This is a genomic window from Pantoea sp. Ap-967 (assembly GCF_011752565.1).
Classification (GTDB): domain Bacteria; phylum Pseudomonadota; class Gammaproteobacteria; order Pseudomonadales; family Pseudomonadaceae; genus Aquipseudomonas.
This window is the reverse complement of the sequence record NZ_VWXK01000006.1, coordinates 167,558-257,315: the sequence shown is the minus strand read 5'-3', so window position 1 is coordinate 257,315 and position 89,758 is coordinate 167,558. Positions and strand designations below refer to the sequence as shown.

General features: G+C 63.8%; 79 protein-coding genes and 1 tRNA gene (1 of these 80 only partly in view). 50 read left to right on the top strand and 30 right to left on the bottom strand.

Annotation, left to right across the window (positions count from 1 at the left end):
- Positions 1-122 precede the first annotated feature (122 nt).
- The 3 genes from F3J45_RS09410 to F3J45_RS09395 form a co-directional block, all read right to left on the bottom strand.
- Positions 123-995 (bottom strand): integrase domain-containing protein, encoded by an 873-nt coding sequence (locus F3J45_RS09410; RefSeq protein ID WP_167060733.1) that lies wholly within the window; start codon positions 993-995, stop codon positions 123-125.
- 896 nt (positions 996-1,891) lie between these two features.
- Positions 1,892-3,211, bottom strand: a complete 1,320-nt coding sequence (locus tag F3J45_RS09400; protein ID WP_167060730.1) for an integrase arm-type DNA-binding domain-containing protein — start codon at positions 3,209-3,211, stop codon at positions 1,892-1,894.
- A 163-nt stretch (positions 3,212-3,374) separates the two neighbouring features.
- Positions 3,375-3,459: transfer RNA gene (locus tag F3J45_RS09395), tRNA-Leu, on the bottom strand.
- A 108-nt stretch (positions 3,460-3,567) separates the two neighbouring features.
- Between F3J45_RS09395 and queA the strand changes: the two genes are divergently transcribed.
- From queA to F3J45_RS09365, 6 genes are all read left to right on the top strand, one after another.
- Positions 3,568-4,617, top strand: a complete 1,050-nt coding sequence (gene queA, locus F3J45_RS09390; protein ID WP_167060728.1) for a tRNA preQ1(34) S-adenosylmethionine ribosyltransferase-isomerase QueA — start codon at positions 3,568-3,570, stop codon at positions 4,615-4,617.
- Between the two features lie 14 nt (positions 4,618-4,631).
- On the top strand, positions 4,632-5,747 hold the full coding sequence (tgt, locus tag F3J45_RS09385) for a tRNA guanosine(34) transglycosylase Tgt (RefSeq protein ID WP_205300457.1): 1,116 nt from the start codon (positions 4,632-4,634) through the stop codon (positions 5,745-5,747).
- Positions 5,748-5,789: 42 nt separating this feature from the next.
- Complete coding sequence (gene yajC / locus F3J45_RS09380) at positions 5,790-6,125, top strand: preprotein translocase subunit YajC (RefSeq protein WP_056795769.1); 336 nt, start codon at positions 5,790-5,792, stop codon at positions 6,123-6,125.
- A gap of 64 nt (positions 6,126-6,189) precedes the next feature.
- A complete protein-coding gene (gene secD / locus F3J45_RS09375) occupies positions 6,190-8,052 on the top strand; it encodes a protein translocase subunit SecD (RefSeq protein ID WP_167060723.1) in 1,863 nt (620 codons plus the stop codon).
- Positions 8,053-8,062: 10 nt separating this feature from the next.
- Positions 8,063-8,971, top strand: coding sequence for a protein translocase subunit SecF (gene secF, locus F3J45_RS09370; protein ID WP_167060720.1), 909 nt, complete (start codon positions 8,063-8,065; stop codon positions 8,969-8,971).
- 119 nt (positions 8,972-9,090) lie between these two features.
- Entirely contained in the window at positions 9,091-9,633 is a 543-nt protein-coding gene (locus F3J45_RS09365) for a glycine zipper 2TM domain-containing protein (RefSeq protein ID WP_167060717.1), read from the top strand.
- Positions 9,634-9,802: 169 nt separating this feature from the next.
- On the opposite strand, the gene suhB is transcribed toward F3J45_RS09365, so the two are convergent.
- Positions 9,803-10,621 (bottom strand): inositol-phosphate phosphatase, encoded by an 819-nt coding sequence (gene suhB, locus F3J45_RS09360; RefSeq protein ID WP_152956689.1) that lies wholly within the window; start codon positions 10,619-10,621, stop codon positions 9,803-9,805.
- 151 nt (positions 10,622-10,772) lie between these two features.
- On the opposite strand from suhB, the gene trmJ reads away from it, so the two are divergent.
- The 21 genes from trmJ to F3J45_RS09255 all read left to right on the top strand — a co-directional run bounded on the left by trmJ (position 10,773) and on the right by F3J45_RS09255 (position 29,576).
- Positions 10,773-11,543, top strand: a complete 771-nt coding sequence (trmJ, locus tag F3J45_RS09355; RefSeq protein ID WP_167060714.1) for a tRNA (cytosine(32)/uridine(32)-2'-O)-methyltransferase TrmJ — start codon at positions 10,773-10,775, stop codon at positions 11,541-11,543.
- A gap of 3 nt (positions 11,544-11,546) precedes the next feature.
- Positions 11,547-12,335 carry a serine O-acetyltransferase gene (gene cysE, locus F3J45_RS09350; protein WP_167060711.1) on the top strand — a complete coding sequence of 263 codons (789 nt, stop codon included), beginning with the start codon at positions 11,547-11,549 and terminating at the stop codon, positions 12,333-12,335.
- A 179-nt stretch (positions 12,336-12,514) separates the two neighbouring features.
- Complete coding sequence (iscR, locus tag F3J45_RS09345; RefSeq protein WP_008092572.1) at positions 12,515-13,006, top strand: Fe-S cluster assembly transcriptional regulator IscR; 492 nt, start codon at positions 12,515-12,517, stop codon at positions 13,004-13,006.
- A gap of 46 nt (positions 13,007-13,052) precedes the next feature.
- A complete protein-coding gene (locus tag F3J45_RS09340) occupies positions 13,053-14,267 on the top strand; it encodes an IscS subfamily cysteine desulfurase (protein WP_167060708.1) in 1,215 nt (404 codons plus the stop codon).
- Between the two features lie 46 nt (positions 14,268-14,313).
- The gene (iscU, locus tag F3J45_RS09335) at positions 14,314-14,700 is read left to right on the top strand and encodes a Fe-S cluster assembly scaffold IscU (RefSeq protein WP_007929523.1); all 387 of its coding nucleotides are present in this window, start codon (positions 14,314-14,316) and stop codon (positions 14,698-14,700) included.
- Between the two features lie 35 nt (positions 14,701-14,735).
- Positions 14,736-15,059: an iron-sulfur cluster assembly protein IscA gene (gene iscA, locus F3J45_RS09330; RefSeq protein WP_003248536.1), complete on the top strand. Its 324-nt coding sequence runs from the start codon at positions 14,736-14,738 to the stop codon at positions 15,057-15,059.
- An 8-nt stretch (positions 15,060-15,067) separates the two neighbouring features.
- Positions 15,068-15,589 carry a co-chaperone HscB gene (gene hscB / locus F3J45_RS09325; protein ID WP_167060705.1) on the top strand — a complete coding sequence of 174 codons (522 nt, stop codon included), beginning with the start codon at positions 15,068-15,070 and terminating at the stop codon, positions 15,587-15,589.
- A 42-nt stretch (positions 15,590-15,631) separates the two neighbouring features.
- Positions 15,632-17,494 carry a Fe-S protein assembly chaperone HscA gene (hscA, locus tag F3J45_RS09320; protein WP_167060702.1) on the top strand — a complete coding sequence of 621 codons (1,863 nt, stop codon included), beginning with the start codon at positions 15,632-15,634 and terminating at the stop codon, positions 17,492-17,494.
- A 3-nt stretch (positions 17,495-17,497) separates the two neighbouring features.
- A complete protein-coding gene (gene fdx / locus F3J45_RS09315) occupies positions 17,498-17,839 on the top strand; it encodes an ISC system 2Fe-2S type ferredoxin (RefSeq protein ID WP_027913689.1) in 342 nt (113 codons plus the stop codon).
- Between the two features lie 10 nt (positions 17,840-17,849).
- Positions 17,850-18,050, top strand: a complete 201-nt coding sequence (gene iscX / locus F3J45_RS09310) for a Fe-S cluster assembly protein IscX (protein ID WP_167060699.1) — start codon at positions 17,850-17,852, stop codon at positions 18,048-18,050.
- An 89-nt stretch (positions 18,051-18,139) separates the two neighbouring features.
- A complete protein-coding gene (gene ndk, locus F3J45_RS09305) occupies positions 18,140-18,565 on the top strand; it encodes a nucleoside-diphosphate kinase (RefSeq protein WP_023533373.1) in 426 nt (141 codons plus the stop codon).
- Between the two features lie 28 nt (positions 18,566-18,593).
- Positions 18,594-19,739, top strand: a complete 1,146-nt coding sequence (gene rlmN / locus F3J45_RS09300) for a 23S rRNA (adenine(2503)-C(2))-methyltransferase RlmN (protein WP_167060696.1) — start codon at positions 18,594-18,596, stop codon at positions 19,737-19,739.
- Positions 19,740-19,750: 11 nt separating this feature from the next.
- Positions 19,751-20,512, top strand: coding sequence for a type IV pilus biogenesis/stability protein PilW (gene pilW, locus F3J45_RS09295; RefSeq protein ID WP_167060692.1), 762 nt, complete (start codon positions 19,751-19,753; stop codon positions 20,510-20,512).
- Positions 20,509-21,534: a RodZ domain-containing protein gene (locus tag F3J45_RS09290; RefSeq protein ID WP_167060689.1), complete on the top strand. Its 1,026-nt coding sequence runs from the start codon at positions 20,509-20,511 to the stop codon at positions 21,532-21,534. The genes pilW and F3J45_RS09290 overlap by 4 nt, the downstream gene beginning before the upstream one ends.
- Positions 21,535-21,537: 3 nt before the next feature.
- Positions 21,538-22,647, top strand: a complete 1,110-nt coding sequence (ispG, locus tag F3J45_RS09285) for a flavodoxin-dependent (E)-4-hydroxy-3-methylbut-2-enyl-diphosphate synthase (protein ID WP_167060686.1) — start codon at positions 21,538-21,540, stop codon at positions 22,645-22,647.
- Between the two features lie 24 nt (positions 22,648-22,671).
- On the top strand, positions 22,672-23,961 hold the full coding sequence (gene hisS, locus F3J45_RS09280; RefSeq protein WP_167060683.1) for a histidine--tRNA ligase: 1,290 nt from the start codon (positions 22,672-22,674) through the stop codon (positions 23,959-23,961).
- Positions 23,962-23,999: 38 nt separating this feature from the next.
- Complete coding sequence (locus F3J45_RS09275) at positions 24,000-24,641, top strand: tetratricopeptide repeat protein (protein ID WP_167060680.1); 642 nt, start codon at positions 24,000-24,002, stop codon at positions 24,639-24,641.
- Positions 24,642-25,784 (top strand): outer membrane protein assembly factor BamB, encoded by a 1,143-nt coding sequence (gene bamB / locus F3J45_RS09270; protein ID WP_167060677.1) that lies wholly within the window; start codon positions 24,642-24,644, stop codon positions 25,782-25,784.
- A gap of 117 nt (positions 25,785-25,901) precedes the next feature.
- Positions 25,902-27,365, top strand: a complete 1,464-nt coding sequence (der, locus tag F3J45_RS09265; protein WP_167060674.1) for a ribosome biogenesis GTPase Der — start codon at positions 25,902-25,904, stop codon at positions 27,363-27,365.
- A 283-nt stretch (positions 27,366-27,648) separates the two neighbouring features.
- Positions 27,649-28,797, top strand: a complete 1,149-nt coding sequence (locus F3J45_RS09260; RefSeq protein WP_167060671.1) for a pyridoxal phosphate-dependent aminotransferase — start codon at positions 27,649-27,651, stop codon at positions 28,795-28,797.
- Between the two features lie 5 nt (positions 28,798-28,802).
- A complete protein-coding gene (locus tag F3J45_RS09255; protein ID WP_205300455.1) occupies positions 28,803-29,576 on the top strand; it encodes an amidohydrolase in 774 nt (257 codons plus the stop codon).
- Between the two features lie 78 nt (positions 29,577-29,654).
- Here F3J45_RS09255 and F3J45_RS09250 read toward each other — a convergent pair whose 3' ends face one another.
- Together F3J45_RS09250 and F3J45_RS09245 are read right to left on the bottom strand one after the other, a co-directional pair.
- Positions 29,655-32,207 (bottom strand): sulfite reductase flavoprotein subunit alpha, encoded by a 2,553-nt coding sequence (locus F3J45_RS09250; RefSeq protein ID WP_205300452.1) that lies wholly within the window; start codon positions 32,205-32,207, stop codon positions 29,655-29,657.
- Between the two features lie 222 nt (positions 32,208-32,429).
- A complete protein-coding gene (locus F3J45_RS09245) occupies positions 32,430-34,727 on the bottom strand; it encodes a TonB-dependent siderophore receptor (protein ID WP_167060662.1) in 2,298 nt (765 codons plus the stop codon).
- Between the two features lie 220 nt (positions 34,728-34,947).
- Between F3J45_RS09245 and F3J45_RS09240 the strand changes: the two genes are divergently transcribed.
- The 3 genes from F3J45_RS09240 to F3J45_RS09230 all read left to right on the top strand — a co-directional run bounded on the left by F3J45_RS09240 (position 34,948) and on the right by F3J45_RS09230 (position 37,045).
- Positions 34,948-35,628 carry a Fe2+-dependent dioxygenase gene (locus F3J45_RS09240; RefSeq protein WP_167060659.1) on the top strand — a complete coding sequence of 227 codons (681 nt, stop codon included), beginning with the start codon at positions 34,948-34,950 and terminating at the stop codon, positions 35,626-35,628.
- 3 nt (positions 35,629-35,631) lie between these two features.
- Complete coding sequence (locus tag F3J45_RS09235) at positions 35,632-36,381, top strand: tetratricopeptide repeat protein (protein ID WP_167060656.1); 750 nt, start codon at positions 35,632-35,634, stop codon at positions 36,379-36,381.
- A 151-nt stretch (positions 36,382-36,532) separates the two neighbouring features.
- Positions 36,533-37,045, top strand: coding sequence for a hypothetical protein (locus F3J45_RS09230; RefSeq protein WP_167060653.1), 513 nt, complete (start codon positions 36,533-36,535; stop codon positions 37,043-37,045).
- Between the two features lie 45 nt (positions 37,046-37,090).
- Here the strand turns inward: F3J45_RS09230 and F3J45_RS09225 are convergent, their stop codons facing one another.
- On the bottom strand, positions 37,091-38,254 hold the full coding sequence (locus F3J45_RS09225) for a type III PLP-dependent enzyme (RefSeq protein WP_167060650.1): 1,164 nt from the start codon (positions 38,252-38,254) through the stop codon (positions 37,091-37,093).
- 506 nt (positions 38,255-38,760) lie between these two features.
- Here F3J45_RS09225 and F3J45_RS09220 point away from each other — a divergent pair.
- The 3 genes from F3J45_RS09220 to F3J45_RS09210 all read left to right on the top strand — a co-directional run bounded on the left by F3J45_RS09220 (position 38,761) and on the right by F3J45_RS09210 (position 42,763).
- Positions 38,761-39,249 (top strand): sigma-70 family RNA polymerase sigma factor, encoded by a 489-nt coding sequence (locus tag F3J45_RS09220; RefSeq protein WP_167060647.1) that lies wholly within the window; start codon positions 38,761-38,763, stop codon positions 39,247-39,249.
- 17 nt (positions 39,250-39,266) lie between these two features.
- Entirely contained in the window at positions 39,267-40,229 is a 963-nt protein-coding gene (locus tag F3J45_RS09215) for a FecR family protein (RefSeq protein WP_167060644.1), read from the top strand.
- A 107-nt stretch (positions 40,230-40,336) separates the two neighbouring features.
- Positions 40,337-42,763, top strand: coding sequence for a TonB-dependent siderophore receptor (locus F3J45_RS09210; RefSeq protein ID WP_167060641.1), 2,427 nt, complete (start codon positions 40,337-40,339; stop codon positions 42,761-42,763).
- 108 nt (positions 42,764-42,871) lie between these two features.
- Here the strand turns inward: F3J45_RS09210 and F3J45_RS09205 are convergent, their stop codons facing one another.
- The 4 genes from F3J45_RS09205 to F3J45_RS09190 are packed head-to-tail and all read right to left on the bottom strand — an operon-like array spanning position 42,872 to position 46,317.
- Complete coding sequence (locus F3J45_RS09205; protein WP_167060638.1) at positions 42,872-44,029, bottom strand: betaine/proline/choline family ABC transporter ATP-binding protein; 1,158 nt, start codon at positions 44,027-44,029, stop codon at positions 42,872-42,874.
- A complete protein-coding gene (locus tag F3J45_RS09200) occupies positions 44,026-44,679 on the bottom strand; it encodes an ABC transporter permease (protein WP_167060635.1) in 654 nt (217 codons plus the stop codon). Before F3J45_RS09200 ends, F3J45_RS09205 begins: the two co-directional genes overlap by 4 nt.
- Positions 44,676-45,590 carry a glycine betaine ABC transporter substrate-binding protein gene (locus F3J45_RS09195; protein WP_167060632.1) on the bottom strand — a complete coding sequence of 305 codons (915 nt, stop codon included), beginning with the start codon at positions 45,588-45,590 and terminating at the stop codon, positions 44,676-44,678. The genes F3J45_RS09200 and F3J45_RS09195 overlap by 4 nt, the downstream gene beginning before the upstream one ends.
- A gap of 13 nt (positions 45,591-45,603) precedes the next feature.
- Positions 45,604-46,317, bottom strand: a complete 714-nt coding sequence (locus F3J45_RS09190; protein ID WP_167060629.1) for an ABC transporter permease — start codon at positions 46,315-46,317, stop codon at positions 45,604-45,606.
- 537 nt (positions 46,318-46,854) lie between these two features.
- Here F3J45_RS09190 and F3J45_RS09185 point away from each other — a divergent pair.
- A complete protein-coding gene (locus F3J45_RS09185) occupies positions 46,855-48,438 on the top strand; it encodes a peptide chain release factor 3 (RefSeq protein WP_167060626.1) in 1,584 nt (527 codons plus the stop codon).
- Positions 48,439-48,471: 33 nt separating this feature from the next.
- On the opposite strand, the gene F3J45_RS09180 is transcribed toward F3J45_RS09185, so the two are convergent.
- From F3J45_RS09180 to F3J45_RS09165, 4 genes are all read right to left on the bottom strand, one after another.
- Positions 48,472-49,551 carry a polyamine ABC transporter substrate-binding protein gene (locus F3J45_RS09180; protein WP_167060623.1) on the bottom strand — a complete coding sequence of 360 codons (1,080 nt, stop codon included), beginning with the start codon at positions 49,549-49,551 and terminating at the stop codon, positions 48,472-48,474.
- A gap of 52 nt (positions 49,552-49,603) precedes the next feature.
- On the bottom strand, positions 49,604-49,945 hold the full coding sequence (locus tag F3J45_RS09175) for a cupin domain-containing protein (RefSeq protein ID WP_167060620.1): 342 nt from the start codon (positions 49,943-49,945) through the stop codon (positions 49,604-49,606).
- A 32-nt stretch (positions 49,946-49,977) separates the two neighbouring features.
- Positions 49,978-51,384 carry an FAD-binding oxidoreductase gene (locus F3J45_RS09170; RefSeq protein WP_167060616.1) on the bottom strand — a complete coding sequence of 469 codons (1,407 nt, stop codon included), beginning with the start codon at positions 51,382-51,384 and terminating at the stop codon, positions 49,978-49,980.
- Between the two features lie 64 nt (positions 51,385-51,448).
- Complete coding sequence (locus F3J45_RS09165; protein WP_167060612.1) at positions 51,449-52,249, bottom strand: nuclear transport factor 2 family protein; 801 nt, start codon at positions 52,247-52,249, stop codon at positions 51,449-51,451.
- A 27-nt stretch (positions 52,250-52,276) separates the two neighbouring features.
- Here F3J45_RS09165 and F3J45_RS09160 point away from each other — a divergent pair, with 27 nt between their 5' ends.
- On the top strand, positions 52,277-53,365 hold the full coding sequence (locus F3J45_RS09160) for a hypothetical protein (RefSeq protein ID WP_370526363.1): 1,089 nt from the start codon (positions 52,277-52,279) through the stop codon (positions 53,363-53,365).
- Between the two features lie 221 nt (positions 53,366-53,586).
- Here the strand turns inward: F3J45_RS09160 and F3J45_RS09155 are convergent, their stop codons facing one another.
- From F3J45_RS09155 to F3J45_RS09115, 9 genes are all read right to left on the bottom strand, one after another.
- Positions 53,587-54,555, bottom strand: coding sequence for a peptide ABC transporter ATP-binding protein (locus tag F3J45_RS09155; RefSeq protein WP_167060609.1), 969 nt, complete (start codon positions 54,553-54,555; stop codon positions 53,587-53,589).
- Complete coding sequence (locus F3J45_RS09150) at positions 54,555-55,523, bottom strand: ABC transporter ATP-binding protein (protein WP_167060606.1); 969 nt, start codon at positions 55,521-55,523, stop codon at positions 54,555-54,557. The genes F3J45_RS09155 and F3J45_RS09150 overlap by 1 nt, the downstream gene beginning before the upstream one ends.
- Before the next feature lie 10 nt (positions 55,524-55,533).
- Positions 55,534-56,460, bottom strand: a complete 927-nt coding sequence (locus tag F3J45_RS09145; protein ID WP_167060603.1) for an ABC transporter permease subunit — start codon at positions 56,458-56,460, stop codon at positions 55,534-55,536.
- Between the two features lie 10 nt (positions 56,461-56,470).
- Entirely contained in the window at positions 56,471-57,481 is a 1,011-nt protein-coding gene (locus F3J45_RS09140) for an ABC transporter permease subunit (protein ID WP_167060600.1), read from the bottom strand.
- Positions 57,482-57,572: 91 nt separating this feature from the next.
- The gene (locus F3J45_RS09135; RefSeq protein ID WP_167060597.1) at positions 57,573-59,168 is read right to left on the bottom strand and encodes an ABC transporter substrate-binding protein; all 1,596 of its coding nucleotides are present in this window, start codon (positions 59,166-59,168) and stop codon (positions 57,573-57,575) included.
- A gap of 74 nt (positions 59,169-59,242) precedes the next feature.
- Complete coding sequence (locus tag F3J45_RS09130; protein ID WP_167060594.1) at positions 59,243-60,616, bottom strand: OprD family porin; 1,374 nt, start codon at positions 60,614-60,616, stop codon at positions 59,243-59,245.
- Between the two features lie 207 nt (positions 60,617-60,823).
- Positions 60,824-62,416 carry an ABC transporter substrate-binding protein gene (locus tag F3J45_RS09125; protein WP_167060591.1) on the bottom strand — a complete coding sequence of 531 codons (1,593 nt, stop codon included), beginning with the start codon at positions 62,414-62,416 and terminating at the stop codon, positions 60,824-60,826.
- Positions 62,417-62,569: 153 nt separating this feature from the next.
- Positions 62,570-64,195 carry an ABC transporter substrate-binding protein gene (locus F3J45_RS09120; RefSeq protein WP_167060588.1) on the bottom strand — a complete coding sequence of 542 codons (1,626 nt, stop codon included), beginning with the start codon at positions 64,193-64,195 and terminating at the stop codon, positions 62,570-62,572.
- Positions 64,196-64,575: 380 nt separating this feature from the next.
- Positions 64,576-65,292 (bottom strand): SIMPL domain-containing protein, encoded by a 717-nt coding sequence (locus F3J45_RS09115; protein ID WP_167060585.1) that lies wholly within the window; start codon positions 65,290-65,292, stop codon positions 64,576-64,578.
- Between the two features lie 203 nt (positions 65,293-65,495).
- Here F3J45_RS09115 and F3J45_RS09110 point away from each other — a divergent pair, with 203 nt between their 5' ends.
- The 4 genes from F3J45_RS09110 to F3J45_RS09095 all read left to right on the top strand — a co-directional run bounded on the left by F3J45_RS09110 (position 65,496) and on the right by F3J45_RS09095 (position 69,852).
- On the top strand, positions 65,496-66,752 hold the full coding sequence (locus F3J45_RS09110) for an ATP-binding protein (RefSeq protein WP_167060582.1): 1,257 nt from the start codon (positions 65,496-65,498) through the stop codon (positions 66,750-66,752).
- On the top strand, positions 66,752-67,312 hold the full coding sequence (locus F3J45_RS09105; protein WP_167060579.1) for a response regulator transcription factor: 561 nt from the start codon (positions 66,752-66,754) through the stop codon (positions 67,310-67,312). The genes F3J45_RS09110 and F3J45_RS09105 overlap by 1 nt, the downstream gene beginning before the upstream one ends.
- Before the next feature lie 186 nt (positions 67,313-67,498).
- Positions 67,499-68,440 (top strand): AEC family transporter, encoded by a 942-nt coding sequence (locus F3J45_RS09100; RefSeq protein ID WP_167060576.1) that lies wholly within the window; start codon positions 67,499-67,501, stop codon positions 68,438-68,440.
- 56 nt (positions 68,441-68,496) lie between these two features.
- Positions 68,497-69,852 carry an amino acid permease gene (locus F3J45_RS09095; RefSeq protein WP_167060573.1) on the top strand — a complete coding sequence of 452 codons (1,356 nt, stop codon included), beginning with the start codon at positions 68,497-68,499 and terminating at the stop codon, positions 69,850-69,852.
- Positions 69,853-70,039: 187 nt separating this feature from the next.
- Here the strand turns inward: F3J45_RS09095 and F3J45_RS09090 are convergent, their stop codons facing one another.
- The 5 genes from F3J45_RS09090 to gatC all read right to left on the bottom strand — a co-directional run bounded on the left by F3J45_RS09090 (position 70,040) and on the right by gatC (position 74,858).
- Positions 70,040-71,083: a calcium/sodium antiporter gene (locus F3J45_RS09090; RefSeq protein ID WP_167060760.1), complete on the bottom strand. Its 1,044-nt coding sequence runs from the start codon at positions 71,081-71,083 to the stop codon at positions 70,040-70,042.
- Positions 71,084-71,144: 61 nt separating this feature from the next.
- Positions 71,145-71,519, bottom strand: a complete 375-nt coding sequence (locus F3J45_RS09085; protein WP_167060570.1) for a septal ring lytic transglycosylase RlpA family protein — start codon at positions 71,517-71,519, stop codon at positions 71,145-71,147.
- 127 nt (positions 71,520-71,646) lie between these two features.
- On the bottom strand, positions 71,647-73,092 hold the full coding sequence (gene gatB / locus F3J45_RS09080) for an Asp-tRNA(Asn)/Glu-tRNA(Gln) amidotransferase subunit GatB (RefSeq protein ID WP_167060568.1): 1,446 nt from the start codon (positions 73,090-73,092) through the stop codon (positions 71,647-71,649).
- Positions 73,093-73,103: 11 nt separating this feature from the next.
- Positions 73,104-74,555, bottom strand: coding sequence for an Asp-tRNA(Asn)/Glu-tRNA(Gln) amidotransferase subunit GatA (gene gatA, locus F3J45_RS09075; protein ID WP_167060565.1), 1,452 nt, complete (start codon positions 74,553-74,555; stop codon positions 73,104-73,106).
- A gap of 15 nt (positions 74,556-74,570) precedes the next feature.
- Complete coding sequence (gene gatC, locus F3J45_RS09070) at positions 74,571-74,858, bottom strand: Asp-tRNA(Asn)/Glu-tRNA(Gln) amidotransferase subunit GatC (protein ID WP_110637484.1); 288 nt, start codon at positions 74,856-74,858, stop codon at positions 74,571-74,573.
- Between the two features lie 201 nt (positions 74,859-75,059).
- Between gatC and mreB the strand changes: the two genes are divergently transcribed.
- The 8 genes from mreB (at position 75,060) to tldD (ending at position 86,152) form a co-directional block, all read left to right on the top strand.
- Positions 75,060-76,097: a rod shape-determining protein MreB gene (mreB, locus tag F3J45_RS09065; protein ID WP_003255163.1), complete on the top strand. Its 1,038-nt coding sequence runs from the start codon at positions 75,060-75,062 to the stop codon at positions 76,095-76,097.
- Positions 76,098-76,259: 162 nt separating this feature from the next.
- Complete coding sequence (gene mreC / locus F3J45_RS09060; RefSeq protein WP_167060757.1) at positions 76,260-77,300, top strand: rod shape-determining protein MreC; 1,041 nt, start codon at positions 76,260-76,262, stop codon at positions 77,298-77,300.
- Positions 77,300-77,788 (top strand): rod shape-determining protein MreD, encoded by a 489-nt coding sequence (gene mreD / locus F3J45_RS09055; RefSeq protein WP_167060563.1) that lies wholly within the window; start codon positions 77,300-77,302, stop codon positions 77,786-77,788. Before mreC ends, mreD begins: the two co-directional genes overlap by 1 nt.
- A gap of 33 nt (positions 77,789-77,821) precedes the next feature.
- On the top strand, positions 77,822-78,436 hold the full coding sequence (locus F3J45_RS09050; RefSeq protein WP_167060561.1) for a nucleoside triphosphate pyrophosphatase: 615 nt from the start codon (positions 77,822-77,824) through the stop codon (positions 78,434-78,436).
- A gap of 54 nt (positions 78,437-78,490) precedes the next feature.
- Positions 78,491-79,948, top strand: a complete 1,458-nt coding sequence (gene rng, locus F3J45_RS09045; RefSeq protein WP_167060558.1) for a ribonuclease G — start codon at positions 78,491-78,493, stop codon at positions 79,946-79,948.
- 88 nt (positions 79,949-80,036) lie between these two features.
- The gene (locus F3J45_RS09040; RefSeq protein ID WP_205300450.1) at positions 80,037-83,846 is read left to right on the top strand and encodes a YhdP family protein; all 3,810 of its coding nucleotides are present in this window, start codon (positions 80,037-80,039) and stop codon (positions 83,844-83,846) included.
- A gap of 12 nt (positions 83,847-83,858) precedes the next feature.
- Positions 83,859-84,710, top strand: coding sequence for a carbon-nitrogen hydrolase family protein (locus F3J45_RS09035; RefSeq protein ID WP_167060552.1), 852 nt, complete (start codon positions 83,859-83,861; stop codon positions 84,708-84,710).
- A gap of 2 nt (positions 84,711-84,712) precedes the next feature.
- Positions 84,713-86,152, top strand: coding sequence for a metalloprotease TldD (gene tldD, locus F3J45_RS09030; RefSeq protein WP_167060549.1), 1,440 nt, complete (start codon positions 84,713-84,715; stop codon positions 86,150-86,152).
- A 116-nt stretch (positions 86,153-86,268) separates the two neighbouring features.
- Here tldD and yjgA read toward each other — a convergent pair whose 3' ends face one another.
- Positions 86,269-86,787: a ribosome biogenesis factor YjgA gene (gene yjgA / locus F3J45_RS09025; protein ID WP_167060546.1), complete on the bottom strand. Its 519-nt coding sequence runs from the start codon at positions 86,785-86,787 to the stop codon at positions 86,269-86,271.
- Positions 86,788-86,896: 109 nt separating this feature from the next.
- Here yjgA and pmbA point away from each other — a divergent pair, with 109 nt between their 5' ends.
- The 3 genes from pmbA to F3J45_RS09010 form a co-directional block, all read left to right on the top strand.
- Positions 86,897-88,243 carry a metalloprotease PmbA gene (gene pmbA, locus F3J45_RS09020; protein WP_167060543.1) on the top strand — a complete coding sequence of 449 codons (1,347 nt, stop codon included), beginning with the start codon at positions 86,897-86,899 and terminating at the stop codon, positions 88,241-88,243.
- 202 nt (positions 88,244-88,445) lie between these two features.
- Positions 88,446-88,838 carry a hypothetical protein gene (locus tag F3J45_RS09015; protein ID WP_205300017.1) on the top strand — a complete coding sequence of 131 codons (393 nt, stop codon included), beginning with the start codon at positions 88,446-88,448 and terminating at the stop codon, positions 88,836-88,838.
- Positions 88,831-89,758 carry the 5' portion of a lyase family protein gene (locus F3J45_RS09010; RefSeq protein ID WP_167060537.1) on the top strand. 449 nt of this gene lie beyond the right edge of the window, so the window shows 928 of its 1,377 coding nt (coding positions 1-928); the start codon lies at positions 88,831-88,833; its stop codon lies off the right edge, out of view. The genes F3J45_RS09015 and F3J45_RS09010 overlap by 8 nt, the downstream gene beginning before the upstream one ends.

Sequence of the window (89,758 nt, the reverse complement as noted above, 5' to 3'; positions counted from 1 at the left end):
TTGGGATAAGAGCTACGTTGGCGCATGGAAATCCTGGCGATAAGGGTGATCGCGTCCGCTTGAAAATACGCGGACACCATCGCCCTTAAAACTGGAGTTCGGAAGGTGAGTTTGCCGGACGCTTACGACCCACCGTTGACGGGCGCAGAATGTCCTGTAATTTTTACGTAGCGCTCGCAAGCATAAGCAGCTCTTAATTCGTGAAAACCTTTTAGGTCGTGCGCCTGGAGGATACAGCGGGCAGGGCGGACGGTTTTCTGCAATACATCCAGGTAGCTTTCGTTTGGCGCAATCAGGTTGCGGCTACCCGCAGGCGAAATCTGGCGTGCAAACTCAAGTGCATCTCGAACATGACCGTCTACCGGAATCCAACGCGGCGCCGAGGCACCGGCGCGTCCGCCTTTGGTGCCGTCTTGGATGTTGATCCTGCCTAGGTCGTTAGCCTCGCGGCTCAGCCGTGGCAGGTCAGCCAAGATGGCCTCACGCAAGCGCATGCCGGTGGCTCGCGCCAATAGAACGATCGCGGCAACGCGTGGATGATGATGACGGCAAAGCGCATCGACGATCTGCTTAACCTGATCGCGGTCTTGGCCTTGCGGAGCCGATTGGCGAACTCCGGTGCGCTGCATTCCCAACGCCTTGCTCGGGCTGGACAACTTCACATGGTGATCACCGCGAAGCGCTGCCATGGCCCTGTTAACGCTGGAAAGCCGATTTTGTGCGGTGCTGATGGCGAGGTCACCGCGCCTAACCACGTCGCGCAGATACGCCGCATAGTCCGCCAATACCTTCCGATCAATCTGCCGCGCATCATTCATACCCGGCCCCTGTTCTGAGCGGCACCATTTCACGAATGCCTGCCACCGATCACAGTGCGCCTTGACCGTGCCGTAATGGCCGCCGCCGAACATGTCTTTCAACGCCTGCGGCCCTGCATAGCTCAGTTGCCTGCCGTAGCCGAAATTGCGGCCATCGCGCCTACCCACCAATGCCATATCGGTCACCTCATCGTCCGATCTCCGATCCGCGCCCCACGTCATCCCGCCAAGAATGTTGAGTGTTATCAGGGATCAAGGCCCCTGCGACCTGTGGGGAATGTCCTCTTCGCGGGACTGGCGGCTCCTTACGTCCGGGAGCAAGGGCATCTCATGATCTGGCCTCCTGTACACCGTTGCCGGTGGGCGGGTGGAGGCAGCACTGGTTGACGAGATCAGCGCCTGAAGATCCTGAGCCATGTGCAAGCAGCAATGCGATGACCGGGGCATACCTGACTGTCAGTCAGGTGCAGTCCATTCCTTGGTCTGCGGCACCATCATCTACAGCGCTGATGCTGGTGACATCGGCGTTTGTCACGCCGATTGTCACGAGGGGGAATGCCGCAAAGCCTTGTGCGATCAGGGCTGCAGCAGTGGTAGAAGTGCCCGTCTCTTTCCAGAAGAAAGAGACGGGCACAGGTTGGCGCAGTATTCGGCCAAGCGGATAGGTTGCTGCAGGGCAGCGAGGTACGGTGTATCTGGCGCACGAGCGCTATATGTGTAAGAGCATCCATCACATGGGTAGTGACTGGGCGAGCTGCCGGATGCGAATCGCCCTTAGGGAGAACCACCGCGGGAGCGGCGTGACCTTCAAGGCTCAGGTCACCTGGGGTGCTGTCAACGACAGCCTTTGCACCGTCTTTTCTACGCTCGCAATCCGAGCGGGTCAAGTGATGTGTCCCGCATGACTTCGTGTTTGAAATGATAATGGGCGGGTACGGAATACCGTGGCTTCCAGTGCCTGATGTGGTGCCGTTGATCTTTTTAGGTAAGGTCCATCCAAACAGGGCGGCTTCGCAGCCCTGTTTGGATGGACCCGCGAACAAAGCAAAATCGTTGCAAATCTTGCGACAGAACTATCGCTGAAGCGAGCCGCGTTGTCTTTCCATTCCATTGGGACCAAAACTGATGGCGTGAATCTCCAATAGTGCTGCCGCTTTGTGCGATAGGAATTGGTTTACCCTCGCGTCAAGCTGGTCTCGCAGATCCGGGGTCATTCCTTCACGGAGTGCATCAAGGTAATCAGCGTACCACTGCATCATGATGCGCCTCTGTGTCATGTAAAGGGCTTGGTTGTACTCGCCAGCTATACCGCCCTCGACATGGGCAAGCTGGCTCTCAACGTGATCCTTCAACCAGCCATGCTCCCGGAGGAGCGTGCTCGCTGTGTGACGAACTCCGTGGCTGACTAGCCGTCCCTGATAGCCAATTTTCACGAAGACTAGATTTATAGTGTTTTCACACAGCACAGCATGTTTGTTGCCATTGCCCGGAAACAGATAGCGACTGCGCCCAGTTAGTCGGTGAAGCTCAACCAGCTTCGCAACGAGCTGATGGGGTAGGGGAGTGACGTAATCTCGGCGCATCTTCATACGCTCTGCGGGAACGGTCCACGTTCCCTCCTCAAAATCGATGTCTTCCCAAGTCGCGTAGCGAACCATACCGGGGCGAGCAGCAGTCAGTATTGCCATCCAAGCAGCTACCCGCGCGGGTAAGCGGCTAGTGGTTCTACTTAGTGCTTGGAGAAATTCTGGGAGCTCGTTTTCGTGCAGGTGGGGATAGTGCAGAGTCGGAGGAGGAGCGAGGGCGATCGTGTGGAGCTCTGACGCTGGATTGTGCTCGCACAATCCGCGAGCAATTGCCTGACTGAAAATCTGCTTGAGCCAAGTCCGTGCTTTGTCGGCGACATTGAACGCGCCACGCTTTTCGATGCTTGCCTGTAATCGTGCGCAGTCAGCCCGCGTGATCTCTTCCAACTGCTTCGAACCCAATGCTGGAATGAGGTCCTTGTCTAGGTAGTCACGAATCTTCTTCAGCGTCGCCCGGGCGCGGCCCGAATCGGCTTTGAACTGATACCAGTATTCGGCTGCACGCTTGAAGGTGTTTAGTCCGGTTTCTCGTTTCTCACGTTTATCTTCCCGAGCCTTAGCGCCTGGGTTGATGTCGCTTTTCACGAGTCGGCGGCACTCTGCGGCCTTGTCACGAGCTTCCTGCAGCGACACTACCGGCCAGACACCAAGTGACATTTTCATCGCTCGACCACGGTAAGTGTACCGAAAATGCCAATACTTGCTTCCGTTTGGGTGAACCAATAGGCCAAGACCCGAACTATCACCAAGCATGTATTGCTTGTCTGTCGGTTTGGAAGCTTTGATCTGCAAGGCTGTGAGCGGCATATCTGTACACCTCCAATTCTCGAACTGGAATCTGTACAGGAAATGTACCAAAAAGAGAGTGGCTGACAAGAGATGGGGGTGGAATCCCAGAGACCAAAAAGCCCGCAGTTAGCGGGCTTCTTGGGTATTGCGTAGCCGTCATTGGACGTCTATGTACATGTATTGGTGCCCCGAGGGAGACTCGAACTCCCACTCCTTTCGAAAACGGATTTTGAATCCGCCGCGTCTACCAATTCCGCCATCAGGGCTTGTGGCGCGCAGTATAGAGAGGTCGCCCAAGCCGGTCAATCGGCTTTCATGGTCAATTTTCACACATTGGGCTAAACTTCCCGGCCCTGTCGAACCCGAACATCATCATGCGCGTCGCCGATTTTTCCTTCGAACTCCCCGATTCCCTGATCGCCCGCCACCCACTGGCCGAGCGCCATGGCAGCCGTCTGCTGGTCCTCGATGGGCCGAGCGGGGCGCTGGCGCACAAGCAATTCCCGGATCTGCTCGACTACCTGCGCCCCGGTGACCTGATGGTGTTCAACAACACCCGGGTGATTCCGGCGCGCCTGTTCGGCCAGAAAGCCTCCGGCGGCAAGCTGGAAGTGTTGGTCGAGCGCGTGCTCGACAGCCACCGCGTGCTGGCCCATGTGCGTGCCAGCAAAGCGCCGAAAGTCGGCGCAGTGATCCTTGTCGACGGCGGTGGCGAGGCCGAGATGGTCGCCCGCCACGATACGCTGTTCGAACTGCGCTTCAGCGAAGAGGTGCTGCCGCTGCTCGACCGCGTCGGCCACATGCCGCTGCCGCCGTATATCGACCGCCCGGACGAAGGCGCCGACCGCGAGCGCTATCAGACCGTTTACGCCGAGCGCGCCGGCGCCGTGGCCGCGCCCACCGCTGGCCTGCACTTCGACGAGGCGCTGCTGGAAAAAATCGCCGCCAAGGGCGTCGAGCGCGCCTTCGTTACCCTGCACGTGGGTGCTGGCACCTTCCAGCCGGTGCGGGTCGACAAGATCGAAGACCACCACATGCACAAGGAATGGCTCGAAGTGAGCCAGGAGGTGGTCGACGCCATCGAGGCCTGCCGCGCCCGTGGCGGCCGGGTGATCGCGGTGGGCACCACCAGCGTGCGCTCGCTGGAAAGCGCGGCGCGCGACGGTGTGCTCAAGGCCTTCAGCGGCGATACCGACATCTTCATCTACCCAGGCCGGCCGTTCCATGTGGTCGATTGCCTGGTCACCAACTTCCACCTGCCGGAGTCCACGCTGCTGATGCTGGTTTCGGCCTTCGCCGGTTACCCCGAGACCATGGCTGCCTACGCGGCGGCGGTCGACAACGGTTACCGCTTCTTCAGTTACGGTGATGCCATGTTCATCACCCGCAATCCGGCGCCACGCGGCCCAGAGGATCAAGCATGAGTCGCACCTGTCGAATGTCGTTCGAACTGCTGGCCACCGACGGCAAGGCCCGTCGCGGCCGCATCACCTTCCCGCGTGGCACCGTGGAAACCCCGGCCTTCATGCCGGTGGGCACCTATGGCACGGTCAAGGGCATGCTGCCGCGCGACATCGAGGCCATCGGCGCCGAGATGATCCTGGGCAACACCTTCCACCTGTGGCTGCGCCCAGGCACCGAAGTCATCAAGAAACACAACGGCCTGCACGACTTCATGCAATGGAAAGGCCCTATCCTCACCGATTCCGGTGGTTTCCAGGTGTTCAGCCTGGGCGCCATGCGCAAGATCAAGGAGGAAGGGGTGACCTTCGCATCGCCAGTCGACGGCTCCAAGGTGTTCATGGGCCCTGAGGAGTCCATGCAGGTTCAGCGTGACCTGGGCTCGGACGTGGTCATGATTTTCGACGAGTGCACCCCGTACCCGGCCGAGCACGACGTGGCGCGCGCCTCCATGGAGCTGTCGCTGCGCTGGGCCCAGCGCTCGAAGAACGCCCACGCCGACAACACCGCGGCGCTGTTCGGCATCGTTCAGGGTGGCATGTACCAGGACCTGCGCATGCGTTCGCTGGAAGGCCTGGAAAACATCGGCTTCGATGGCCTGGCCATCGGCGGCCTGTCGGTGGGCGAGCCCAAGCACGAGATGATCAAGGTGCTCGACTACCTGCCTGACCAGATGCCGGCTGACAAACCTCGTTACCTTATGGGGGTAGGCAAACCGGAAGATCTGGTTGAGGGTGTGCGCCGCGGCGTCGACATGTTCGACTGCGTGATGCCCACGCGCAACGCGCGCAACGGCCACCTGTTCGTCGATACAGGGGTGATCAAGATCCGCAACGCGTTCCATCGTCACGATGATTCGCCGCTGGATCCGACCTGTGATTGCTACACCTGCACCAACTTCTCCCGCGCTTACCTGCACCACCTGGACAAGTGCGGCGAAATGCTGAGCAGCATGCTGAATACCATCCACAACTTGCGCCATTACCAGCGCTTGATGGCCGGTTTACGCGAGGCTATTCAACAGGGTAAATTGGCCGCCTTTGTCGACGCCTTCTATGCCAAACGCGGGCTTCCTGTGCCGCCGTTGGCCTGACTGTTCGCATCCATTATTAGAAAATTACATTAGGAGTGCCCAATGAGCTTCTTGATCCCCGCCGCATACGCGGACGCAGCTGCACCCGCCGCCGGCCCAGCCGGTACCGGCTTCGAGTGGATTTTCCTGGTCGGTTTTCTGGTCATCTTCTACCTGATGATCTGGCGCCCACAGGCCAAGCGCGCCAAAGAGCAGAAGAACCTGCTGGGCAACTTGCAAAAAGGTGACGAAGTTGTCACCAACGGCGGCATCGCCGGCAAGATCGTCAAGGTTTCCGATGACTTCGTGGTTCTGGAAGTGTCCGACACCGTCGAACTGAAGTTCCAGAAGGGCGCCATCGCGGCGACCCTGCCAAAAGGTACGCTCAAGGCTATCTGAGTTACCGGTTTCATTTTTCCAGTCGGGGCGCGCAAAGCGCCCCGCGTCTTGAACGGGCGGCGTGATGCTGAACAAATACCCTCTGTGGAAATACGCACTGATCCTGGTGGTACTGGCGATCGGTTTCATTTATTCCGCTCCCAACCTCTACCCGGATGATCCGGCGGTGCAGATCAGCGGTGCCAGCTCGGCGCTGCAGGTCAAGCAGGCCGACCTCGATCGCGTCAGCAAGGCGCTGGTCGATGCCGGTATCACCGTCAAGGGCGCGAGCCTGGGTGAGAAGGGCAGTGGCCTGATCCGCCTGACCAACCAGGAAGATCAACTGCCAGCCAAGGATGTCGTGCGCAAGGCACTGGGCGATGATTACGTCGTGGCCCTGAACCTGGCCCAGACGACCCCGCAATGGCTGCGGAACCTGGGTGCAAGCCCGATGAAGCTGGGCCTGGACCTGTCCGGTGGTGTGCACTTCCTGCTGGAAGTGGACATGGACAAGGCCATGAGCGCCCGCATGAAAGTCTACGAAGGCGAGGTCAAGACCTTGCTGCGCAAAGAGCGCATCCGCTACCGCAGCCTGCCGCAGCAGGATGGCGGGGTAATGCTGGGCTTCGCTGACGATGCCACCCGCGAACAGGCACGTGCCCTGATCCGCAAGAATTTCAATGACTTCGACCTGACCACCACCGAGCGCAACGAGCTTGCCGTGCTGCGCCTGGCGCTGACCCAGGCGAAAGTCGCCGAGATCCGCGAATACTCGATCAAGCAGAACCTCACCACCGTTCGCAACCGTGTGAACGAGCTGGGCGTGGCTGAGCCGCTGGTGCAGCGCCAGGGCGCCAACCGCATCGTGGTCGAGCTGCCAGGCGTGCAAGACACCGCCGAGGCCAAGCGTATTCTCGGCAAGACCGCCAACCTGGAGTTCCGCTTCGGCGCCGAGCCGGGTGCGTCCAAGGCCACCACTGAAACCTTCGAGTTCCGTGAGGGCAACCGTTCCGCCCAGGTCGAGCGCGGCTTGATCATCACCGGTGACCAGGTAACCGACGCCCAGGCCAGCTTCGACGAGCACGGCCGCCCGCAGGTGAACATCCGCCTGGATGGCCACGGCGGCGAGCTGATGAGCCGCGCCACGCGCAGCAACGTCGGCCGCAGCATGGCGGTGATCTTCATCGAGCAGAAGCCGGTCACCCGCTACGTCAAGCAGACTGTCGACGGCGTCGAGAAAGACGTGGCCGTGCAGAGCTTCCAGGAAGAGAAGAAGATCATCAGCCTGGCGACCATCCAGTCGCCGCTGGGCAGCCAGTTCCGCATCACCGGCCTCAATGGCCAGGGTGAGTCGTCGGAGCTTGCGCTGCTGCTGCGTGCCGGTGGTCTGGCCGCGCCAATGTACTTCGCCGAAGAACGTACCATTGGCCCAAGCCTGGGTGCCGACAACATCACCAAGGGTATCGATGCGTCGCTGTGGGGCATGCTGTTCGTCTCGCTGTTCATCATCGCCATCTACCGTGGCTTCGGCGTGATCGCCACCATCGCCCTGGCGGGCAACATGGTGCTGCTGCTGGCGCTGATGTCGCTGCTGGGCGCTACCCTGACCCTGCCGGGTATTGCCGGTATCGTGCTGACCATGGGTATGGCGGTGGACGCCAACGTGCTGATCTTCTCGCGTATTCGTGAGGAACTGGCGGCTGGCATGTCGGTGCAGCGCGCGATCCACGAAGGCTTCAACCGCGCCTACACCGCGATCATCGACGCCAACCTGACCAGCCTGCTGGTCGGCGGCATCCTGTTCGCCATGGGTACCGGCCCGGTCAAGGGCTTTGCGGTCACCATGTCCCTCGGGATTTTCACCTCGATGTTCACCGCCGTCATGGTGACCCGCGCAATGGTCAACCTGACCTGCGGCGGGCGTGACATCAAGAAGCTGTGGGTTTGAGGGAGCTGCGATGAAAACCATCAACTTCATGGGCGTGCGCAATGTCGCGTTCGCCATTACCGTGCTCCTCACCGTGCTGGCGTTGTTCAGCTGGTGGCACAAGGGCCTGAACTTCGGCCTGGACTTCACCGGCGGTACGCTGATCGAGCTGACCTACGAACGCCCGGCCGACCTCAAGGCGGTGCGTGCCGAGCTGGTCGACTCCGGCTTCCACGAAGCCGTGGTGCAGAGCTTTGGCGCCACCACCGACCTGCTGGTGCGCATGCCCGGCGATGACCCGCAACTGGGCGCCAAGGTAGGCGCGGCCTTGCAGAAGGCCGGCGGCGACAACCCGGCCACCCTCAAGCGCGTCGAGTTCGTTGGCCCGCAGGTGGGTGAAGAGCTGCGCGACCAGGGCGGCCTCGGCATGCTCCTGGCCCTGGGCGGCATCCTCATCTACCTGGCCTTCCGCTTCCAGTGGAAGTTCGCCGTGGGTGCGATCGTTTCGCTGATCCACGACGTGGTGGTGACCCTGGGTATCCTGTCGTTCTTCCAGATCACCTTCGACCTGACGGTGCTGGCGGCGGTGCTAGCGATCATCGGCTACTCGCTGAACGACACCATCGTCGTGTTCGACCGGGTGCGTGAGAACTTCCGGGTGATGCGCAAGGCCTCGCTGATCGAGAACATCAACGTCTCGACCACCCAGACCCTGCTGCGCACCATTGCCACGTCGGTGTCGACCTTGCTGGCGATTGCCGCGCTGCTGATTTTCGGTGGCGACAACCTGTTCGGCTTCTCCCTGGCGCTGTTCATCGGTGTAATGGCGGGTACCTACTCGTCGATCTACATCGCCAACGTGGTGCTGATCTGGCTGAACCTGAGCAGTGAAGACCTGATTCCGCCGGCGAAAGCCGAGGGTGTGGACGACCGTCCATAAGGGTTTTTCCTACGCCGTTCGGCGACCCGAAAGGCGCGAGTGTTGAACTCGCGCCTTTTTTTTTGCTCCAAGGCTGGGAGAAAGCAGGGTAACCCCTGCGGGTACAACAGGAGGTTCATGTGAACAAATCAATGCTCGTAGGCGCTGTGCTGGGTGCTGTCGGTGTCACTGCCGGAGGTGCTGTTGCCACCTACAGCTTGGTGAACAAGGGGCCTGAATACGCCCAGGTCACCGACGTGCAACCGATCAAGCAACAGGTCAAGACCCCGCGTGAGGTCTGCAAGGATGTCACGGTCACCCGTCAGGCGCCGGTCAAGGACCAGCACCAGATCGCCGGGACCGTGGTCGGTGCCCTGGCCGGTGGCCTGCTGGGCAACCAGATCGGCGGCGGTACTGGCAAGAAGATCGCCACCGTGGCCGGTGCGGTCGGTGGCGGTTATGCGGGTAACAAGGTGCAGGAAGGCATGCAGCAGCGTGACACCTACACCACCACGCAAACCCGCTGCAACACGGTCAACGACATCAGCGAGAAGGTGGTGGGCTATAACGTCAAGTACACCATCGGTGACCAGGTGGGGCAGGTGAAGATGGACCGTGAGCCGGGGTCGACCATTCCGCTGGATAAGAACGGCAAGCTGATGCTTAGCGAAGCGGGCCAGTGAGGTTTCCGGCGCCGCGGGGCGTCGCATCGCGAGCTGTGCTCGCTCCTACCAGTCGTTCGCGCATCCCGTAGGAGCGAGCATAGCTCGCGATGCGCCGCCCAGCGGCGCCAAACCCCAGGCACAAAAAAAGCACCCCGAGGGGTGCTTTTTTCATGCCTGCAATCTGCGCTTAGCGCTTCATGTGCTCTGGCAGGTGCGGCTGGATGGCGGTCAGCACGGCCTTGAAGCACTTGATGTTGCCTGCAACGATGTGGCCCTTGTCGAGGAAGTCGTGGCCACCGTTGAAGTCGCTCACCAGGCCACCGGCTTCCTGGATCAGCAGCACGCCGGCTGCCATGTCCCACTCGGACAGGCCCGACTCCCAGAAGGCGTCGAAGCGGCCAGCGGCCACGTAGGCCAGGTCGAGGCTGGCGGAGCCGGCGCGGCGGATGCCGGCGGTCTGGCCAGTCAGGGCGCGGAACATGCCCAGGTAGTTGTCCATGTCAGCCATCTGGTTGTCACGGAACGGGAAGCCGGTGCCCAGCAGGGCGCCGTCCAGGCTGGTGCGCGAGCTGACGCGCAGGCGACGGCCATTGAGCTGGGCGCCACGGCCACGGCTGGCGGTGAATTCTTCCTGGCGAACCGGGTCGACGATCACGGCGTGCTCAAGGCGGCCACGGTATTTGCAGGCGATGCTGACGGCGAAGTGGGGGATGCCGCGCAGGAAGTTGGTGGTGCCGTCCAGTGGGTCGATGATCCACAGGTAGTCCTTGCCTTCCTCGCCGGTGCCCGCGTGCAGGCCGGTTTCCTCGCCCTGGATGGAGTGGTTCGGGTAGGCCTTGCGCAGGGCGTTGACGATGCTTTGTTCGGCAGCGCGATCTACTTCGGAGACGTAGTCCTTGGCCTCTTTCTCGTCGACCTTGATGGTATCCAGGCGTTCGATGGAGCGGAAAATCAGTTCACTGGCGCTGCGAGCGGCGCGCAGGGCGATATTCAGCATAGGCTGCATGGGCGGGTCACCTGGAGATGTTAAAGAAGAAAGCCGAACATTCTAGCAGAAAAGTTTGGCGGCAGAAGTGTCACATTTGCTTTCATGGCGTTACGCTGGTCGGTTCTGTAAGATCGATAGCCCCCAAACCTGCATCTGAGAGCACAACACCTTGCTGCAAAATATTCGTGTTGTTCTGGTCAATACCAGCCACCCCGGCAACATCGGCGGCGCTGCGCGTGCCATGAAAAACATGGGCTTGTCGCGTCTGGTGCTGGTGCAGCCGAAAGAGTTCCCATGCGCCGAGGCCAGTGCTCGCGCCTCGGGTGCCGACGATATCCTGGCCAGTGCCCAGGTGGTCGGCAGCCTTGAAGAGGCGCTGGTTGGCTGCAACCTGGTCATGGGCACCAGTGCCCGTGAGCGGAGCATCCCCTGGCCGCTGATCGGCCCGCGCGAATGCGGGGCCAAGGCCGTGGAGCACGCCGCTGGTGGTGAAGAAATCGCCCTGGTGTTCGGGCGCGAGCACGCCGGCCTGACCAACGAAGAACTGCAGCGATGTCACTTCCACGTGCACATTCCCTCGAACCCCGGCTTCAGCTCGCTGAACCTTGCCGCCGCTGTCCAGGTGCTCACCTACGAGGTGCGCATGGCGTGGCTGGCGAGCGAAGGCGAAGCCTCGGGGGGCGAAGCGCCCGATGCCAACGCCCAGCGTGGCAGCGAGCTGGCGACCATGGACGAAATGGAGCTGTTCTATGACCACCTGGAGAAAACCCTGGTGGACATCGGCTTCCTCGACCCCGAGAAGCCCCGGCACCTGATGCCGCGCCTGCGCAGGCTGTATGGGCGCAGCTCGGTCGATCGTTCGGAAATGAGCATTTTGCGCGGCATCCTCACCGAGACCCAGAAAGTGGTCCGGGGCGAGCCGCATAAACGGAAGGACTGACAGATGTTCGAGCGTTTGCGTGAAGATATTCAAAGCGTGTTCCACCGTGACCCGGCGGCGCGCAATGCCTTCGAGGTGCTGACCTGCTACCCCGGCATGCACGCCATCTGGCTGCACCGCCTGGGCAATGCCCTGTGGAAGCGCGAGTTCAAGTGGCTGGCGCGGCTGGTGTCGAACTTTGGCCGCTGGATGACCGGTATCGAGATCCACCCAGGTGCCACCATTGGCCGGCGCTTCTTCATCGACCATGGCATGGGCATCGTCATTGGCGAAACCGCCGAGATCGGCGACGACGTCACCTTGTACCAGGGCGTGACCTTGGGTGGCACCAGCTGGAACAAAGGCAAGCGTCACCCAACCCTGGAAAATGGCGTGGTGGTCGGGGCAGGGGCCAAGGTGCTCGGCCCGTTTACCGTCGGCGCCGGCGCCAAGATCGGCTCCAATGCGGTGGTGACCAAGGCGGTGCCGGCCGGCGCCACTGCGGTCGGCATCCCTGGGCGGATCATCGTCAAGAGCAGTGAGGACGATGGCGTCGAGGCCAAGCGCAAGGCCATGGCCGAGAAGATCGGTTTCGATGCCTATGGCGTCAGTGGCGACATGCCAGACCCCGTGGCCCGCGCCATCGGCCAGATGCTCGACCACCTGCAGGCCGTTGACGAGCGCCTGGAGGGCATGTGTGGCGCGCTGACCCGGATGGGCAGCGACTACTGCGCCAAGGAGTTGCCGAAGCTGCCTGAAGACGACTTTGCCGTCGAAACCCAGGCGGCGCAGCGCGACACTCAGTCGCATTGATTGCGCCGCGCTGATGGCGTGCTGACATATGGGGCGTGTGCTCACGCCCCATTGCTGCTACACTCGCGGCCGCTTTCCCACTGCAAACCCGACTAAAGCAGTAGGTCTTATAGTTGACTTAAATGCTCGGGAATCGCATACTCGCACACATCCCGTAACTCCCGTGGTACCCATTAGCCATGCGACTGACTACCAAAGGCCGATACGCCGTCACTGCCATGCTCGACCTGGCATTGCACGCGCAGCATGGGCCGGTGTCTTTGGCCGACATTTCCGAGCGCCAGGGCATTTCCCTCTCTTATCTGGAGCAGCTGTTCGCCAAGCTGCGCCGCAGCAGCCTGGTATCCAGCGTGCGCGGCCCAGGCGGTGGCTACCAGCTGTCGCGGGGTATGGAAACCATCCAGGTGGCCCAGGTCATCGATGCGGTCAACGAATCGGTCGATGCCACCCGTTGCCAGGGCCTCGGGGATTGCCATGCCGGTGACACCTGCCTGACCCACCACCTGTGGTGCGACCTCAGCCAGCAGATTCACGAATTCCTCAGCGGCATCAGCCTGGCCGACCTCGTCATGCGCCGTGAGGTGCAGGAAGTCGCCCAGCGCCAGGACCTGCGGCGTGTCGCAGGCCGTACCGCCCAGCTGGACAAGATTGAGACGTCCGCCGTCGACTGACCGATTAATAGTGACGAGCGACGCCACCGCCTGATAGGAGATACCCATGAAGTTGCCGATCTACCTCGATTACTCCGCTACCACGCCGGTCGACCCACGTGTCGCCCAGAAGATGGCCGACTGCCTGCTGGTCGACGGCAACTTCGGTAACCCGGCCTCGCGCTCCCACGTGTTCGGCTGGAAGGCCGAGGAAGCGGTAGAGAATGGCCGTCGCCAGGTTGCCGAGCTGATCAACGCCGACCCGCGCGAAATCGTCTGGACCAGCGGTGCCACCGAGTCCGACAACCTCGCCCTGAAAGGCGTGGCGCACTTCTATCAGACCAAAGGCAAGCACATCATCACCTCCAAGATCGAGCACAAGGCGGTCCTGGACACCGCTCGCCAGCTGGAGCGTGAAGGTTTCGAAGTCACCTACCTGGAACCGGGCGAAGACGGCATCGTCACCCCGGCTATGGTCGAGGCCGTGCTGCGCGACGACACCATCCTGGTGTCGCTGATGCACGTGAACAACGAAGTAGGCTCGATCAACGACATCGCTGCCATCGGTGAACTGACCCGTTCGCGCGGCGTGCTGTTCCATGTCGACGCTGCCCAGTCGGCCGGCAAGGTGGAAATCGACCTGCAGAAGCTGAAAGTCGACCTGATGTCGTTCTCCGCGCACAAGGTCTACGGCCCTAAAGGCATCGGCGCGCTGTACGTCAGCCGCAAGCCGCGTGTGCGCCTGGAAGCCATCATTCACGGCGGTGGCCATGAGCGCGGCATGCGTTCGGGCACCCTGCCGACCCACCAGATCGTCGGCATGGGCGAAGCCTTCGCCATCGCCAAGCAGGAAATGGCCGCCGAGAACGTGCGCATCAAGGCCCTGAGCGACCGCTTCTTCAAGCAGGTCTCGGACCTTGAAGAGCTGTACGTCAACGGCAGCCAGACTGCCCGCGTGCCGCACAACCTGAACCTGAGCTTCAACTACGTCGAAGGCGAGTCGCTGCTGATGTCCCTGAAGGACATCGCCGTATCGTCCGGTTCGGCCTGCACCTCCGCCTCGCTCGAACCGTCCTACGTGCTGCGTGCACTGGGCCGCAACGACGAGCTGGCGCACAGCTCGATCCGCTTCTCCTTCGGCCGCTTCACCACTGAAGAAGAAGTCGACTACGCCGCGCAGCAAGTCTGCATGGCCGTCAACAAACTGCGTGAGCTGTCGCCGCTGTGGGACATGTACAAAGACGGCGTTGACATCTCCAAGATCGAGTGGGCCGCCCACTAAGCAGTCGCCGGCAAGAGCGGCTCCCTGATGAGGAAGGAATTGCACCATGGCATACAGTGAAAAGGTCATCGACCACTACGAAAACCCACGCAACGTCGGCAAGATGAACGCCGAGGACCCGGACGTCGGGACCGGCATGGTCGGCGCTCCGGCGTGCGGCGACGTGATGCGTCTGCAGATCAAGGTCAACGAGCAAGGCATCATCGAAGACGCCAAGTTCAAGACCTACGGCTGCGGTTCGGCCATCGCTTCCAGCTCCCTGGCCACCGAGTGGATGAAGGGCAAGACCCTGGACGAAGCCGAAACCATCAAGAACACCCAGCTGGCGGAAGAACTGGCCCTACCGCCAGTGAAGATCCACTGCTCGGTACTCGCCGAAGATGCCATCAAGGCAGCCGTTCGCGACTACAAGCAGAAGAAAGGCTTGATCTAAGCCGCCCGTTGCAAGGTAAGAGTCAAGGAGTTCCGATGGCTATCAGCATGACAGAAGCCGCCGCCAACCACATTCGCCGCTCCCTCGACGGGCGCGGCAAGGGTGAGGGCATTCGCCTGGGCGTGCGCACCACCGGCTGCTCGGGCCTGGCCTACGTGCTGGAGTTCGTCGACGAGCTGGCCGATGAGGACCAGGTGTTCGAGAACCACGGCGTGAAGGTGATCATCGATCCCAAGAGCCTGGTGTACCTCGATGGCACCGAGCTGGACTTCGTCAAGGAAGGGTTGAACGAAGGCTTCAAGTTCAACAACCCCAACGTGCGCGGTGAGTGTGGCTGCGGCGAAAGCTTCAACGTTTGAGGCTGGCTGTGGGTACTCCTTGTCATTTCGCCCTGTTTGACCTCCAGCCGAGCTTCCGCCTGGACCTCGACAAGCTGGCCGCTCGCTACCGCGAGCTGGCCCGCGAGGTTCACCCGGACCGCTTCGCCGACGCTTCCGAGCGCGAGCAGCGCGTTGCGCTGGAGAAGTCCGCATCCCTCAACGATGCCTACCAGACCCTGCGCAGCGCACCGCGCCGTGCCCGCTACCTGCTGGCCATCGGTGGCCACGAAGTGCCTCAGGAAGTCACGGTTCACGACCCCGACTTCCTGCTGCAGCAAATGCAGTGGCGCGAAGAGCTCGAAGAGCTGCAGGACGAAGCCGACCTCGATGGCGTGGCCGTGTTCAAGAAGCGCCTGAAGGTTGCCCAGGACCGCCTCAACGAGGACTTCGCTGCCTGCTGGGATGTGCCTGCCGAGCGTGAACAGGCCGAGCGCCTGATGCGCCGCATGCAGTTCCTCGACAAGCTCGCCCAAGAAGTGCGCCAACTCGAAGAGCGCCTCGACGATTAACCCGGTGTCGCCCGTGATGACGCCTAAGGTATTCAGATAAGCATGGCCCTACTGCAGATCGCCGAACCCGGTCAAAGCCCTCAGCCGCACCAGCGCCGCCTGGCGGTGGGGATCGACCTGGGTACCACCAATTCTCTGGTCGCTGCCGTGCGCAGCGGTCGTAGCGAGCCCCTGCCCGATGCGCAGGGTAACGTCATTCTGCCCTCCGCAGTGCGTTACCTGGCGGACCACAACGAGGTCGGCCTGGCGGCGCGCGAAGCCGCGCCACGCGACCCGCTGAACACCGTGCTGTCGGTCAAGCGCCTGATGGGCCGTGGCCTGGCAGACGTCAAGCAGCTCGGCGAGCAGATGCCGTACCGCTTCGTTGGCGGTGAATCGCACATGCCGTTCATCGACACCGTGCAGGGCCCGAAAAGCCCGGTGCAAGTGTCCGCCGACATCCTCAAGGTGCTGCGCGAGCGCGCCGAAGCCACCCTGGGTGGCGAGCTGGTGGGGGCGGTGATCACCGTGCCGGCCTATTTCGACGACGCCCAGCGCCAGGCCACCAAGGACGCTGCGCGCCTGGCCGGCCTGAACGTGCTGCGCCTGCTGAACGAGCCGACTGCCGCTGCCGTGGCCTACGGCCTGGACCAGAATGCCGAAGGCCTGGTGGCCATCTATGACCTGGGTGGCGGCACCTTCGATATTTCCATCCTGCGCCTGACGGCGGGCGTGTTCGAAGTGCTGGCCACCGGTGGCGACACCGCCCTGGGCGGCGATGACTTCGACCACGCGATTGCCGGCTGGATCATCGAGCAGGCCGGTTTGTCCGCCGACCTCGACCCAGCCACCCAGCGCCAGTTGCTGCAGGCCGCCTGCGCAGCCAAGGAAGCCCTCACCGACGCCGACACCGTCAGCGTCAGCCACGGTGCCTGGCAGGGCGAGCTGAGCCGCGCCGCGTTCGAGGCGATGATCGAGCCGCTGATCGCTCGCAGCCTGAAAAGCTGCCGCCGCGCCGTGCGTGACAGCGGCGTGGAGCTTGAAGAAGTCGCTGCCGTGGTGATGGTCGGTGGTTCGACCCGCGTGCCACGTGTGCGTGAAGCCGTGGGCGCGCTGTTTGGCCGCACCCCGCTGACCTCCATCGACCCGGACCAGGTGGTGGCCATCGGCGCCGCCATCCAGGCCGACACCCTGGCCGGCAACCGCCGCGAAGGTGGCGAACTGCTGCTGCTCGATGTCATCCCGCTGTCCCTGGGCCTTGAGACCATGGGCGGGCTGATGGAGAAGGTGATTCCGCGCAACACCACCATTCCGGTGGCCCGCGCCCAGGAGTTCACCACCTACAAGGATGGCCAGTCGGCCATGATGATCCACGTGCTGCAAGGCGAGCGCGAGCTGATCAGCGACTGCCGTTCCCTGGCGCGCTTCGAGCTGCGCGGCATTCCGGCCATGGTGGCGGGCGCTGCGAAAATCCGCGTCACCTTCCAGGTGGATGCCGACGGCCTGCTCAGCGTGGCCGCCCGCGAACTCGGTTCAGGCGTGGAAGCCAGCATTCAGGTCAAGCCGTCCTACGGCCTGACCGATGGCGAGATCGCCCGCATGCTCAAGGACTCCTTCGAGCACGCAGGCTCCGACAAGCAGGCCCGCCAGCTGCGTGAGCACCAGGTGGACGGCGAGCGCCTGCTCGAAGCAGTACAGGGCGCTCTGGACGCCGACGGCGAGCGCCTGCTCAGCAGCGACGAGCGCGACGCCATCGAATTCCAGATGCAAGAACTACGTGATTTGCTGGCCGGCACCGATGGCGCCGCCATCGAGCAACAGACCAAGCGTCTGTCGCAGGTGACCGATGCATTTGCCGCCCGTCGCCTTGATTCGACGGTCAAAGCCGCACTGGCCGGGCGCAACCTGAATGAGATCGAGGAGTAACCGATGCCGCTGGTGACATTCCTGCCGCACGAGAAGTTCTGCCCCGAAGGGCTGACCGTGGAGGTGCCTGCCGGGACCAACATCCTGGAGCTGGCCCACGACCATCACATCGAGATGGAAAGCGCCTGCGGTGGCGTCAAGGCCTGCACCACTTGCCACTGCATCGTGCGCAAGGGCTTCGACTCGCTCGAAGAGGCCGATGAGCTGGAAGAAGACATGCTGGACAAGGCCTGGGGCCTGGAGGCCCAATCGCGCCTCGGTTGCCAGGTGGTGGTGGCGGACCAAGACCTGACCATCGAGATTCCGAAGTATTCGCTCAACCACGCTGCCGAAGCGCCGCACTGAGGTTTGCCTGATGAGCCTGAAATGGATTGATGTACTTGAGATCGCCATCCAGCTTGCAGATAGCAAGCCGGAAGTCGATCCTAGATATGTGAATTTCGTCGATCTGCACCGTTGGGTGCTGGCCTTGCCAGAATTCAGCGACGATCCGTCACGTGGCGGTGAGAAAGTGCTGGAGGCCATCCAGGCGGCCTGGATCGAAGAAGCCGACTAAGCGTGACGCTGCAGGTTAGGCAATCCCCTGGAACCCGCGTATAATTCGCGGGTTTAATTTTTCGTAACACTCATATTCTGGAGTTTTCCATGGCTGTTCAACGTACTTTCTCGATCATCAAGCCTGACGCCGTTGCCAAGAACGTAATCGGCAAGATCACCACCCGCTTCGAAGAAGCTGGCCTGAAAATCGTTGCCTCGAAAATCAAGCAACTGTCCAAAGCCGAAGCCGAAGGCTTCTACGCCGAGCACAGCGAGCGCGGCTTCTTCGGTGACCTGGTTGCCTTCATGACTTCCGGTCCAGTCGTTGTTCAGGTTCTGGAAGGCGAGAACGCCATCGCCAAGAACCGTGAGCTGATGGGCGCTACCAACCCTAAAGAAGCTGCTGCCGGCACCATCCGTGCTGACTTCGCCGAGTCGATCGACGCCAACGCCGTTCACGGTTCGGACTCCGAAGCTGCCGCTGCTCGCGAAATCGCTTACTTCTTCGCTGCTACCGAGGTAACCACTCGCTAAGCGAAAGCTTACGGGTGAGGGTGAATCCATGACGACATCTACTGGCAAAATCAACCTGTTGGGGCTGACCCAGCCGGAAATGGAAAAATTCTTCGACTCGATAGGGGAGAAGCGCTTCCGTGCCGGGCAGGTGATGAAATGGATTCACCATTTTGGCGTGTCCGACTTTGCGGCCATGACCAACGTAGGCAAGGTCTTGCGCGAAAAGCTCGAGGCCGTTGCCGAGATTCGCCCCCCGGAAGTGGTCAGTGAAGACATTTCCGCCGACGGCACCCGCAAGTGGGTGATCCGCGTTGCCTCCGGCAGCTGCGTCGAGACCGTCTACATTCCTACCGACGACCGCGGCACCCTCTGCGTTTCGTCGCAAGCCGGCTGCGCCCTGGACTGCAGTTTCTGCTCCACCGGCAAGCAAGGCTTCAACAGCAACCTCACCGCCGCCGAAGTGATCGGCCAGGTGTGGCTTGCGAACAAATCCTTCGGGACCGTTCCTGCCAAGATCGACCGCGCGATTACCAACGTGGTGATGATGGGCATGGGCGAGCCCCTGCTGAACTTCGACAACGTCATCGCCGCCATGCACATCATGATGGATGACCTGGGCTATGGCATCTCCAAGCGCCGCGTCACCCTGTCCACCTCGGGCGTGGTGCCGATGATCGACGAGCTGGCCAAGCACATCGACGTGTCCCTGGCCCTGTCGCTGCACGCGCCGAACGACGAGCTGCGCAACAAGCTGGTGCCGATCAACAAGAAGTACCCGCTGAAGATGCTGCTCGAATCGTGCATGGGCTACATGTCGACCCTCGGTGGCAAGCGCGTGCTGACCATCGAGTACACCCTGCTCAAGGACGTGAACGACCAGCCCGAACATGCCGCGCAGATGATCGAGCTGCTGCGCGACGTGCCGTGCAAGATCAACCTGATCCCGTTCAACCCGTTCCCGCACTCGGGCTACGAGCGGCCGAGCAACAACGCGATCCGCCGCTTCCAGGACCTGCTGCACCACGGTGGTTTCAACGTTACCACCCGCACCACCCGCGGCGACGACATCGACGCCGCCTGTGGCCAGCTGGTCGGCCAGGTCAATGACCGCACCCGCCGCAGCGAGCGTTACATCGCCGTGCGCCAGCTGTCCGCTGACGCTGAGCTCGCAGACAGCGCCGTGCGCCACTGAGTCCCGGCCCCATGAGCCTGCGCGCCGCGCTGTCGATCCTTGCGCTTTCGCTGCTGGCCGGCTGTGTGTCGGGCGGCGCGGGCGACCCCCTGGCCAGCCGCCAGGGCAGGGCCGACGCAGCGCGGGCCTACACCCAGCTGGGCCTGGGTTATTTGCAACAAGGTTTGACCGAACAGGCCAAGGCGCCACTGGGCAAGGCCCTCGCGCTCAATGCCGCGGATGCCGACGCCCATGCGGCGCTGGCCCTGGTGTTCCAGGCACAAGGCGAGCCGGCGTTGGCCCAGGCGCACTTCGAAAAGGCCCTCGCAGCCCGCCCGGGTGATACGCGAATTCGCAACAACTACGGCAGTTTCCTATATGCTCAGCAACGTTTTGCCGAAGCCGAGCAGATGTTTGGTCTTGCCAGCACCGATACCCTGTATCCTGAACGTTCGCGGGTGTACGAGAACCTGGGCCTGACGGCCCGCAAGCTCGACAACCGCGACCAGGCCCAGGCGTACCTGACCAAGGCCCTGCAACTGAACCCGCGGCAACCCCGGGCGTTGCTGGAAATGGCTGAGTTGTCCTTTGAAAACAGGCATTATGTGCCGGCCCGGGAGTACCACGATCGTTTCAGCCAGTTGAGCGATCACAATGCCCGCAGCCTGCTGCTGGGCAGCCGTCTTGCCCGGGTGTTCGACGAGCAGGGCACCCTGGCCGATAGCGGCCAGCAATTACAACGACTTTATCCCGGTACGCCGGAATATCAGCAATACCTGTCGGAGCAACGATGAAAGCCGCGCATCCCGAAGTAGCAGCAGCGACTGGCCAGAACCCCGGCGAGCTGTTGCGCCAGGCCCGCGAGAAACGCGAGTGGTCGCAAGCCGAGGTGGCCCGCAAGCTCAACCTCACCGTAAGTTCGCTGAACCACGTGGAAACCGGCGCCTTCGACAAGCTGCCAGGGCATACCTTCGCCCGTGGCTATATCCGTGCCTATGCCAAGCTGATGGACATGGACCAGGCGCCACTGGTCGAGGCCTTCGACCAATACACCGGTACCCACGCCAAGGGCAGCGAAGTGCATTCGCTGGGCCGTATCGAAGAGCCGGTGCGCCTGTCGCACAACATCATGCGTGGCGTCACCCTGTTGCTGCTGGTGGCCGTGGTGGGCGGCAGCTTCATCTGGTGGCAGGACCAGGGCAGCCTCAAGGGCAAGGACCTGGCGAAGATGGCCCTGGAGCACGTGGAAGTCGAAAGTGCCGACGGCACCACCCAAATTCACCCGCTGGACGAGCCTGAAGACCAGGCCGTGACCGCGGGCCAACAGCCGGAAAGCGCACCGCTGCCGTTGGAGCAGGCGCAGGCGAGCGCCGCTGCCAGCAGCGAAACCGCGCCGGCTGCCACTGCCGCCGCGCCAACCCCGGCGCCGGCACAAGCCCCGGCAACCGCCCCCCAGGCCCATGGCGCAACCACCACCCCGGCGCCCGCCGCCCCGGTAGTACCTGCAGCGCCAGTGGCCAGCGTGCCAGCCGTTGCCGCCGCCGAGCCTGCCGCCCCCGTGGCCGTGCCGGCCGGCAGCGCCAAGGTTGCCATTCAATTCACCGCCGATTGCTGGACCCAGGTGTCCGACGGCAACGGCAAGGTGCTGTTCAGCGCCATCAAGCGCAAGGGCGACAGCCTGGAGCTGACTGGCAAGCCGCCGTTCGCGGTACGCCTGGGCTTTGCCCGGGGCGCCCAGGTCAGCTACAACGGCCAGGCCGTCGATGTTGCCCCGTTCACCAGTGGCGAAACCGCTCGCCTGAAGTTGGGACAGTAAGTCATGCACGGCGAATCTCCGATCAAACGTCGCGAATCCCGCAAAATCTGGGTCGGCAATGTGCCGGTGGGTGGTGATGCCCCCATCGCGGTGCAGAGCATGACCAACACCGACACCAACGACGTGATGGCCACCGTGGCGCAAATCCAGCGCCTGGTCGATGCCGGCGTCGACATCGTGCGTGTTTCGGTACCAGACATGGACGCCGCCGAGGCATTCGGCAAGATCAAGCAACTGGTCAGCGTGCCGCTGGTTGCCGACATCCACTTCGACTACAAGATCGCCCTGCGCGTGGCTGAACTTGGCGTCGACTGCCTGCGTATCAACCCAGGCAACATCGGCCGTGAAGACCGCGTGCGCGCGGTGGTCGACGCCGCCCGCGACCGCGGCATCCCGATTCGCATCGGGGTCAACGCAGGCTCGCTGGAAAAAGACCTGCAGAAGAAATACGGCGAGCCAACCCCGGCCGCCCTGGTCGAGTCGGCCCTGCGCCATGTGGAGCACCTTGACCGCCTGAACTTCCAGGACTTCAAGGTCAGCGTCAAGGCCTCGGACGTGTTCATGGCCGTCGAAGCCTACCGCCTGCTGGCCAAGCAGATCATCCAGCCGCTGCACCTTGGCATCACCGAAGCCGGTGGCCTGCGCTCGGGAACGGTGAAATCCGCCGTCGGCCTCGGTATGCTGCTGGCCGAGGGCATTGGCGATACCATTCGTATCTCGCTGGCGGCCGACCCGGTCGAGGAAGTGAAGGTCGGCTACGACATTCTCAAGTCCTTGCACCTGCGTTCGCGTGGCATCAACTTCATCGCCTGCCCAAGCTGCTCGCGGCAGAACTTCGATGTGGTCAAGACCATGAACGAGCTGGAAGGGCGCCTGGAAGACCTGCTGGTGCCGCTGGACGTGGCGGTGATCGGTTGCGTGGTCAACGGTCCTGGCGAAGCCAAGGAAGCCCACGTGGGCCTGACCGGTGGCACGCCGAACCTGATCTACATCGACGGCAAGCCTGCGCAGAAACTGACCAATGACAACCTGGTCGATGAGCTGGAAAAGCTCATCCGCCAGAAAGCGGCCGAAAAGGTCGAGGCTGACGCGGCGCTGATCGCCCGCAGCTGACACACAGATTCGAAAGGACTTTTCGTGAGCAAATCGCTGCAAGCCATCCGTGGCATGAACGACATCCTGCCAGAGCAGTCGCCGCTGTGGCGCTACTTCGAAGGCACCGTGGCCGGCCTGCTGGATACCTACGGGTACAGCCAGATCCGCACGCCGATCGTCGAGTTCACCGAGCTGTTCAAGCGCTCCATCGGCGAAGTCACCGACATCGTCGAAAAAGAGATGTACACCTTCGAGGACCGCAACGGCGATTCGCTGACCCTGCGCCCTGAAGGCACCGCCGCCTGCGTGCGCGCCGTGCTCGAACATGGCATCACCGGCAATGGCCAGGTGCAGAAGCTGTGGTACATCGGCCAGATGTTCCGCCACGAGCGCCCACAGAAAGGCCGCTACCGCCAGTTCCACCAGATCGGCGTGGAAGTGTTCAACCTCGACGGCCCGGACATCGACGCCGAGCTGATCATGCTGACCTGGCGCCTGTGGGGCCTGCTGGGCATCCAGGACGCGGTCAAGCTGGAACTCAACAGCCTGGGCACCAGCGAAGCCCGTGCCCGCTACCGTGACGCGCTGGTCGAATTCCTGTCGGCGCGCCTGGAACAGCTGGACGAAGACAGCCAGCGCCGCTTGAAGAGCAACCCGCTGCGCATTCTCGACAGCAAGGACCAGAACACCCAGGCGGTGCTGGTTGGCGCACCGAAGCTCGAAGAGTACCTGGACGAAGAATCCCGCGTGCACTTCGAGGGCCTGAAGGCTCGCCTGGAGGCTGCTGGCATTCCGTTCGTGATCAACACCAAGCTGGTGCGTGGCCTGGACTACTACAGCAAGACCGTGTTCGAGTGGGTCACCGACAAGCTCGGCGCCCAGGGCACCGTCTGCGCCGGTGGCCGCTACGATGGCCTGGTCGAGCAGATGGGCGGCAAGCCCACCACTGGCGTCGGCTTCGCCATGGGCATCGAGCGCCTGATCCTGCTGCTGGAAACCCTCGGCAAGGTGCCTGAGGCCATCAACCGCACCATCGACGTCTACCTGTGCGCCTTCGGCGAGCAGGCGGAGCTGGCCGGCCTGCGCCTTTCGGAAAGCCTGCGTGACCGCTTGCCGGGCCTGCGCCTGGCGGTCAATGCCGGTGGCGGCAGCTTCAAGAGCCAGTTCAAGAAGGCCGACAAGAGCGGCGCGCTGTTCGCCCTGATTCTCGGCGACGACGAGCTGGCCAAGCAGGAAATTGGCCTCAAGCCCCTGCGTGGCCAGGGCGAACAACAGAACATTGCCTGGGATGCTCTGGCTGAGCACCTGGAAACCGCGATCGCCCAGGCGTAACGCGGTTCAACAACGAATAGGCGAAAAGGAGTATTGGGGTGTCGAGTACCGATGATGATGAACTGGCAGGCGTAAAGGACTGGTGGAACCGCAACGGCAAGCCGCTGCTCACCGGTGCCCTGCTGGCCGGTGTGGTGGTGCTGGGCTGGAACACCTGGCACAAGTACCAGAGCAACCAGTCGCAAGGCGCCTCGCAGCTGTACCAGGCGTTGCTGGAAACCAGCCTGACGCCGAACGGCCAGCCTGACGCAACCAAGGTTGCGGAACTGGCCGGCAAGCTCAAGAGCGAGTTCGGCGGCACCGCCTATGCCCAATACGGCAGCCTGTTCGTGGCCAAGGTCGCGGTCGAGAGCGGCAAGCTCGACGACGCCGCTGCCGAGCTCAAGAGCGTGCTGGACAAGCCGGCCGACGTCACCCTGGGCGAGATCTCGCGCCAGCGCCTGGCGCGCGTGCTCGCCGCCCAGGACAAGGCCGAAGATGCCCTGAAGCTGCTCGACGGTGACGCCGACAAAGCCTTCCTGGCCAGCCGTGAGGAATTGAAGGGCGACCTGCTGGTGCAGCTGGGCCGCGCCGACGATGCCCACAGTGCCTACGAAAAAGCCAAGGCCGCGCTGTCTGACGAAGCAGCGGTCGGTGGCCTGCAACTGAAGCTGGATGACCTGGCCAAAGGGGATGCGTAAGTGATCGGTTGGAAACATGCAGCAGTGCTGACCCTGGCCGTATTGGCCGCAGGTTGCAGCAGCAACAGCAAGAAGGAACTGCCTCCGGCCGAGCTGACCAAGTTCACCGAGGAAGTGGTGCTGAAGAAGCAGTGGAGCCGTTCGATCGGTGACGGCCAGGGTGAAACCTACAACACCCTGGTGCCGGCCATCGAGAACGACCGCATCTACGCCTCCGACGTCAACGGCGAAGTCTTCGCCCTCGACCGCATCACCGGTGACGTGGTGTGGAAGAAGGACCTGGAGCTGCCGGTTTCCGGCGCTGTCGGCGTGGGCTACGGCCTGGTGATGCTCGGCACCCTCAAGGGTGAAGTGGTCGCCCTGGACTCCAGCACCGGTGAGGAGCGTTGGCGCTCGCGCGTGACCAGCGAAGTGCTGGCCCCGCCGGCCAACAACGGTGACGTTGTGGTGGTGCAAACCCAGGACGACCGCCTGATCGGCCTCGACGCCGCCACCGGCAACCGCCGCTGGATCTACGAAAACACCCCGGCCGTGCTGACCCTGCGTGGCACCGGCGCGCCAATCGCCACCAACCGCCTGGCCGTCGCCGGCCTGTCCACCGGCAAGGTGGTGGCGGTGGACATCAACAACGGCGTGCCCGTGTGGGAGAGCCGCGTGGCCATCCCGCAGGGCCGTTCCGAGCTGGACCGCGTGGTCGACATCGACGGCGGCCTGCTGCTGTCCGGTGGTACCCTGTACGTCAGCACCTACCAGGGCCGCGTCGCGGGCCTGGACCTGGAAAGCGGCCGCGTGCTGTGGCAGCGTGATGCCTCCAGCTACGTGGGTGTCGCCCAGGGCTTTGGCAACGTCTACGTCAGTGAAGCGTCGGGCAGTGTCGAAGGTGTCGACGAGCGCTCTTCCAGCGCCCTGTGGACCAACGACTCGATGGCCCGCCGCCAGCTGACCGCCCCCGAGGTGTTCTCCAGCTACGTGGCCGTGGGTGACTTCGAGGGTTACCTGCACCTGCTGAGCCAGGTCGATGGCCGCTTCGTCGGCCGTGAGCGTATCGACAGCGATGGCCTGCGCGCCCGCCCACTTGTGGTCGGCGACACCATCTACGTCTTTGGCAACAGCGGCAAGCTCGAGGCACTGACCATCCGCTGAAGCTATGCTTGAAGCCTTGGCGGGCTTCAGGCCGCGGCGTAGGACACGCCGCCCGAACTCCGGCCGCTGCCTTGCAGCGGCCTTTGCATTTTCAAGAATTCAAGAGTGGAGAGCCGCATGGTTCCCGTAATCGCCCTGGTGGGACGGCCGAACGTCGGCAAATCCACCATGTTCAACCGCCTGACCAAAACCCGCGATGCCATCGTCGGTGACCTGTCGGGCCTGACCCGTGACCGCCAGTATGGTGATGCCAGCTGGCAGGGTCGTTCCTTCATCCTGATCGACACCGGCGGTATCACCGGTGACGAAGTGGGCATGGACGAGAAGATGGCCGAGCAGTCGCTGATGGCCATCGAGGAAGCCGACTACGTCCTGTTCCTGGTGGACGCCCGCGCCGGCATGACCGCCGCCGACCAAATGATTGCCGAGCACCTGCGCAAGCGCAACAAGGCAGCCATCCTGGTGGCCAACAAGATCGACAACATCGATGCCGATGTCGCCCGCGCCGAGTTCTCCCCGCTGGGCATGGGCAACGCCATTCCGGTGGCCGGCTCCCAGGGCCGTGGCATCAACGCGCTGATGGAATCGGTACTTGGCCACATCCCGCGTGACGCGGTGGAAGAGGCGCTGGACGCCGAAGTCGCCGAAGGCGAGGAAGCGGTTCGTATCCCTGGCCCGAGCGAGAAGGATGGCATCAAGATCGCCATCATCGGCCGCCCGAACGTGGGCAAGTCGACCCTGGTCAACCGCATGCTCGGCGAAGAGCGCGTGGTGGTCTACGACCAGCCGGGCACCACCCGCGACAGTATCTACATCCCGTTCGAGCGTGATGGCGAGAAGTACACCTTCATCGACACCGCCGGCGTGCGCAAGCGCGGCAAGATCCACGAGGAAGTCGAGAAGTTCTCGGTGGTGAAGACCCTGCAGGCGATCAAGGACGCCAACGTGGTGATCTTCGTCATGGACGCCCGCGAAGGTGTGGTGGACCACGACCTCAACCTGCTGGGCTTCGCCCTGGACGCTGGCCGCGCCATTGTCATCGCCCTGAACAAGTGGGATGGCATGGAGTCGGGCGAGCGTGACTACGTGAAGACCGAGCTGGAGCGCCGGCTGTTCTTCGTCGACTTCGCCGACATCCACTTCATTTCCGCCTTGCACGGCACTGGCGTGGGCCACCTGTACAAGTCGGTGCAGGCCGCGTTCAAGTCGGCGGTGACCCGCTGGCCAACCAGCCGCCTGACGCAGATCCTCGAAGACGCCGTGAGCGAGCACCAGCCGCCGCTGGTCAATGGTCGCCGCATCAAGCTGCGCTATGCCCACCTGGGCGGTGCCAACCCGCCGCTGATCGTGATTCACGGCAACCAGACCGACAAGATGCCGAGGTCTTACTCGCGTTACCTGGAGAACACCTACCGCCGTGTGCTGAAGCTGGTCGGTACGCCGATCCGCATCGAGTACAAGGGCGGTGAGAACCCGTTCGAGGGCAAGAAAAACACCCTCACCGATCGCCAGGTCAACAAGAAACGCCGCTTGATGTCGCACCACAAGAAGGCCGAGAAGAAGCGCCGCGACAAGCGCTAAACAACCTTCAAAAGCGGGCGCAATCCCTGTAGGAGCGAGCCTTGCTCGCGATGGGCTGCAACGCAGCCCCGGCAATATCGGCTGCGAAGCTGAGAACCTGGGGCCGCTGCGCGACCCATCGCGAGCAACGCTCGCTCCTACCCTGCCGAGCAAGGCCGTTGCTCTTGCAATGGGCTGTTGATCCAGCGCAATCCCCCTATTGTTTCAACCTTTTTCCTGACTGCTCGATCCGCTATGCTCGGACTCTACCCCGTGCCGGATACACCCCAGGAAAGAGGGCTCCATGATCCGCAGCAAACTGCCGAATGTCGGCACGACCATCTTCACCACCATGTCCCAGCTCGCCGTGCAAACCGGCGCGCTCAACCTGTCCCAGGGTTTCCCCGACTTCAACGGCCCCCAGGCCCTGCTCGATGCAGTGGGCCGGCACGTGGCCGCCGGGCATAACCAGTATTCGCCAATGACCGGCCTGCCAGCCCTGCGCCAGCAAGTGGCGGCCAAGGTAGCGCGGCTGTATGGCGCGCAGGTGGATGCCGACCAGGAGGTGACCATCACCCCCGGTGCCACCGAGGCGATCTTCTGTGCGATTCAGGCGGTGATCCACGCGGGTGACGAAGTGATCGTCTTCGACCCGTGCTACGACAGCTACGAACCTTCCGTGGAACTGGCCGGCGGCCGCTGCGTGCATGTGCAGTTGAGCGACGGCGATTTCCGCATCGACTGGCAGAAGTTCAGCGATGCCCTGAGCCCGCGTACACGCATGGTGATCCTCAACTCGCCGCACAACCCAAGCGGCGCGCTGATCACCCGCGACGACCTCGACCAGCTCGCACGGTTGATTGCCGACCGGGATATCTACCTGGTCAGCGACGAGGTGTATGAGCACCTGGTGTACGACGGCGTGCGCCACGCCAGCGTGCTGGCCCACGAGCAGCTGTATTCGCGCGCCTTCGTGGTCAGTTCGTTCGGCAAGACCTACCACGTCACCGGTTGGAAAACCGGCTACGTGATCGCACCGCCTGCCCTGAGCGCCGAGCTGCGCAAGGTGCACCAGTACGTCAACTTCTGTGGTGTTACGCCCCTGCAATGTGCCCTGGCCGATTTCATGGCCGAGCATCCCGAGCACATCGATGAGTTGCCGGGCTTCTACCAGGCCAAGCGTGACCTGTTCTGCGACCTGCTCGAAGGGTCGCGCTTGCGCTTCACGCGCACCGCAGGCACCTACTTCCAGCTGGTGGACTATTCGCAGATTCGCCCGGACCTGAACGACGTCGACATGGCCCTGTGGCTCACCCGCGAGCACGGCGTGGCCAGCATTCCGGTGTCGGTGTTCTACCAGCAGCCCATTCCCGAGCAACGCCTGGTCCGCCTGTGCTTTGCCAAACGAGAGGAGACGCTGCGCCAGGCAGCGGAAAAACTATGCGCGATCTGAGTACCCTGCCCAACCTGCATGTCGCCCTGGTGCAGACCACCCTGGCCTGGCATGACCGCGAGGCCAACTACGCGCATTTCGAGGTGTTGCTGGACCAAGCCCGCGGGGCTGATTTGGTGATCCTGCCGGAAATGTTCACCACCGGGTTCTCGATGCAGTCGGAAAGCCTCTGCGAACCTGAGAACGGCCCGACCTACAAGTGGCTCAAGGCCCAGGCCAAGCGTATCGATGCGGTGGTAACCGGCAGCGTAATTATCCAGGCCGCCGATGGCAGCCACCGCAACCGCCTGCTGTGGGCGCGGCCCGATGGCGAGATCCTGCACTACGACAAGCGCCACCTGTTCCGCATGGCCGGTGAGCACAAGCACTACACCCCGGGCGAACGCCAGGTGCAGTTCGAGATCAAGGGTTGGCGGGTGCGCCCGTTGATCTGCTACGACCTGCGCTTCCCGGTGTGGAGCCGTGATGCCCAGGACACCGACCTGTTGCTGTACACCGCCAACTGGCCGGCAGCGCGCCGCCAGCACTGGAACCGGCTGCTGCCGGCGCGGGGCATCGAGAACCTGTGCTATGTGGCGGCGGTGAACCGGGTGGGGACGGACGGCAAGGGCTTTGCCTATTCCGGGGACAGCCAGGTGCTGGACTTCCAGGGCGAGAGCCTGCTCAGTGCAGGGGAGGCCGATGGGGTGTTCACGGCGGTGTTGAGCGCGGCGGAACTGGCGGCGTACCGCACCAAGTTTCCGGCCAACCTGGATGCCGATACCTTCGAGTTGCACTAAACCCGGCTCGGCCTCTTCGCGGGTGTAGGAGCGGGCTTGCCCCGCGAAAGGGCCGGCCCTGCTTAAATCAAACTCGAATCAATACACATCCCGCCGATACCGCCCATCCTCGATCAACTGCTGCACGGCGTCTTCCCCCAGCAACCCATTGAGCGCCGCATCCACGCCAGCCGCCATGCCTTGCAGGCTGCCGCAGACATACACACAGGCCCCGTCGGCAACCCAGCGTTTGAATTCCTCGCCGTGCTGCAGCAACACATCCTGCACATACACCTTCTCGGCCTGATCCCGTGAGAAGGCCAGGTCCAGCCGCGCCAGGTCACCCCGCTCGATCCACGCCTGCAGCTCCTGGCCACACAGCAGGTCATGGGCTCGATTGCGCTCGCCAAACAGCAGCCAGTTACGCTGCTCGCCGGCATTCACCCGCGCGCGAATCAGGCTACGGAGGCCGGCCAGGCCCGTGCCGTTGCCGATCAGGATCATCGGCGCTGCGCTGTCTGGCAGGTGGAAGCTGCTGTTGCGGCGCAGGCGCAGGTTCAAAGTGCCGTTGAGCGGCAGGTACTCGGTGAGCCAGCCAGAGCCCAGGCCCAGGTGGCCATCGGCGTGGCGCTCCTGGCGCACGATCAGCTCCAGCACGCCATCGCTGGCGATCGAGGCGATCGAATATTCGCGGCTGCCGATCGGCACCAGGGCATCCACCAGGGCCTGGGGCTGCAGGCCGATCAGGTGATCGCGGCGGGTTGGCAACTGGCGGCCGGCCAGGGCCTGGCCAAGGGATTCGGCAAGGCCTTCGACCTGCACCTTGGCATTCACATCCAGCGCCATGCCGTTGAGGAAGGCGTCGATCCGTGGCTGGCCATTGAGCGGCAGGGCCTCCACCAGGTCCCCGGCCTCCCAGCTGGCAGGCGCCTGCGGGCACAGGCCAAGCAAGTACACCGGTTGGCCCTGGCTGCCAGGGTTCAACAGCTCGCGGCGCACGAGGGTCCAGTTGCCGTAGCTTGGCGGCTGCCAGGCCGCTACCGGCTGGGCGCCGGTCAGTTGCGCCAGTTCCTGCTGCCATTGTTGCAGGGCGGCCGGGTCGGCGTTGTCCACTTCCACCGGGCTGAACGCCGTGCTGGCGCCGCGCTCGCCAAGCCAGGCCTGCAGGCGCCGGGCGAAGCCGCAGAAGTGCGGGTACTGGCGGTCGCCCAGGGCGAGCAGGGCGTAGTCGAGGTGGTTCAGTGCCCACGGTTGGCCAAGCACCTTGCGTTCGAAACCACGAGCGCTGTCGGGGGCTTCGCCATCGCCAAAGGTGCTGACCACGAACAACGCACGGCGAGCCTGGCGCAGCTCGTGCTCACCCAGTTCGGCCAGGGCGCGGACCTGCACCGGCACGCCGGCGGCCTGCAACTGGCCGGCACTCTGCCAGGCCAGCTGCTCGGCCAGGCCGCTTTGGCTGGCGAAGCCGATCAGCCAGCTGTCGCCGCCGGCCTTGGCGCTGGCCACGTTGCCACGGGCAGCACGCACCTGGCGCTTCTTACGGCGGCGGTCGAGGTACAGCAGCCAGCCGGTGACGAAGAACAGCGGCATGGTCAGGCTGGCGACGGTGACGATGATGCGCCCCGGCAGGCCGAAATATTCGCCCACGTGCAGGGCGTACACGCTTTGCAGCAGCTGCGCCTTGAAGGACTTGTCGGTGTAGCGGTCATGGCTTTTCACCTGGCCGGTGGCCGGGTCCAGCACCAGGGTGTTGAAGGCGCGCGGGTGGGCTGCGTCTTCCTGCAGGTAGAACAGGTTGGCCGGCTGGCCGCCTGCCGGTGGCAGGCGCAGGTTGTAGGCGGCAAGGTTCGGGCCTGCGGCGTTCTTGAGGCTGGCCCAGATGGCGTCGTAGTCCACCACCAGCGCCGGGGCATTCTTGTCGGCCTGGGGCGGGCCGTGGCGGCCGCGGCCTTCACCGCGTTTCTGTTGCTGCCCGGCCGCAGGTTCGTCGGCCAGCAGTTTGTTCAGGCCGGCGCGGTACCACTCGTAGGACCAGAACAGCCCGGTAAGGGCGAACAGCAGGTAGAACAGCAGGCACCAGGTGCCGGCCACGGCGTGCAGGTCCCAGTTGAAGGCGCGGCCTTTCTTGGCCCAGTCGAGGGTCAGCCAGGTGCGCCAGTTCAGGGCCTTGCGCGGCCAGCGCAGGTACAGGCCAGAGAGGCAGAAGAACACCAGCATCAGGGTACAGGCGCCGGTGATCTGCCGCCCGGTGTCGCCGATGGCAAGGAAGCGGTGCAGGTTGAGCATCAGGTTGAAGAAGCCTTGCCCGCTGGCCTCGCCCTTGAGCGCGCCGGTGTACGGGTCGGCGTAGCGCAGCTCGCCACGGCGTTCACCGGGTGGTGGGGTGAAGAAGATGCGTGCGGCATTGCCTTCGCGTACATCCACCCACAGCATCGACACCTTCTCGCCTTGCTCGGCTTCTACCCGGCGTACCAGTTCGGCAGGGGGCAGCACGCCTTCGGCGCGCACCTCGACCTTGAGCACGTCGGCGTTGAACGCACGCAGCAGCTCTTCCTGGAACGAGTACAGGGCGCCGGTAATGCCCATCAAGGCCAGCACCAGGCCAGCGGTGATGCCAAAGAACCAGTGCAATTGGAACAGCGTCTTCTTCACCACATCTCTCACCTTGTAAACCGCCGCGTCCTGCGCGACCTGCATTATGCCTTGATACGCAAACGCCCCGCTCACGGGAATGAACGGGGCGGGGGGTGATTTCTTTTAGGGGTTGCCTGTGCCGGCCTCTTCGCGGGGCAAGCCTGCTCCTACAAAGGGAACCCATTGTAGGAGCGGGCTTGTCCCGCGAAGAGGCCCGGGCAGGCTAGCCCAGGCCCATCATCAGAAGTGCACGCTGGTGGTCAACAGTGCAGTCCGCCCGGCCGCCTGGTTGGCGAAGTGGGTGGAGAAGGCCTTGTCGTAGTACACCTCGTTGGTCAGGTTCTGCACGTTCAGCTGCAGGTCGACGTTCTTGGTCAGCTTGTAGGCGGCCATGGCGTCGTAGCGTACGTAGCTGTCGACCATGGTGGTGTTGGCCACGCTGCCGTACACGTCATCCACGTAGAACGCACCGCCACCGACCGTCAGCTTCGGCGTGATCGAATAGGTGGTCCACAGGCTTGCGCTGTTGTTCGGCGTGTTCGGCAGCTGGTTGCCGTCGTTGGCCTTGCCCAGCGGGCCGCCATCGATCTGGCGAGCCTGCATGTAGGTGTAGCCGGCGAACACCTGCCACTTGTCGGTGATCTTGCCGCTGGCCGACAACTCGATGCCCTGTACGCGGGTTTCGCCGATGTTTTCGTAGGTGTTGGTGTTCACCTGGACGCGGGCGTTTTCCTTCTCGGTGCGGAACAGCGCGGCTGCCAGCGACAGGCGCTCGTTCAGCAGGTTCCACTTGGTGCCGATTTCATAGTTGGTGGTTTCTTCCGGCTCCATGTCGCTGCCCAGCAGGTTGCCGTTACGGTCTGGCGTGCCGCCCAGTGGGTTGCCTTCCATGCCTTCGCCGAGCAGGGCGCCTGGCGGCGTTGCGGAGGTGGCATAGGAGACATAGATGCTGCCGTTTTCGGCCGGTTTCCACACCAGGCCCAGCTGGCCGGTGACGAACTCGCTGACGTCCTTGCCTTTGGCGGTGGTGGTGCCGGCGGCGTTGAAGGTCTTGTAGTCGGTGTCGAAGTGGTCGTAGCGCAGGCCCATGTTCAACAGCCAGTCAGGCGTCAGCTCCAGGGTGTCGAACACGTAGATCGCCCGGGTCTTGCTGTTGGTGGTGGTGCCGGCGTAGTTGCGCGAGATCGCGCCGTTCCACGGATCGTCCGGGTTCGGGTTGCCCAGCGAGGTGCAGTTGTAGCCGCTGCTGGCGCCGATCATGCCCGGGGTGCAGTTGGTGCTGGAGCTGGCTGGCGAGCCTGGGGTGGTGTCGGTGTTGACGTTGTACGAGGAACGGTCGCTTTCTTCACGGCTCAGTTCGATACCGGTGGAGAAGCTGTTCTTCAGGCCGCCCACGTAGAACTCGCCGAACAGGTCGGTTTGGTTGGTGGTGGTGGCGGTGTTGCCGACACGGCTGTTGGCACGGCGCCAGACGCTGCCGTTGTTGACGTTGCCCTTGCTGTCGTCGGGCTGGGTCAGGATGTAGTCCTGCATGCTGTTGCCGTGGCGCAGGGTGTTCTTGATGGTCAGCGAGTCGGTCAGGTCGTGCTCGAAGGCGAACGTGGCGATGTCGACGCGGGTCTTGCGGAAATCGCGCCCGGTCAGGCCATAGAAGTTGTCGCTGTCGCCGCCGTCGTTCGGCTTGCTCGGGTGCGCCGAGGTGCGCGCGCCGCTGCCTGCGGTCGGAATGCTGTAAGGAATGCCCGAATCCGGCAGGTCGTCGCTTTCCAGGTGGTAGTAGTCAAGGTTCACGCGAGTGGCGGTGCCCAGGCCGAAGGCCAGGGACGGGGCGATACCCCAGCGGTCGTAGTTGACCTTGTCGCGGCCGGCAACGTTGCTTTCGTGGGTCATCAGGTTCAGGCGGCCGGCAACGGTGTCGCTGAACTGGTAGTTGCCATCGAAGGTGTAGCGCTGGGTCTGGTCGCTGCCCCAGGTCCAGGCGCCGTCCAGCGAGTTGCCCAGGTGTGCGCGCTTGCTCACCAGGTTGATGGTGCCGCCGGCAGCGCCACGGCCGCCGATGGCCGAGTTCGGGCCCTTGGCCACTTCTACCGATTCAATGGCGAAGATTTCGCGGGTTTGCGCGCCAGTGTCGCGCACGCCGTCCAGGTAGGTGTCACCCTGGGCATCGAAGCCACGGATGAACGGGCGGTCGCCTTGCGGGTTGCCGCCTTCGCCGGCGCCAAAGGTGATGCCGGGTACGGTACGCAGGGCGTCCTGCAGGGTCAGGGCGTTGGTGTCCTTGATCACTTGCTGCGGGATGACGGTCACCGAGCGCGGGGTGTCCACCAACGGTGCGGTGTACTTCTGCGAAGCGGCTTTATCGACCTTGTAGTCGGTGCTGGCCTGCTCAGCCTTGCCATTGACGCTGGTGGCGTCGAGGGTGATGGCGCTGGTGGCGGCCGGTTCGGCGGCGTAAACGGTCGAAGCGCTGAGGGCGACGCCGATGGCGGTCACGATCAGGCGTGGCGAGCTGACTGCAGATGGTACGTATTGACGCATTGTTGTAGACCTTCCCCAAGGTGTGAAGGCCGCGGATGTTAATGTAAGGGATTGTAAGGCACAATTGAGACTCGTTACCATTCGCTAGAAATTTACAATCTTTACAAATTCTCTTTACGTTTTACCGACGCTGAATCGTCTAAGGCACGCCAAGGGCTTGTGTCGCGTAAAAGGGAATCAATATCATTGACGCCTTTACAGATCTTAACGGTGGGCCGCCATGCTGCTTCATATCCCAGGGTTGTTCGACGCCGCTGAACTGGCCCGTATTCGCGAGGCCCTGGAGCAGACCGACTGGGCCGATGGCAAGGTTACCGCCGGGTACCAGTCGGCCAAGGCCAAGCACAACCTGCAACTGCCCGAAGGCCACCCGCTGGGCAAGGAGATCGGCAGCGCGCTGATCGATCGTCTGTGGCAGACGCCGCGTTTCATGTCAGCGGCGTTGCCACACAAGGTGTTCCCGCCGTTGATCAACTGCTACCGCGAAGGCGGCAACTTCGGTTTCCACATCGACAACGCCCTGCGCCAGCCCAAGGGCAGCCCGGAGCGGGTGCGCACCGACCTGTCCTCCACGCTGTTTCTCAGCGACCCGGACAGCTACGACGGCGGTGAGCTGGTGATCCAGGACACCTATGGCGAACAACAGGTGAAGCTGGCGGCCGGTGACCTGGTGCTGTACCCCGGCACCAGCCTGCACAAGGTCAACCCGGTGACCCGTGGCGTGCGCTATGCCGCGTTCTTCTGGACCCAAAGCCTGGTGCGCGAGGACAGCCAGCGGGCGCTGTTGTTCGAGATGGACAACGCCATCCAGCAACTCACCGCCGACGTGCCGGACCACCCGTCCCTGCTGCAACTGACCGGCACCTACCACAACCTGCTGCGCCGCTGGGCCGAGGTCTGAACCGTGTCCTATCAGTTGCGACGTGAAGAAGTGGTGGATGTGGCGGGCCTGCAGGCGATGCTCGAAGAAAGCCCCGGCAAGGCCGCCCAGGCGATTCTGGCAGCGGCGGGGCAGGGCGTGGTCGAGGCGCAGCTGCTGCTCGGGCAGATCCTGCTCGACGGCCGTGGCATCGAGCAGGATGCCGGCGTCGCCCGGCGCTGGTTCGGCATCGCCGCCCAAGGCGGCAGCGCCATGGCGCACAACATGCTCGGGCGCTGCCTGGAGCATGGCTGGGGCGGTGAGCAGAATCCGTCGCAAGCGGCCATCCATTATGCCCAGGCAGCTGACGCAGGCCTGGACTGGGGCCTTTACAACCTGGGCAACCTGCTGGCAACCGGGCGTGGCTTGCCGGCCAACCAGGCCCAGGCGCTGACTTGCTACGAGAAGGCCGCGCAAATGGGCCACGCCAAGTCGATGAACCTGTACGGGCGCTACCTGGAGCACGGCATCGCCACCGCTGCCAGCCCGGTGCGGGCGGTGCGCTGGTATCGCCGCTCGGCCGAGGCGGGGGATTTTCGCGGGATGTTCAGCCTGGCCATGGTGCTGGCCGAGCGCGGCGAGATGGCCGAGGCCGGCGCCTGGTTGGAGCGAGCGCGGGTCGAAGGGAACATGAACTTCCTGCGCAGCGCCCTGGTGACCTTGCAGGGCGCCGGGCCGCTGCTGATGAGCTTTGCCGCGCGTTATGCCGAAGAGGTTGAGCGGCGGGGTGCTTGAGCCTGTGCACCCATGGCATTGTGGGTAGTTTTCCGGGTTACCTGTTGCGCAGTTGGCAGTGAGGATGGTCGCTCATCCATAGCGCGAAGAGACAGGCGCTTGTGCCCCTGTAGCGCTTCGCTCGGCACTGCAATGCAACGGGAGTTACGTCATGAATGAATCCAAGTTGAAACAGTCTTTCACTGCCAGCCTCAAAATTTTGGGGCAACCGAGTAGTAGCGATTACTGGAGTGGGCTTTCGGCCGACTCAAGGTTGATGGTGATCGAAGATGATTATGCCTCGGGCGGTTTGGATATGGCGGGGGCGGGGTGGCTGGTAAAGGAGTTCGACGCTGATTTTTCCAAAGCGTCTGATGTCACGTTGCGCTTCGAGCTGCTTGATGAAGCTACCCAGCAGTTCAGAATCAGCTGCCAGAGCCCGAAGTCCTATGCGGGCAAGCGGCTGGACACCAGCAGGAATGGCTACCTGGGTTTTTACGGTAATACAGGCGACCATGTTGCCTGGGCCTTGAAGATCATCAGTGGGCAGCCAGGCGAGGGCATGGTGATTCAGATCGCCGACCACAAGGGCAACGATGTGAAGCATGTCGACAAAGGGTATGTGGGTACCCGTGGCTCGAATCCTGCGTTCAGCTTCGAGGTGAAGGATTATCGCGCGCTTTGAGCCTGCTCCGATAGAAGAACGGGGCCTTGCGGCCCCGTTCTTGCGTTACAGGTAGTAAGCCTTCAGCGGCGGGAAGCCGTTGAATTCCACTGCGCTGTAGCTGGTGGTGTAGGCACCGGTCGACAGCCAGTACAGGCGGTCACCGATGGCCAGGTTCAGCGGCAGGCCGTACTTGTAGTTCTCGTACATGATGTCGGCGCTGTCGCAGGTAGGGCCGGCGATCACCACTTCTTCAGCTTCGCCTTTCTTCTCGGTCCAGATCGGGAACTTGATGGCTTCGTCCATGGTTTCGATCAGGCCAGAGAACTTGCCCACGTCGGTGTAGATCCAGCGCTCGACGGCGGTACGCGACTTGCGTGCTACCAGCACCACTTCACTGACCAGGATACCGGCGTTGGCGATCAGCGAACGGCCTGGCTCCAGGATGATTTCCGGCAGGTCGTCACCGAAGTCTTCCTTGAGGAAGCGGATGATTTCTTCGGCGTAGGTTTCCAGGCTGTTGGTACGGGTGATGTAGTTGGCCGGGAAGCCGCCACCCATGTTGATCAGCTTGAGCTCGATGCCGTCTTCTTCCTTCAGGCGCTCGAAGATCACCTTGACCTTGGCGATGGCCGCGTCCCACACGCTGATGTCGCGCTGCTGGGAGCCTACGTGGAAGGAAATGCCGTAGGGCACCAGGCCCAGGTCACGGGCCAGGATCAGCAGGTCCATGGCCATGTCGGTCTGGCAGCCGAACTTGCGCGACAGCGGCCAGTCGGCGGTGGTCGAGCCTTCGGTGAGGATACGCACGTACACCTTCGAACCCGGCGCGGCCTTGGCGATGTTGCGCAGGTCGGCCTCGGAGTCGGTGGCGAACAGGCGCACACCCTTCTCGAAGAAGTAGCGGATGTCCTTGGACTTCTTGATGGTGTTGCCATAGCTGATGCGGTCGGCGCTGACACCGCGGCTCAGCACCTTGTCCAGCTCGTAGATCGAGGCGATGTCGAAGCTCGAACCTTTCTCTTTGAGCAGGTCGATGATCTCGACGGCCGGGTTGGCCTTGACCGCGTAGTAAACCTTGGCGAATTCGAACCCGGCGCGCAGGTCGTCATAGGCCTGGCTGATCATCTGGGTGTCGATGAGTACGAACGGGGTTTCCTGCTTGTCGGCGAACGCCTTCATTTTCTGGAAGGTGTCACGCGCGAAATAGTCTTCGACCTGGATCGACATGCTCAGGGACTCCATGGGCAAACTGAAAGATTAAGTGGCTGCAAACTGAACGTCCTCCGTATCCCCACTTTGGTTCGCCTACTCAGTACTTGAGCCGGATGGATCGTTTCCAGCATGGACGTTCGGCGCGCACTTTAGGGCGTGAAGAATGCAGAATCAACAGGCAATCCGGGCGTGATCGCCGTGGATCGACGCCCTGCCATTTGAATAACCGACTCGCGTGACCGCCTGATGTTCCCCACGGTGTTTCAAGCGTAAAAAATTGTGGAATGGACCACCTTGGCCCCCTCGCGGGTAAACCCGTTCCTACAGGGTTTTGGCATTCCTTGTAGGAGCGGGCTTGCCCGCGAAAGGGCCTGTGGTGTTCATATTTATGGCCACATGTTCCTGGCACTGCCGTGCATGAAAAAGACGATAAATTTTTTGTTACCGTCGGGCAGAATTGCCGTTATGGATGAGAAACATTACTATTCGCACCCTTTCCCGCCTCCCTGACGACCCAGACCGTGTCCGGACACAAAGGCTTCCTCGACCATTACCATGAGCTGATCGGTACCTGGACGCGCAAGTTGCGCAGTCGCCAGCAGGCCGAGGACCTCACCCACGATGCCTTCGTCCGGGTGCTGGAAAACCCGCGCGAGCAGGTCGAGCAGCCGCGTGCCTACCTGCACCAGACCGCACGCAACATCGCCGTCGACGGCTTTCGCCGCGAGGACCGGCGCCAGGCCCTGGAGCAGGAGGCCTTCGCCCAGGGCGCGCTGGCAAGCGATGACCCCGAAGCCTACGTGCATGCCCTGGAACTGGCCGATAGTGTCGAGCGTGCCCTGGCCGAATTGCCACTCAATTGTCGGCGGGTGTTCATCTGGCAGAAGCTCGAAGGCCTGACCCAGGCGGAAATCGCCGAGCGCATGGGCTTGAGCAAGAACATGGTGGAAAAGTATATGATTCGCACGCTCCGGCATCTGCGCGAGCACCTGGATGTGTCGGCACGATGAGTCAGGAGAGCTTTTCCATGAAACCGCACGGCAGCGACACCGCCCGTGAACAGGCGGCGGCCTGGTTCGTCCGCCTGCAGGACGCCCCCCACGATGCAGCGCTGCAACAGCAACTGCGCGCCTGGCTGGCCGCCGACCCGGCGCACCGCGCCGAGTACGACGCGCTGGCCACGCTGTGGAGCGTCGCCAGCCTGATTCCGCGCCAGCGCCTGGAGGCCTTGTGCGAGCCTGACCCGGTGGCGCAACTGCCGCGCCGGCGTCTGCTGCGCCAGGCCCTGGCGGCCAGTGTGGCGGTGCTGGCGCTGGGGCTGGGCTGGAGTGGCTGGCACTACCAGCAGCTCAACCATCACGCCAACCTTCAAACGGCCTTGGGCGAACGCCGCCAGGTGGAACTGCCCGACGGCTCGCACCTGGAGCTCAACGGCGCCACGCAGCTGCAGGTGGCGTTCAGCGCCGGGCGCCGGCAGGTTCGGCTCGATGCTGGCGAAGCCATGTTCATCGTTGCCCACGACAGCAGCCGGCCATTTGTGGTCGACACCGCCCAGGGCAGCGTGACCGTGACCGGCACCCGCTTCGATGTGCGCCTGGACCCGGCCGCCACCCGGGTGGTGGTGGAGCAAGGTTCGGTCAGGGTGCAGGGCAGTGCTACTTCGGTGGCGCAATTGGGCGCAGGGCAGGGCGCGGCCATCGATGCCCACGGCACGGTGAGTGCGCCGTATGCCGTCAACGCCGGTGCCCTGACGGCCTGGCGCCAGGGCAAACTGGTGTTCGACAACGCCAGCTTGGCCGAGGTGGTGGCTGAGGTTTCCCGCTACCGTGCCGAGCCGCTGCGGGTCGCCCCGGGCAAGGTGGCCCAGCTGCGCCTATCCAGCACCTTCAGCACCGACGACACCGACGCGCTGCTGCGCGCCCTGCCGAGCATCCTGCCGGTGGCGATCAAGGCCCATGCCGATGGCTCGCGCGAAATAATCGCGAAATAGATTCAGGTTTTTTTCCGCTCGTTCGTCTTCCCCGCCAGCTGCAACTGCCAAGCATTTCCATTCGCATGCGGTTGGCGTTTATTCCTTCTTGTGGATGTTTCGACGACGTGAACAACAACAAACCTTTTCCACGCCTGAGCGCCTTGGCGCTGGCCCTGGCCGTCAGCACCGTGGCCGTCAACAGCCATGCCGAGCAAGCCGGCGGCACCCTGCAGATCCAGGCCCAGCCGCTGGCTTCGGCGCTGAACCAACTGGGCCAGCAAACCAACCTTCAGCTGTTCTTCAGCCCTGAACTGGTGGCGGGCAAGCAGGCGCCGGCGGTGTCGGGCAACCTGGCCCCGGTACAAGCGCTGCAGCAGTTGCTGCAAGGCAGTGGCCTGACCTTTGAAATGTCCCAGGACACCGTGGTGATCAAGCCCTTGCCTGCGCTCGACCTTGGCAGCGCCAGCCTGGAGCTGGCGCCCACCGACATCAAGGTGGTCGGTGACTGGCTGGGCGATGCCGACCAGGCCGTGGTGCAGAACCACCCCGGCGCACGTACCGTGGTGCGCCGCGAGGCCATGGTCGAGCAAGGGGCGATGAATGTGCGCGATGTGCTGCGCGGCATCCCCGGCGTGCAGGTGCAGGACTCCAACGGCACCGGCGGCAGCGACCTGTCGCTGAACGTTGGCGTGCGCGGCCTGACCTCGCGCCTGTCGCCACGCTCCACGGTGCTGATCGACGGCATTCCGGCGGCATTCGCCCCCTATGGCCAGCCGCAGCTGTCGATGGCGCCGATTTCCTCGGGCAACCTCGACAGCATCGATGTGGTGCGCGGCGCCGGTTCCGTGCGCTATGGCCCGCAGAACGTCGGCGGGGTGATCAACTTCGTGACTCGGGCCATTCCGGAAAAGGCCTCGGCTGAGCTGGGCACCACCCTGGAAACCTCCCGACATGGCGGCTGGAAACACACCGAGTCGGCGTTCGTTGGCGGCACGGCCGACAACGGCATGGGCGTGGCCTTGCTGTACACCGGGGTGAATGGCAACGGCTACCGCCAGAGCAACAACGGCAACGACATCGACGACGTCATCCTCAAGACCCACTGGGCGCCCACCGACGTCGACGAGTTCTGGCTCAATTTTCATTATTACGATGGCCGCGCCGACATGCCCGGCGGCCTGACCCAGGCCCAGTACGACAGCAACCCGTACCAGTCGCTGCGCGACTACGACTACTTCGCCGGGCGGCGCAAGGATGTGTCGTTCAAGTGGCAGCGCCAGCTCGACGAGGCCACCCAGTTCGAGGTGCTGACCTACTACACCGACAGCTTTCGCGGCAGCGCCATCGCCGCGCGCGACATGAAGACGTTGTCGTCGTACCCGCGCAACTACCACACCTTCGCCATCGAGCCGCGGGTGTCGCGGATCTTCTTCGCCGGGCCCACCACCCAGGAAGTCAGCGTTGGCTACCGCTACCTCAAGGAAGCCATGCGCGAGCAGTCTTCGCGCCTGGCGCTGATCGACAACGTGCCGACCGTAACGCCAACCTCCGACGGCCATGTGTTCCAGGACCGCAGCGGCGGCACCGAGGCCAGCGCCTACTACATCGATGACAAGATCGACGTCGGCAACTGGACCATCACCCCCGGCATCCGTTTCGAGCACATCAACACCGACTGGCGCGACCGCCCGGTGCTGGGCACCAACGGCAAGCCGGTGCCGGAGAAGAACCGCAGCATCACCAGCAACGAGCCGCTGCCGGCGCTGAGCGTGATGTACCACCTCTCCGATGCCTGGAAAGTGTTCGCCAACTACGAGACGTCGTTCGGCAGCCTGCAGTACTTCCAGCTGGGCCAGGGCGGCGCGGGCGACAGCACGGCCAATGGCCTGGAGCCGGAGAAGGCCAAGACCTATGAGGTGGGTACGCGCTATGACAACGGCGCCTTCGCCGGTGAGCTGACGGCGTTCTACATCGACTTCGATGACGAGCTGCAGTACATCAGCAACGATGTGGGCTGGACCAACCTGGGGGCGACCAAGCACCAGGGCATCGAGGCCTCGGTGCGCTACGACCTGGCCGCGCTGGACCCGCGCCTGGAAGGGCTGTCGGTGTCGGGGGGCTACACCTTTACCCGCGCCACCTATGAGGGCGACATCCCCGGCTTCAAGGGCCGTGACCTGCCGTTCTATTCACGCCAGGTGGCCACGGCCGGCGTGCGTTACGCGGTGAACCATTGGACCTGGAACCTCGATGCCTATGCCCAGAGCAAGCAGCGTGCGCCGGGCACCGGGATCAATGCCGATGGCAGCTTCAGCGGCGACTACATCACCGAGCCGAGTGCCGATGGGCAGTATGGCGATATTCCGGGTTACGTGACCTGGCATGCCCGTGGTGGGTATGACTTCGGGCCGCAGCTGTCCAACCTGAAGCTGGCGGCGGGGGTGAAGAACCTGTTCGACAAGCAGTACTTCACCCGCTCCAGCGACAACAATGCCGGGTTGTATGTGGGCGAGCCGCGTACCTTCTATGTGCAGGCCAGTGTAGGGTTCTGAGCCAAGCCGGGGCCGCTGTGCGGCCCTTCGCGACCTTTGGTCGCTCCTACTGGGCCAATGTAGGAGCGACCAAAGGTCGCGATTGGGGCGCAAAGCGCCCCCAGCGATTCAGGAAGCCACCACCTCAGCCGGCGAAACGATGCTGGTCTTGGCCCCGCGCGAACGCCCCGAGCTCAGGTAAGCGGCAATCGACTCCTGGGTCACCTCGCCGAGGAACACCTGTTCGGCATCGAGCACCGGCAACCACGCGCGGTTGAACTCGTACATCCGCGACAGCAGGATGCGCAAATGCTCGTCATGCGATGCCGTGGCATTGAACGGGCGCAGGAACTCCCCGCACGTGCCTTGCTGGCGGTGCATGTCACGCCGGCGCACATACCCCAGCGCCTTGTTCTGTTCGTCGGTCACCACCACGTAGCGGCGGTCATGCTCGTCGAGCAGTTCCAGCGCATCGCTCACCGGCGTTTGCGGGCTCACCGACGGCGCGTTGTCTGCCGCGTCCTCGGCGCGCACCAGCAGCAGGCGTTTCAAGGTGCTGTCCTGGCCAACGAAGTTGCTCACGAAATCATCCACCGGGTGCGCCAGCAAGGTGTCCGGGTGGTCCAGCTGCAGCAACTTGCCGGCGCGGAAGATGGCGATCTTGTCGCCCAGCTTGATCGCCTCGTCGATGTCGTGGCTGACCATGATCACGGTCTTGTTCAGCGCCCGCTGCATTTCGAAGAACTCGTTCTGGATCATCTCGCGGTTGATCGGGTCGACCGCACCGAACGGCTCGTCCATCAACAGCACCGGCGCCTCGGCCGCCAGGGCGCGAATCACCCCGATACGCTGCTGCTGGCCACCGGACAGCTCGCGCGGGTAGCGCTGCAGGTACTGCTTGGGTTCGAGCTTGATCATGTGCATCAGCTCGCGGGCGCGTTCGTGGCATTTTTGCTTGTCCCAGCCGAGCAGGCGCGGGACCACGGTGATGTTCTCCTCGATGGTCATGTTGGGGAACAGGCCGATCTGCTGGATCACGTAGCCGATCTGCCGGCGCAGGGTCACTTCGTCCAGGGCGCTGGTGTCCTCGCCATTGATGAACACCTGGCCGGAGGTTGGCGTGATCAGGCGGTTGATCATCTTCAGCGTGGTGCTCTTGCCACAGCCCGAGGGGCCGAGGAACACGCAGATTTCGCCTTCGTTGACGGTCAGGCTGACCGAGTCGACGGCCTTCACGGCCTTGCCGTTGACGTCGAAGGTTTTGCTGAGGTGCTTGAGTTCGATCATGAGCGCAGTCCTTCTGGAGTCAGGGCACGTTGCAGGGTTTGCAGGAGCAGGTCGGCGATGATTGCCAGCAGGCTGACCAATACCGCGCCGACCAGCAGCATCGACATGTCGCTGCGGCTGATGGAGGTGAGAATGAGCACGCCAAGGCCGCCGGCGCCGATGGTGGCGGCGATGGTCATCACGCCGATGTTCATCACCACGGCGGTGCGCACGCCGGCGAGAATCACTGGCACTGCAATCGGCAGCTCGACCATGCGCAGGCGCTGGCCGAAGGTCATGCCGATACCGCGCGCCGCTTCACGGATGCCGGGCTCGACGTTGGTCAGGGCCAGGTAGGTGTTGCGCAGGATCGGCAGCAATGAATAGAGGAACACCGCGGTGATCGCCGGCAGCGGCCCCAGGCCCTGGCCGAACTTGGAGTAGAACGGCAGCAGCAGGCCGAACAGGGCGATCGACGGAATGGTCAGCAGCACCGTGGCACTGGCCTGCAGCGGGCCTGCAACGGCCGGGAAGCGGGTCATCAGGATGCCCAGCGGCACGCCAACGACAATCGCCAGGCCCACGGCAACGCCGACCAGCATGATGTGCTGCCAGGTCAACTGCAGCACCTGGGCCCAGTCGAGGTGGGCGAACGTGTCGAGCAGGCTCATGGCTGTACCTCGGCGGTCAGGGGGTGGTCACGCAGGAAGGCCGCGGCCACTGCAGTCGGGTTCTGGTGTTCGACGTCGACTTTGGCGTTGAGCTGGCGCATGGTTTCGTCATCGAGCTGTTCGGCCAGTGGCTTGAGCAGGCCGACCAGTTGCGGGTTGGCGTCGAGCACTGGCTTGCGCACGACTGGGGCGGCGGTGTAGTCGGGGAAGTAGTGCTTGTCGTCTTCGAGCAGCTTGAGGTTGAACGCATTCAGGCGCCCATCGGTGGTGTACACCAGGCCCGCGAACACCTGGTTGTTGTGCATGGCGGTGTAGACCAGCCCGGCGTCCATCTGGCGGATGTTGGCGCGGCCCACTTGCAGGCCGTACATCTGCTTCAGGCCCACCAGGCCATCCGGGCGGTTGGCGAACTCGGTGTCCAGCGCCACCAGGTGCTTGCGCTGGCTTTCGTCCCGCAGCACCTGGTTCAGGTCGCTGATGGTGTTGACCTGTGGATAAGCCTCGGCCACCTGCTTGGGCAGGCCCAGGGCGTAGGTGTTGCTGAACTTCGACGGGGTCAGCCAGATCAGGTCCTTTTTGGCATCCAGTTCCTTGACCCTGGCATAGGTGGCCGCAGCGTCGGGCATGCGCTCGTCGATATGGTTGTACGACACCAGCGACACGCCGGTGTACTCCCACATCAGGTCGAGCTGGCCGGTTTCCTGGGCCTGGCGTGCAATGCTGCTGCCAAGGCCGCTGGTAACGCGCACCTCGAAGCCATTGGCACGCAGGTATTGCGCGGTAATTTCGGCGAGCACGGTCTGTTCGGTGAACACTCGCGCGCCGATGCGAATCAGCGGTTTTTGCGCCGCCTGGGCAAACCCTGCGAACAGCAGGGCCGCGCCCAGCAGCAAGGCGATTGTCTTTTTCATGGGTTCCCTCTCGTTATCCCGCCAGGCCACGTTCCAGCCAGCGCTTGCTGGCGAAACTCACCGCCGCATCCAGCGCCAGCGCCAGCAGGGCGGTGCAGGCGGCGCCGAGCAGCAGCTGCGGTTGGTTGTTCAGGGCGATGCCGGGGAAGATCAGGCTGCCCAGGCTGTTGGCGCCGATCAGGAAGGCCAGCGGTGCGGTGCCGACGTTCAGCGCCAGGGCCACGCGCACACCGCCAACGATGATCGGCACGGCGTTGGGCAGCTCCACCTGCCAGAGTTGCTGGCGCGGGGTCATGCCGATGCCGGTGGCGGCTTCCTTGAGCGAGGCGGGGACATTTTTCAGGCCCTCGTAGGTGTTGCGCACGATGGGCAGGAGGGAGGCGAGGAACAGCGCGAAGATCGCGGGCCCGGCGCCGATGCCCAGGATACTCAGGGCGATGGCCAGAACGGCCAGGGGGGGAATGGTGTTGCCAACGTTGAAGAACTGCATGAAGCGCTCGGCTTTGTCGACCCGGTGCGGTCGACTCAAGGCAATGCCAGCGGGGATGCCCACGGCCAACGCCGCCGCCATCGAAGCCAGCACCAGTACCAGGTGCGCTTGCAGGTAGAACCCAAGATCGTCGCGATACCGCGCGATCGTGTCGATGCCGATCCAGTGGACCAGCAGGGCCAGGATGACGAGCACGGTGGCGCATCCCAACAGCCCCTTTCCGTAGCGTTTAGCCACAGGCGGACTCCTTGTGTTGTCGGCGAGCACACTTCTTGGTAGCCGGCCAATCCTGGCGGCAGGTGGTGTGTTCGCGAGTAGCAGCGTGAAGCAACCGAAGGCTGCGATCAGGCCATGAGCCGAACCCCGTCGGGCCCGAAAATGCTGATGAAACCAGTCCCCAACCGAAGCGGGTTGCAGGGGAGTGGACGTCTCCGTGGGCGTAAAGGTTCCCATCTGAGGCGGCATTTGGCCAGCGTTAATCACTGGGGAGGTGGAAATCTGGCGCGAGAAAACAGCGGGTTAATGCGCTGTAGGCGTTGAAATAACTGCCCTGTGGCCTTTTGTCGTGATAAAGCGATTGTTTGCTGAATTCGTTTGCAGGTCCGGCCTCTTCGCGGGGCAAGCCCGCTCCTACAAGGGGATCGTCAACCTGTAGGAGCGGGCTTGCCCCGCGAAGAGGCCGGGCCTGCAACCGCTGATGCGGCCGATTTTGGTCCAGGCCCAAGTTCAGGTATGATATCGCCCCTTTTAAATCCCCCAGTCAGGCGATTTCCCATGACCAACCAGGCCGCCGAAGTCGCGAAGCGCCGCACTTTCGCAATCATTTCCCACCCCGACGCCGGTAAGACCACCATCACCGAGAAGCTGCTGCTGATGGGCAAGGCCATTGCCGTCGCCGGTACCGTGAAGTCGCGCAAGTCCGACCGCCACGCCACCTCCGACTGGATGGAAATGGAGAAGCAGCGCGGCATCTCCATCACCACCTCGGTGATGCAGTTCCCGTACCGCGAGCACATGATCAACCTGCTCGACACCCCCGGCCACGAAGACTTCTCCGAAGACACCTACCGTACCCTGACCGCGGTGGACTCGGCGCTGATGGTGCTCGACGGCGGTAAAGGTGTAGAGCCGCGGACCATCGCCCTGATGGACGTGTGCCGCCTGCGCGACACGCCGATCGTCAGCTTCATCAACAAACTCGACCGTGACATCCGCGACCCGATCGAACTGCTCGACGAGATCGAAGCGGTATTGAAGATCAAGGCGGCGCCCATCACCTGGCCGATTGGTTGCTACCGCGACTTCAAGGGCGTGTACCACCTCACCGGTGACTACATCATCGTCTACACCCCGGGCCACGGCCACGAGCGCACCGAAGCGAAGATCATCCAGAAACTGGACTCCGACGAAGCCCGTGCCCACCTGGGCGACCAGTACGATTCGTTCGTCGAGCAGCTGGAGCTGGTGCAAGGTGCCTGCCATGAGTTCGACCAGGACGAGTTCATCAACGGTCAGCTGACCCCGGTGTTCTTCGGTACTGCGCTTGGCAACTTCGGCGTCGACCACGTGCTCGACGCGGTGGTCGATTGGGCGCCGCGCCCGCTGGGCCGTGTCGCCCACGAGCGTACCGTGGAGCCGGTCGAGGAGAAGTTCACCGGCTTCGTGTTCAAGATCCAGGCGAACATGGACCCGAAACACCGCGACCGCATCGCCTTCATGCGCATCTGCTCGGGCAAGTACGAGAAGGGCATGAAGATGCGCCATGTGCGCTTGAACAAGGACCTGCGCATCGGCGATGCGCTGACCTTCTTCTCGTCCGAGCGTGAGCAGCTGGAAGAGGCCTTCGCTGGCGACATCATCGGCTTGCACAACCACGGCACCATCCAGATCGGCGATACCTTCACCGAAGGCGAGGCGCTGGGCTTCACCGGTATTCCGCACTTCGCCCCGGAATTGTTCCGCCGCGTGCGCCTGAAAGACCCGCTGAAATCCAAGCAACTGCGCCAGGGCCTGCAGCAGCTGGCAGAAGAGGGCGCGACCCAGGTGTTCTTCCCCGAGCGCAGCAACGACATCATCCTCGGTGCGGTCGGTGTGCTGCAGTTCGACGTGGTCGCCAGCCGCCTGAAGGAAGAGTACAAGGTCGAGTGCGCCTACGAGCCGATCACCGTGTGGTCGGCGCGCTGGATCGCCTGTGACGACAAGAAGAAACTTGAGGAATTCCAGAACAAGGCCATGGAAAACCTGGCCATCGACGGTGGCGGCCACCTGACCTACCTGGCGCCGACCCGGGTCAACCTGGCGCTGATGGAAGAGCGCTGGCCGGACATCAAGTTCCGCGCTACCCGCGAGCACCATTAATCAGTGAAACGGGGGCCGCAAAGCGGCCCCATTTCAATTCCCGGCCTTGATACTGGTCCAGATCCGCGTCCTGATACGGTCGATCTTCGCCGGCATCGCCTCCAGGGCATACAGCTTGCCCATCACATCCTCGCTCGGGTAAATCATCGTATTGCCCTTCATCGCTGGCTCCACCAGGCCGTCTGCCTTGAGGTTGCCGTTGGCGTACTGCACGTGGTTGCTGATATTGGCCATCACCTGCGGCTCAAGCAGGTAGTTCATGTAGGCATACCCGGCTTTCTCATCCGGCGCATCGGCGGGCATGGCCACCATGTCGAACCACATCGGCGCACCCTCCTTGGGGATCGAATACCCCACCTTCACCCCGTTCCTGGCCTCTTCGGCGCGGTTCTTCGCCTGCAGCACATCGCCCGAGAACCCCACCACCACGCAGATATCGCCATTGGCCAGGTCGCCGGTGTACTTCGAGGAATGGAAGTAGCTGATGTACGGCCGCACCTGCATCAGCAGCGCCTTGGCCTTGTCGTAGTCGGCCGGGTTCTGGCTGTGGTGCGGCAAGCCTAGGTAGTGCAGGGCGATCGGTAGCAACTCGGGGCCGTTGTCGAGCACGGCGACGCCGCAGCTTTTCAGCTTGCTCATGTATTCAGGCTTGAAGATCAGGTCCCAGGAGTCTACCGGCGCGTTATCGCCTAGCACTGCCTTGACCTTGTCGATGTTGTAGCCAATGCCGGTGCTGCCCCACAGGTACGGAAAGCCGTACTGGTTGCCCGGGTCGTTGACCTCCAGCGCCTTGAGCAGCACCGGGTTGAGGTTGTGCCAGTTGGGCAACTGCGACTTGTCCAGGCGCTTGAGGGCCTTGCCCTGGATCTGCCGGGCCATGAAGTGGTTGGAAGGAAACACCACGTCGTAGCCAGAGTTGCCGGTCATCAGCTTGCCGTCGAGGGTTTCGTTGCTGTCGTACACGTCGTAGGTCGGCACGATGCCGCTGGCCTGCTGGAAGTTTTTCAGCGTGTCGGGGGCGACGTAGCTGGACCAGTTGTAGATCTTCACCGTTTCGGCGGCGCTGGCGATGCTGGCGGCCAGCATCAGGGGGGCGAGGAGGAGCGTGCGCATGTCGGGTTTACCTTGCTTTGTCTGTTGTTATCGAAGGCAGGCGATCAGCGGATCAGAAAATCAGTACGTAGGTCTTGCGCACGGTTTCCTGGATATCCCAGGTGCCAGTGCTGTTGGCCGGTAGCATCAGGGCGTCTCCGGCTTCTATGACCAGGGGCTCGCCACCGTCTGGGGTGAAGGTGCAACGGCCCTTGATGAAATGGCAGAACTCCTGCTGCACGATCTGCCGCCGCCAGCGCCCGGGGGTGCACTCCCAGATGCCGGTTTCGACGCCGTCGCTGCGTTCCACGCAGGTGACCGAGGTCACCGCGACAGGCTCGCCGAGGGGCACCGCGACCGGGCTGGAACTGTCGAGCACGGCGCTGTCTGTGTGTTTGAACTGGGTGATGCTCATGGCCGGTGGATCCTGTATCGGGGTTAGGGAAATCAGTGCATGAAGCCTTCCATGAAGTCCGCTAGCGAGCTGGCCAGGCGCCGCCTCCAGGGCGCGCTGGCGGGGTTGGCGAGGGTCCGGTCCTCGTGGACGAAACTCTGGATGATCGCGTTGTAGCCCAGCCAGCGGCACGGCTCGGGCGGCCAGCTGGCCAGGCTCGACAGTGGGCGGTTGTCGAGCACCCAGGGCTGCGCGGTCAGGGCGTTGTGCTGGTTGAGCATCAACGCCGTCAGGGTGCGGCCAGCGAGGTTGGTGGCGCCCACCCCTTCGCCGCCATAGCCGCCGGCCAGGGCAATGCCGCGTTGGCGGTCACACAGCATGTGCGGGCGAAAGCGCCGCGCCATGCCCAGGTTGCCGCCCCAGGAATGGGTGATGCGGGCGTGCTTGAGCTGCGGGAACAGCTCGCCGAACAGGTAACGGCGCAGCTCGATCTCCTGCTCGTTCAAATTGAACTGCTCGCGCAGGCGGCCGCCGAAGCGGTAACCGCCACGGGCGCCGAATACCAGGCGGTTGTCGGCCGTGCGCTGGCCGTAGGTGACCTGGCGGCTGCTTTCGCTGAAGGCCTGGCCCTGGGAAAGGCCGATCTGTTCCCAGGTGGATTCCGGCAGCGGCTCGGTGGCCACCAGCAGGCTCTGCACCGGCAACTGGTGCTTGCCCAAGGGCGGCAGGCTGGCGGCGTAACCCTCGACGGCGGGCACCATCCACTGGCAGCGGATGCGCGCCAGCGGCGAACGCACTTCACCGGGCTGCCAATCGACGGCCGGGGTGTTTTCGTAGATGGGCACGCCCAGCGCTTGCACCGCCCGGGCCAGGCCACGGGCCAGCTTGGCCGGGTGGATGGTCGCGGTGTGCGGGCTGTAGATGGCGCCATAGGCATTGCTGACGCGAAGCTGCGCATCCAGCTGCTCAGGGCGCAACCAGCGGTAGTCGTCCTCGGTCATGCCCTGGCGGTAGAGGTCGTCGAGGTAGGCCCGCAGGCTGCGCTCCTGCTCGGGGTAGCGTGCGGCGCAGTACAGCACGCCGCCTTTGCGGTAGTCGCAGTCGATGCCTTCGCGTTGCAGCACGCTGTGCACTTCATCGGGAATTCCATGCAGCAAGTCGATGCTGGCGCGGCGCTGTTGCGGCGACAGGGTGGCGAGCAGGCGGTCTTCGCCCAGCAGGTTGCCCATCAGCCAACCGCCGTTGCGCCCAGAGGCGCCGAAGCCTGCAATGTTGCCCTCGATCACCGCGATGTTCAGCTGCGGCGCCTGGCGCTTGAGGTAGTAGGCCGTCCACAGGCCCGTGTAGCCGGCGCCGATGATGCACACATCGACTTCAAGGTCCTGGCGCAGGGCCGGCCGCGCACACAGCGGCTCGTCGAGCTGGTCCATCCACAGGCTGAGCGTGCGCAGGGGTTGCATCGGGTTTTGCTCCACATCCGTCAAGGTCTGTGGGCGATCCTAGAAGGGTTGGCCGATGGCTGTCTTACGTGCGTGCACGCAGGGAAATTTGCTTGAGGTAAGCCTTGGGGGTGAGGCCTGTGTGTTCGCGGAAGCACTTGTAGAACGCCGACAGCGAATTGAAGCCGGCGTTGAACGCCAGCTCGTCGATGGGCGCTTCGACGCTGTCGTCGTCGAGGCTGGCCATCAGGTGCTGCAGGCGCGCCTGGTTGACGTAGCGGTAGAAGCTTTGCCCCAGCACCTGGTTGAGCAGGTAGGAGATCTGGTTGCGGCTGTAGCCGCTGGCGTCGGCCACTTGCTGCAGGTCCAGTTCCGGGTCTAGGTAGGGGCGCTGGCGCAGGAAGTAGTGCTCCAGGTCCTGGGCCATGGTCGACAGTTGCCGTGGCGACAGCCCAAGGCGGCTGGTGGCAGGGCGCGGGCCGCTGCTGGCCAGGCCCTGGCCGCCCTGACGCACCAGGGTGGCGTACTCGTTGACCCGCCAGATCAGGCCGTCCTTGACGGTGATCGCTTCGCTGGACTGGAACGCCACCAGGCCGTCACCGCCCTGCACCGTGACCTGGTACTGGATGAACGCCGTGCAGCCGTCGACGCGGATGCGGTCGCTGTGGACGATGTCCTCGCCCGCTTCACGGGGCAGGCAGGCGCGCACGTAGTCGCGCAGTTCGCCATGGCCGAGCACGCGGTTCTGGAAGAAATCGTGGTACTGCACCTCGGGGTGGTAAAGCGCGATCACGCCGTCGAGGTCGCGGTGTTTCCAGCACAGGTGGTAGCGCAGCACGGTGTCGGCGGTGAGCGGGGTCTGGGCGGGGGTGTCGGGCAGGGTCATGAGCGAATCATGCCTTGGCTTCGGGGCGTGGACAAGAATGCAGAACACCTGATGCAGATTGGCGATTCGCGCATTTTGCACGGTTGTGATGCGATCTTGAGTGCTAACTCATTGATTTTCTTTAATGTCATTTTTTGTCACAACTGGCATAGCCGCTGCAATGGTTACTGCGCGAATGGAATTCTCGCTAACAACCCAAATACAGGCGAACACATCATGATCCCCTCTGCCGACTACCCCGTTGTCGATTCCCAAAGCCGCTCAGGCGTGTCCTGGGCGGCGATCTTCGCTGGTGCTGCCGCGGCCGCTGCCTTGTCCCTGATCCTTGTGGTGCTGGGGGCGGGATTGGGCTTTGCAGCCACCTCCCCTTGGGCCGGTGAAGGTGCGAGCGCCAAGGCCTTGGGCATTTCCACCATCGTCTGGCTGCTGCTCACGCAGATCATCGCCTCGGGCCTGGGTGGCTACATGTCGGGCCGGTTACGGGTGAAGTGGGCGAACCTGCATGGCGATGAGGTGTATTTCCGCGACACTGCACACGGCTTCCTGTCCTGGGCGGTGGCGACCCTGGTGGCAGCGATGCTGGTACTGGGAACCGCGGGCAATCTGGTCGGTGCGGGCGCTAGTGCGGCGTCGCAGGCAGCGACTGTCACAGCCGCCGCAGGGGGCGCCGCAGCCGCAGACAAGAACAGCAATTCGATGGGGTATTTCGTCGACAGCCTGTTCCGTGGCGACGGGCCTGCACCGGTGAGCGAGGATGCGGCCAACGGCGTAGCCGCGCGCATCTTGGCCAAGGGCTTTGCCAGTGACGGTGCCTTGCCGGCAGAGGACCGTGCCTACCTTGCGCAACTGGTAGCACAGCGCACCCGCCTGACCGTGCCGGAAGCAGAGGCGCGCGTCGACCAGGTGATGGCCCAGGTGCAGCAGCTGAAAGTGGATGCCAAGCAGGCGGCTGACAAGGCAGCCAAGGTGGCCGCGTGGACAGCCCTGTGGACCTTTGTCGCGCTGCTGTGCGGCGCGTTCTTCGCAAGCCTTGCAGCGCTGTTCGGTGGCCGTCGTCGCGACCACGTGCTGTGGCTGGAAGGAGAATATGTGACTCACCGTACCGTTCAACGTTAAGCCAGGAGAACCGACATGCGCTCATTACTGCTGTGGATGCTTGGGGTGCCTATTCCCGTCATCATCCTGATCGCGATTTTCATGCATTGAAATACGGGGCCGCTTTGCGGCCCTTCGCGACCTGCGGTCGCTCCTACCAGGGATCATCATGTTGATCGCGGTTTTTGGTAGGAGCGACCGCAGGTCGCGATGGGCTGCACAGCAGCCCCGCAATCTAACGCCTAGAGAAACTGCTCGGCATAATGGCAAGCCACCTGCCGGCTGCTCACCTGCCGCAACACCGGCACCTCGGCAGCACAGCGCTCGGTCGCATGCGGGCAGCGTTTGTGAAACGCGCACCCATCCGGCGGGTTCAGCGGGTTAGGCAACTCCCCGGCAATGCGAATCTTCGGCTTCAACGGGTCCGGGTGAATCGCCGGCGTCGCCGACAGCAATGCCTGGGTATACGGATGCAGAGGCTTGTCGTAGATATCCTCCTTGGGCCCCATCTCCACCGGCCGCCCGAGGTACATCACCAGCACCTGATCCGCCACATGCCGCACCACCGCCAGGTTGTGCGAAATGAACACGTAGGCGGTGTTGAACTCCTTCTGCAGGTCCATGAACAGGTTCAGCACCTGGGCCTGGATCGACACGTCCAGCGCCGAGGTCGGCTCATCGGCCACCAGCACCTTCGGTTGCAGCATCATTGCCCGGGCCAGGGCGATGCGCTGGCGCTGGCCACCGGAGAACATGTGCGGGTAGCGTTGGTAATGCTCGGGGCGCAGGCCTACCTGCTCCATCATCTTCTGCACTTTCTCGCGGCGTTCGGCCTTGCTCAGCGAGGTGTTGATCAACAGCGGCTCAGCCAGCTGGTCGCCGATCTTCTGCCGCGGGTTGAGCGAGGCGTAGGGGCTTTGGAACACCATCTGCACGTCGCGGCGCAGTTGCTTGCGCTCGGTCTTGCTGGCGCCCTTGACCTCGGTGCCGGCAATTTGCAGCGAGCCGGAAGAAGGCTCCTCGATCAGGGTCAGGGCCCGCGCCAGGGTCGACTTGCCGCAACCGGATTCGCCCACCACCGCCAAGGTCTTGCCAGCCTCCAGTTCGAACGACACGCCATTGAGCGCGCGCACCGTGGCATGGCCCTTGAACAGCCCGCGAGACACTTCGTAATGCCGGGTCAGTTCCCGGGCAGTGAGAACGACGGCCATCACGCCACCTCCTGGTTCAGCGGGTAGAAGCAACGCACCAGGCCATGGACCTGGGGATCGAGGGACGGGCGCTGGCGCCGGCAGTTGTCCTGCACATACGGGCAGCGCGGTGACAGCAGGCAGCCCACCGGCCGGTCGTAGCGGCCCGGCACGATGCCGGGCAGGGTGGCCAGGCGCTCGGCGCCAATGCTGTGCTCGGGAATCGCCGCCAGCAGCGCTTCGCTGTAGGGGTGGGCGGGCACATCGAACAGCTCGGGCACCTGGCCCACTTCCACGGCTTGGCCTGCGTACATCACGCACACCCGCTTGGCGGTTTCGGCGACCACGGCCAGGTCGTGGGTGATCAGGATGAGCGCCATGTTGCGCTCCTTCTGCAGGTTCACCAGCAGTTCCATGATCTGCGCCTGGATGGTCACGTCCAGCGCTGTGGTGGGCTCGTCGGCAATCAGCAGCTTGGGCTCGCCGGCAATCGCCATGGCGATCGCCACGCGCTGGCTCATGCCACCGGACAGCTGGTGCGGGTAGGCGTCCAGGCGGCTTTCGGCAGCCGGGATCTCGACTTTCTTCAACAGCTCCAAGGCACGCTGGCGCGCCGCCTTGCCCTTGAGGCCCAGGTGCTGGCGCAGCACTTCCTCGATCTGGTAGCCGACCGTGTAGCTGGGGTTCAGGGCGGTCATCGGGTCCTGGAAGACCATGGCGATGTCCTTGCCCACCACCTTGCGCCGCTGGCGGCCGCTGAGCTTGAGCATGTCGGTGCCGTCGAAGGTCAGGGCATCGGCCGTGATGCGCCCGGGGGCATCGATCAGGCCCATCAGGGCCATCATGGTGACCGACTTGCCCGAGCCAGACTCACCTACGATGGCCAGGATCTCGCCGGCGTCCACGGCCAGGTCCAGGCCGTCGACCACAGGCACCGCGTTGGCGTCGCCGAAGCGCACATTCAGGTTGTTGATCTGCAACAGTGACATGGCGTTCTCCTCAGGCGGCGTTCTTGAGTTTCGGGTCCAGCGCATCGCGCAGGCCGTCGCCCATCAGGTTGATTGCCAGCACACTGAGCAAAATGGTCAGGCCGGGCAGGCTTACCACCCACCAGGCGCGCTCGATGTAGTCGCGGGCCGAGGCCAGCATGGTGCCCCACTCCGGGGTTGGTGGCTGTACGCCAAGGCCCAGGAAGCCCAGGGCGGCGGCGTCGAGAATCGCCGAGGAAAAGCTCAAGGTGGCCTGCACGATCAGCGGCGCCATGCAGTTGGGCAGCACGGTGACGAACATCAGCCGGGGCAGCCCGGCACCGGCCAGGCGGGCGGCGGTCACATAGTCGCGGTTCAGCTCGCCCATCACCGCGGCGCGGGTCAGGCGCACGTAGGAAGGCAGGGACACGATGGCAATGGCGATCACGGTGTTGATCAGGCCTGGGCCGAGGATGGCGACGATGGCCACGGCCAGCAGCAGCGATGGCAGCGCCAGCATCACGTCCATCAGGCGCATGATCGAGGGGCCCAGCACCTGCGGGAAGAAGCCGGCCAGAAGGCCCAGCAGGATGCCCGGAATCAGCGAGATCACCACCGACGACAGGCCGATCAGCAGTGACAGCCGTGCGCCCTGGATCAGCCGCGACAGCAGGTCGCGGCCCAACTCGTCGGTGCCGAGGATGAATTGCCAGGTGCCGCCGTCCAGCCACACCGGCGGGGTCAGCAGGAAGTCGCGGTACTGCTCGCTGGGGTCATGCGGGGCGACCCATGGCGCGAACAGTGCGCAGAACACCACCAGGCACATGAAGGCCAGGCCCATTACTGCGCCCTTGTTGCGGGCGAAGGCCTGCCAGAATTCCTTGTACGGCGAGGGGTAGAGCAGGCTCTGGTCCACCGGGCTTGCCGGCGTGACGGATTTTGCAATCGGGGTAGTCATGGCGAAGGCCTCAGCGCTGATGACGGATGCGTGGGTTGGCCAGGCCGTAGAGGATATCCACGACGAAGTTGACCAGGATCACCAGGCAGGCGATCAACAGGATGCCGTTCTGGACCACGGGGTAGTCACGGGCGCCGATGGCTTCGATCAGCCATTTGCCGATGCCCGGCCAGGAGAAGATGGTTTCGGTCAGCACGGCGCCGGCCAGCAGCGTGCCGACCTGCAGGCCGAACACGGTCAGTACCGGGATCAGCGCATTGCGCAGGCCATGCACGAACACCACCCGGGCCGGGGACAGGCCCTTGGCGCGGGCGGTGCGGATGTAGTCCTCGCGCAGCACTTCCAGCATCGAGGAGCGGGTCATGCGGGCGATCACCGCCAGCGGGATGGTGCCGAGTACGATTGCCGGCAGGATCAGGTGCATCACCGCGTCCTTGAACGCGCCTTCCTCGTCGCTGAGCAGGGTGTCGATGAGCATGAAGCCGGTTTTTGGCTCGATGTCATAGAGCAGGTCGATACGCCCGGACACCGGGGTCCAGCCCAGGCTCACCGAGAAGAACATGATCAGGATCAGGCCCCACCAGAAAATCGGCATCGAATAGCCCGCCAGGGATATGCCCATCACCCCATGGTCGAACAGCGAACCGCGCTTGAGCGCGGCAATCACCCCGGCCAGCAGGCCGACCACGCCTGCGAACAACAGCGCGGCCATGGCCAGCTCCAGGGTGGCGGGGAACAGGGTCAGGAACTCGGTCCACACGCTTTCGCGGGTGCGCAGCGATTCGCCAAGGTCGCCGTGGGCCAGCTTGCCGACGTAATCCACATACTGGGCCGGCAGTGGCTTGTTCAGGCCCAGGCGCTCCATGGCCTGGGCGTGCATTTCGGGGTCGACCCTGCGCTCGCCCATCATCACTTCCACCGGGTCGCCGGGGATCAGGCGTATGAGCGCGAAGGTCAGCAAGGTGATACCGAAGAAGGTCGGTATCAGCAGGCCAAGGCGCCGGGCAATAAAACTCAACATTGTCGGGGTTACCTCATCAGGCCGTGGGGCGATCAGCCCATTACGGCGGTGCCGCCGGTTCCCGTGTGGGTCGCCGGCGATCGTTGTTGTTCTACTTCACCCGGGTGGTGGCGAAGTTGTTGTTGGTCAGAGGGTTGATCACGTAGCCCTCCACGTTGTCACGCATGGCGGTGAACATCTTCGGATGGGCCATGCTGATCCAGGGTTGATCGTCATCGTACACCTTCAAAGCCTCGGCATAGAGCCTGGCGCGTTCGTCGTTGTCGATCACTTCGCGGGCACGGGTAATCAGCTCCTGGAATTTAGGGTTGCACCAGCGCGCATAGTTCTCGCCGGTCTTGGCGGCATCGCAGCTGAGCAGGGGGCTGAGGAAGTTGTCGGGGTCGCCGTTGTCGCCGGCCCAGCCGGTAGACACCAGGTCGGCCTCGCCCTTCTTGGCCCGGCGCAGCATCTCGGCCCACTCCATCACACGGATGTCCAGCTTTAGGCCGATCTGCTTGAGGTCGGCCTGCAGCATCTCGGCGGAAAGGCGCGGGTTGGGGTTGGTCGGGCCACCGCCGTTGCGGGTGAACAGGGTGAGCACCGCGCCGTCCGGTACGCCCGCTTGCCTGAGCAGTTCGCGGGCCTTGGCCAGGTCGCGGGGCGGGTTCTTGTTGTCGGTGTTGTAGCCGATCATGGTCGGTGGGTAGGGGTTCACGCCGACCAGTGCATTGCCCTTGCCGAACAACTGGTCGACGTGGGTCTGGCGGTCGAAGGCCATGTCGATGGCTTTGCGCACGCGCACGTCGCTCAGGTACTTGTGTTCGGTGTTCATCGCAATGTAGCCGGTGACCAAGGCTTCGATCTCGGCGACCTTGAGCCTGGGGTCGGCCTTGATCGACGGCACGTCATCGGGCTTGGGGTACAGCGCCACCTGGCACTCGTTGGCGCGCAGCTTCTGCAGGCGCACGTTGCTGTCGGTGGCGATGGCAAACACCAGCGCTTCGCTCGGCGGCTTGCCGCGGAAGTAGTCCGGGTTGGCCTTGAAGCGCACCTGGGCGTCCTTGTTGTAGCGCTGGAAGATGAACGGGCCGGTGCCGATCGGCTTGCTGTTGAGGTCGCCCGTCTTGCCGGCCTTGAGCAGCTGGTCGCCATATTCGGCGGAGTAGATCGAGGTGAACGCCATGGCCATGTCGCGCAGGAACGGCGCTTCCGGGCGGGTGAGGGTAATCACCACGGTGTGGTCGTCGGCCTTGCTCACCGACTTGAGCAGCTGCTTGAACGCCATGCTGTCGAAGTACGGGTAGCCAACGCTGGTCTTGTCGTGCCAGGGGTGCTTCGGGTCGAGCTGGCGGTTCAGGCTCCACAGCACGTCATCGGCGTTGAAGTCGCGGGTGGGGGTGAAGTAGTCGGTGGTGTGGAACTTCACCCCCTGGCGCAGGTGAAAGGTGTAGGTCAGGCCGTCGGGGGAGGTTTCCCAGCGTTCGGCCAGGGCCGGCTGGATATCGGTGGTGCCGGGCTTGAAGTCCACCAGGCGGTTGAACAGCGTCTCGGCCGAGGCGTCGGCGGTGACGGCGGTGGTGTACTGGACGATGTCGAAGCCTTCAGGGCTGGCTTCGGTGCACACCACCAGCGGTTTGGCCGCCACCTGGCCGGCAGCGGCCAGGATGAAGGCTGCCAGGGTGGTGCGAAGCATTGGCGATTTCATGTGTTCTCCCTGCTTGCATTGATTCCAGCGTAGCCGCCACGGCCCGTTGTTGGCGCGGGCCGTGGCGCCAGTGGTCAGAGAATGTTGAACGGAATGGTGGTGACGATGCGCAATTCGTCCAGGCTGCCATCGGCCTGGGCCTTGCTGGCCCGGTGGGCGGTGTAGGTGGCGCGGATGCTGGTGTCTTTCAGCGGCCCGCTCTGCACCGCGTAGCTGGTGCCGATGCCCCACTCGTAGTGGGTTTCGCCGTCCATGCCGGTGACGTCGTAGGCGCTGCCCTTGTAGTGGGTGCCGTCGATCCCCCAGCCGCGGGCGTTGTACAGGTTGAACTTCAGGCCCGGCACGCCGTAGGGCGCCATGTTCAGCACGTAGGAAATCTGCAGCGATTTCTCGTTGGGGCCGTTGAAGTCCGACAGCAGCGAGTTGGCCAGGTAGATGCCGTTGGTTTCGTGCAGGTAGTCGAAGTACTCGTTGCCGTTGACCTGCTGCCAGGACGCCGTGAGGGTGTGGGCCTGGTGGGTCAGGCCCAGCGACAGGCTGTAGGTGTCGTTGTCGATGTCACCCATCTTCTTGCTGCCGGTGTCCACGGTCTTGTAGTAGTTCAGGCCGGTGGTCAGGGCCAGCACGGCGCTGTCGCCGAGCACGTGGTTGGCGCCGACGTAGTACTGGTTCCAGAAGTCGTCGACCCGGGTGGCGTAGAGGCTGGTGCTCAGGCTCTTGAGCGGCTGGTAGTTGATGCCGGCGGTGCTGGCGCGGTCGGTTTCGACACCGGTGGCGCCGTATTCACTGCGAAACTTGCTCAGGCTCTGTTCGGTACGTGGCGAGACGCGGTCGAAGGTGCCCAGGTCGAAGCTCAAGTTGTCGAACTCGGCGCTGTGCAGGAACGCGCCCTGGAAGCTCGACGGCAGGGCGCGGTTGCCGATGTAGGCGATCATCGGCGTGTCCACCGACTGGCGGCCCACGGTCAGGGTGGTGTTGGACACCCGCGCCTTGACGTTGGCCAGGCCCATCTTGCTCCACTGGCCCAGCGGGTCGCCGTCGCTGTGGGTGAGGGTGCGGTTGTTCGGCCCGGCAATCGCCGCACGGCCCTGTTCCAGGGCGATGGCGTTGTAGCCGGCGGCCTCGACGGCAAAGCCGACGGTGCCCTGGGTGAAGCCGGAGCTGTAGTTGAGGATGGTGCCTTGCAGCCAGTTGTCGCGGCTGTGGGTGTCGTGGCGCGTGCCGTCGGCCTTGTAGTACTTCCACAGCGGTGCGCGGGTGGCGCGTTCGCGGGCGTACCAGTTGCGTGTGGTGCCGGACAGGCTCTGGCCGTCGATGAAGCCTTTGGCGGCGTCTTGCTCGCTGCTGGATTTCAGGCTGAACGGGATGTAGTCCTGGCTTTGCGGGTCGGCCTGGGCGGTGCTGGCCAGGGTGGCGAGGGCTAATGCGGTTAGGGTAAATACTTTCAAGGTGAAGCTCCCTTTCTGTTTTTGTTCGTTGTGGTGTGGCCTTGTGGGCCGGGGTGTTGCCAGGGTTGCCCGGGGTGGTGGGCCAAATTGGGGGCGTTGTGTGGGGTTTGCTGGCCTCTTCGCGGGGCAAGCCCGCTCCTACAGGGGGAAACGTGGTCCCTGTGTGGGCGCGGGCTTGCCCGCGAAGAGGCCGGGCCTGGCTATCGCCTAATCGACACTCACGCCGGAAAAGTCATTGCGCCCGAACGGGCTGACCTTGAAATCGGCCACCTTGATACTCAAAGGCTGGTTGACGGTGGAATGGGCCACCGGGGTGATCGGCACCTGTTGCTTGAGCCGCTGCTGGGCCTGCTGGTACAGCGCCGTGCGCTGCGCGCGGTCGGTGACCTGCTTGGCCTGCTTGACCAGGCGGTCGTACTGCGGGTCGCACCACAGCGAGTAGTTGTTGCTGCCGATGGCATCGCAGTTGTAAAGGGTGCCCAGCCAGTTGTCCGGGTCGCCGTTGTCGCCGGTCCAGCCGATCAGGGCGATGTCGTGTTCGCCGCTTTTCATGCGCTTGAGGTACTCACCCCATTCGTAGCTGACGATGCGCACCTTGAAACCGAGCGTGTTCCAGTCGGCCTGGAGCATTTCGGCCATCAGCTTGGCGTTGGGGTTGTAGGGGCGTTGCACGGGCATGGCCCACAGGGTGATCTCGGTGCCCGGCTCGACCCCGGCCTGCTGCAGCAATTGCCTGGCCTTTTGCGGGTCGAACGGGGCGTCCTTGATGCTGTTGTCATAGGACCACTGGGTTGGCGGCATGGCGTTGACCGCCCGTTGCCCGGAGTCCTGGTACACCGCCTGGAGGATCGCCTGCTTGTTGACCGCCATGTCCATGGCCTGGCGCACTTCCAGGCGGTCGAACGGTGGGTGCTGGGTGTTGTAGGCGATGTAGCCGAGGTTGAAGCCCGGTTGCTGCAGCACCTGCAGCTTGCCATCGGCCTGCAGCGCCGGCAGGTCGGCCGGGCGCGGGTGCAGGGTGACCTGGCATTCGTTGCGGCGCAGTTTCTGGATGCGCACCGAAGGGTCGGTGTTGATCGAGAACACCAGGTTGTCGAGCTTCACCTGTTCGGGCGCCCAGTAGTCCTTGTTGCCCTTGTAGCGAATCTGCGAGTCCTTCTGGTAACGCTGGAACACGAACGGGCCGGTGCCGATCGGCTGCTGGTTGATGTCGCTGGGGCGCCCGCTGGCCAGCAGGTGGTCGGCATACTCGGCAGACAGGATGGAGGCAAAGCTCATCGCCAGGTTCTGGATGAACGCGGCATCGACCTTGTTCAGGGTGAACACCACGCTCAGCGGACCGGTTTTCTCGACGCTGGCGATGTTCTTGTCCAGGCCCATGCTGATGAAATAGGGAAACTCGGTAGGGTAGGCCTTACGGAACGGGTGGTTCTTGTCGAGCATGCGGTTGAAGGTGAACAGCACATCGTCGGCGTTGAAGTCGCGGCGGGGGGTGAAGGCCTTGTTGGCATGGAACTTCACGCCTTCGCGCAGGTGGAAGGTGTAGCGCAGGCCATCGTCGGACACCTCCCAGCGGGTTGCCAGGGCCGGTTGCACGGCGGTGCCGCCGCGTTCGAATTCCACCAGGCGGTTGTAGATCGGCTCGGCGGCATCGTTGTCGGTGGCGCTGGTGTACTGGGCGGTGTCGAAGCCGGCGGGGCTGCCTTCGGAGCAGAACACCAGGTTCTTGGCGTGAAGGGCAGGGGCCTGGCTGAGCAGGCCCACGGCGAGCAGGGTCGAAAGGCGAGTAACGTGGCGCATGGCGGTTCCTTTTCCAGCTGTTTTCACCGCCCCGGGGTACCAATGGCGGCAACAGTTTCCCGTCCCCGTCGCGGGTAGCGTCGGGGCAGATGGCGAGTGCGTGTGTGCGGTGAGGTGGACCCCGCCGTGGCTCGGCGGGGCCAGGGACCGGCCCTAGTTATCCACACTGACACCGTAGAAGGCGTTCAGCGCGAACGGGCTGATCTTGAAGTCCTTCACCTTGGCGCTCATCGGCTGGTACACCGTGGAGTGGGCGATCGGGGTGATCGGCACCTGTTCCTTGAGGATGTGCTGGGCCTTCTGGTACAGCTCGGTGCGCTTGGCCTGGTCGGAGGTGGCCTTGGCCTGCTTGATCAGGTCGTCGTAGGGCTTGTAGCACCACTTGGAAAAGTTGTTGCCGTCGATGGCATCGCAGCCATACAGGGTGCCCAGCCAGTTGTCCGGGTCGCCGTTGTCGCCGCTCCAGCCAATCAGCATGGCGCCTTGCTCGCCGCCTTTGGAGCGCTTGATGTACTCGCCCCATTCGTAGCTGACGATCTTGGCCTTGATGCCGATCTTGGCCCAGTCCGACTGGAGCATTTCGGCCATCAGCTTGGCATTGGGGTTGTAGGGGCGCTGCACGGGCATGGCCCACAGGGTGATCTCGGTGCCTTCCTTGATGCCGGCCTGCTTGAGCAGTTGCTTGGCCTTTTCCGGGTCGTAGGGGGCGTCCTTGATGCTGGTGTCATAGGACCACTGGGTGGGCGGCATGCCATTGACCGCCAACTGGCCGGCGCCCTGGTACACCGACTCGATGATCTTCTTCTTGTCCACGGCCATGTCCAGCGCCTGGCGGACTTCCAGCTTGGCCATCGGGTTGGGCTCGTTGCTGCCCTTGATCTTGTCCATCACGTTGTAGGCGATGTAGCCCAGGTTGAAGCCGGCCTGCTGCGGCATCTGCAGGTTCTTGTCGGCCTTGAGCGGCTCGATGTCGGCCGGGCGCGGGAACAGGGTGACCTGACACTCGTTCTTCTTCAGCTTCTGCATGCGCACCGAGGCGTCGGTGGTGATGGCGAAGATCAGGTTGTCGATCTTCACGTCCTCGGGCTTCCAGTAGTCCTTGTTGCCCTTGAAGCGGATTTGCGCGTCCTTCTGGTACTTGCTGAACACGAACGGGCCGGTGCCGATCGGCTTCTGGTTGATATCGGCGGCCTTGCCGTCCTTGAGCAACTGGTCGGCGTATTCGGCCGACTGGATCGAGGCGAAGCTCATGGCCAGGTTCTGGATGAACGCGGCGTCCACTTCGTTGAGGGTGAACTTGACGGTGTGCGCGTCGACTTTCTCCACCTTGGCGATGTTCTTGTCCATGCCCATGTCGGTGAAGTAGGGGAACTCGGTGGGGTAGGCCTTACGGAACGGGTGGTTCTTGTCGAGCATGCGGTTGAAGGTGAACAGCACGTCGTCGGCGTTGAATTCGCGGGTGGGCTTGAAGTAGTCGGTGGTGTGGAACTTCACCCCTTCGCGCAGGTGGAAGGTGTAGGTCTTGCCGTCGTCGGCCACATCCCACTGGGTTGCCAGGCCCGGGATCACGGCGGTGCCGCCACGTTCGAACTGGGTCAGGCGGTTGAACACGGTTTCTGCCGATGCGTCGAAGTCGGTTCCGGTGGTGTATTGCCCCGGGTCGAAGCCTGCCGGGCTGCCTTCTGAGCAGAACACCAGGTTGGACGCGGCGTGGGCCAATGGGGCCCCGGCCAGTAGGCCTGCGCCGAGCAGGAACGGAATGACTGCGTGTTTAAGCATGGTGGCCTCATTCTTGTCATTTTTGATTTGAGGTGGCCTCGTGAGCCGACCTGCGGATACTTATGCAGGGGATATTCCCAATGCAACACTCTGGAGGATAGTTGGCGTCAGAAAAGTAGTACGAGCGTACATGGATGTCGCATTCGTATAACTTTCAGCGAAGTTGAACGTTTGCGTGGGCGAAATGATGGCTTTTTACGAGATATTTCGGAGCGGGGGAGTTTGTAGGACGCACTTCTCTGGTGCGTAGGAAATTTCCGTAATTCGTGTAAGAGCGAGATTCTTTGTAGGAGCGGGCTTGCCCCGCGAACACCGGCAAAGCCGGTGCCATCCACCGCATTGCCAGTCTTCGCGGGGCAAGCCCGCTCCTACAGTTGGAATCAAGGCATCTGTACTTCGATCAACCCATCGGCATTCATGCTGACTTCACTGGTGCCGGCCTCGATATCCGGCGCTGGCGCCGCCTGGTCCGCCGCCTTGGCCATCATCGCCATCGGCGCGCTGCGCAGGTAAGGGCGCGGGTAGCCGGAGCTGTTGAGGTTCAGGCTCACCACCTTGTAGCCCTTGCCGCCGAGTGCTTCGGTGGCCAGCTGCGCACGGGCCTTGAAGGCGTTCACCGCATCCTTGAGCAGTTCATCCTCGCTGGCCTTGCGCGTGGCCGGGGCGATGGAGAAGTCCATGCCGCCCATCTTCAAGTCTTGCAGCAGGTCGGCGGTGAGCTGGGACAAGGCCGGGAAGTCGGCGCTTTCCAGGCGCACCTCGGCACGTTCACGCCAGCCGGTGATCTTCTGGCCCTTGGCGTCATACACCGGGTAGCTGTTGCGGCTGCCCTGGCTGATTTTCACGTCCTTGACCTGGCGCGCCTGCTGCACCGCCTTGTTCATGGTTTCGGTGATCTGCTTGGCGAGCTTGCCCGGGTCGGTGTTCTGCGCTTCGCTGTAAAGGGTCACGACCATCAGGTCGCGCGCCACTTCCTTGCTGACTTCGGCGCGCAGCGACACCTGGTTGTAACGCGGCTCGTCGGCAGCCAGCGCTGGCAGGCTGGCGAGCAGGCCGCAGGAAAGAACGAGGGCGGCGCCGCGACGTGGCATGTGCATGGGTTACTCCTTGGCAAATAGTGGGCGTGAGTTCTGGCTGTCCATATCACGCATGGCCCATCAGACCCGGAGCAGTGTAGTGGGTTCAAAAGTGCCACCATGAACTTGTGACAAAGTGTGGCGCTTTGCCGCATCGCTGCAGCGAGGCGCCCGGCTTCGGTATACTCCAGCCGATTTTCCTGGAGCACTCATCAGGAGAGCTCATGCTCGCTGCCGTACAACCGCTGTCCGCCACACGCCAGAACCTCTGGCGCCTGACCGTAATCCGGGTTCTGGTCCTGGCCGCCCAGGCCGGCTCCGTGGGCGTCGCCTACTGGACCGACCTGCTGCCGCTGCCCTGGCTGTCGCTGGCCGCGACCCTGGCCTTGTCGTCGATTCTCTGTGCCTTCACGGCGCTGCGCCTGCGCCTGTCGCTGCCGGTTACCGAAACCGAATACGCCCTGCAATTGGCCTGCGACCTGTTGATCCACAGCGCGTTGCTGTACTACACCGGTGGCTCGACCAACCCGTTCGTGTCGTATTACCTGGTGCCACTGGCGATTGCCGCGGTGACCTTGCCGTGGCTGTATTCGCTGATCCTTTCCGGCATCGCCCTGACCGCCTACAGCCTGCTGCTGGTGAAGTTCTACCCGCTGGAGGGGCTGCCGCTGGCGCGGGACAAGATGCAGGTCTATGGCATGTGGCTGAGCATCGCCCTGGCCGCAGCGGTGATTACCTTCTTCGCGGCGCGCATGGCGGAAGAATTGCGCCGCCAGGAACAGCTGCGCGCCGAGCGCCGCGAAGAAAGCCTGCGCGACGAACAGTTGCTGGCCGTGGCCACCCAGGCCGCCGGCGCCGCCCACGAGCTGGGCACGCCCCTGGCGACCATGAGCGTGCTGCTCAACGAGATGCGCCAGGACCATACCGACCCCTTGCTGCAGGAAGACCTGCAGATCCTTCAAGACCAGGTCAAGTTGTGCAAGGAAACCTTGCAGCAACTGGTGCGCGCCGCCGAGGCCAACCGTCGCCTGGCCGTGGTCGAGCAGGACGTGACCGTGTGGCTCGACGAGGCGCTGAACCGCTGGCACCTGATGCGCCCGGAGGCCAGCTACCGCTTCCAGCGCCTGCGCGACGGCCAACTGCCGCGCCTGACCCCGCCGCCAGACCTGACCCAGGCGCTGCTGAACCTGTTGAACAATGCCGCCGATGCCTGCCCGGACGACCTGCAGGTGACCCTCGACTGGGACGCCCAGGATATCCTGATCAGCATCCGCGACCATGGCCCCGGCGTGCCGCCGGCCATTGCCGAAGCCATCGGCAAACCCTTCATTACCACCAAGGGCAAAGGCTTCGGCCTGGGCCTGTTCTTGAGCAAGGCCAGCGTGACCCGTGCGGGCGGTTCGGTAAAACTCTATAGTCATGAACAGGGTGGCACCCTGACCGAACTGCGCCTGCCCCATGGCAAGCGAGGAGATGAATGATGAGCGAAGAAAACCAGGTCGAAAGCGAAGAGCTGCCGCACCTGCTGCTGGTGGACGATGACGCCACCTTTACCCGGGTCATGGCCCGTGCCATGAGCCGCCGCGGCTTTCGCGTGAGCACGGCCGGTTCCGCCGAGGAAGGCCTGATCCTGGCCCAGCAGGACCTGCCTGACTACGCCACGCTGGACCTGAAGATGGAAGGCGACTCGGGCTTGGTGCTGCTGCCCAAGCTGCTGGAGCTGGACCCGGAAATGCGCGTGGTGATCCTGACCGGTTACTCAAGCATCGCCACGGCGGTGGAAGCGGTCAAGCGCGGCGCCTGCAACTACCTGTGCAAGCCGGCCGACGCCGACGATGTGCTGGCAGCGCTGCTGTCCGAGCATGCCGACCTGGACACCCTGGTGCCGGAAAACCCGATGTCGGTGGACCGCCTGCAGTGGGAGCACATCCAGCGCGTGCTGAACGAACACGAAGGCAACATCTCGGCCACCGCGCGGGCCTTGGGCATGCACCGCCGTACCCTGCAGCGCAAATTGCAGAAGCGACCGGTTCGCCGCTGAGTCAGTTCAGGCTTCTTCGCGGGGCAAGCCCGCTCCTACAGGGATCGCATACCTCCTGTAGGAGCGGGCTTGCCCCGCGAAGAGGCCGGTAAAAACTTCCCTGAAGTCCCGCTCGATCCCCGCATTTCCTGATGTGTTGGCGTATCATTAGCCACCTAACGGCAACCCCTTCAGGACCGCTTGCGCATGCTTGCCCTTCTTATCCAGACGCTGAACATCACGGCGCCCGTCTTCGCCATGCTGTTCATGGGCGTGCTGCTCAAACGCATCCACCTGATCGACGACAACTTCAACCGCGTCGCCTCGCAACTGGTGTTCAACGTCTGCATGCCGGCGCTGCTGTTCCTTGGCATCTACCATGCCGACCTCGCCGCCGCGGTCAAACCCAAGGTCATCCTCTATTTCGTCGCCGCCACCCTGGTGGGCTTCGCCGTGGCCTGGGGCATGGCCATCTGGCGCAGCCCGCTGGCCGACCGCGGCATCTACACCCAGGGCGCGTTTCGCGGCAACAACGGGGTTATCGGCCTGGCCCTGGCGGCCAGCCTCTACGGTGACTACGGCATCTCCCTGGGCGCGGTGCTCGCGGGCCTGGTGATCCTGATGTACAACTCGCTGTCGGCCGTGGTGCTGGCGGTGTACAGCCCGGACTTGAAGTCCGACCCCTGGAGCATCTGCAAGAGTATCTTCAGCAACCCGCTGATCCTCAGCGTGCTGGTGGCCACGCCCATGGCCTACGGCCAGGTGCCGTTGCCCAACTGGCTGCTTACCTCCGGCGACTACCTGGCGCAGATGACCCTGCCGCTGGCGCTGATCTGCATTGGTGGCACCCTGTCGCTGGCGGCCCTGCGCGACAGTGGCAGGCTGGCCATCGACGCAAGCCTGGTGAAGATGGTCTGGCTGCCGCTGATCGGCACGCTCGGGGCCTGGCTGTGTGGGTTCCGCGGTGCGGAGCTGGGCATCCTGTTCCTCTACATTGGCAGCCCCACGGCGGCAGCCAGCTACGTCATGGCCCGCGCGGCCAATGGCAACCATGAACTGGCGGCCTCAATCATCGTGATTACTACGCTAATGGCGGCGATTACCACCAATATTGGTATTTTCATCTTGCAGTGGGGCGGATGGATCTAGATCCTTGACTGCAAACAACAGCAACAACACTGCCTCACTGAGCCAAAGGACACTTCATGCAAGACCAGAGCACGCCCGAGCAGCTTAAGCGCGGGCTGAAGAATCGCCATATCCAGCTGATCGCGCTGGGCGGTGCCGTGGGTACCGGGTTGTTCCTGGGCATCGCCCAGACCATCCAGCTGGCCGGCCCCTCCGTTTTGCTGGGCTACGCCATTGCAGGCCTGATGGCCTTCCTGATCATGCGCCAGCTGGGCGAAATGGTGGTCGAGGAGCCGGTTGCCGGTAGCTTCAGCCACTTCGCCCACCAGTACTGGAGCGAATTCGCAGGGTTCGTCTCGGGCTGGAACTACTGGGTGGTGTACGTGCTGGTGGGCATGGCCGAGCTCACGGCCGTGGGCATCTACGTGCAGTACTGGTGGCCGGAATTCCCCACCTGGGCGACGGCGGCGATCTTCTTCGTGGCGATCAACCTGATCAACCTCACCCAGGTGAAGGTGTACGGCGAGATGGAGTTCTGGTTCGCCCTGGTGAAGGTGGTGGCGATCATCAGCATGATCGGCTTTGGCGCCTGGATGCTCGCCAGCGGCCACGGCCGCGCGGATGCCAGCGTGGCCAACCTGTGGCAGTACGGCGGGTTCTTCCCCAATGGCGTCAGCGGCCTGGTGATGGCGCTGGCGGTGATCATGTTTTCGTTCGGCGGCCTGGAGCTGGTGGGCATTACCGCCGCCGAGGCCGACAACCCGCGCCAGAGCATTCCCAAGGCCACCAACCAGGTGGTGTACCGCATCCTGATCTTCTACATCGGTGCGCTGGCGGTGCTGCTGTCGCTGTACCCGTGGCAGAAGGTGGTGCAGGGCGGCAGCCCGTTCGTGATGATTTTCCATGAACTGGACAGCGACCTGGTGGCGACCATCCTCAATATCGTGGTGCTTACCGCTGCGCTGTCGGTTTACAACAGCTGCGTGTACGCCAACAGCCGCATGCTGTTTGGCCTGGCCAGCCAGGGTGATGCACCACGCCAGTTGCTCAAGGTGAGCCGCAGTGGCGTGCCGCTGACGGCGCTGGGGGTGTCGGCGTTCGCCACCGGCCTGTGTGTGGTTATCAACTACCTGATGCCGGGTGAGGCCTTTGGTTTGCTGATGGCCTTGGCGGTGTCGGCGCTGGTGATCAACTGGGCGAGCATCAGCATCACCCACCTGAAGTTCCGCAAGGCCAAGCTTGCAGCCGGTGTCACGCCGTTCTACAAGAGCTTGGGGCACCCGCTGACCAACTACCTGTGCCTGGCATTCATCGTGCTGATTCTGGTGGTGATGTACCTGACCCCGCCGATTCGCATTTCGGTGATGCTGATCCCGGGGTGGATTCTGCTGTTGTGGGTGGCCTTCAAGATCAAGAAAGCGCGGCAGGCGTAGGCCAGGCGCCGCTCAGCGGCGCATCGCGAGCTACGCTCGCTCCTACCGGTACAGCGCAATCCTGGTGCGACGCATACCGGTACAGCGCAATCCTGGTGTGACGCATGCCGGTACAGCGCAATCCTGGTGTGACGCATACCGGTACAGCGTGGACCTGGTAGGAGCGAGCGTAGCTCGCGATGCTTTTTCAGTGCTGGCGCCGCCAGGCGCGCAAGGTGGTGTACAGCAGCACCAAGCCCAGCACCGGCAGCACATAGAACAGCATCAGCCGCTCCAGCCGCCCTGCCAGCGGCATGCCCATGGTAAAGGCCGCCACGTGCAGGCCGTAGGCCAGGTACAGGCACAGAAACACCAGCCCTTCGGCGCGTGTTACCCGGTAGCCGGAGTAGAACACCGGCAGGCTCAGCGCAGCGACGCCCAGCATCACCGGGAAATCGAAGCCCAGGGCGTTGGGTGAAATGCTCAGCGGCTGTGGAGCAACTAGCGCGGTCAGCCCAAGCACCGCCAGCAGGTTGAACAGGTTGCTGCCGATCACCGTGCCCACGGCAATCTCGCGCTCACCGCGCAGGGCGGCGACCAGGGCGGTGGCCAGCTCCGGCAGCGAGGTGCACACCGCAACCACCGTCAAACCGATTACCCGTTCGGACAGCCCCAGGTCGGTTGCCACCTCCACGGCAGCCTCCAGCAGCAAATGCCCGGCCAGGCTGAGCAACAGCAGCCCGAAAAGCACCTGCAGCAAGGTCGCCGACCAGAACCGTGCGGCGCTGACGGCCACCGGGGGCGGTGCGGGGTAGGTGCGTGAATAATGGCGCGACTGGTGCCAGAGCATGGCCAGGTAGCCCCCCAGTGCCAGCAGCAACAGCAGGCCTTCGATCCGGCCCAGCTGGCCATTGCCGCACAGGGCATAGACCAGCCCGCTGGCGACGATCATCAGGGGGATGTCCAGGCGTACCAGTTGGCGTGAAACCCGCAGCGGGATAATCAGTGCCGCCAGGCCGAGAATCACCAGCACATTGAAGATGTTGCTGCCGATCACGCTGCCCACGGCCACGTCGGGCGCGCCCTGGTAGGCGGCCTGCAGGCTCACGGTCAGCTGCGGTGCGGTGCTGCCGAAGGCCACCAGGCTCAGGCCGATGATCAATGGCCGCACGTGCAGGCGCAGGGCCAGGCGCAACGCCGCGCGCACCAGCAATTCGGCCCCGGCGACCAGCAGCGGCAGGGCGATGCACAGTTGCAGCAGGCTGGAAGTGGGGAGGGTGGCCAGGTCGAAAATGATGAAGACTCCTGTCGGCTCAGTCGCTCAGCCCTTGTACCCGGACGCGCGCCGTTCCGCTACGGAGCATGCCGATTTTTTCTGCAGCCGCGCGTGACAGGTCGATCAGGCGCCCGCGTGTGTGCGGGCCGCGGTCGTTGATGCGCACCACGACGCTGCGATCGTTGGCCAGGTTGGTAACCAGTACCCGGCTGCCGAACGGCAGGCTGCGGTGGGCGGCAGTCAGGCCGTGCTGGTTGAAGGCATCGCCGCTGGCGGTGCGTTTGCCGTGGTGGCGTGAGCCGTAATAGGACGCGGTGCCGGTTTCGTCGTAACCGCGGGGGTCGATGTCGTGGCTGGCGCAGCCGGCCAGGACGGAGAAGAGGGCGAGGGTGCTGAGGGATCGCTTTAGCAATTCAGATGCTCTCCAGGGCGGCCATTCGCGGGCAAGCCCGCTCCCACAGGTGTAGCGGTGTTCCTGTGGGAGCGGGCTTGCCCGCGAACGAGGGCGAAGCCCTCGCAGGGCTACAGGGAAAAAACAATCACCCTTCGAGCTTGGCCTTGAGCAATTGGTTCACCTGCCCCGGGTTGGCCTTGCCCTTGGAGGCCTTCATGGCCTGGCCGACGAAGAAGCCGAACATCTTGCCGCGCTTGGCCTCGTCGGCGGCGCGGTACTGTTCGACCTGCTCGGCATTGGCGGCAAGCACCTCGTCGAGCATCTTGTCGATCGCACCGGTGTCGGTAACCTGCTTGAGGCCTTTGCTTTCAATGATGCAGTCGGCATCGCCTTCACCGGCAGCCATGGCCTCGAACACGGTCTTGGCGATCTTGCCGCTGATGGTGTTGTCGCGAATGCGCAGCAGCATGCCACCCAGGTGCGCGGCGCTGACCGGGGCCTGGTCGATTTCCACGCCCAGTTTGTTCAGCAGGCTGCCCAGCTCGACCATGACCCAGTTGGCGGCCAACTTGGCATCGCCGCCAACCTTGACCACTTCTTCGAAGTAGTCGGCCTGTTCGCGGCTCGAAGCCAGCACGTTGGCGTCGTAGGCCGACAGGCCGTACTGGCTCTGGAAGCGCTCGACCTTCTGCGGTGGCAGCTCGGGAAGGCCTGCGCGAACGGTTTCCAGGAAGCTGTCCTCGATCACCACCGGCAGCAGGTCCGGGTCGGGGAAGTAGCGGTAGTCGTTGGCCTCTTCCTTGCTGCGCATCGAGCGCGTTTCGTCCTTGTTCGGGTCGTACAGGCGGGTTTCCTGCACCACCTTGCCGCCGTCCTCGATCAGGTCGATCTGGCGCTGGATCTCGCTGTTGATCGCCCGTTCGATGAAGCGGAACGAGTTGACGTTCTTGATCTCGCAGCGGGTGCCGAACTCGGCCTGGCCTTTCGGGCGGATCGACACGTTGCAGTCGCAACGCAGCGAACCTTCGGCCATGTTGCCGTCGCAAATGCCCAGGTAGCGCACCAGCGCGTGGATCGCCTTGACGTAGGCCACGGCTTCCTTGGCGCTGCGCATGTCCGGCTCGGAGACGATCTCCAGCAGCGGGGTGCCGGCACGGTTCAGGTCGATACCGGTGGAGCCGCTGAAGTCTTCGTGCAGGCTTTTGCCGGCGTCTTCCTCCAGGTGCGCCCGAGTGACGCCGATGCGCTTGATGGTGCCGTCTTCCAGGGCGATGTCCAGGTGGCCCTTGCCGACGATCGGCAGGTCCATCTGGCTGATCTGGTAGCCCTTGGGCAGGTCGGGGTAGAAGTAGTTCTTGCGCGCAAACACGTTGCGCTTGCCGATCTCGGCATCGATCGCCAGGCCGAACATGCAGGCCATGCGCACGGCTTCCTGGTTCAGCACCGGCAGAACACCGGGCATCCCTAGGTCAACCAGGCTGGCCTGGGTGTTCGGCTCGGAGCCGAAGGTGGTGGCGCTGCCGGAGAAGATCTTCGACTGGGTGGCCAGCTGGGTATGAATCTCCAGCCCGATCACAACTTCCCATTGCATGTGTGAATTCCTCAGAAGCCGTTAGGGGCGCGGGTGTGCCAGTCGGTGACTTGCTGGTAGCGGTGCGCGACGTTGAGCAGGCGGCCTTCCTGGAAATACGGGGCCAGCAGCTGCACGCCGACCGGCAGGCCATCGACGAAGCCGGCTGGCATCGACAGGCCCGGCAGGCCTGCCAGGTTGGCGGTGATGGTGTAGACGTCTTCCAGGTAGGCGGCGACCGGGTCGCTGCTCTTGGCGCCAAGCTTCCAGGCCGGGTTCGGCGTGGTTGGGCCGAGGATCAGGTCGACGCCTTCGAAGGCGGCCATGAAGTCGTTCTTGATCAGCCGGCGGATCTGCTGCGCCTTGACGTAGTAGGCATCGTAGTAGCCAGCCGACAGGGCATAGGTGCCGACCATGATGCGCCGCTGCACTTCGGCGCCGAAGCCTTCGCCACGGGAGCGCTTGTACAGGTCGGTGAGGTCCTTGGGCTCTTCGCAGCGGTAGCCGAAGCGCACGCCGTCGAAGCGCGACAGGTTGGAGGATGCTTCTGCAGGGGCGATCACGTAGTACGCCGGAATGGCGTGCTGCATGTTCGGCAGGCTGATTTCCTTGACCACCGCGCCGAGCTTTTCCAGCTCCTTGACGCTGGCCTGGACCAGTTCGGCGATGCGCGGGTCGAGGCCGGCGCCGAAGTATTCCTTCGGCAGGCCGATGCGCAGGCCCTGCAGCGAGCCGTTCAGGCTGGCGCTGTAGTCCGGCACCGGTTCGTCGATGCTGGTGGAGTCCTTGGCATCGAAGCCGGCCATGCCTTGCAGCAGCAGGGCGCAGTCTTCGGCGGTGCGCGCCAGCGGGCCGCCCTGGTCGAGGCTCGAGGCGTAGGCGATCATGCCCCAGCGCGATACGCGGCCGTAGGTGGGCTTGAGGCCGGTGAGGTTGGTCAGCGCCGCCGGCTGACGGATCGAACCGCCGGTGTCGGTGCCGGTGGTGGCCGGCAGCAGGCGCGCCGCCACGGCGGCGGCCGAGCCACCGGACGAGCCGCCTGGCACGTGCTCGAGGTTCCACGGGTTCTTCACCGCGCCATAGTGGCTGGATTCGTTGGCCGAACCCATGGCGAACTCGTCCATGTTGGTTTTGCCCAGGGTGACCATGCCGGCTTCGGCCAGCTTGGCGACCACGGTGGCGTCGTAGGGCGCGTTGAAGTTGTCGAGCATCTTCGAGCCGCAGCTGGTGCGCACGCCCTGGGTGCAGAACAGGTCTTTGTGGGCGATTGGCGCACCCAGCAGCGCACCGCCTTCACCGGCGGCGCGACGGGCGTCGGCGGCACGCGCCTGGCCCAGGGCCAGGTCTTCGGTGACGCTGATGAAGCTGTTGATCTGTGGGTCGAGTTGCTTGACCCGCGCCAGCAGGGCGGTGGTCAGCTCTTCGGAGGAAAACGACTTGTCGGCGAGTCCGCGGGCGATCTCGGCCAGGGTCAATTCATGCATGGCAGGCTCTTTCCCTTACTCGATGACTTTCGGAACCAGGTACAGACCGCTTTCGGTCGAAGGTGCGATGGCCTGGTAGGCGTCGCGCTGGTTGCTTTCGGTGACCTGGTCGGGACGCAGGCGCTGGCTGGCCTCCAGGGGGTGGGCCAGGGGCTCGATGCCAGTGGTGTCGACCGCTTGCATCTGGTCGACCAGCCCAAGAATGCTGTTCAGGGCATCGGTAATGCGTGGCAGTTCGCCTTCATTCAGGCCCAGACGGGCCAGATGGGCGATCTTTTCCACGTCGCTGCGTTCAAGCGCCATGGGGATCTCCAGGGGAAACGAGAAGCGGATAGTCCGCAGTGAGGAACATGTCAGCATTTTGGCGGTCTAACGGCCGCGATCATCTGCTGGCGTGCTCGGAAAAACAGCCAATTTAACATATTGGCTCCTTGCCCAAAATCCCTGCCATTGTTAGAGTTTGCCGCACTTTTTTACCCACGCTTTCCCCAGGGTCACTTTCCCATGTTCAAGAAACTGCGTGGCATGTTTTCCAGCGATCTTTCCATCGACCTGGGTACTGCCAACACCCTTATTTACGTGCGTGAGCGCGGTATCGTCCTGAATGAGCCCTCGGTTGTTGCCATCCGTACCCACGGCAACCAGAAAAGCGTCGTCGCCGTCGGTACCGAAGCCAAACGCATGCTGGGCCGTACGCCCGGCAACATTGCTGCCATTCGTCCGATGAAGGACGGCGTCATCGCCGACTTCAGCGTTTGTGAAAAAATGTTGCAGTACTTCATCAACAAGGTGCACGAGAACAGCTTCCTGCAGCCTAGCCCGCGCGTACTGATCTGCGTGCCGTGCAAGTCGACCCAGGTCGAGCGCCGTGCCATCCGTGAATCGGCACTGGGTGCCGGTGCCCGTGAAGTGTTCCTGATCGAAGAACCAATGGCCGCTGCCATCGGTGCCGGTCTGCCGGTTGAAGAAGCCCGCGGCTCGATGGTCGTCGATATCGGTGGTGGTACCACTGAAATCGCGCTGATCTCGCTGAACGGCGTGGTCTACGCCGAGTCCGTGCGCGTAGGTGGCGACCGCTTCGACGAAGCCATCGTGACCTACGTGCGTCGCAACTACGGCAGCCTGATCGGTGAATCCACCGCCGAGCGCATCAAGCAGGAAATCGGCACTGCCTACCCAGGCGGCGAAGTGCGTGAAGTCGACGTGCGTGGCCGTAACCTGGCCGAAGGCGTGCCACGTGCCTTCACCCTGAACTCCAACGAAGTGCTCGAGGCCCTGCAGGAATCCCTGGCGACCATCGTCCAGGCGGTCAAGAGCGCCCTGGAGCAGTCGCCGCCGGAGCTGGCCTCGGACATCGCCGAGCGCGGCCTGGTGCTGACCGGTGGTGGCGCGCTGCTGCGTGACCTCGACAAGCTGCTGGCCCAGGAAACCGGCCTGCCGGTGATCGTTGCCGAAGACCCGCTGACCTGCGTCGCCCGTGGCGGCGGTCGCGCCCTGGAAATGATGGACAAGCACGCCATGGACCTGCTTTCGAGCGAGTGATCCACGCGGCTTTCGAGTGCCCGGTTTACAGGTAGCACGCGCAGTGCTACCTGTATGTGCTGGGCTGGCGTCCGTCCGGGCGTCGTTTCCGTCAACCCGCAACCAGGCTGGTGCGTTGTCCCATGTCCAATGACCTCCTGAGTCGTCCACGAGGAACGGCCCATTAAACCGCTTTTTTCCAAGGGCCCTTCGCTGGGCGTTCGCCTGCTGGTACTGGTGGTGCTGTCGGTCGCGTTGATGGTTGTCGACGCGCGCTTCGACGTGCTCAAGCCGGTGCGCAGCCAGATGGGCCTGGTGCTCATGGAATCGTACTGGATCACCGACCTGCCGCAACGTGTGTGGCAAGGCGTGGCTGGCCAGTTCGGCAGCCGCACCGAGTTGATTGCCGAGAACGAAAAGCTCAAGACCGAGGCCCTGCTGCTGCAGGGGCGCCTGCAGAAGCTGGCGGCCCTGACCGAGCAGAACGTGCGCCTGCGTGAATTGCTCAACTCCTCGGCGCTGGTCAACGAGAAGGTCGAGGTGGCCGAGCTGATCGGCGTCGACCCCAACCCGTTCACCCACCGTATCCTGATCAACAAGGGCGAGCGCGACGGCGTGTTCCTCGGCCAGCCGGTGCTCGACGCCCGTGGCCTGATGGGTCAGGTGGTCGAGCTGATGCCCTACACCTCGCGGGTGCTGCTGCTCACCGACACCACCCACAGCATTCCGGTGCAGGTGAACCGCAACGGCCTGCGTGCCATTGCCAGCGGCACCGGCAACCCGGAACGCCTGGAGCTGCGCCATGTGGCCGATACCGCCGACATCAAGGAAGGTGACCTGCTGGTGAGTTCCGGCATGGGCCAGCGCTTCCCGGCCGGTTACCCGGTGGCCACGGTCAATGAAGTGATCCACGACTCCGGCCAGCCGTTCGCCATCGTTCGCGCCATCCCCACCGCCGCACTCAACCGCAGCCGCTACATGCTGCTGGTGTTCAGCGACCGGCGCACGCCGGAGCAGCGCGCCACCGACGCCGCCATCGCCCAGGAAGAGGCGGACCGCAAAGGTGCAGCAGCCAACGGCCAGCCGGCCGCCAGTGGCGAGCACCCAGCGCCCGCCGCCGCCCCGGCCCCTGCTGGCTCGCCCGCACCTGCCGCCCCGGCGGCCCAGGCGCCCGCCAGCCCCGCAGCCACGCCTGCGGCACCTGCCACTCCACGGAGGCCATGATGGCCAAGTCGCGCCGTAACCACGGTTGGGTTATCTGGCTGACGTTTGCCGTCGGCCTGCTGCTGAGCGTGTCACCCATGCCGCAGTTTCTCGAAGTGTTCCGGCCCATGTGGCTGGCGCTGCTGGTATCGTTCTGGACCCTGAACGTGCCGAGCAAGGTGGGCATGACCACCGCCTTCGTCCTGGGCCTGGCCGAAGACGTGCTGTACGGCACGCTGCTGGGGCAGAACGCCTTCATCCTCACCCTCATCACTTTCCTGGTGCTGTCGTTGCAGCAGCGCCTGCGCATGTTCCCGTTGTGGCAACAGAGCCTGGTGATCCTGGTGATCTTCGGCATCGCCCAGTTGATCCAGCTGTGGCTCAGCGCCCTGACCGGTAACCGCCTGCCAACCCTGGCCCTGGTCTGGTCGGCGGTGATCAGCGCCTTGCTCTGGCCGTGGGTCAGCTTCGCCCTGCGCGACCTGCGCCGGCGCCTGCATATCAACTGACGGCGCCGCCACCACTGACAGGGAGATGTCTGCATGAACCCGCTCTACCTAGCCTCCGGCTCGCCGCGCCGGCGTGAACTGCTGACCCAGATTGGCGTGCCCTTTACCGTGGTCAGCGCCCCTGTCGATGAAACCCCGCTGCCCGGTGAGGGCGCCGAGGCCTACGTTGAGCGCCTGGCCCGGGCCAAGGCCGAGGCGGGCCTGGCCGCGGCCCCGGTTGAGCGCACCGCGGTGCTCGGCGCTGACACCGCCGTGGTGCTCGATGGTCGAATTCTCGGCAAGCCGGAAAACCGCGAACATGCCCTGGCCATGCTGGCTGACCTGGCAGGCCGTGAGCATCAGGTACTGACTGCCGTGGCACTGACCGATGGCCAGCGCTGCGAAAGCCTGTGCATCGCCAGCAGTGTGCGTTTTCGCCCCATCGACGAAGCCGAAGCCCAGCGCTACTGGGCCAGCGGGGAGCCAGCCGACAAGGCCGGTGGCTACGCCATCCAGGGCCTGGGGGCGGTGTTCGTCACCGGGCTGCAGGGCAGTTACTCCGCCGTGGTCGGGCTGCCCTTGAGCGAAACGGCCGAACTGCTCGCCCGCTTCGGTATCGCCTGCTGGCAGGTACCGGCGCTTTTGCCAGAGGTAACAAACAAGCGGTAGCAAGCCCAGCCCACGCGATCCATCATTATCCAAGACCTTTGACGAGAGCCTGCCATGAGTGAAGAGATCCTGATCAACATCACCCCGATGGAATCGCGCGTGGCGGTGGTGGAAAACGGGGTGCTGCAGGAAGTGCATGTCGAGCGCACCCAGCGCCGCGGCATCGTCGGCAATATCTACAAGGGCAAGGTGGTGCGCGTGCTGCCGGGCATGCAGGCGGCATTCGTCGACATCGGCCTGGAGCGGGCGGCGTTCATCCATGCCTCGGAAATTTCCCAGCGCGAAGGCTCGGCGGTGGAGAACATCACTGCCCTGGTGCACGAAGGCCAGGCCCTGGTGGTGCAGGTGACCAAGGACCCGATCGGCACCAAGGGTGCGCGCCTGACCACCCAGCTGTCGATTCCATCACGCTACCTGGTGTACATGCCGCGCAGCAGCCATGTGGGCATTTCCCTGAAGATCGAGGACGAAGCCGAGCGCGAGCGCTTGAAGAAACTGGTCAGCGATTGCATGGACAGCGAAAACATCAAGGATGCCGGCGGCTTTATCCTGCGCACCGCCGCCGAAGGCGCGCGGCCGGAAGAAATCCTGCAGGACATCCGCTACCTGCGTCGCTTGTGGGAGCAGATCGGCAGCCAGATCAAGACCTGCGGCGCGCCCACCGTCATCTACGAAGACCTGGGCCTGGCCCTGCGCACCCTGCGTGACCTGGTTAACCCGAAAATCGAGAAAATCCGCATCGACTCGCGGGAAAACTTCCAGAAGACCACGCAGTTCGTCGCCGAACTGATGCCGGAAATTGCCGACCGCCTGGAGCATTACCCAGGCGAGCGGCCGATTTTCGACCTGTATGGCGTGGAGGACGAGATCCAGCGCGCGCTGGAGCGCAAGGTGCCGCTCAAGTCTGGCGGCTACCTGGTCGTGGACCCGGCCGAAGCGATGACCACCATCGACGTCAACACGGGCGCCTTCGTCGGCCACCGCAACCTTGAAGAAACCATCTTCAAGACCAACCTCGAAGCTGCCACGGCCATTGCCCGCCAGCTGCGCCTGCGCAACATCGGCGGCATCATCATCATCGACTTCATCGACATGGAAGACGAAGAGCACCAGCGCCAGGTGTTGCGCACCCTGGAAAAGCAGCTTGAACGCGACCACGCCAAGACCAACATCATCGGCATCACCGAGCTGGGCCTGGTGCAGATGACCCGCAAGCGCACCCGCGAAAGCCTCGAACAAGTACTGTGCGAGCCCTGCGTGGCCTGCCAGGGCCGTGGCAAGCTGAAAACCCCTGAGACGATCTGTTACGAAATCTTCCGCGAAATCCTCCGCGAGGCCCGTGCCTACCAGGCTGAAGGCTACCGCGTGCTGGCCAACCAGAAAGTGGTCGACCGCCTGCTGGACGAAGAGTCTGGCAACGTTGCCGAGCTTGAGGCCTTCATTGGCAGAACCATTCGCTTCCAGGTCGAGTCGATGTATTCGCAGGAACAATACGACGTGGTGCTGCTCTGAGGCTTACTGATTACCCCGCCAAGATGGCCGAGCTGGCAAAACCGGCACTTGCGACCATCATGGTAAAACGACCTGGAGGGCGATGGCCATGGGACGTCTGAACCGCGTTCTGGTGACCTTGACCCGCTGGGGCCTGGGTACCTGCGCCTTGCTCGCGGTGCTGGTGGCGCTGTACGTGAGCCTCGGGCGCGAGCTGGTGCCGCTGGTGGCCGAATACCGCGCTGAAGCCGAGGACAAAGCCGAGCAGGCATTGGGCCTGCCCGTGCACGTGGGCGCGCTGGAAGGGCGCTGGAGCGGCCTGGCACCGGTGCTGCGGGTGCGCGACCTGCAACTGGGCGAGGGCGCCTCGGCCTTGCGCCTGGATGACGTCAAGGTGGTGCCCGACCTGTGGGCCAGCCTCACCTCCGGCCAGGTACGCCTGGCGCGCATTCAACTGGCGGGCCTGCAACTGATCCTGCGCGAAGACCAGCAGGGCGCTTGGGCCCTGGAAGGCCTGCCAAAAAAGGACGACACGCCGCTGGACCCTGCCGAACTGCTGCAGCGCCTGCGCCAGCTGGGGCGGGTCGATGTGTTCGACAGCCAGGTCACCTTGCAGCCCTGGCAGCGTGACCCCCTGACCCTCACCTATGTCAGCCTTGGCCTGCAGGCCGGCGCCTCGCGTCAGGCCCTGGACCTGCGCGCTACCCTGCCCGATGGCCAGCCGCTGGCGATCAACCTGCACAGCCGGGCAAACACCCAGGCCTTGGGTGAAAGTGAAGTACAGGCCTACCTGAGCCTGCCACAAAGCGACTGGAGCCAATGGTTGCCACCCCGCCTGTTCGGCCAGTGGCGGGCCGAAGCGCTGCGCGCCGGTGGCGAATTCTGGGTCGATTGGCGCAAAGGCCAGCTACAGCAGGCAGTGGTTCGCCTGAATGCGCCGCAACTGCGCGGCGCCTATGCCCAGCGCAAGGCCGTGAGCCTGGATAACCTGGCCCTCAATGCCTGGCTGCAGCGCCGGGGCGAAGGCTTCGACGTGGTGGTCGATTCACTGGCCATGAGCCTGGGCGACGCCCGCTGGGAGTCGCACCTGCAGCTCAGCCAGCGCCCAGGCCAGAACCCGGCCGAGGAAACCTGGCAGTTGCAGGCCGACCGCCTCGACCTCACGCCGCTGACGCCGTTGATCCAGGGGTTGGCACCGTTGCCGGACAAGCTCATGGCTGTGGTCGACGGGCTCAAGGTCACCGGAGCCCTGCGCAACGTGCGCCTCGACGCCCGGCCCAAGGCCGAGGGCGACCAGCGGCTGCAGTTCGCCGCCAACCTGGAGAAGGTCGGCTTCGACGCCTACCACGGCGCGCCGGCGGCCGGTAACGTCAGCGGCAGCATTGGCGGCGACCTGGGCCATGGCGAGCTGCGCCTGGATACCGACGCCTTCATGCTCCACCTGTACCCGATTTTCGCCAAGCCCTGGCAGTACCAGAAGGCCAATGCCCGCCTGACCTGGGCCCTGGACAAGCATGGCTTCACCCTGGTTGCGCCCTACCTCAAGGTGTTGGGCGACGAAGGCAAGATCGCCGGTGACTTCCTGATTCGCCTGCTGTTCGACGAAGGCGCGGAAAGCTACATGGACCTGCGCGTTGGCATGACCGAGGGCGATGGCCGCTACACCGCCAAGTACCTGCCCGAAGTGCTCAGCCCAGCCCTCGACGAGTGGCTGCGCAGCGCCATCGTCAAAGGCAATGTCGACCAAGGCTACTTCCAGTACCAGGGGTCGCTGAACCATGGCGCCACCCCCGAGTCGCGCAGCATCAGCCTGTTTTTCAAGGTGCGTGACGCGGCACTGGACTTCCAGCCAGGCTGGCCGCAGGTGCAGCACGTCGATGGCGATGTGCTGATCGAGGACAGCGGCGTGCGCATCAAGGCGCAGAAGGGCCTGCTGCTCGACACCCAGGTCAGCGACGTGAACGTGAACATCCCCCACGTCGACGCCGGCCAGCACAGTCACCTGTACCTGGACGGCGGTTTCGACGGCAGCCTGGGCGACGGCCTGAAAATTCTCAAGGAAGCGCCCATCGGCACGGGCGAGATCTTCGCGGGTTGGGAAGGCGAGGGGCCGCTCAAGGGCAGGGTCAAGCTCGACATTCCCCTGGCCCATGGCGAACGGCCCAAAGTGCTGGTGGACTTTGCCACGGCCGATGCACGCCTGAAAGTTGCCCCGCCAAGCCTCGACCTTACGCAACTGAAGGGTGATTTCAGCTTCGACCTGGACAAGGGGCTTAGTGGCAAGGGCATCAGCCTGCAGGCATTCGGCAAGCCGGTTACCGCGCAGATCACCGCCGAAGGCCAGCCGGGGCAGATGCAGACCCGCATCGATGCCAGTGGCCAGGTGGCGCTCAGGGCCTTGACCGACTGGTTACAGTTCAAGCAGACCCTGCCGGCTTCCGGCGAGATGCCCTACCAGCTGCAGGTCAACCTTGGCCACCGCGACAATAGCTTGAGCGTGGACTCTACGCTCAAGGGGCTGGGCATCGACCTGCCGGCGCCCTTCGGCAAAGCCGCAGGCGAAACCCGCAACAGCCGGTTCAGCATGAACCTGCAAGGGCCCGAGCGACGCTTCGATGCCCGCTACGATGAGCTGGCCCAGCTTGCCTACGCGGCGCCCTTGGAAAAACTCGGCCAGGGCCGTGGCGAGCTTTTGCTGGGTGCAGGCCAGGCGCAGTTGCCGACCGGCCAGGGCCTGCGGGTCAGGGGGCGGCTCGACAGCCTCGACCTGGCGCCCTGGCAGGAGCAGGCCGCGCGTTTTGCCGGCGACGACCCCGGTGGCAACGCCCGGCAGAACCTGCAAAGCGTCGACCTGAGCATCGGCCAGCTCAAGGCCTTCGGCATGGGCCTGAACCAGGCCGTGGTGCGCCTGGCCCGCGGTGGCCCGGCCTGGGACTTGCTCCTGGACAGCAAGGAAGTGATCGGCAACGCCCGGGTGCCCGACGCCCAGGGCGCACCCATTACCGTGCGCCTGCAAACCCTGCGCCTGCCCGCCGCCGACCCTGCCGAAGCGCAGTCGGAGGAGGGGCCCGACCCGCTGGCCACCTTCGACCCACGCAAGGTGCCGGCCCTGGACCTGGCCATCGACAAGCTGTACCGCGGCGACGACCTGTACGGCAGGGTTGGCCTGAAACTGCGCCCCACTGCGCGCGGCGTGTCGGCCCAGGACATCGACCTGGACCTCAAGGGCTTGCGTATCGGTGGCAGCGGCGGCTGGGAGGGCGCGGTCGGCGCCACCAGCAGCTGGTACAAGGGCCGCCTCGACGGCAAGGACCTGGGCGATGTGCTCAAGGCCTGGGGCTTCGCGCCCACCGTCACCAGCCGCGATTTCCACCTGGACGTCGATGGCCGTTGGCCCGGCTCGCCGGCGTATGTCGGCCTCAAGCGTTTCTCGGGAAGCATGGATGCCTCCATGCGCACCGGCCAGATCGTCGAAGTGGAGGGTGGCGCCCAGGCCCTGCGGGTGTTCGGGCTGCTCAACTTCAACTCGATCGGCCGGCGCTTGCGCCTGGACTTCTCCGACCTGTTTTCCAAGGGCCTGGCCTACGACCGGATCAAGGGCCTGCTGGTGGCCAGCGACGGTGTTTATGTGACCCGCGAGCCGATCAGCGTCACCGGGCCGTCGAGCAACTTCGAGCTGGACGGCACCCTGGACCTGGTGCGTGACCAGGTCAACGCCAACCTGCAGGTCAGCCTGCCGGTGACCAACAACCTGCCGTTGGCTGCGCTGATCGTGGGTGCGCCGGCGGTGGGCGGGGCACTGTTCCTGGTCGACCGGCTGATCGGTGACCGGGTTTCGCGCTTCGCCAGCGTGCACTATCGCGTCGAAGGTCCGTGGAAAGAGCCTAGAATCACCTTTGTGAAACCTTTCGACAAATAACCAGGAGTGCCCATGAAGGCAGCGGTCATCCAGATGGTCAGCCAGGACGATGTGCTGGGCAACCTGCAGCGTGCTGGCGCCCTGCTCGAACAGGCGGCACTGGGTGGCGCGCGGCTGGCGGTGCTGCCGGAGAACTTCGCGGCCATGGGGCGCAAGGACGCGGCGCTGATCGGCCGCGCCGAGGCCCTGGGTGAAGGGCCGATCCTGCCGTGGTTGAAACGCACGGCCCGCGACCTCAGATTATGGATAGTCGCCGGGACATTGCCGCTGCCGCCCCAGGGCCAGCCATACGCCAAGGCCCATGCCTGTTCGTTGTTGATCGACGACCAGGGTGAGCAGGTGGCGCGCTACGACAAGCTGCACCTGTTCGACGTGGACGTTGCCGACAACCGAGGCCGCTATCGTGAGTCCGACGACTATGCCCACGGTGGGCAGGTGGTGGTGGCCGACACGCCGGTAGGGCGCTTGGGGTTGAGCGTGTGCTACGACCTGCGCTTTCCCGAGTTGTACAGCGCGCTGCGCAGTGCCGGCGCGGAACTGATCACGGCCCCGGCCGCCTTCACCGCGGTGACGGGGGCGGCGCACTGGGAAGTGCTGGTTCGCGCGCGGGCCATTGAAACCCAGTGCTATGTGTTGGCTGCCGCCCAGGGCGGAACCCACCCTGGCCCACGGGAAACCCACGGCCATGCGGCGATCGTCGACCCTTGGGGGCGCATCGTCGCCGAACAGGCGCACGGTGAAGCGGTATTGCTTGCCGAGCGCGACATTGATGAACAGGCGTCCATTCGGGCGCGCATGCCGGTCACCTCGCACCGGCGCTTTTTCTCGCAGGACGCCTTGCGGCCTGCGCACACCTCGGAGTGACTATGAGCCAGATGTTATCCACCGTCAGCGAACAGCTCCTGGCCCCGGGCGGACTGACCCTGGACAGCCTGCAGGCTGTGCTGGGCGAGTTGGCGGGCCCCGGTATCGACGCCGCCGACCTGTATTTCCAGGGCCAGATTTCGGAAACCTGGGCGCTGGAGGACGGCATTGTCAAAGAGGGTAGCTTCAACCTCGACCAGGGCGTGGGCGTGCGCGCCCAGTCCGGTGAAAAGACCGGCTTCGCCTACAGCAACGCCATCAACCTCGAAGCGCTGACCTCGGCGGCGCGTGCCGCCCGTTCGATTTCCCGTGCCGGGCAGAATGGCAAGGTGCAGGCCTTCCGCAGCCAGGACGTGACCGCACTGTATGCGCCGGACAACCCGCTGGACGTGCTGAGCCGCGCCGAGAAGGTCGAACTGCTCAAGCGTGTCGACGCCGCCACCCGCGCCCTCGACCCGCGCATCCAGCAGGTCAGCGTGAGCATGGCCGGGGTTTGGGAGCGCATCCTGATCGCCGCCGCCGACGGCAGCCTGGCGGCTGACGTGCGCCCGCTGGTGCGCTTCAACGTCAGTGTCATCGTCGAACAGAACGGCCGCCGCGAGCGCGGCGGGCAGGGCGGGGGCGGGCGCACCGACTACCGCTTCTTCACCGAAGAGCGGGTCATGGGCTATGCCCGTGAAGCCTTGCGCCAGGCGCTGGTGAACCTTGAGGCGGTCCCGGCGCCGGCAGGCACCTTGCCGGTGGTACTGGGCTCTGGTTGGTCCGGTGTGCTGCTGCACGAGGCGGTGGGCCATGGCCTTGAAGGCGACTTCAACCGCAAGGGCAGCTCGGCGTTCAGTGGGCGCATTGGTGAGAAGGTCGCGTCTAGCCTGTGCACCATCGTCGACGACGGCACCTTGGAAGGCCGCCGTGGTTCGTTGAGCGTCGACGACGAAGGTACGCCGACCGAATGCACCACGCTGATCGAAAACGGCATCCTCAAGGGCTACATGCAGGACAAGCTCAACGCACGCCTGATGGGCATGGCGGTCACCGGCAACGGGCGCCGCGAATCCTACGCGCACCTGCCCATGCCGCGCATGACCAACACCTACATGCGCGCAGGCGAAAGCGACCCGCAGGAAATCATTGCCTCGGTGAAGAAGGGCATCTACTGCGCCAACCTGGGCGGTGGGCAGGTGGACATCACCAGCGGCAAGTTCGTCTTCTCGACCAGCGAAGCCTACCTGATCGAAGACGGCAAGATCACCGCACCGGTGAAGGGCGCGACCCTGATCGGTAACGGCCCGGAGGCCATGAGCCGGGTGTCGATGGTCGGCAATGACCTGGCACTGGACAGTGGCGTGGGTACGTGCGGCAAGGATGGGCAGTCGGTGCCGGTGGGCGTCGGCCAGCCAACCTTGAAACTGGATGCGATCACCGTAGGCGGAACCGGCGCCTGATGGCTACCGGGGCCTTTGTAGAGGCGGGCTTGCACCGCGTCGCCTGCTTCGCGGCGGTTCGACGCCTCGACAAGCCCGCTCCCACAGGGGATCGCCTACAGAGCCCCGGGGCAGTATCAGCGCAGGCCGCGCTGCATGTCGTCGAGGTCGCGGATGTACTTGAACACCTTGCGCGCAGCGGCAGGCGGCTTGTTCCGCGCTTTTTCATGCTGGGCGTGACGGATCAGCGAGCGCAGTTGCTGGCGATCGGTGTCGGGGTAGTCGTTGACGAACCGCTCCAGGTCTTCGTCGTTACCGTCGATCAGGCGGTCGCGCCAGCGCTCCAGGTTATGGAAGCGCTCGTTGTACTGGCGGCTGGAGCTGTCGATCTGCTCCAGCACGGCGTGAATGGCATCCAGGTCCTGGTCGCGCATCAGCTTGCCGACGAACGACATGTGGCGTTTGCGTGCGCCGTGGGCGGTGTGTTTGCTGGCGTCGGCCAGGGCCTTGCGCAGCTCGTCGGTGAGCGGCAGGCGTGCCAGGGTATCGGCCTTGACCGTGGTCAGGCGCTCGCCGAGTTCGACCAGCGCATGCAGCTCGCGCTTGATCTGGGTTTTGCTTTTTTCGCCGTCGAAGGCGTCGTATGAATCAACCATGGTGGCAGTCCGCTAGAAATCGTCGCCATGATAACCAGTCGGGGGCCGCTTGTCCGGCCCGGTCGCTGAATGACCCTCAGCCGAACGCAGAATTTGAGTGGAGAAAACCATGAGTGCAGTCCAGAGCGTAGGCCCCAAGGACCTGCCGGCGTTGCAGGAGCAGGTCGAGGCGATCATCGCAGAGGCCCGCAAGCAAGGCGCCAGTGCCTGCGAGGTGGCAGTGTCGCTGGAGCAGGGCCTGTCCACCACGGTGCGCCAGCGCGAGGTCGAAACGGTCGAGTTCAACCGTGACCAGGGCTTTGGCATCACCCTCTATGTCGGCCAGCGCAAAGGCTCGGCCAGCACCTCGGCCAGTGGCCCTGACGCTATCCGCGAAACCGTGGCCGCAGCATTGGCCATTGCCAAGCACACCTCCGAAGACGAATGCTCCGGCCTGGCCGATGCCGCCCTGATGGCCCGTGACATCCCGGACCTGGACCTGTATCACGACTGGGACATCGAGCCGGAAAGGGCCATCGAGATGGCGCTGGCCTGCGAAGCGGCGGCGTTCGATGCCGACAAGCGCATCCTCAATGCCGATGGCACCACCCTCAACACCCACCAGGGCTGCCGTGTGTATGGCAACAGCCATGGCTTCATCGGTGGCTACGCCTCGACCCGGCACAGCCTGAGCTGCGTGATGATCGCCGAAGGCGACGGGCAGATGCAGCGCGACTACTGGTACGACGTGAATCGCCAGGGCCAGTTACTGGCCGACCCGCGCAGCATCGGTGTGCGCGCTGCCCAGCGTGCTGCCAGCCGCCTGGGCGCGCGGCCAGTGCCGACGTGTGAGGTGCCAGTGCTGTTTTCGGCCGAGCTGGCCGGTGGCCTGTTCGGTAGCTTCCTGTCGGCGATTTCCGGCGGCAACCTGTACCGCAAATCGTCGTTCCTCGACGGCGCCATTGGCCAGCGCCTGTTCCCCAGCTGGCTGACCCTCGACGAGCGCCCGCATATCCCGCGTGCGCTGGGCAGCGCCGCGTTCGACGGTGATGGCCTGGCGACCTACGCCAAACCGTTCGTCGACAAGGGTGAGTTGGTGTCCTACCTGCTGGGCACCTATTCCGGGCGCAAGCTGAGCCTGCCGAGCACGGCCAATGCCGGGGGCGTACATAACTTGTATGTCACCCATGGCGTCGAGGACCAGGCGGCGTTGATCCGGCGCATGGGCCGCGGCTTGCTGGTGACCGAACTGATGGGGCACGGGTTGAACATGGTGACCGGCGATTATTCGCGCGGCGCGGCAGGTTTCTGGGTCGAGAACGGCGAGATTCAACACGCCGTGCAGGAAGTGACTATCGCCGGCAATATGAAGGACATGTTCCAGCAGATCGTGGCGATTGGCAGTGATCTTGAAACCCGTAGCAATATTCACACAGGCTCGGTGCTGATCGAGCGCATGACGGTGGCGGGTAGCTGATCGGTTGCCTGTTCGGGCCTCTTCGCGGGGCAAGCCCGCTCCTAACAGGCGGGCTTGACCCGCGAAGAGGCCCATGCAAATACTGCATGAACCCCAACCCGGCCATCGCGCCGGGTTTTTTCTTTGCATTCGCCCACTTGAAGTGATTACGTTTATCACTTAATAATGAATATCATTATCCAGTAACTCGGCGATGATGTTCATGAAACCCGTCCTGCGCGAACTGCCCTACCTGGAAAACTGGCGCTGGCTCAGCCGGCGCATTCGTTGCGCCCTCGAACCTGACGAGCCGCGCCTGATCGAGCACTACCTGGCCGAAGGCCGCTACCTGGTGTGCTGCACCGAAACCTCGCCATGGACCGTGGCCCTGACGTCCTTCCGCCTGCTGCTGGATACCGCCTGCGACCGCATGCTGCCGTGGCACTGGCGGTGCTTGTGCCTGGACCAGGCCTGGCGGCCATTGCTCGACCTGCGCAACCTCGACCGCCGCGAACAGAACCAGCGCTGGCAGCCCTACGCCCTGCAGTTGGCCAACTGCCAACTGCTGCCGTCGATTTCCCCCGATGAACTGATGCAAGGATTTGATGATGAGTGATACCCGTATCGAGCGTGACAGCATGGGCGAACTGCAGGTGCCGGCCCAGGCCCTGTACGGTGCCCAGACCCAGCGCGCGGTCGACAATTTCCCGATCAGCGGCCAGCGCATGCCGGCCCAGTTCATCCGCGCCCTGCTGCTGGCCAAGGCCGCCGCTGCCAAGGCCAACGTCGAGCTGGAGCAGCTGACGGCAGGGCAGGGCCAGGCCATCGTCAAGGCGGTGGAGCAACTGCTGGCCGAGGATTTCATCCAGCACTTCCCGGTGGATGTCTACCAGACCGGCTCCGGCACCAGTTCGAACATGAACGCCAACGAGGTCATCGCTACCCTGGCCAGCCGCGTGCTCGGTGAGCCGGTCAACGCCAACGACCACGTCAACTGCGGGCAGAGCAGCAACGACATCATCCCGACCACCATCCATGTCAGCGCCGCCCTGGCCCTGCACGAACAACTGCTGCCGGCCCTGGGCCACCTGGTGCAGGTGATCGAGGCCAAGTCGGCGCAGGTGCACCAGTACGTCAAGACCGGCCGTACCCACCTGATGGACGCCATGCCAGTGCGCATGAGCCAGGTGCTCGATGGCTGGGCTGCACAGGTCAACGCGGCCAAGGCTCACATCGAAGCCACCTTGCCAAGCCTGCAGGCGCTGGCCCAGGGCGGTACTGCGGTGGGTACTGGCATCAACGCCCACCCACAGTTCGCTGCAGGCTTTGCCCGCCAGCTCAGCGGCCTGACCCAGGTCGAGTTCACCCCCGGCAGGAACCTGTTCGCCCTGATCGGCTCCCAGGACACCGCCGTGGCGCTGTCCGGCCAGCTCAAGACCACCGCCGTGGCGCTGATGAAGATCGCCAACGACCTGCGCTGGATGAACTCGGGGCCCTTGGCCGGGCTGGGTGAAATCGAGCTGCAAGGCCTGCAGC

Coding starts and splice junctions, on each gene's coding strand:
- F3J45_RS09410 (WP_167060733.1), bottom strand. CDS start 995: ATGGCATTGGTGGGTAGGCGCGATGGCCGCAATTTCGGCTACGGCAGG.
- F3J45_RS09400 (WP_167060730.1), bottom strand. CDS start 3,211: ATGCCGCTCACAGCCTTGCAGATCAAAGCTTCCAAACCGACAGACAAG.
- queA (WP_167060728.1), top strand. CDS start 3,568: ATGCGCGTCGCCGATTTTTCCTTCGAACTCCCCGATTCCCTGATCGCC.
- tgt (WP_205300457.1), top strand. CDS start 4,632: ATGTCGTTCGAACTGCTGGCCACCGACGGCAAGGCCCGTCGCGGCCGC.
- yajC (WP_056795769.1), top strand. CDS start 5,790: ATGAGCTTCTTGATCCCCGCCGCATACGCGGACGCAGCTGCACCCGCC.
- secD (WP_167060723.1), top strand. CDS start 6,190: ATGCTGAACAAATACCCTCTGTGGAAATACGCACTGATCCTGGTGGTA.
- secF (WP_167060720.1), top strand. CDS start 8,063: ATGAAAACCATCAACTTCATGGGCGTGCGCAATGTCGCGTTCGCCATT.
- suhB (WP_152956689.1), bottom strand. CDS start 10,621: ATGCAGCCTATGCTGAATATCGCCCTGCGCGCCGCTCGCAGCGCCAGT.
- cysE (WP_167060711.1), top strand. CDS start 11,547: ATGTTCGAGCGTTTGCGTGAAGATATTCAAAGCGTGTTCCACCGTGAC.
- iscR (WP_008092572.1), top strand. CDS start 12,515: ATGCGACTGACTACCAAAGGCCGATACGCCGTCACTGCCATGCTCGAC.
- F3J45_RS09340 (WP_167060708.1), top strand. CDS start 13,053: ATGAAGTTGCCGATCTACCTCGATTACTCCGCTACCACGCCGGTCGAC.
- iscU (WP_007929523.1), top strand. CDS start 14,314: ATGGCATACAGTGAAAAGGTCATCGACCACTACGAAAACCCACGCAAC.
- iscA (WP_003248536.1), top strand. CDS start 14,736: ATGGCTATCAGCATGACAGAAGCCGCCGCCAACCACATTCGCCGCTCC.
- hscA (WP_167060702.1), top strand. CDS start 15,632: ATGGCCCTACTGCAGATCGCCGAACCCGGTCAAAGCCCTCAGCCGCAC.
- fdx (WP_027913689.1), top strand. CDS start 17,498: ATGCCGCTGGTGACATTCCTGCCGCACGAGAAGTTCTGCCCCGAAGGG.
- iscX (WP_167060699.1), top strand. CDS start 17,850: ATGAGCCTGAAATGGATTGATGTACTTGAGATCGCCATCCAGCTTGCA.
- ndk (WP_023533373.1), top strand. CDS start 18,140: ATGGCTGTTCAACGTACTTTCTCGATCATCAAGCCTGACGCCGTTGCC.
- rlmN (WP_167060696.1), top strand. CDS start 18,594: ATGACGACATCTACTGGCAAAATCAACCTGTTGGGGCTGACCCAGCCG.
- pilW (WP_167060692.1), top strand. CDS start 19,751: ATGAGCCTGCGCGCCGCGCTGTCGATCCTTGCGCTTTCGCTGCTGGCC.
- F3J45_RS09290 (WP_167060689.1), top strand. CDS start 20,509: ATGAAAGCCGCGCATCCCGAAGTAGCAGCAGCGACTGGCCAGAACCCC.
- ispG (WP_167060686.1), top strand. CDS start 21,538: ATGCACGGCGAATCTCCGATCAAACGTCGCGAATCCCGCAAAATCTGG.
- der (WP_167060674.1), top strand. CDS start 25,902: ATGGTTCCCGTAATCGCCCTGGTGGGACGGCCGAACGTCGGCAAATCC.
- F3J45_RS09260 (WP_167060671.1), top strand. CDS start 27,649: ATGATCCGCAGCAAACTGCCGAATGTCGGCACGACCATCTTCACCACC.
- F3J45_RS09245 (WP_167060662.1), bottom strand. CDS start 34,727: ATGCGTCAATACGTACCATCTGCAGTCAGCTCGCCACGCCTGATCGTG.
- F3J45_RS09240 (WP_167060659.1), top strand. CDS start 34,948: ATGCTGCTTCATATCCCAGGGTTGTTCGACGCCGCTGAACTGGCCCGT.
- F3J45_RS09230 (WP_167060653.1), top strand. CDS start 36,533: ATGAATGAATCCAAGTTGAAACAGTCTTTCACTGCCAGCCTCAAAATT.
- F3J45_RS09225 (WP_167060650.1), bottom strand. CDS start 38,254: ATGTCGATCCAGGTCGAAGACTATTTCGCGCGTGACACCTTCCAGAAA.
- F3J45_RS09215 (WP_167060644.1), top strand. CDS start 39,267: ATGAAACCGCACGGCAGCGACACCGCCCGTGAACAGGCGGCGGCCTGG.
- F3J45_RS09205 (WP_167060638.1), bottom strand. CDS start 44,029: ATGATCGAACTCAAGCACCTCAGCAAAACCTTCGACGTCAACGGCAAG.
- F3J45_RS09200 (WP_167060635.1), bottom strand. CDS start 44,679: ATGAGCCTGCTCGACACGTTCGCCCACCTCGACTGGGCCCAGGTGCTG.
- F3J45_RS09195 (WP_167060632.1), bottom strand. CDS start 45,590: ATGAAAAAGACAATCGCCTTGCTGCTGGGCGCGGCCCTGCTGTTCGCA.
- F3J45_RS09185 (WP_167060626.1), top strand. CDS start 46,855: ATGACCAACCAGGCCGCCGAAGTCGCGAAGCGCCGCACTTTCGCAATC.
- F3J45_RS09180 (WP_167060623.1), bottom strand. CDS start 49,551: ATGCGCACGCTCCTCCTCGCCCCCCTGATGCTGGCCGCCAGCATCGCC.
- F3J45_RS09175 (WP_167060620.1), bottom strand. CDS start 49,945: ATGAGCATCACCCAGTTCAAACACACAGACAGCGCCGTGCTCGACAGT.
- F3J45_RS09170 (WP_167060616.1), bottom strand. CDS start 51,384: ATGCAACCCCTGCGCACGCTCAGCCTGTGGATGGACCAGCTCGACGAG.
- F3J45_RS09165 (WP_167060612.1), bottom strand. CDS start 52,249: ATGACCCTGCCCGACACCCCCGCCCAGACCCCGCTCACCGCCGACACC.
- F3J45_RS09155 (WP_167060609.1), bottom strand. CDS start 54,555: ATGGCCGTCGTTCTCACTGCCCGGGAACTGACCCGGCATTACGAAGTG.
- F3J45_RS09150 (WP_167060606.1), bottom strand. CDS start 55,523: ATGTCACTGTTGCAGATCAACAACCTGAATGTGCGCTTCGGCGACGCC.
- F3J45_RS09145 (WP_167060603.1), bottom strand. CDS start 56,460: ATGACTACCCCGATTGCAAAATCCGTCACGCCGGCAAGCCCGGTGGAC.
- F3J45_RS09140 (WP_167060600.1), bottom strand. CDS start 57,481: ATGTTGAGTTTTATTGCCCGGCGCCTTGGCCTGCTGATACCGACCTTC.
- F3J45_RS09135 (WP_167060597.1), bottom strand. CDS start 59,168: ATGAAATCGCCAATGCTTCGCACCACCCTGGCAGCCTTCATCCTGGCC.
- F3J45_RS09125 (WP_167060591.1), bottom strand. CDS start 62,416: ATGCGCCACGTTACTCGCCTTTCGACCCTGCTCGCCGTGGGCCTGCTC.
- F3J45_RS09120 (WP_167060588.1), bottom strand. CDS start 64,195: ATGCTTAAACACGCAGTCATTCCGTTCCTGCTCGGCGCAGGCCTACTG.
- F3J45_RS09115 (WP_167060585.1), bottom strand. CDS start 65,292: ATGCACATGCCACGTCGCGGCGCCGCCCTCGTTCTTTCCTGCGGCCTG.
- F3J45_RS09110 (WP_167060582.1), top strand. CDS start 65,496: ATGCTCGCTGCCGTACAACCGCTGTCCGCCACACGCCAGAACCTCTGG.
- F3J45_RS09105 (WP_167060579.1), top strand. CDS start 66,752: ATGAGCGAAGAAAACCAGGTCGAAAGCGAAGAGCTGCCGCACCTGCTG.
- F3J45_RS09100 (WP_167060576.1), top strand. CDS start 67,499: ATGCTTGCCCTTCTTATCCAGACGCTGAACATCACGGCGCCCGTCTTC.
- F3J45_RS09095 (WP_167060573.1), top strand. CDS start 68,497: ATGCAAGACCAGAGCACGCCCGAGCAGCTTAAGCGCGGGCTGAAGAAT.
- gatB (WP_167060568.1), bottom strand. CDS start 73,092: ATGCAATGGGAAGTTGTGATCGGGCTGGAGATTCATACCCAGCTGGCC.
- gatA (WP_167060565.1), bottom strand. CDS start 74,555: ATGCATGAATTGACCCTGGCCGAGATCGCCCGCGGACTCGCCGACAAG.
- gatC (WP_110637484.1), bottom strand. CDS start 74,858: ATGGCGCTTGAACGCAGCGACGTGGAAAAGATCGCCCATCTGGCCCGT.
- mreB (WP_003255163.1), top strand. CDS start 75,060: ATGTTCAAGAAACTGCGTGGCATGTTTTCCAGCGATCTTTCCATCGAC.
- mreD (WP_167060563.1), top strand. CDS start 77,300: ATGGCCAAGTCGCGCCGTAACCACGGTTGGGTTATCTGGCTGACGTTT.
- F3J45_RS09050 (WP_167060561.1), top strand. CDS start 77,822: ATGAACCCGCTCTACCTAGCCTCCGGCTCGCCGCGCCGGCGTGAACTG.
- rng (WP_167060558.1), top strand. CDS start 78,491: ATGAGTGAAGAGATCCTGATCAACATCACCCCGATGGAATCGCGCGTG.
- F3J45_RS09040 (WP_205300450.1), top strand. CDS start 80,037: ATGGGACGTCTGAACCGCGTTCTGGTGACCTTGACCCGCTGGGGCCTG.
- F3J45_RS09035 (WP_167060552.1), top strand. CDS start 83,859: ATGAAGGCAGCGGTCATCCAGATGGTCAGCCAGGACGATGTGCTGGGC.
- tldD (WP_167060549.1), top strand. CDS start 84,713: ATGAGCCAGATGTTATCCACCGTCAGCGAACAGCTCCTGGCCCCGGGC.
- yjgA (WP_167060546.1), bottom strand. CDS start 86,787: ATGGTTGATTCATACGACGCCTTCGACGGCGAAAAAAGCAAAACCCAG.
- pmbA (WP_167060543.1), top strand. CDS start 86,897: ATGAGTGCAGTCCAGAGCGTAGGCCCCAAGGACCTGCCGGCGTTGCAG.
- F3J45_RS09015 (WP_205300017.1), top strand. CDS start 88,446: ATGAAACCCGTCCTGCGCGAACTGCCCTACCTGGAAAACTGGCGCTGG.